The sequence below is a fragment of the Acinetobacter sp. Brlt_5 genome (genome assembly GCF_051949055.1).
Classification (GTDB): Bacteria; Pseudomonadota; Gammaproteobacteria; order Pseudomonadales; family Moraxellaceae; genus Acinetobacter; species Acinetobacter indicus.
This window is the reverse complement of sequence record NZ_JAYJLP010000009.1, coordinates 1-112399: the sequence shown is the minus strand read 5'-3', so window position 1 is coordinate 112399 and position 112399 is coordinate 1. Positions and strand designations below refer to the sequence as shown.

The window sequence follows — 112399 nt, the reverse complement described above, 5'->3', positions numbered from 1 at the left end:
CTGCTGCCCAGAATGCTGCGTGACCTAAGCCAAGGCCATACCCGCTGCGAACTGTTCGGGCAGGAATTTCCCCATCCAATTTTTCTAGCCCCGGTTGGCCATCAGCAACTGTTTCATCCACAGGGTGAACTAGCCACTGCCCTCGCAGCAGAAGCAGTAGGCAGTAATCTGGTCCTGAGTCATTTAAGTACTACCGATCTGCGTGAAGTTGCGCCAACAACCTCTCTTAAATGGTTTCAGCTGTATTGGCAAGGCAATCGCGAACAATCGCTGGCACTGGTGCAACTGGCAGAGCAACAACAGTTTAAAGCCATTGTGGTGACCGTCGATTCACCGCATAGCGGCGTTCGTGACCGTGAACGTCGGGCCGGTTTTCAAGTGCCGGCGCATCTGCCTCATCCGCATCTATCTTCCTTTACATCCCCCATCCTCAGGCCAGAGCAACATCCCCTGTTTGATGGTCTGATGCAACAGGCACCGACCTGGGAAGATATCGCCTGGCTGGTACAGCAAACGTCTTTACCGGTGCTGCTCAAAGGCATTGTGCATCCTGAAGATGCTCAACTGGCATTGCAATACGGTGTACAGGGACTGGTCATTTCCAATCATGGTGGCCGGGTGCTAGATGACTGCATTAGCCCACTGACAGCTCTACAGATGATACGCGCACAACTGCCGGGAAATTTTCCCTTAGTGCTGGATGGTGGCATCCGCCGCGGCTCCGATATTTTTAAGGCGCTGGCTTTGGGCGCATCCGCCGTGCTGATTGGCCGGCCGTATATTTATGGTCTGGCAGTAGCCGGTGCGTTAGGTGTGGCGCATGTGATTAAAATTTTGCGGGAAGAACTGGAAGTGACCATGGCTTTAATGGGAACGGCGCGCCTGCAAGAGATCAATAGTCGCTATATTTTTCACAAAAACCAGATCCATTGAAAATTTTTATCTCCACAACCTTTAATGATGCAAATTAAGAGAATAATTTCCACTTCAGTTGGCTTATATTTATCTTAGGAATTTGCAAGACCGCGAACGGTACCAGCCAGGTAGCAACTCTTTCTGAGAATGTGGACTGATCCTAATATTTTCCGGAAATACGCTTGTAAATTGATACCATAGATACCATCTATATAAGTAGTACGTTGCTTTTTTATAAGCTTAAGCAACCCATGCTTCACAAGGAGTTACCTCATGATGTTGGCTGATCCAAGTAAAAAATATCGTCGCATGTATCAACGTGTTGACTTGCCAGACCGTCAATGGCCGAATAACGAAATTACAAAAGCGCCTATCTGGATGAGCACCGACCTGCGTGATGGTAACCAGGCAATTTTCGAACCAATGAGCATTGAACAGAAGTTCAAAATGTTCCAGATGTTGGTGAAAATTGGCTTTAAGCATATTGAAATTGGCTTCCCGTCTGCTTCACAAATTGACTTCGATTTCACCCGTAAATTGATTGAAGAAAACCACATTCCAGATGATGTGTATATCGAGGTTTTGGTTCAGGCACGTGACCATTTGATTCAGCGTACCTTTGAAGCATTGGAAGGTGCAAAACGCGCGATTGTACATATCTATAACTCCAACTCGCCAACCTTCCGTCAAAAAGTCTTGAATGTTGATGTCGCGGGTGCCAAACAGTTGGCCATTAACGCTGCTGAAAAAGTGAAAGAATACGCAGCGCAATATCCAGAAACGGACTGGATTTTCCAGTACAGCCCGGAATGTTTCACCGCAACCGAATTGGAAGTGGCTAAAGATGTCTGTGACGCCGTGACTGAAATCTGGGAAGCTTCTCCTGAAAACAAAGTCATCTTAAACTTGCCTGCGACTGTAGAAGTTTCGACTCCAAACGTATATGCCGACCAGGTCGAGTGGATGCACCGCAACATCAAACGTCGTGACGGGGTGATCATCTCTGTTCACTGTCATAACGACCGTGGTTGTGGTATTGCTGCCTCTGAATTGGCGATTATGGCCGGTGCTGACCGTGTTGAAGGTTGTGTGTTTGGTAACGGCGAGCGTACCGGTAACGTTGACGTGGCAGCAATTGCCTTGAACATGTACACCCAGGGCGTGGCACCAGAATTGGATTTCTCTAACATCAACGAAATTATTGCGACCGTAGAAGAATGTACCGGTTTACCTGTGCATCCACGTCATCCATATGCCGGTGATTTGGTGTTCACGGCGTTCTCGGGTTCACACCAGGATGCGATTAAAAAAGGCTTTGAATACCAGAAAAACGAAGAAATCTGGGATATGCCTTACTTGCCAATCGATCCGAAAGACTTGGGCCGTGACTATGATGCCGTGATTCGGGTGAACTCGCAGTCAGGTAAAGGCGGGATTGCTTACTTGTTAGAATCGAACTACAACGTGGTGTTGCCGCGTCGTGTACAAATCGAGTTCTCGCAAGTGGTGCAGCAAGTGACCGATGAAGAAGGCACTGAAATTTCAGCACAGCAAATCTGGTCATTGTTCCAGCAAACCTATGTCGATGCCAAAGATTCACATTATTCTGCCAAGAGCTATAAATTGTCTGATGACAATGGCAAACAGGTAATTGAACTTGAAGTGGTGGTGAATGGCTCGACACAGCAGTTGCGCGGTGAAGGTAACGGTCCGATCTCGGCCATTTTGGATGCCTTGCAGTTACCAATTGATGTCTTGAACTATGAAGAACGCGGCATCAGCTCGGGTGCCAATGCCAAAGCCTTGGCCTTGGTTGAGTTGCAGGTGAAAGGTACCGGTAAATCTGCCTTTGGTGCCGGGGTGCATGACAACATTGTGACTTCATCCATTGAAGCCATTATTGCCAGCACTAACCGTCTGATTGATCAGGGCGTATTAAGCAAAGAACAATTGGTTGCTGCTGCCGTTTAAGCACATAAAGTACTTTAGAAAGGATACCCCAAGTGGTATCCTTTTTATTTATTCATTCTAAAGATTCTAAGGCGAATTATTCCTGTGTCTTTCCCTGCTAACTCTGTGGGTGTCGTAACGCCACAACAGTTTCAATTTGAAGAGCCGTTAGAGCTGGAATGTGGTCGTGTTCTGCCACGTTTTGAACTGATGGTTGAAACTTACGGAAGCTTGAATGCCGACAAATCCAATGCCATTTTAATCTGCCATGCCCTGTCCGGGCATCATCATGCGGCGGGCTATCATCATGAAGATGATAAAAAGTCTGGCTGGTGGGACAGCTGTATTGGTCCGGGCAAAGCCATTGATACCTCTAAATTCTTTGTGGTGGCACTGAACAATATTGGTGGCTGTCATGGTTCGACCGGTCCAACCTCACCCAACCCGGAAAATGAAAACCGCCCTTATGGTCCGGATTTCCCGCTGGTGACGGTGCGTGACTGGGTCAAAACCCAGGCCATGCTATCAGACCGCTTAGGCATTCAAAAATGGTATGCAGTGATTGGCGGCTCTTTGGGGGGCATGCAGGCCTTGCAATGGTCGGTTGATTATCCGGACCGTCTGGAAAAATGTGTGATTATTGCCAGTGCGCCAAAACTGTCGGCACAGAATATTGCCTTTAATGAAGTCGCGCGTCAGTCGATTCTTTCTGATCCTGATTTTCATCATGGCCGTTATCTGGAACATGACAGCTATCCAAAACGTGGCCTGATTCTGGCGCGGATGGTCGGACACATCACCTATCTGTCTGAAGAAGCCATGAAGCAGAAATTTGGCCGTGACCTGAAACTGGGCAAATTCATGTACGGTTTCGATGTCGAGTTTCAGGTGGAAAGCTATTTGCGCTATCAGGGTGAACAGTTCAGCCGTAACTTTGATGCCAACACCTATTTAATTATGACCAAGGCGCTAGATTATTTTGATCCGTCGCGTGAATACGAACAGTCGCTGGTACAGGCCATGGCCCATACTCAATGCCAGTTCCTAGTGATTTCGTTTACCACCGACTGGCGTTTCTCGCCTTCGCGTTCGCAGGAAATTGTCGATGCGCTGATTAGCAACCATAAACCGGTCAGCTATTTAGATATTGATGCCGAACAGGGCCATGACTCCTTCCTGTTCCCGATTCCTTTATATGTCAAATCTTTAAGAGCATTTTTGGGAGGTGCAGAACACCTCAAGGCCACCCCGCAGGAGGCTGTGTAATGCGTATTGATCAGCAACTTGCCGAAAAGTGGATTAAGCCCGGTTCCCGCGTTTTAGACCTCGGTTGTGGTGATGGTGAACTGCTGGCCCACATGAGCAAAAAGCACAATATTCGTGCTTACGGCCTGGAAATTGACCAAGAAAAGATTGCAATTGCCGTCAGTCGGGGGTTAAATATCATCCAACAAGACTTAAATCTCGGTTTAAGCCGCTTTGCCGACCAGTCTTTTGACTATGTGGTCATGGCACAAGCCTTGCAAGCTGTAGATGCACCTGACGTATTATTGCGTGATATGGTGCGTGTCGGAAAACAGGCGATTATTACCTTTCCGAACTTTGCCCACTGGAGGACCCGTTCTTTCCTTGCACTGAAAGGAAAAATGCCGGTTTCAGAAGCTTTGCCGTATATGTGGTACAACACCCCGAACATCCACCTCTGTACTTTCCGTGATTTCGAAGCACTCTGTGCTGAAAACAATATCCGTATTATTAATCGACTCGCTGTGAATGGGGATCAACAAGTTAGTTTACTCAGTAAACATATCCCGAATCTGTTTGGTGAAGTCGCAATTTATCGAGTGAGCGCTCTATGAAAAAATTATTATTAAGCACGACGCTACTGGTTGGACTTTTTAGCCTGCAGGCGCATGCAGATTACGTGGCGCCAGGCAGCTCGGTGTCGAGCCAGGCCGCCCAGTATTCGGTGATGGACATTCAGGGTCTGATTAAAGCCGCCAAAGCCGGTCAGGCCGGTGCGCAGTTCTATCTAGCAACCAAATATCTGCATGGCCAAGATGTCGCTAAAGATGAACGTCAGGCTTTTGCCTGGTATAAAGCCGCTGCCGATCAGGGACTGTCTTCAGCCCAATTGAACGTGGGTCGTATGCTGGCTGATGGCATTGGCACCAAAAAAGATGAGGTCCTGGCCCGTCAGTATTTTGAAAAAGCGGCCAGCCGCGGTGATAACCGTGCCAGCTTTAACCTGGCGATGATGGAAGAGAAAAAGAAAAACTATATGGGTGCTTATCAGTGGTATGAACTGTCTACCCGTGATGGCATGCTCGACAATAAAGTGATTTCTTTATCGGAAGGCAAAAAAACAGCCTTGGCCGCCAACCTGACCCAGGAACAGATTCGTCAGGCGCGTGACCGTGCCGACAAATGGATTCAGGCGCAATAAGCCAGGTTCAAAAACACTAGCACCTTCGGGTGCTTTTTTCATGCCTGTAGTCTGGTGGTTTTCGGTTAAACTAGCCCGCATGTTTTCAATCATGAGTAATTCGAGATGACTGCACCTGCTTGGCTCTCTCAAGGCACCCTGGTTCTGGCCAGCAATAACAAAGGCAAAATTGCGGAATTTGAAAAACTATTTGCAGAACTGAATTTACCGGTTGATGTCATCCCGCAAGGCCAGCTCAATATTGAAGATGCCATTGAAGATGGTCTGAGCTTTGTTGAAAATGCGATTATTAAAGCGCGTCATGCCTCTAAAATTTCTGGCAAGCCTGCGATTGCTGATGATTCCGGGATTTGCGTACCGGCACTGGGCGGCGCACCGGGAATTTACTCTGCCCGTTATGCTGGCGCACATGGCAATGATGCCGCCAATAATGAAAAACTGCTGGCAGACTTACAGCCTTTACGCAAAGATGGAACAGCGATTGAAGGGATGTTTGTTTGTGTGCTGGCCCTGGTGCAGCATGCCGAAGATCCTTTACCACAAATTTTCCAGGGCATCTGGCAAGGTGAAATTCTGGATGCACCACGTGGTGAAAATGGTTTTGGTTATGATCCACTGTTCTGGTTACCGGAACTGGGGATTTCCAGCGCAGAGATGAGCAAAGAAGAAAAAAATAAGATCAGCCATCGAGGTCAGGCGATGCAGCTGTTTAAAGCGAGTTTGGAGAAGTAAAACTCGCGTTTGAAAAACGTCCTCCCTCCTCTTAGGAGGGAGTTAGAGGGAGGTTATTAAAACACCCTCACCCCGGCCCTCTCCCATAGGGAGAGGGAGATTTGAATGGCACAAATCTCCCCAATTCGTTCTTAGCTTTCCCTAGCCTTCTCCTGAAAGAAGAGAGAATTTTCCCCTTTTATGAATTTATACTTCGATTTCAATATTTAAAGTTTATATTGGAAAAAGCTTTTTATAAACCCGGTACCAATATATGCACCACCACGCCATATACGCCAATCAAAATCGCACTGGCAATCGTTCCTGAGGCAATATATTTGGCAGAATCACCGGTGCCCTGATAATGGGTTTCTAGTGCCACAATATTGGCAGCCGGTGGCAGCAGGAAAAACATCAGCATGACGGCATAAATCAAGGTCTGCTGCGGAATGGGTAAACACCAGTATGCGATGGCACATAGCAACAAGGCCAGCGGAATACGTGCAACCAGTAAAGCCAGGCTGCACTTTAAGTCAGCCCAGCCAATCCGGACTTTACTCAGCCACATCCCCAGCACGCACATGCCGGCAAAGGTCACTAGTACTTTATTGCTTTGGTAAATCACTTGCACCCAGGTCTGATGTTCAAACTGGCTCACATCCCAAAAAGACAGAATACCCGCCAGACTCAGGGCAATCACCGGCGGTGAAAGCAGCACATTTTTAACAATAAACTTTAATTCTTGCTGGGTCTGGCTCACCGCCATCACCGCACAAACATTGCCAAATAAGGATCCGCCAATATACAGCGCCACAATAATACTGCTGGCCGCAGGTCCAAACAGGGCCAAGGCAAAGGGAAAACCCAGCCAGGCTCCATTTAAATAACTGAAGCACAGTGCGATCAGTTTATCTTTTTGCAAGATATAAAAGACCGCAAAGAAAAGGATGGAACTGACCAGACTAAAACCAATCAGCCACAAGCTGCCGTCCTGATAGAACACCATGTTGTAGATAATCAGTAAGGGAATAAACAGGCGGGCCAGCAACATCGCCAGCACCGGACGCAACGGCTTTAAATACGCGACCCCGAAGTATCCAATCAGAAATGAAATTAGCGGAAGCAGCAGCGCCATGCAGGTACACAGGAAGGTAAAAAGTGGTGATTATCCTAGCATAATTGATGACAAAACATGCTTTTAGCCCATCTACTGTCTTTGAATCGCAATATTCCTGTCACCTCGCTGTCATCTAGACCTGTTGAGATATGTCTTGAATTAAAAAGAGGTAAATATTATGGCTGGTTTATCGATCTGGCACGTTCTTATTTTTGCAATTGTGGTGATTCTTCTGTTTGGTACATCTAAACTGAAAAACTTAGGCAAAGATGTGGGCGGTGCGGTTAAAGACTTTAAAAAATCAATTAAAGATGATGAAACGACCACTGCGGCCCTGAACGAGCCACGGACCATTGAACATCAAGCGACATCATCTGATGTTAACACGACTGTAAAACAATAATTTTTCAGGTAATTTCGTTATGCTCAATATTGGAATGACGGAGCTGCTGTTTTTCGGCATCATTGCATTATTGGTGCTGGGTCCAGAAAAGCTGCCTGAAGCTGCACGTTTTGTTGGAAAGTGGTACGGCAAAATTAAACGTACCATCAGCAATGTGCAAAATGATATTGATCGGGAACTTCGACTTTCTGAGCTGCGTGAACAGATGCAACAGGAAATGGCACGTATTCAGGAACTTGAACAAAAAATGCAGTCTCAAATGTATGAGCTAAAACAACAAAAAATATTCGCGGAAGAACAACCGAACCAGACCGCTGCAACGGATAATAAAAATTTGCCGACGCGTTATACCTTTATTGCCCCGCAACCTTCGCTGTTACTGCGTCCTCAGCATCAACCGCTAACCGCGGCTGAAGCTATTCCTCCGACCACGTCACAATTTACCGATTATAAGGTGGCTGTATGAGTCAAAGTTCTCCTTCTCAATTGCCAGCGGCGACAGTGGGCGAGCAGGCTGCTTTAGAAGAAATGCCGATCACAAAACATCTGGTGATTCTACGCAAGCATCTATTTAAAATTGTGGGTTTGGTTATTGCACTGTTTTTCTGCTTATTGCCTTTTGCCAATCGCACCTATCAGATTTTATCTGAGCCGCTGCGTGCGCAGTTGCCGACCTCATCGACCATGATTGCTACCGATGTCACGGCCACCTTTATGGCACCGTTTAAGCTAAATTTTTTTGTGGCATTGATGATTGCGATGCCGTTTATTATTTATCAGCTGTGGGCTTTCGTAAAACCAGCATTATATGAAAAAGAGAAAAGCCTGGCATTGCCGTTGCTCATAAGCAGTATTGCCCTGTTCTATATTGGGATTTCATTTGCTTACTTTATTGCACTGCCGTCAATTTTGCATTTTTTCATCAGTGTGTCGCCGGAAACGGTTGCCCCGATGACGGATATTAATAGCTATCTGACCTTTTGTTTGAAGCTGTTTTTGGTGTTCGGGTTTACCTTTGAAATTCCAATTATTACCCTATTGCTGATTTTAATTGGTGTGGTTAGTACCCAGCAGCTGGTCGAAAAACGTCGCTTTATTATTGTTGGCTGTTTCTTTGTTTCGATGTTTGTGACCCCACCGGATGCGCTGTCGATGATTATGCTGGCTATTCCAATGTGGATGTTATTCGAATTGGGCTTATTTGCTGGCAAGCTGATTGAGAAGCGTCGGCTGACTGCAGAATAAGTTTTTACAAACCCGATTAAAAAAGAGCAGCTCCGGCTGCTCTTTTTTATTTTAGTAAACCATTGTTATTATTTAACTTTTTTGAAATATTTTCTTCAAGGTACTGTCATATTCAGCGGGTAGTTTATTTCTAGCTTTTAAGCAGCAACCAAGCCATTAAAGAAAAGCTAGGACTTTTAAATGAACAACGATGAAATGATTCCGTGTCAGGATCTGACCGAAGATAGTAACACTTCAAATAATACGCATTTTCAAACGATTCTTGATCAACATATGAATCGTCGTGGTTTTATTGCAAAAACTACAAGTGGGGCAATGGCATTAGCATTTGCAGCAAGCGTGAGCGGCTGTTCAGATGATGATAATGATTCTGGTAATTCAGGTGAAAATCCAACCTCTCCTCCAGACACAACCTCTCCTGATCAGCATGAGTGGAGCGATCTGAACGCCCGCCCGAATAAATTAACCTTTGAACCTGTGAGAAAAAATACAGCGAACTTCTTCAGTGTTCCTGCAGGCTACCAGCTGAAAGTGTTATATGCAGTAGGCGATCCAATTAACCCTACTTATCCAGAAAAAACCGATGCTGAACTACCATCAGGTGCATCTTATCAATTCCGTGCCGGCGATAACCATGATGGTATGAGCTTCTTCGGTATGCATCCAACCAACAAAAACTATGCTGCCAAAGAATCAAAACAAGGCTTGCTGGTATTAAACCATGAGTATCTGCAGCAATCTCAGTTACATACCCCTGTGGGCACGATTTCAGTAGATGGCATCCGCCCTGAAGATCAGGTTTTACGTGAAGTAAATGCTCACGGTGTATCTGTTGTTGAAATTAGCAAAGATGAAAATACCCAAGACGTTAAAATTAATTTAAATTCTGAATTTAACCGTCGTATTACTGCCGCAACTGAAATGGAAATCCGTGGTCCAGCGCGCGGTTCTGATCTGGTTAAAACCCGATTCTCTCAAGACGGTACTTTAACACGTGGTACATTTGCAAACTGCGGTAACGGTTATACACCTTGGGGGACATATCTGACTGCAGAAGAAAACTGGAGCGGTTATTTCGCTCGTCAAGCCAATGACACACGTGCCATTGCAAAAGAAGAAATTGCCTTATCACGTTATGGTCGTGGTGGTGCTAATGCCCGTTCTTCGCAATATTTATGGAATACTCCAGTTGCCGAGTTAACTGGTGACAAAGATCTGTATGATCGTTGGGATATTTCAGTTAAAGGTGAAAACGCGCTAGCAGACTACCGTAATGTCATGAACACTTGTGGCTTTATTGTTGAAATTGACCCGTTTAGCGCAACTGAACGTCCAGTAAAACGTACTGCACTCGGCCGTTTTGCACATGAAGATTGTCGTTGTAGTAACCCGATCCCTGGTCAGCCATTAGCGTTCTATATGGGTGATGATGCGACAGGTGAATATATCTATAAGTTCGTATCAGATGCAGTGTGGGACCCTAAAGATGTAAACGGCGGCTATGCTGCTGGCGACAAATATATGAATAACGGTACATTATATGTTGCCAAGTTCAATGATGATGGTACCGGTGAATGGTTAGAACTGTCGCATAACCAGAATGGCCTCACCTCTGCGAATGCAATCTATCCTTTCTCCGGTCAGGATGATGTCGTTGTTCATGCCCGTCTTGCTGCAGACCACGTTGGTGCAACCAAAATGGACCGCCCAGAATGGGTTGCAGTGAACCCTGAAAATGGCGAAGTTTATGTCACCTTAACCAATAACAGCAGCCGTGGTCGTTCGTATCCAACTGATGCCGCTAACCCACGTAGCTATATTGACTTCAAGGGCACAAGCGCAAGTAGTTCCGGAAACATGAATGGCCATATTATTCGCTTCCGTGAAGAAGGCGACACGGTAGCCGCTACAGCATTTAAATGGGATATCTTCTTATTTGGTGCTGAAGCACGCGCTGAGTCAAACATCAACCTGTCTGGTCTAGACGATATGAACGACTTCTCTAGCCCGGATGGTATGTGGTTTGACCCACGTGGTATCCTTTGGATTCAAACCGATGATGGTCAATATACAGATGAAACCAACTGTATGATGCTTGCAGCACTTCCAGGTTCAGTCGGTGATGGCGGTACCGCGATTGCAGCAAGTACCAAAGCAGGTGGTCAAGAAACAATTGTGGGCGCACAGCTTTCTAATGACCGTGTCCGCCGCTTCCTGGTTGGTCCATCTGGCTGTGAAATTACCGGGGTAACCATTACACCTGACTATAAAGCGATCTTTGTCAATGTTCAGCATCCAGGTGGTGCTTGGCCAGCAAACCAAAGTACCCGCTACAGTGCGTTAGGTAAAGTTCCTCGTTCAGCTACTGTAGTCATCACCCGTAAAGACGGTGGTCCGATTGCAGGTGAGGCACTAGAGCAAGCATAAAACACTTTCGCTTAAGCATCCTTATACTTAAAAAATACCGGCTTGATGCCGGTATTTTTTATTTCTGTAATGGAATACTCAGCTCCACGATCTGCCCGGCGGTTTCACCCTGCTGGCTTTTCTCTAACCAGTGCCATTGCTGAGCATTCAATCTTAAAATATTGGAACAGCGTGTACCATACGCCGGACTCTGAATAAAGATCGATGACAATAACTCTTCTAGCTCGACAGAGATACCGGTTTCTGGCAATAAATCTGCAATCACCTTGCGTTCATCTTCCAGAATATCCCAGGCAGCATGCTGCAGATCTGCTTCTGGCATCTGGGCTTGCTGTAACATCGGTAAAAATTCCTGGGTAAAGCGTTTACGCAAATGGCCAGTTTTTTCCCAGTGCTCGCCCATTAAGCCATTGGACACTACATATACGCCTTTGGCTAGTACTTGCGGCGCTTCCCCTCGGTTACTCATATACACCGCCTGTTCCCGGTCGCCGACAAATAAATTAAAGCCGGCATAATCGCACTGGCGCGGCTCCAAGGCTTGCGCAAAGCGAATTGGACTTAATTCAGATTCCAGAAAATCCTGAATCAGATGCCCGCGTGAAGTCGGATAATTGTGCTGATCCTGTCCATTACGAAAATTGGTAACAATGGCCCAGCGGCCGCTGGCGGTCACGCCCATCCAGGTGCCACCCGACTGCAAGTCCTGTCCGGCATAAATCGGGCTATTTTCCCAGGCATGCAACGCCGCAGTTGGACGCTGATAAAACTCATCACGGTTTGAAATTAAACATAAAGGCAGCTCATCCAGAACCTGCCAGGCAAAGGCCACAATACACATAATTTCCTGCTCGCTATCTTTACACATTGAATGTACAACATTTTTCATCTTATTCAGCTAAAATCTGTGCAAAACAGAATGACAAGGAACAGGAATGCTGACCTATCCAAATATTGATCCGGTGGCGATATCGCTGGGTCCCTTACAAGTCCACTGGTATGGACTGATGTATTTACTGGCCTTTTTATTTGCCTGGGGTCTGGCCACTTATCGCGCCAAGCAGCGTGGCTGGACACCGGACATGGTTTCGGACCTGATCTTTTACGGCGCGCTGGGTGTGGTCATTGGTGGCCGCGTCGGCTATGTGTTCTTTTATGGCTTTGAGCAGTTTCTGGCCAATCCGGTGTGGCTGTTTCAGGTCTGGACCGGGGGCATGAGTTTCCACGGTGGTTTCCTGGGGGTCATGCTGGCCATGCTGTTCTGGTGCAAAAAATACCAGATGACCTGGTTCCAAACCCTGGACTTTATTGCACCCTGTGTCCCGACCGGGCTGATGTTTGGACGCATCGGCAACTTTATTGGTGGCGAGTTATATGGCCGTCCGGTCACTGATCCGAACTTTGCACTGGGCATGATTTTCCCGACCGATCCACTACAGCTGGTACGTCATCCATCGCAGTTGTATCAGGCGTTGTTTGAAGGGCTGCTGCTGTTTATTCTGCTGTGGTGGTTTAGCTCCAAACCGCGTCCACGTATGGCGGTTTCCGCGCTGTTCCTGATTGGTTATGGTCTGGCGCGTTTTGTGGTGGAATTCTTCCGCGAACCGGACAATGGTCAGCTGTTTATTGCCTGGATGAGTAAAGGTCAATTCTTGAGTCTGCCAATGATTCTGGTCGGTCTCTGGATGATGTGGTACGCCTACCAGAAAAAAATCTATGACTGGGGCCCACAGAAAAATAGTTAAACCGGAGCGAGGCATTGGCCTCGCTTTTTTTATGCCATTTTTGCTAAAGTGCATGCACTCTTGCACAATTCATCTGGTGGGCTATGCTCGAATTCTGGTTTAATCCCAACGTATCCGTACTGCAAAAACTGATGCTGTTTATTCTGATTGCAGTGGTCACCGGCGTTTTATACTGGATGCAACCGCTGTCCTATGATGCCATTTTGATGTTTATGGGCACCGGCATTATTTTTCTGATTTGCCGTTACTGCAAAATTCATTTTGCGGCACAACGTCCCACCGGTTTACTGTATCGCCTGCTGACCTGGATTCCAATTGCCCTGCTGTTGGCACTAATTTTCATGAATATGCAACAGGGTGAAATTTTATTACCGGGCGCACAAGGACTTGGCTTTATGGCTCTGGCAATTTGTCTGTTCTCGCCACTGTCATTGCTGCATCAACATCAGGATCAGGCATAAATGCTCAGTTTCTGGTATTCCGCGCGTTGTCATCGTCAGCTCAAACTGATGATCTGTATTGGCACCTGTCTGCTGATTTATCTGGCTTCGACGCAGGCACAGCTGCCGTCATTTTGGGTCATCCTCAGTCTGATTCTGGGCATGGGCTTACATCTGCTGTATCAATGGATCGACCGTCGTTCCTGGCCAGGACATCAGCGCAGGCTGATGTACGGGGGATTGAATCTGGCACCGCTGCTCCTGCTGGCCGTATTGCTGCTGTTTCTACCGAAAATGCAACTTTGGGCCATGGCCTTGCAAGCACTCGGCTTTATCTTGGTAGGACTGTTTATGGTGTCGATCTACCAGCAACGTGCCAAACGGTTTGACTCCTAAGCTTTATTTTCCTGTCCAATTTTTTGCATTTTAATAACCTGTGTAGCAGTTGCTGCACAGAAAACCGGGCTGAATTTACACTGCATACATGCCGAAACAGGAGCGCTAACAACAATAACCCGAATCCCGTTCAGCCTGCTTAGAATAACTGCAGTCTTTATGAAAATAATTCAGGAAGTTGTTTATGAATTCAGAACTCAACACCATTTCCGGTTTTAACCTGCAACGTTATTTGGGCACCTGGTACGAAATTGCCCGTTTGCCAATGCGCCATGAACCCGAAGACAGTACCGATATTTCCGCCACCTACAACCTGAATGAAGATGGTAAAGTGCGCGTACAAAACCGCCGTCTGGATGGTCAAGGTCAACTAGATGAATCGATTGGTGAAGCCACCCCAGTCGATGCTGAACATGGCAAACTGGAAGTCAGCTTCTTGCCAGAAGGCCTGCGCTGGATTCCGTTTACCAAAGGCGATTACTGGATTTTAAAACTTGATCCGGAGTATCAGACCGCGCTGGTCGGTGACCCGAGCCGCAAATACTTATGGTTGCTGCATCGTCATCCACAGCTGGATGAAGCCACACAAAATGAATATCTGGCGCAGGCCAAAAGTCTGGGTTATGACCTGAGTGATCTGATTTACACCCCGCACACCGGTCGGCCAACCGCATAAGCTGCCGCTATTTTGCTGAGGCATCTTTTTTAAGATGCCTTTTTTAATGATGATGAATATTCATCTCGGCCCGGCATCAATGTTATGATGGCTGCACTTTTATGTGCTCATTTAAAGCCAAGATCTTCAACACAGCCAGCCTTTTGCGCTGCAATGAGGGTCGACACAGGAGCCACATCACTATTTGATTGAGAGAATTTCATGCGCCAATATCTTGACCTGTTACAACATATCCTTGACCACGGCGGCGACAAAGGCGACCGTACCGGCACGGGAACCCGTTCTGTATTCGGTCATCAGATGCGCTTTGATCTGTCTCAGGGTTTTCCGCTGTTAACCACCAAAAAAGTACATTTCCGTTCAATTGTGATTGAACTGTTATGGTTCCTAAAAGGTGATACCAACGTCCAGTATCTGCAGGACAACAAAGTTACGATTTGGGATGAATGGTCAACGGCAGAACAGACGGCGCGTTTCGGCCGTCCTGAAGGCGAGCTTGGTCCGGTATATGGCCATCAGTGGCGTAACTTTGGCGCCAGCAAAAATGCCGATAACAGCTATAATCAGGATGGTTTTGACCAGATTTCCTGGCTAATCAACGAGATTAAAACCAACCCGAATTCACGCCGTTTAATTGTATCGGGCTGGAATCCGCAGGAAGCCGGTCAGGTGGCATTACCACCTTGTCATACCCTGTTCCAGTTTTTTGTTCATAACGGCAAACTCTCTTGCCAGCTGTATCAGCGTAGTGCCGATGTCTTCCTGGGTGTACCATTCAATATTGCTAGCTATGCGCTGCTGACCCATATGATTGCCCAGGTATGTGATCTAGAGGTTGGTGATTTTGTCTGGACCGGCGGCGATACCCATTTATATGCCAACCATTTTGAACAGGCACAACTGCAACTCAGTCGTGAACCGCTGGGGCTGTGCCAGCTGAAACTGAACCCGGACGTCAAAGATCTGTTCGCGTTTAAATTTGAAGATATTGAAATTGTCGGTTATGAGTCACATCCGGCAATTAAGGCCCCGGTAGCGGTTTAAAGCCAATTAATTCCGGATAAATGCCCCATCCCCCTTTCATCGAGGGGGATTTTACATTTTAATAGGGTTAATTTTTCGCATGAGATATGGATGAAACAGCATGGCATTTCAAGGTTTAGAAGTCGTACACGTGGTGGCCATGGATCAGCAGCGCTGTATTGGAAAGGCCAATGATTTGCCGTGGCATATTTCTGCCGACTTAAAACATTTTAAGGAAATCACCCAAGGCGGCGTGGTAGTGATGGGCCGTAAAACCCTGGAATCAATGGGTCGTGCCTTACCGAAACGTGTCAATTGGGTGATTACCCGAGATCCAAATTGGGCCTTTGAGGGCACCAAAGTCGCCTATTCAATTGAAGAAGCTTTAACTCAGGCCGTGGCTGATGTGCAGGCTTCAGAAAAGCCGGACAGTATTTTTATTATTGGCGGTGGTGAAATCTTTAAACAGACCATGGATATTGCCGACCGTCTGGAACTGACCCATGTCGAGCTGGATGTGCAGGGCGATGCACATTATCCGGAAATTCCGGCAGCGTTCCAGAAAGTCAGTGCCGAGCAACATTTGGATGACAAAACTGGCATTGCATTTGAGTTTGCCAGCTACCGAAAATAAAGCTTATTTTCTGAATGAATTCATCAGCATGCAGACACCCCAACAGCCCGAGCTGGCACAGCGTTTGATTCAAGGCAGTTTGCATGGCCTGTTTAGCCTGTTTGTAATTGGCAGCTCGATCTGGCTGGTGCTGATTTTGTGGTTTCAGCAGCCGTTTGGGCTGCTTTTTAGCCGGATCTTGATTGGCCTGTGGATTGCCTTTGCCATGAGCATTCTGGGCATCTATATCAGCCGGCATCTGATTAGCCGTAAACTGGATGTGCTGATTTATCTGCTAGTATTTCTGTGCAGCCAGCTCTGGTATTTTGGCCTGCCACCTCGCCAGGACCGCGACTGGAATCCCGAAGTGGCGCAGCTGTTACATTCCGAGCGTCACGGCGATCAGGTCATTCTGCACAATGTGCGTAACTTTAACTGGCACAGCGATGGTTCCTACGAGCAGCGCTGGGAAAGTCGCCATTATGACCTGAACCAGATTCGGGGCGTCAACATCATCACTTCCTACTGGATGGGATCACAAATTGCCCACACCCTGGTCAGTTTCGATTTTGCCAATGCCGCACCGCTGACTTTTTCGATTGAAATCCGCAAAGAACGCCATGAAGAATTTTCTTCGCTGGGCGGATTCTTCCGCAAATATGAACTGAGTCTGGTGGCAGCGGATGAAAAAGATATTATCTATACCCGCAGTAATATTCGCGGCGAACAGGTCTATTTTTTCCCGCTGAAGATGCCGCAAGAAATGCAAAAAGCCCTGTTTCTGGAATATCTGACCAAAGCCGATGAACTGGCACAACAGCCCAAATGGTATAACACCCTGACCAGTAACTGCACTACCCTGGTCTTTGACATGGTGCAGGCAGTATCCAACCAGACCTTGCCCACCGATTATCGCCTGCTGGCTTCGGGTTATTTACCCAATTATTTGTATGATTTACAGGCGCTTGATCAGAGCTTGAGCATTGAAAGCTGGTATCAGCGCGCTTATATCAATCCGCGTGTGGAACAGTCGGGCCAGCTGGATAGTGCACAATTTTCAGCACTAATCCGGCAGGGTTTGCCCGCGCCATCCGCTCCTGGCGCTCCGTCAAATCAATGATACAATTTTAACTGGCGATCAAATTTAAAATTTGTTTAGATACATCCATCAGCTTTAAAATAAAGAGAAATCCATATGCTTAAACATCTTGCTGCCGTTGCCCTTTTAGGTTCAGCCCTAGTTTTTAGCGGCTGTGAAACTTTACCAACCCCGGGTGCTACCGTTGAAACTGCCAATCTTGTCCAGCTGCAAAACCGCACTTGGATTGTGACCCAGATTGGCAATACCGCGGTTCGCACCGAACCGACTGCCCACAATATTCCAAGCCTGCAATTTGATAGCGCCACCCAACGCGTTAGCGGTGCCGATGGCTGTAACCGGATTATGGGCAGCTACAGCGCCGGCCGTGACACGCTAACGCTAAGCCAAATGGCTGGCACCCGTATGGCCTGCCTCAACAGCAATGGCATTGATCAGAAATTCAATGAAGCACTGGCCAAAGTGACCCATTATCAGGTCTTTGGTAAAACCCTGAAACTGCTGGATCGTTATGGCAATTTGCTGATTCAGCTGGAAAGTGCCGTACAACCGCGTTAATACTGCACCGGCCTGCACCTTTGCAGGCCTTTTTTATGAACGATTGAAAACAGAAGGCTGACCCTATGCAACAGGCAATTTTTGGTGGTGGATGTTTCTGGTGTACCGAAGCGGTATTTCTCCAACTGCGCGGTGTGGCCAAAGTGGTGAGTGGCTATGCCGGCGGCCAGATGGACAATCCGAATTATGAAGCGGTGTGCAATGGTGATACCGGCCATGCTGAAGTCATTCTGATTGATTTCGATGACAGTCAAATCAGCTATACCCAGCTGTTAAATGTGTTCTTTGCCACCCATGACCCGACCAAGCTTAACCGTCAGGGCAATGATGTCGGCAGCCAGTATCGTTCGGTGATTTATTATTTAAATCCGGAGCAGCAGCAACAGGCCGAACAGATGATCCAGCAGCTCAAAGCCGAGGGCATTGCTGTGGTCACCGAAGTGACCGCTGCACCGCGTTTTTATCCGGCAGAGGCCTATCATCAGAACTTCTTTGCCAATAACCCGACGCAAGGCTATTGCAACTTTGTAATTCCACCCAAACTGATGAAGCTGCATAGCAAGTTTCAGGATTTACTCAAAGACTGAAACCAGGAAGGCTCGAAAAGCGCCATAAAAAAGGACTGCAATTGCAGTCCTCGTCGTCTGGGGAGGCGGTTAAGCCTGAACAAAAGTGCTCCAGACAAATTCCCGGGTTTTGCCCTGCAAACGCATACTTAACTGGTCATTGGCCTTTAAGGCACCCACCCCGGCCGGAGTACCGGTCATTACCACATCGCCCGGCTCCAAACTAAAACTGTGGCTAATTTCAGCCAGTAGCGCACCAATTTCAAAAATCAGCAGCGCGGTATGCCCCTGCTGACGCAGTTCGTCATTAATATGCAGCGTATAGTGCACATCTTTCCAGTCATTAATTTCTGCAACATCGACCCAGTCTGCCAGTACACAAGCCCCATCAAAGGCTTTGGCTCGTTCCCATGGATGGCCTTTCTGTTTCAGTTCATCCTGCAAGTCACGCAAGGTGAGGTCCAGCCCCAAAGTCACCGCCCCCACGGCCTGCAAGGCTTTTTGCGGATCGGTTTCTGCCTTTAAGGGCTGGTCAATACGCAGGCTGAGTTCACATTCATAATGACAGCTGCCCCAGGCCGGATTCCAGGCAATCCCGGCAGATAACGGACGCAGGCTGCTCGGCGGTTTGATAAACAGCACCGGACGATCAGGAACCGCATTGCCCAGTTCTTTGGCATGATCCGCATAACTGCGACCCACACAGACAATTTTCGATGGACGTGTATTCATGATCTTCCCTCTTATGATGTGATGGTTTTAACAGGCTTATTTTTTAAAGGTATTTTCAAACAGGGTCTGATCGGCTGTGCTTTCAAACACGCGTTTTGGCACAATAATCACCATGCGGTTTTTCAGCTCAATCATATAGGTCAGCTTGCCTGAAGCAAAATTCTGCACTTCGTTATAATGCACCACTTTGTCACGGCCATTGGCAGAAATCTCGGCATAATCCTGATACAGCGCAATGCCCTGTTCGCTTTTTCCAAACTGGTATTTGACAAACTGACGCTTAAACATCATTGGCAGGAACCAGTAGCGCATCAGCATCTGTAGCACCAGAAAAAATACCCCCAGCGCCAGATAGTAACGACCTACACCATCGAGGCCCAAATAAATGCCCCAGGCAATAATCCCGACACTGATTAACGGGGTAATAAAACGGGTAAACTGTTTTTTACCAAAGGTGGCCAGAGCAAAGCCATCCTGAGATTCTTCCAGATTTAAAAAATAACGTAGCGACAAGGCAGGCTTGAGTTCCGACATCGGCTCATCATCAAATCAGTTAAATTACGCTAAATATTACACCAGAATAGGTGATTTCCTTATTCTTTTTCTCGCCAGTGCTGTCATGATGATGCTGCAACCACCATTCAAAAAATAACCCTATTCAAAACAGGATGATTCGCTCACCTCCACAGCAAAAACAGGATGTTTTATGCCACAGACGCACACCCGATTGATCGCCCTGCTTTGCAGTCTGCTGCTGCCGGTTTCTGCCTGGGCCAGTTTAGTTCGCTGGACAGGAAAAATGCCAGGCAGTTTACAAGGCTATGGCAGCAGTGCCGAGCAGCTGGCCGCGCTGACCGGAGATGGAATTCTGATTTATGCGCATGCCGCGCAACCGATTCAGCTGCCAACTTTCGCATCCACAAAACGGGGTAAATTTTATAGTGCTGCGGTGGTGCTGCCAGTGCCCAGTCACAAAGTTGCGGCGCTGCTCAGTGATTATTCAGGCTATGCCCAGCTGTTTCCGACCTTAAAAAGCGCCAAGATGCTGGAGCAGCGCCAGCACATCAGTCAGGTCAAATACCGGATTCATATTCCCACGCCCATTCCGGTGCTGAACTTTAAAGACGATGTGATTCTGCAACATCAGCGCACCGACAACAGTATTGAAACCCTGGTGATTGACGCACCCATTCCGTATGGCGCCGGAAAAATAGAATGGTTTGCCTTGTCGGCCCATCAGACGCTGGTCACGGTCACGCACTGGGGAGATTTGGCGCAGCCCAAAGGCTTTTTATTTCGTACCATCCTGAATGCCCTGCCCGATGCCAAACTGGGCCTGCCGGCCGGCACCAATGCCTTTATTCTGGAAGCACTGCAACGTAAATTTAAAAGCACAACACCCCGAGCCTTACCCGCCGGCGACGTACCAGCCCCTGAATTAAGTGTCAGCCAGATGAACAAAATCCGGCAGATCAGCCAGAAATCACAAGAACCCGTATCCTTTATTTTACCGGCCTATCAGGTGTCCTATGGTGCAAAGCAGGAAATCATGCGTTTTAGCAGCAGCTATCAGTACTATGCCCAGCCGGCCAGCAAGCTAAAACCCTGGCTTGAACCGCAGGCCTACCAGCACCTGTTTCCACGGCAAATTAAAAAAGTTCATATTCAGCAGCCCTCTGCCCGGCAGCTGGATGCCGACTATAAAATTTCGGTCGGACTGGGCGTGATTCAGATTCCGTTTGATTTTAAACTGCGTTTTCAGGCACAAGGCGCTCTGGAGCAGCAGTTTCAGGCGGTGGGTGGAGATTTACGCTATGTGCAAGGCGGCATGCAGATTTTGCCGCAAGCCGAGGGCAGTTTACTGAATGTGACCAGCGCCATGAACATTGATGCGCAGGCACCGTTTTTATTACGCGCCATGCGCAGTATGCCGTATCACGAGCTGCTGCCGGCATTGGGTGGCAATACCGTGCTGACCTTAAAGATTCAACAGAAGATCAAATAATGCGGGAATGTTTTAGTAAATTATAGACACAAAAAAACCGCAACATGTGCGGTTTTTTCAGAATTCTTTATCAAGATTGGTGCGCTCAGAGAGATTCGAACTCCCGACCCCTTAGTTCGTAGCCAAGTGCTCTATCCAGCTGAGCTATGAGCGCGACGTCTTGATGGGGTGCATTATACGGGCTTTTCGCTATTTGTTAAGTCTTATTTCATAAAAATGCAACCAAATGGATAGATATTGGACAAATCATGTATTTGTACGCTGATTTTATACAAATTTTAAATTGCAGTTGAAATTGTAACAAATAAGGAAGCCGGCGGATGCAGCTGATTAGCCAAATTGCAGGCACAAAAAAACCGCAACATGTGCGGTTAATTGTTCAAGTTGGTGCGCTCAGAGAGATTCGAACTCCCGACCCCTTAGTTCGTAGCCAAGTGCTCTATCCAGCTGAGCTATGAGCGCGTCACTTGTGTCGTCTATATTAGACTGCGTTATTTCCTGGTTTACTTATTGGTGCGCTCAGAGAGATTCGAACTCCCGACCCCTTAGTTCGTAGCCAAGTGCTCTATCCAGCTGAGCTATGAGCGCGACATAAGTAAAGTGGCGGTGAGAGAGGGATTCGAACCCTCGATACAGTTGCCCGTATGCGTCCTTAGCAGGGACGTGGTTTCAGCCACTCACCCATCTCACCGTAACGTGCCGCCATAATACAAATTTAACTGTAGCACTGCAAGCGCAGTCACTCTATTTTTTGCAGTTTTTTGCTCAATTAAATATTTTTTAAACAATTTATTGCTTCTAGCCTGGCATTTTCTGCAAATTTACGGGGAATGTGATTTTATCTACTCGCAATCATCTTAAAATAAAGACTTAAAACACATTATTGCAATCATTTACGTGCAGTCTGACGCTGCATGACTTATGCTAAACCTATCTTCTGACTTGAAGCCAAAGACATGATGAAAAACTGGGTCGATCCTGAAGCAAAAGCTGAAGCCGAACGTTACGATAATCCGATTCCAAGTCGCACACTGATTCTTGAAAGTATTGAAAAACTGCAACAGGCCCAGTCGCATGCCGACTTGGTTGAATATTTTGAAATTGCCGATCAGAAAAGTATTGATGCCCTGAGCCACCGCTTAATTGCCATGGTGCGTGATGGCCAGCTCATGAAAGACGGATTCAAGTTCCAGCTTGCCGCCGAGCAGCCTACCCATGAAGCCACGGTCTACATTAATAGCAAGGGACTGGGTTCTGCCCATATTGACGGACAAAATGACATCCTGCTACCCGAGCGTGAATTACGTCTGGTGTTTAATGGCGACCGCGTTAAAGTACGCCAGACCTCGGTCGATCGCAAAGGCAAAGCCTGGGGCTTTATTACCGAAGTCCAGCAGCGCCGTGTGAAACAGATCATTGGCAAACTGTCGATGTATGACGGTGAATATTTTATTCAGCCGGGTAATCCGAACAGCCATCAGCCGGTGACTTTAGAAAAAGAGCTGGTTGAACACGCCAAACTGAATCTGGGCGATTCGGTCCGCGTCGCCATTGATGACTATCCAAGCCGTGAAGAATTTGCCACCGGCCATGTGGTGCAGTCGATGGCCGATAAAGCCGACACCGAAATCATCATTCCCCAAACCATTTTAGAGTTTGGTTTGCCGTATGAATTTCCGGACAATGTCTTAAAAGATGCCGACAGTTTTAAAGAACCGTCAGCCAAAGACCGTGAGGGCCGGGTCGATTTACGTGATTTAGCTCTGGTCACCATTGATGGTGAAGATGCCCGCGACTTTGATGATGCAGTGTATGCAGAAAAACGTCCAGGGGGCGGCTACCGCGTAGTGGTCGCGATTGCCGATGTTAGCCACTATGTCCGCACGGGCAAACCGCTGGATGATGAAGCCCAGGAACGCGGCACTTCGGTCTATTTCCCGCATTTTGTCTTGCCGATGTTACCCGAAGCCTTATCAAATGGCTTATGTTCGCTGAATCCGCAGGTTGATCGTCTGTGTATGGTCTGTGACCTGAACCTGTCCCGTGCCGGCCGGGTAACCAAATTCGAGTTCTATCCTGCGGTAATGCATTCCAAAGCCCGTCTGACCTATACCCAGGTGGCGCAATATTTTGACGGCGACAGCGCTGCCATTCCGGAAGACCGGGATGTACGCAAATCGCTGAATACCCTGTTCCAGCTGTATCAGGTACTCAAAGGTTTACGTGCCCAGCGTCATGCCATGGAATTTGAAACCGTCGAAACCTATATGACCTTCGACGAACTCGGCGGGATTCAGGAAATCCTGCCACGAACCCGTAATGATGCGCATAAACTGATTGAAGAGTGCATGTTGCTGGCCAACGTGGCGGCGGCAGAATTTGCGCTCAAAAATGATATTCCGATGCTGTACCGTGTGCATGAGCCACCTGAATTTTCACGGATTCAGAAAGTTCGTGAATTTGTAAAACTGCTGGGACTGAATTTCCCGGAACAGCCAACCCAGGCCGATTATCAGGCCGTGATTGATGCCACCAAAGACCGCATTGATGCGCCAAGTATTCATGCGGTGCTATTACGCTCGATGATGCAGGCCTATTACGGCGCGGCCAATGCCGGCCACTATGGTCTGGCCTATGAAGCCTATACTCACTTCACCTCGCCAATTCGCCGTTATCCGGATCTACTCTTGCACCGTGCCATTAAAGCGCATCTGGCCCAGAAACCATATCCGATTTCGGGTGCCGCGCTGGATGATGCCGGTGAGCATTTCTCGCAAACCGAACGTCGTGCCGATGAAGCTTCCCGCTCTGTGACCATGTGGCTGAAATGTCATTATATGCAGCAGCATTTAGGCGAAGAATTTGTCGGGGTGATTTCTGCCGTGACCGAATTTGGTCTGTTTGTCACGCTGAAAGATCTGTATGTCGATGGCATGATTCACGTCAGCCAGCTGGGCGATGACTTCTTTATGTTTGATCAGGCCAGCCAGTCACTGGTCGGTCAGTCACGCGGTCAGACCTTTAGTCTGGGCGATGAAGTCAAAGTTAAAGTGGCCGGAGTCAACCTGGAAGAACGCAAGATTGATTTCGAGCTGGTCAAACAATTGACCCATGCCGGTCGTGCGATCCGCAGCCGTGCACCACGCGTGGCCAAAGCCGCGCCGCGTGCTGAAGCCACCGAAGAAATCTTTCATGATCGTCCAGTCAAGCTTGCCGTGAGTGAAGATGGCGAACAGCCGTTGAAGAAGAAAAAGGCCAAATCCAAGCCGAGTTCTTATGGCAAAAAGCCGGCGAAAAAAGTCACCACCAAAGCCGAAAGCAAAGACAAGGTCAAGAAAAAAGCCAAAGTGAAAAAGAAAAAGTCCAATGCCAAGTCCAAGCTGGACTAAGCAACCCGATCAGAAATAGAGCGCCACGGCGCTCTTTTTTGTATGAAGTTGAGCAATTCTGTACACACCGCTTGATTTCCCACGCTGGAGGCCCTACATCTATTGCTAAGACAGGACTTCAACATGGAAAAAAGCAATGACATTAGAACAGGCAACCCTGCCAGTACCCCAGTTTGACCAGATTACGCTGCCCCAATTAAAACAACAGGTTGAACAGACCATCACCCAAGGGCAGGCCTTTTTACAGCAACTCCAAGACATTCCGGCCAGCAGCGATGCACAGTTGCAGGTTCTGGCGCAGGTCGATCACCTGGAAAACCAGATGAGCGAAAGCTGGGGCGTACTCTCGCACCTGAATGCGGTGATGAATAATGCCGAAACCCGTGAAGTCTATCAGGCACTGTTACCTGGCCTGAGCGAATACTATACCCAGCTCGGTCAGCACACGGTGCTGTATCAGACCTATCAGCAGGTTCATGATGCAGTGACGTTTAATGACTTACCCGCAGCGCAACAAAGCGCAATTAAACTGGCGCTGCGTGACTTTAAATTGTCAGGTGTGGCCTTGGAAGGTGAAGCGAAAAAACGCTATGCGGAAATTTCAGCGCGCCTGTCGCAGCTGTCCTCTGACTTTTCCAACCATGTACTGGATGCAACACAGGCTTACTTTAAACCGCTCACAGAAGCACAACTAGCCGGCCTGCCTGCCAGCAGTGTGGAATTACTCAAGCAGTATGGCCAGCAACGTGAGCTGGAGCAGCCGGTTGCGACGCTGGATTTCCCGTCCTATCTGGCCATTATGACCTATGCTGAAGATCGCAGCCTGCGTGAAGAGTTATATAAGGCTTATACCACCCGTGCTTCTGACCAGTCGGCCGATCAGGCCTTTGACAATACCGCGGTGATGGAAGAAATTTTAAGCCTGCGTCAGGAAATGGCCCAGCTGCTCGGCTTTAACAACTATGCCGAACTGTCATTAGCCAGCAAAATGGCACCAAGTGTCGAAGCAGTTGAGCAGTTCCTGGTTGAGCTGGCCGAACATGCCCGTCAGCCAGCTGAACAAGAAATTGCCGAACTGAAAGCCATTGCCGCAGCAGATGGCATTCAGCAGCTGCAACCCTGGGATACCAGTTTCTATTCAGAAAAACTGAAACTGGCCCAGTTCAATCTGTCTCAGGAAGCACTGAAACCGTATTTCCCGGCGCCAAAAGTGGTTGATGGCTTATTTAGCATCGTTAAACGTCTATACGATGTCGATATTATCGAGCGTGAAGCACCGGTCTGGCATCCAGACGCCCGTTATTTTGAACTGCAAGATCAGGGTCAGGTAATTGGCGGTTTCTATTTTGACCTGTATGCCCGTCAGGGCAAACGTGGCGGCGCCTGGATGAGCGGTTTCCGTTCGCGCATGCAGCAAAGCCAGGGCCTTCAACAGCCAATTTGCTATATGGTCTGTAACTTCACCCCGCCCGTGGGGGATCAGCCGGCCTTACTGACCCATGATGAAGTACTGACCTTATTCCATGAATTTGGGCATGGCCTGCATCATATGCTGACGGAAGTCGACAACATTGCGGTGGCCGGCACTCACGGCGTAGCCTGGGATGCGGTGGAACTGCCAAGCCAGTTTATGGAATTCTGGGCTTGGGACAAAGAAAGCCTGGATGTACTTAGTCAGCATATCGACACACAGGCCACCCTGCCGGATGATTTACTGCAGGCGCTGCTGAATGCGCGCTTCTTCCAGTCCGGCATGCAGACCCTGCGCCAGCTGGAATTTGCCCTGTTTGACCTGAATATTCACCGCATGACCCCAGCCTTGACCGCCAGCCAGATTCAGGATGTGCTGAATGAAATCCGGTATAAATATGCAGTGGTGCCAACCACCGATTACAACCGCTTCCAGCATAGCTTCAGTCACATCTTCGCCGGGGGCTATGCGGCCGGTTATTATTCCTATAAATGGGCCGAAGTTTTGGCCAGCGATGCCTTCGATCGCTTCGAAAATGAAGGGGTATTTAACACCGACACCGGAAAGCAGTTCAGGCAGTTTATTCTAGCAGTTGGCGGAAAAGATTCAGCACTTGACGCGTTTATCAATTTCCGAGGACGCGAGCCAAAAATAGATGCATTATTGCGTCATCAAGGTTGGACGAAGCCAATTAAAAACGCTTAAACTAGGGCCTTAATTTGAACACAGGATCAGTATGATGACCATCAAACGTCGTTTCATTGCAGGCGCAAAATGTCCAAAATGCCAGGCTATGGATCGGGTGGTCATGCTGACCTCAGGTGATGATGAATGGATTGAATGTATCGACTGTGGCTATAACGAAAATCGCCCAACCCATGTCGATGAACCTCAGCCACCGGCAGCGCCTGATGAAGTGGGTGTGATTCAATTTAAACCACGTCATCCTAAGTAAAAAAATTAAGGTTCATTTATTCATGACGCTTGATCAGAGAAATAGCTCAAAACTATTATGGGCCATTATTGGGGGCCTGATCGTAATCGTACTTGTGGTGCTGTCTTATCAATGGATGAGCCAAAACCAGAGTGCAGAGGTAACACCTGAAGCCGAGCTGCTAAGTCAGCCGGCCGCACCTGCGGCTAAAGCCAAAGCAGAACCAGCGGTGCAGCTGGAAGAAGTACCACAGCAACTGGTGAGTGAAGATATTCTGAAACAGCCGGTTGCTACCAACGCGACCCTGGCCAAAGAAGAAATGGCCAAACTGGAAGATCTGCAGGCACAGCTAGATGATCAGGCCGTGCTGCTCAATGCCCAGCACGCCGATGCTGATGAACTGATTCGCCTGAAAGAAGAACAGATTCAGCTGCTCGAAGCCCAGCTCAAACAGCAATAATTATGACCGGCAGTCTGCGTTAAATCGGCTAGAATACATCCTTATTCCTCGCCCGGGTTGATGATGACTGCCTCCACGCCTCAGCATGATCTGATCAAAGCCATTGGCTTACTCACCCTCTCTGCTTTTCTGTTTTCGCTCATGGGCGTGTGTATCCGCTACGCCTCGCATACGGTCGACAATGCCACTATTGTGTTCTTCCGTAATTTTATTGGCCTGTTTATTTTTCTGCCGCTGCTGTTCAATAAAGGCCTCGGCTTTTTTAAAACCCGGCGTCTGTGGATGCATACCTGGCGTAGTGTGGTCGGTCTGCTGGCGATGTATGGCTTTTTCTATGCCATTGCCCAGCTTAAACTGTCCAATGCGATGGTGTTTACCTATTCTTCCCCGATCTTTATTCCGCTCATTGCCTGGTTATTCCTGAAAGAAAAAGTCAGTGCAGCCATGCTGATCGCCGCCCTGTTTGGTCTAATGGGCGTACTCTGTGTGGCCAAACCAGATGCCGGCCTGTTCAATCATCTGTCGATCATTGGTCTGGGCGCCAGTTTTCTGGCCGCAATGGCCTTTGTCACTGTGCGCGCCCTGACGCAAACCGAACCACCAGAACGGATTGTGTTTTATTTCTGCCTGATTGGCACCCTGATTTCAGTCATTCCAATGTTCTGGCTATGGCGAAGCTATCAATGGAGTGAACTGGGCCTGCTGATCAGTGCCGGGGTGCTGGCCAATATCAGCCAGATTTTTATGTCGCGGGCCTATAGTCTGGCACCTGCCGGTCAGATTGGGCCGGTAAATTATATTGCGATTATTTTTGCCGGCATCTGGGGCTTTTTGTTCTGGCAGGAATTGCCAGATCTGTCTAGCCTGCTCGGCTTTGGCCTGATTTTAATTGCGATTTTACTGTGCAGCCTGCTGTTTAAAAAAGCCAGTCCTACACAGGCGCCATAAAAATACCCTGACCTTTCGCAAAAGATCAGGGTATGGTCATCATCACGGTTGAACGGCTGGCTTACTGATACCAGCCAAACAGTTTAAAGAAGTATGGTACATAGGCAATGATCAGCATCGCTGGCAGCATCACCAGAATCGGCAGAATCCAGCGCTCAAAACGATAGTAGAAGGATTTGTGGCGTACTTCGGCATCTGCCGCCGCCACTTCTTCATCGCCAATCGACTGCCTCGCCAGCAAGTGGTTCAGCGCGACCGGCGGGGTGATATAGCCCATTTCAAAGCCAATCAGGGTAATCATCCAGAAATGCACCGGTTCAATCCCATACTGGTAGGCCACCGGTGCCACCGTGGCAGAAATCAGGATGACCGCACCAAATGGGTCCATAATCATGCCGACCAGTACCATCACCAGTACAATCAGGCTAATCACAATAAAGGTACTACTGATATCGGTCGGGAAAGCTTCCATGATTTCAATCCGTTCCAGGAAGCCGCCGACACTGACCGATAAGGCCATCAAAATCACCAGTGCACCAATATGCCCCACGGTTTCACTAATGGAAATGTGCATCGACTTCCAGAAGCCAACCTCACGCTCCGGCTCGGACACCGCCACGCTATGATCCGCCGACATGCCAGTATCCTCAGTTGCAGTATGTACGCCATCGCGGTATTCCACACCACTGACTGCACTGGCGGTCGCCAGCGCCGGTTGCGATGAATCGGTATATTTTGCTGTCAGGCTTTCATCCCAATGACCTACTGGTGGAATTGGCGCCGGTTCATGCCGCAATTTATCAAACAGGACAATTAACAGCAGAATCACAGGCATCATCACCGGCGCGGTAAATTCGTTCAGGTTGGTGTCCAGCGCATATTTGTAGAACATCCAGATCAGCACGAAAATAATCACATACGGCACCACCGCACCCATGGCACGTAAAGATCGTGGTGCAGCCACAGCTGGTGAAGCAATCCGGAACTTACTTTTAGCAAAGAACAGCGATACCACCAGGAAAATTGTTGTAGTCAGCAGGAATACATACACGCCATAGTGGTACAGCACATCGGTGGTGACTTCCTTGTTTAAAGAGGCAACAACCACAATCAGCAGACATGGACGTAAGACTACCCCCATCGAACCAGATAAAGCCGTTGCTGCCAGGGCAAACTGACGGCGCCCGCCAGCATTCCAGACTTCTTTATAAATGATGGCACCGGCCGCGATCACGAAAATCCCCGAGGCACCGGTATAGGCTGTCGGTAATGCTGCACCAATCAGGATTAACCAGGTCAGGGTTTCGGGTGCCAGATTCCATGGCCGCATGATGTTCAGGAATTTATCCACCACACGGGTCTGTTTCAGCAGCATACCGGCCCAGATAAACAGCGCCAGATTCAGGAAGATGCTGGAGAATTCCACCAGCTGGCCCAGGTAAATCCCCTGCCCCATTGGATAATCCATGAAGAAGGTAAAGGCAATACCGGTAATAATGGCCATATAGGCATACAGCGGTACACTCAGGAAAGCCAGACCTAGACTGCCGCCTTCTCGCGTTGGTGCAGGCGGACGAACAAACTGCCATAAACTGATGAGGGTCAGCGCACTAAACAGGATCATCCACAACCAGTAAATGATCTGCATTTCACCGGTCATCGGCACCCCGGAATTCAGCACCGAACGATACTGGCTATAGGCCGAGAACGCCAGAAAGGCATTGGCCACGGTCATGCAGGTGGTATATATCCGATAATCAATTCGTGTGGCAGGCCCACGCAAACCAATATGATGGGTTTTTAAAGTGGCACTAATCGCGGCAAACACCACCATCAACACCAGCAGCAAGGCACGGTTTTCAGTACCAAATTTAAAGATGCCAAAGAAGGTGGTTTCTACACTGCGATAGGTGCGTAAACTTGGATGCGCCTGCATATGCTGCACAGCCTGATCATAAAACACATATTTTTCTTCACAGACCTGCTGCGCGGCCATAATTGAGGCACGCACATCCGATTCAGACGGGGTTCCAAAAATATCAGCAAATTCATCGGCCGCATTGGCTTTCATTTGTGCCTGCACCTGGCCGTCAATATCCGGGTTGCGGTCACAGTCAGGGGCACTTGGTTCAGCGCGCAAGAATGAATACTGCATACCGGTGGCAGGATCACCGTATAGACGTTCGCCCATACGCAACAGCTGGCCGTGAATCATCTCACCGGTTCCAATGATCAGCGTCAGCAGCAGCAGCACCAGAATCACAAAGGCAGAAATCCATTCTGTCCATATATATCTGAGCAGATCCAGTCCGGATCTGCGTTGTCCTTGATTTGACATATTTTTTCCTGTTTTTTTATTTTCGGAAACGGCAACAGGGCCGTATTTCGCGCATCCTGTAGCAAGCAGCCATCCTGCTGCTATTCAAATCTTGTTGTCATTCTTTTCGAATGTGCATCAAAGTACATTCATTTAAAATGACAATATTCATTTTCTTTTTGGTAGAAATGGTCAACTGGATCACTTTTTCAAGCTGTAGGTATAGATCAGGTAGACCATCGCCAATCCCGCACCCCAGATCACGCCCAGCAAATGTGCCTCGACCAGTACCGGGCTACCAATCAGCTCGGCCGTTTCCTTACTGCCAAAGGTATTTTCCCACAGCAGTTTGGCCAGAATCAGCAGCAATACCAGCGCAGCAAACCGGCGTTCTTGAGCATCAAGCAGATGCACTACTGCCACCGCCATATAGGCTCCATGCAGCACCCCAGACAGGCCGGCATAGGCTTCAATATGTGGAAACAGGACATAGAAACTGAAACTGATGGCCGGAGGTAATAGTAATAACAGGCTGACAAAATGCCAGGTTTTGACCCGCGGAAAAATAAAAGGCAAACAGGCAAAGGCCAGAATATTCAGCAGATAATGCACCCAGCCCACATGCACCCAATGCGCTGTCCACAAGCGCCAGAATTCTTGTAACAGAGCAGGACGCCAATAAATAAAATGATCCGCAAACACCTGCAAACAGGCCGCCAGCGACATAAACACGGCAATAAAAATAATTTTCTTACTGAAAAAATGAAGTGTCATGTCGTTGTCCCTGTTGAATCTTTTAAGTATAAAGCGTCCTCCTCGTAGCGACTATTTACAGATTGTTGAGTTCCGTATCTGGATCAGCGCTTGTATCTTCACCAAATAAATCATCCAGCTCAGACGCATTGTCCTGCTCATCCCAGAAACGGCTCATGCCATCATCGGCAGTACGTACCCCGGTATTTTCAGTCCAGTAACGGTCTGAAATCCCCTGCACCATGGTGGCAGCCATGCTGTCAATTAGCTTGAATTGCGGGTTAATTGGTTTTTCTTCGGTGCGTGCAGCCGCAAATGATTTTAGCGCATCACGAATCTTGGCATCATCGCCGCTGGCCTGCGCGGCCACTGCATACAGGGCATGCGACAGGCGCACACCTTTCTGCTCACCAATTTGCATCGACTGTTTCAGGGTCTGATACGGCTCCGGTTTGCCATCTCCCGCACCTGGCAACAAGGTCCAGATCACGGCACGGGTGGCTTGTGGTGCACCCCAGAATTTTTCATTGTTCAGACAGGTCATGCCACGCTCGACCACGGCAGCAATATCTTTAGGCACATGCACCGCACCGCCAGAGTTAATATCATTGGTCATGGCCTGTAAACCACTGATCATGCCAAGCAAATACACGGTCTGATCAATATCGCTGTTCATTTTCGGGCAGCCTTCACCCAGTGGTTTTCTGTATTTCTTTTCCCAGCGATTCTGGAATAACTGATAACCGGTATATTGGCGCTGTGCCGCAATAGCCGCCCAGCGTTTCTGTTCAATCCGGGCATCTTGCGCTTCACTGACCTGTCCGGCTTTTGACGCACGCAAATAACGCAGCTCGGCATCTAGGGCACGGTTTTCCGCACAGATACCGGCGGCTGAATACATCAGCACCGCAACCCGGGTCGGGTCTGCCCCCATATCTTTGGTGGCCATAATTGCAGGGGTCAAGGAATTGCCGCTGCTACAGACCATTTCGGCATCATCCATAGCCAGAATGGGAGGAACAATATGTTTTTCTGTAAAACCTAAAGCCACATTGGCACCGGTTTTCACCACTTGTGAACAGCCGGAAAGAAGTGTTGTTGTGAATGCAATAACCGCCACACCCTGGCAGATTTTTTGGACTTGCGACATTTTCCTGTCCTCTATAATTGTGTTTATGTCCATGGCAACAAACATATCAGATGCATTATCTGAATAAAAGAGCATTTACTCTAATCTGAGAGCTGTACTTTGACATGAAAAGCGGGCAAGAAAATTGACTGAATTTGCAGGAAAGCCAAATTTTAGGCAAAAAAAAGTAGCATTGCGACGGTTCAGCACATGCTACTTATTAACTGGAACCCAATTACGGGCATTTTATTGGTGCAATTCGTTCCTTCAGCAAGCTTCCTCATCATCCAGCCACAATTGAACACAATTGCGATGACCAGAAACATTCACGTGGCGATCACCCTGGCGATTTCCCTGTTTGCTGTTGGTGTCTTTAATATATCTGGATAATTTTCAAACACAAGAGGCTTTTGTCCAACAATCGGTATTTTTTGCCAATTTACCGTGACTGTGTAGGACAAATAAAATGGTAGACTTTATAAATTTATTTAAAATAAATACCTTATTTCTATATTAAAATATACAACTGTCTGACAATTAGATGGTTTTTGCCAATGTTTTTAAGGCTTTCCACTCTGCAAACGAAACTTGGTCACGCCAGATGACTGCAGATTTGACCGGTGCATGATGAAAATACAGCACCAGATACAGCTGATGATCCAGAATATGCTCGAGCAGACCGCGTTGAATCTTGGAGCCAGAATTAAACTGCAGACTCCACTCTGCCCCATCTAAATGCGCCAAGGCGGTTAATTGGGAGCGTCGCTGAAACCCGTAATAACTGACAGCCGCCAGGAGCAGACCTAGCAGCCAAAGCAGCGGATGTAATAATTGAAAACTTAAAACAGAAAATAGAATCAGCAGGCTCAGCTGAAACAGCAGCGCCAGACGGCTCGGTTTCAGCTGAAAGTCGCGCTTAGCCGTGGACATAGTGTTTTAATTTACGGATCAGCTCGCGCATTTCCGGACGTGGCGGTTCAGACACTTCCATAAACCAGTCCAGTAAATCCGGATCTTCCTGTTCAACCAGCGCCGCAAACGTGGCTTTTTCTTCCGGATCAGCGGTTAAATAATAGTTTTTCACATAAGGATCAAAGTAGACATCAATTTCCTTTAAACCGCGACGGGCACGATAAATCACTTTACGCTCTTCTAAGCTAATGTCTTCACTCATGGTTTGGTCCACATCATATTGATATCGCAATTAGTTTAACCCAGCCCAGAAAAAGTTTCGATGAATTTATCGGACTGACCAAAACCGCCAGCAAAAAGCCAGAAATGATGTTTCTGCACATTGTACTGCCGGCTCTGTTTGCTTTAGTTTCAAGGCATAAAAATAAGTGAAGGAACTCTAACCATGCAATCTGCTGCAATTCGCCCACTCAACAACATGTTGCCACGAAAATTATTTCAGAGTGAGCATGAGGCATTCCGTGATACAGTGCGCAAGTTTTATGAAAAGGAAGTTTTGCCGAATACGGAAAAATATGAACAGCAACAGCATGTAGACCGCGATTTATGGAACAAGGCCGGTGAACTGGGGCTGCTGTGTACCACCATGCCAGAGCAGTATGGTGGCTCCGGGGTAGATCGCCTCTACAGTATGATTCTGATTGAAGAACAGGCCTATGCCGGCGACTCGGCCACCGGCTTCTCGCTGCATTCCGATATTGTCGCCAACTATATTCATAATTTTGGCAACGAACAGCAAAAACAGTACTGGTTGCCGAAAATGGCGACAGGTGAAGTGGTCACCGCCATTGCCATGACCGAACCGGGCACAGGCTCAGATTTACAGGCAGTACGCACCACGGCATTTTTAGAGGGCGATGAATACGTCATTAACGGCTCTAAAATTTTTATTACCAATGGCTATTTATGCGATATGGCGATTGTGGTGTGTAAAACTGGCAATAGTGACAAAGGTTCTGCCAACCTGTCGCTGATTATGGTCGAGGCAGATCGTGCCGGTTTTAGCAAAGGTAAACCGCTGAATAAAATTGGTATGAAAGGTCAGGACACCTGCGAGCTGTTTTTTGACAATGTCCGGGTACCCAAAGAAAACCTGCTCGGCATGGAAGGCATGGGCTTTATCATGCTGATGAAAGAGCTGGCCTGGGAACGCATGATTGTGGCGATTATCTGCCAGGCTGGTGCCGAAGCAGCCTTTGCGCATACCCTGCAATACACCAAAGAACGTAAAGCCTTTGGCAAACCGATTGGCGCCTTTCAGAATACCCGCTTTAAACTGGCGGAAATGCGCACTGAAATTGATTTCTGCCGCGCCTATCTGGACCGGTGTATGGAACTGCAGCTCGAAGATCAGCTAAGTGTTGATGCAGCAGCGGCGGCCAAATACAAAATCTCGGAGCTGTTTTCCAAAGTGGTGGATGAATGTCTGCAATTGCATGGCGGCTATGGCTATATGCTGGAATATCCGATTGCCCGTGCGTATTTAGACAATCGCGCCAACCGGATTTATGCCGGTACCAATGAAATTATGAAAGAGCTGATTTCCCGCTCCCTATAACGCATTACAAGCGTAGAACCCGATATAAACAACAAGGAAGCTCAATTGAGCTTCCTTTGTTCATTGCACGATCATGATGATGTGTGCTTAAGACACCAGTTTAGGTTTACGTGCAGACTCACTGACTGCTTTACGGAACTTCAGCACCGGATCAGCAAATGAAGCCTGTTTTAAATCCTTACGGTCTTTCAGGTAATTATTGCTCACCCGCCAAGGCGCATGTTTACCCTGCTTTGGCATCACATTCGCGGCACGGGCAATATAACCCGAAGTTAAACTGCCCATCACAGTGTCTTCCATCAACTCTGAAGGATCACCTTCCGCAATCACTTCGGTATAGCCTTGCTGATCCATATGATTAATCAGACGGCAGATATAATCCGCAGCAATATCAACTTTTAAAGTCCAGGAGGCATTGATATAGCCAATAATCATGGCCATATTCGGCACATCGCTGACCATCACACCCTGATACAGCATATGTTTCGAGGTATCCAAAGGCTGATGATCAATGGTGGCTTTAACCCCGCCTAAAATCTGAATTTGCAGACCGGTAGCCGACACAATCACATCTGCGTCGAGATGTTTGCCAGATTTTAACTGGATGCCCTGTTCGGTAAAGGCTTCAATCTGGTCGGTTTCAACACTGGCCTGCCCTTCACGCAGCACTTTAAACAAATCTCCATCTGGCACCACACACAGACGCTGATCCCATGGATTATAGCTCGGGCTAAAGTGTTTCATATCCACTTTGCCTTTCAGCTGCATCTCAATTGACTTTAATAAAAATTTACGCAGCAGCTTCGGCTGTTTCTGTGCCAGCGCATACACACCGCGTTGCATACCAATATTTCGTGCCCGCGTCAGCTTATAAGCCAGCTCCTCCGGCAACACCTTGCGCATGTTGTTATAGATAAAATCTACCGATGGAATGGAAGCAATATAGGTCGGTGAGCGCTGCAGCATGGTGACATGCGCTGCACCGCCTTTGACCATTGCAGGCACCAAGGTAATAGCTGTAGCACCACTGCCAATAATCACCACTTTTTTACCAGAATAATCGAAGTTTTCCGGCCAATGCTGTGGATGAATAAAAGTACCTTTAAATGCCGACTGATTCGGGAAATCCGGCTGGAAGCCCTGATCATAATTGTAATAACCGGTACACCCCAGAACAAAATTGGCGATCCAGGTCTGTTTTTTGCCCTGTGCATTTTCAATCAGGACAGACCATTTCTGGGTCTGGCTATCATAATTGGCAGACAGCACCCGATGCTGGAAATGAATTTTGGATTTCAGTTGATACTCTGCAATCACTTCTGACAGATAGTTCTTAATCGAAGCGCCATCAGCCAGAATGCTGTCTTGCGTCCAGGGCTTAAAATTAAAGCCAAAGGTCGACATATCCGAATCGGAACGAATACCCGGATATTTAAATAAATCCCAAGTGCCCCCAAAGCTCTCACGACGCTCGATAATTTCAAAGGTGCGCTGCGGGCAGTGTTTGGAAAGATGCGCGGCCAGACCAATACCAGAGATGCCCGCACCCACAATCAGAATATCAACATGCTTGTCCATTTTGTTTTTATACCTGTTCAACGTTCTGTTTTTATTAAAGCACAAATTTGACAATACTCAATGTCAAGTTTAATAAAAAGCGATAAAATTTATATCAATTCGGGACACAACAGAAAAATTGTCTGACAACTGGCCATAAAAAAAAGGCCGGTTTAAAAAACCGACCTTTTTTAGAACAACTGAACTGCTCTTGCAAAATTATTTAACTTCGCGATCTACAAGTTCAACGTAAGCCATCGGTGCAGCATCACCTGCACGGAAACCCGCTTTAAGAACACGTAGATAACCGCCGTTACGTTCTTTGTAACGAGGGCCAAGAACGGTAAATAATTTACCAACAGTTGCTGCATTACGAGTACGAGCAAACGCCAAACGACGGTTTGCAACTGTATCGTTTTTAGCTAAAGTGATTAAAGGCTCAGCAACGCGGCGAAGTTCTTTCGCTTTAGGCAAAGTTGTTTTAATTAACTCGTGCTCAACTAAAGCATTGGTTAAGTTTTGGAACAACGCCTTACGGTGGCTGCTGGTACGGCCTAATTTCACACCACTATTACGATGACGCATGGTGAATAGTCCTACTTAATTAACGGCTACGATAAGCGAAGCGGTCGTCCATGCGGAGACTAGCTGGTGGCCAGTTCTCTAAACGCATGCCGAGCTGCAAGCCTTTCGATGCCAGAACATCTTTGATCTCAGTAAGCGATTTTTTACCCAGGTTAGGTGTTTTAAGTAACTCAACCTCGGTGCGCTGTACAAGATCACCAATGTAGTAAATATTTTCTGCTTTCAAACAGTTAGCAGAACGAACAGTAAGCTCTAGATCATCTACTGGACGAAGCAAAATTGGGTCAACTTCTTCACGAGGTTCTTGAGCCACAGGTGCCTGATCTTTCTGAAGGTCAACAAAGATTGCAATTTGTTGTTGCAAGATTGTTGCCGCTTTGCGGATTGCTTCTTCAGGGTCAACAGTACCGTTGGTTTCAAGATCAATGATCAGCTTGTCAAGGTCAGTACGTTGTTCTACACGCGCATTTTCTACGATGTAAGACACACGTTTGATCGGGCTATAAGAAGCATCTAACTGTAAACGACCCACTGGGCGAGTTTCGCCTTCAGGGAAACGTGAGTCAGATGTTTCATAACCACGGCCTTGAGCCACCTTCAAACGCATTTTTAACGCGCCTGATGCACTTAAAGTGCCGATCAAGTGTTCAGGGTTAACCACTTCAACATTGTGCGGTAAACGAAGGTCAGCTGCAGTAACGTCACCTGGACCTTGTTTTTCCAATGTCAAATAAGCTTCATTTTGATCGAATAGCTTAATAGACAATCCTTTCAGGTTCAGCAAGAGCTCGACGATGTCCTGCTGCAAGCCTTCTAAGGTACTGTACTCGTGCTCAACACCCTCAATTTCAACTTCAACCACAGCTGCGCCAGGTAAAGAAGAAAGAAGGATGCGACGTAAAGCATTACCAAGAGTATGACCAAAGCCACGCTCTAATGGTTCCAGAATAACTTTTGCCGAGGTCCCGCTAACCGCTTCGACCTTGATCGCTTGCGGAGTTAGAAACTCATTTGCAGTACGCGTCATTATTGCTACCTCAAGGATTATTTAGAATACAATTCTACAATCAAGCTTTCGTTGATTTCAGCAGGTAAATCAGAACGATCTGGTGCAGCTTTGAACGTACCTTCTAATTTAGCGTGATCAACTTCCATCCAAGAAGGGATACCACGTTGAGCAGCTAATTCAATTGCGTTTTTGATACGTAATTGTTGTTTAGCACCTTCGTGAACTGCGATCACGTCACCAGCTTTAACTTGGATAGACGCGATGTTAACACGACGGCCATTCAAAGTAATGCTACGGTGAGATACAAGCTGACGAGCTTCTGCACGTGTAGAACCAAAACCCATGCGATAAACGACGTTATCAAGACGGCTTTCAAGCAATTTCAACAAGTTTTCACCTGTCGCGCCTTTAACACGAGCTGCTTCTTTATAGTAATTACTAAATTGACGCTCTAAAACACCGTACATACGACGTACTTTTTGTTTTTCACGTAATTGTAGTGAATACTCAGATTGTTTGCCGCGCGCTTGGCCATGTTGACCAGGAGCTTTAGCGTGTTTTTTAGTTTTGACGTCAAATGGTTTAACGCCAGATTTTAGTTGCAGGTCTGTCCCTTCGCGGCGAGAGAGTTTGCATTTTGGACCAATATAACGAGCCATGAATGTTTCTCCTTACACGCGACGTTTTTTAGGTGGACGGCAACCGTTGTGAGGAATTGGAGTCACATCGGTAATGCTGTTAATTTTATAACCCACTGCACCTAATGCACGAACCGCAGACTCACGACCTGGACCAGGACCTTTTACAAGGACGTCCAAGTTTTTCAAACCGTAATCTAAAGCAGCTTTACCAGCAACTTCAGCAGCTACCTGAGCAGCAAACGGAGTTGATTTACGTGATCCACGGAAGCCTTGTCCACCTGAAGTGGCCCAAGCCAGTGCATTACCTTGACGATCGGTAATAGTCACAATGGTGTTATTAAAAGAAGCGTGAATGTGTGCAACACCTTCAGAGACGGTACGGGTGACCTTCTTGCGTGTGCGAGTATCTTTAGCCATCTTTTAGCTTCCAGAAATCTTATTTCTTAATTGGTTTGCGCGGACCTTTACGGGTACGTGCGTTAGTTTTGGTGCGTTGACCACGGACAGGCAAGCTGCGACGATGACGAAGACCGCGGTAGCAGCCTAAATCCATTAAACGTTTAATGTTCATGGAAATTTCGCGACGTAAGTCACCTTCGGTCGGAACCTTAGCAACTTCTGCACGAATCGCATCAAGCTGAGCGTCATCTAATTCACGGATCTTAGTGGTAGTAGCGATACCAGCAGCAGCTAAGATGTTCTTAGCAGTGTGGCGACCAATACCAAAGATGTACGTTAGAGAGATAACAGCATGCTTGTTATCCGGAATGTTTACACCGGCAATACGAGCCATTCAATTTTCTCCAAAAAGGCAGTTAAGATAATCAACCGCCCCACAAAAATCTTGAGGGGCGGATAATAACCTAATTAGCCTACTGAAATCAACAGGTCTTGATCAGATTAACCTTGACGCTGCTTATGACGAGGTTCTGCGCTGCAAATTACGCGGATAACCCCATTACGACGGATAACTTTACAGCTACCACAAATTTTCTTTACAGAAGCTTGTACTTTCATGATGAAACCTCTAAGTGCGCTTATCCCTTAGGATGAGCAGTCGTTTTTCTCATTAACGTTTGATTATCGTACTGGTGCGAGGTGAGATGTGCTTGAAGCTGAGCCATAAAGTCCATCACGACTACCACAACGATCAATAATGAGGTACCACCCAAATAGAATGGAATACCAAACGAGCTCTGCAATACCATCGGCATCAAGCAGACCACTGTGATATAAATCGAACCAATAAAGGTCAAACGATTGAGAATATGATCTAAGTAACGAGCAGTTTGCTCACCTGGGCGAATACCAGGCACATAAGCTCCGCTGCGTTTCAAGTTCTCTGACACTTCTTTCGGACTAAAAACTAGCGCGGTATAGAAATAACAGAAAAAGATAATTAACGCACCAAAGAGCACCAAATACAATGGCTGTCCAGGCGACAATACGAGTGCCAGATCTTGCAAGCTACGCTTGATAATCCCTGCATCAGGATCCGCACTTCCTACCCATTGACCCAGACTGGCCGGGAACAACAGCAGAGAGCTGGCAAAAATTGCCGGAATCACACCTGCCATATTAATTTTTAATGGCAAATGGGTTTGCTGTGCAGTAAACACACGACGACCTTGCTGTTTTTGAGCATAGTTTACCGGAATACGACGTTGCGCTTTCTCGATAAACACAATGGCTGCCAGTACCGCCAGTGACAACAGACCAAAAATCACCAGACCAATCAGGCTGGTTTGACCATTATCGACTGAAGATAGCGATTGCAAAATCAGATTTGGCAATCCGGCAACGATACCGGCGAAGATGATCATGGAAATACCATTGCCCACCCCACGTTCGGTAATCTGTTCACCCAACCACATCAGGAACATTGTACCCGCCACCAGCGAGGTGACTGCCGGAACGTAAAACGCAAGACCTGACGTCAAGGTAATCCCTTGACTGATCAGACCTGCACACATCCCGATTGCCTGTACTAAGGCAAGGAACAAGGTACCTTGGCGCGTATATTGATTAATCTTACGCTTGCCCTGCTCGCCTTCTTTCTTTAAAGCTTCCAGCGAAGGAACCACGGTTGACATCAGCTGCACGATAATCGACGCAGAGATGTAGGGCATGATCCCGAGAGCAAGAATCGACATTCGCTCTAATGCACCACCCGAAAACATGTTAAACAAACCCAGGATAGTACCTGAGTTTGCATTAAAAAGATTTTCAAGTGCGGCATTATTAATGCCTGGTACTGGAATATGCGCTCCTAGTCGAAATACCAATAACGCACCAATGAGAAACATCATTCGGCGAATAATTTCACGATATTTCACGTGAAATGGTTGGCCTTTCATCATATGTACATGACCTGAAGAACTAGGAGACATAGACACTGGAGATTACTCCTCGACTTTACCGCCAGCAGCTTCAACAGCAGCTTTAGCGCCTTTAGTCAATGCAACACCTTGAACAGTGAAAGCACGAGTAATTTCACCAGAAAGTACGATACGCGCACGGATCATGTCTTTACGCACAACGTTCGCCGCTTTTAAAGTTTCTAGGCTAACGATGTCGCCTTCAACTTTAGCAAGCTCAGATAAACGTACTTCAGCAGTTTTTAAAGCGATTTGGCTAGTGAAACCGAATTTAGGTAAACGACGATATAACGCAGTTTGACCACCTTCGAAACCTGGACGTACGCCACCGCTCTTACGTGATTTTTGACCTTTGACACCACGGCCACCAGTCTTACCTACGCCAGAACCGATACCACGGCCCAGACGACGGTTTTCACGTTTAGCACCTTCTGCAGGTGCAAGTTCATTTAAACGCAGAGTCATGGCTTATTCCTCTACACTAACCATATAGTAGACTTGGTTGATCATACCACGGTTAGAAGGCGTATCTTGCACTTCTACAGTATGACCAATACGACGCAGACCTAAACCTTTCAGGCAAAGCTTGTGATTTTTCAAGCGGTGCGATGCAGATTTAGTCTGGGTAACTTTAATCGTTTTCATGATTGATTACCCTTGAATTTGTTCTACAGTCAGACCACGTTTCGCAGCGACTTTCTCAGGAGAAGTCATATCACGCAGACCGTTGAAAGTCGCGTTTACTACGTTCGCAGCATTTGTAGAGCCATAACATTTTGTTAATACGTTACGCACGCCAACAGCCTCTAGAACTGCACGCATAGCGCCACCAGCAATTACACCAGTACCTTCAGAAGCAGGTTGCATGTAAACGCGGCTTGCACCGTGACGAGCATGAATAGGATGCTGAACAGTACCGTCAACAAGGTCAACAGTAATCATGTTGCGACGAGCAGCTTCAAGTGCTTTAGAAATAGCAGCTGGAACTTCACGCGCTTTACCACGACCAAAACCTACGCGACCATTACCGTCACCCACAACAGTTAATGCTGTGAAAGAGAAGATACGACCACCCTTAACAACTTTGGCAACACGATCAACGGCTACCAGCTTTTCAACAAGACCTTCGTTTTGTTCAACTTTAGCCATGATTAGAACTCCAAGCCGTTTTCACGAGCAGCATCAGCCAAGGCTTTGATACGACCATGATATTTAAAACCAGAACGGTCAAATGCAACTTTAGTTACACCAGCTGCTTTCGCACGTTCTGCGATTAAAGCACCAACTTTCTTGGCAGCTTCAACGTTACCAGTTGTACCAGCACGTAAAGTAGCATCTAAAGTAGAAGCTTGCGCTAAAACTTTGCCACCATCTGCTGAGATAACTTGAGCATAGATGTGACGCGGAGTGCGGTTTACACACAAACGAGTCGCACCCAATGCACGGATGTGCAAGCGTGTGCTTTTCGCACGACGCAAACGGGATTGTTTCTTTTCGTTCATAAGAACCTCGCGCCTTATTTCTTCTTAGCTTCTTTACGAAGTACAACTTCGTCAGAATAACGAACACCTTTACCTTTATATGGCTCTGGTGGACGGTAACCACGGATCTCAGCTGCTACCTGACCTAATAATTGCTTGTTAGCAGATTTCAGGATGATTTCAGTTGCAGTAGGAGTTTCTGCAGTTACACCTTCAGGAAGGCTGTAATCGATTGGATGAGAGAAACCAAGGTTAAGGTTAACAACAGTACCTTTAACCGCAGCTTTATAACCAACACCGATCAGTTGTAACTTACGTTCGAAACCTTCGTTCACACCTTTTACAAGGTTGTTTAATACAGCGCGAGCAGTACCAGCTTGCATCCAAGCGTCTTTCGACTCTTTTACTGGAGCAACTTGAAGAGTACCATCTTCCTGTTTTAGCTCGACCAGCGCATGCAGGTTGAAAGACAATGTACCTTTGCTGCCTTTCACTTCGACCTGCCGGCCGTTCTGAGTAACTGTTACACCGTTAGGTACAGTTACTGGGGCTTTAGCCACACGAGACATGAGGAATCACCTATTAAGAAACAAAAGCAATAACTTCACCACCAACGCCCGCAGCACGTGCAGCGCGATCAGTCATGATGCCTTTGCTTGTAGAAACAATTGCAATACCTAAACCTTGCTTAACGCTTGGAAGTGCATCTTTACCGCGATACTGACGTAGACCAGGACGGCTTACGCGTTTCACAGTTTCGATAACTGGTTTGCCTTCGAAATACTTTAATGTCAAAGTAAGAGTTGCTTTGCCTTCAACGTCAGCAACTTCTACATTGGCAATGTAACCTTCTTGTTGAAGTACGTTTGCAATCGCAACTTTCAACTTAGAGTTAGGCATAGAAACAGTTTGTTTCTTCGCCATTTGTGCGTTACGAACACGAGTTAACATGTCGGCAACGGTATCTTGCATACTCATTCTAGTCGCTCCTTACCAGCTTGCCTTAACAACGCCAGGTACATCACCTTGCATTACTGTGTCACGTAATTTGTTACGGCTTAAACCGAACTTACGGAAGTAACCATGAGGACGACCAGTTAAACCACAACGGTTACGAAGACGCACTGGAGACGCATTACGTGGTAATGCTTGTAACTTCATCATCGCTTCGAAACGCTCTTCGTCGCTTGCATTTACGTTTGCAATAACAGCTTTTAATTCAGCACGTTTTGCAGCGTATTTAGCAACAGTAGCTTCGCGTTTCAATTCGCGATTAATCATACTTTTCTTAGCCATATCGACCTCTTATTTGAACGGGAAGCCGAATGCACGCATAAGCGCACGGCCTTCGTCATCGGTGCGAGCAGTCGTAGTGATGGTAATATCCATACCACGAATACGATCAATCTTATCGAAATCGATTTCAGGGAAAACGATTTGTTCTTTAAGACCCATAGAGTAGTTACCACGACCATCAAATGATTTCGCAGAGAAACCACGGAAGTCACGGATACGAGGGATCGCGATAGAGATCAAACGGTCTAAGAATTCGTACATGCGTTCGCCGCGTAAAGTAACTTTACAACCAATCGGCCAACCATCACGGATTTTAAAACCTGCGATAGATTTACGAGCTAACGTAAGAACTGGTTTTTGACCAGCGATAGCTTGCATATCAGAAAGAGCACCATCAAGGAGTTTCTTGTCAGCTGCAGCTGCACCAACACCCATGTTGATAGTGATTTTAGTGATGCGAGGGATCTCCATCACATTCTTAATGCCCAATTGTTCTTGTAATTGAGCTTTAAGTTCGTCGTTGTAACGTGTTTTAAGTCTGGCCATTGCCTATTTCAACCTATTACTTCGCTACCGCCACTGATTCACCATTTGATTTGTAAACGCGAGTTTTCACGCCGTCAATCGTTTGGTAACCAACACGGTCAGCCTTTTGGGTTGTAGCATTAAAAATTGCCACGTTTGAAATATGAAGCGAAGCTTCCTGAGTTACGATGCCGCCTTCAGCGCCAGTAACACGGTTCGGCTTTTGATGCTTCTTAACCAGGTTAAGGCCTTCAACCTTAACGCGGTCATTAGAAACTGACAAAACAGTACCCTGTTTGCCTTTTTCTTTACCTGCGATCACGATTACTTGATCGCCTTTTTTAATCTTAGCCATGATTGCCTCTTATAGAACTTCAGGAGCCAATGAAATAATTTTCATGAACTGTTCAGTACGAAGTTCACGAGTCACTGGTCCGAAAATACGAGTAGCAATCGGCGCTTTGTTGTTGTTCAAAATAACGGCTGCGTTATCGTCGAAACGAATCACAGAACCATCTGGACGACGGATACCGAATTTTGTACGTACAACTACAGCATTCATCACGTCACCTTTTTTAACACGTGCGCGTGGAATTGCTTCTTTTACAGTAACTTTAATAATGTCGCCAACAGAAGCATAACGACGATGTGAACCACCAAGTACTTTAATACATTGTACGCGGCGAGCACCACTGTTGTCTGCTACGTCGAGCATCGTTTCGGTTTGAATCATTGCCCTACTCCAAAACCGAGCATCACCGGTCACAATTTCGAAAGGCTCAAAGAGTACTCGAAATTGACCGATGATGCAACAAGAACGTTAATTACTCAGCAGCTGCTTCAACAACTTCAACTAGAGTCCAAGACTTAGTTTTAGACATTGGGCGGCTTTCTTTAATGGTTACAACATCACCAGCTTTCGCTGTGTTGTTCTCATCATGAGCATGTAATTTTGTTGAACGGCGGATTAATTTGCCATACAACGGGTGTTGAACTTGGCGTTCAATAAGCACAACAATAGACTTGTCCATTTTGTCGCTTACAACTTTGCCAGTTAACGTGCGGACTGTTTTATCACTCATTGTCCGTTCCCCTGTTTTTCGGTAAGGAGGGTCTTAATACGAGCAATAGTTTTACGAGCGACTTGCACTTCGTGCGACTTGCCCAATTGACCAGTTGCTTTCGCCATACGAAGACGGAATTGGTTAAGCTGTTGCTCATCAAGCAAAGCTTTCAACTCTTCTACCGACTTTTCACGTAGATCTTTAGTTTTCATTACATTACCGTCCGAGTCACGATAGTGGTTTTAAACGGAAGTTTAGCAGCAGCAAGCTTGAATGCTTCAGTTGCTAATTCATCGTTCACACCTTCCATTTCGTACAGGATCTTACCTGGTTTGATTTCGCAAACCCAGTATTCCACGTTACCTTTACCGTTACCCATACGAACTTCTAATGGTTTTTCAGTAATTGGTTTGTCCGGGAATACACGGATAAAGATCTTACCACCACGTTTAACACGACGGCTGATTGTACGACGCGCAGCTTCGATCTGACGCGCAGTCATACGACCACGTTCAGTCGCTTTAAGTGCGATAGAACCGAAAGATACAGTGCTACCACGGTGCGCTAGACCAGTGTTACGGCCTTTTTGAACCTTACGGAACTTAGTACGTTTAGGTTGCAACATGGATTATTCTCCTTTTTCAGCAGAACGATCATTGCGACGACCACGACGCTCTTGACCTTCACCACGACCGCGACCGCGTTTAGCTGGACGTTCTTCAGCTGGAGCTGGGTTCATGACTTGTTTCATGCCGCCCAAGATCTCACCACGGAAGATCCAAACTTTAACACCAATCGTACCGTAAGTCGTTTCAGCACGCATAGTCGCGTAGTCGATGTCCGCACGAAGTGTATGTAGAGGTACACGACCTTCACGATACCATTCTGTACGAGCGATCTCAGCACCGCCTAAACGGCCAGAAACTTCAACTTTGATACCTTTGGCACCAGCACGCATAGTGTTTTGAACCGCACGCTTCATAGCACGACGGAACATTACACGCTTTTCTAATTGAGAAGCGATTGCTTCAGCAACCAGACGTGCGTCTAAGTCTGGACGATCGATTTCGTTGATGCTTACTTGCGCTGGAACACCCATAATGTTGGTAAGTTCGCGCTGTAATTTCTCAATGTCTTCGCCTTTTTTACCGATAACGATACCAGGACGAGCAGTGCTAATAGTTACTTTAGCAGCGCCTGTCGGACGTTCGATAAGAATATTGCTTACCATTGCGTTCTTAAGTTTTTTAGTTAAAAACTCACGAACTTGAAGGTCTTTAAGCAAGTATTCAGCGTATTGTTTCGGATTCGCATACCAGTTAGCGTTATGACGTTTCACAACACCTAGGCGGATACCGATTGGATGAACCTTCTGACCCATATCAAACCCCTACCTTAACGGTGATGTGACAAGTACGCTTAGTAATACGATCTGCACGGCCTTTAGCACGTGGCATAATACGTTTCAGGCTCATGCCTTCATCAACGTAGATCGTAGAAACTTTAAGGTCGTCTACATCTAAACTGTTATTGTGTTCAGCATTTGCAATTGCAGATTCCAACGCTTTTTTAACCAGTACAGCAGCTTTTTTGTTGCTGAAGTTCAGGATGTTAAGCGCATGCGCAACAGATTTGCCGCGAATAAGGTCTGCAACCAAACGTGCCTTTTGTGCCGAGATAGCGGCACCGCGTAATTTAGCAGTTACTTCCATCATAGCACCTATTAACGTTTAGACTTCTTGTCAACACCGTGACCACGATAGGTACGAGTTGGCGCGAATTCACCTAGTTTATGGCCAACCATGTGTTCAGTAACGATTACTGGAACGTGGTTACGACCATTGTGTACAGAAATTGTTAGACCAACAAAATCCGGAAGAATCATCGAACGACGCGACCAAGTTTTGATCGGCTTACGAGAGTTGCTCGCAACAGCCGCTTCAACCTTAGCGAACAAGTGCGCATCGACGAATGGGCCTTTTTTCAATGAACGAGGCATTAGTCAGATTCCTTTACTTGTTACTTAACGCGACGGTCGCGAATAATCATCTTAGTCGTACGCTTGTTGGTACGTGTCTTGTACCCTTTAGCTTTTTGACCCCATGGGCTTACAGGTTGAATACCTTTGTTACGCCCTTCACCACCACCGTGTGGGTGGTCAACCGGGTTCATCGCCATACCACGTACGGTAGGACGAACGCCACGCCAGCGTGAAGCACCTGCTTTACCAAGTGAACGCAAGTTGCTTTCTGAGTTAGAAACTTCACCCAATACAGCACGACATTCAACGTGTACTTTACGCATTTCACCAGAACGTAAACGAACGATAGCGTAAGAACCGTCACGACCCAACAACTGAACTGAAGTACCAGCTGAACGAGCTAACTGCGCGCCTTTACCGATTTTAAGTTCGATGTTGTGAAGAGTAGAACCGATAGGCATGTTGCGAAGTGGCAAGCAGTTACCTGGACGAATTGGAGCATCGTTACCAGACTGTACTTTATCACCAGCACGTAAGCCTTTAGGCGCAATAATATAACGACGTTCACCGTCAGCATACTTCAGCAGTGCGATGTGTGCAGTACGGTTAGGATCGTATTCAATACGCTCAACTACAGCAGGAACGCCGTCTTTGTTACGTTTGAAGTCAACGATACGGTAGTGCTGTTTGTGGCCACCACCAACGTGACGAGTCGTAATGTGACCGTTGTTGTTACGACCACCAGTACGTTTTTTAGCTTCTACCAACGGAGCATATGGCGCGCCTTTGTGAAGGTGATCATGAACCACTTTCTCTACAAAGCGACGTCCTGGAGACGTTGGCTTACATTTTTGAATAGGCATAATTTTCGTCCTTATTCCGCTGCGGTTTCAGCGGTATCGCCCAAGTCAGCCATTTCAACATCTTGGCCAGCTTTCAGGGTGACGTATGCTTTTTTAACATCAGAACGACGTCCGATAGTTTTACCAAAGCGTTTAGTCTTACCTTTAGTGATAGTCGTGTTAACTTTAACAACTTCTACACCAAATAATTGTTCCACTGCTTTTTTGATTTCAAGCTTGTTTGCATTTAATGCAACCTTGAACACTTGAACACCAGCAGTTTCACCTAAAACTTGTGCTTTTTCTGAGAATACAGGTCCTTGTAGGACTTGATATAAACGTTCGTTGTTCATCCGAGTTCTACCTCAATTTTCTTAGCAGCAGCAACAGACATTACAACTTTATCGAACGCGATCAAGCTAACAGGATCGATTGCAGTAGCGTCAACCACATCAACGTGTGGAAGGTTGCGAGCTGCAAGGTATAGATTCTCATCTACAGCTTCAGTAACGATCAATGCGCGAGTTGCATTCAAGTCGTTCAGTTTTGCAAGCAATGCTTTAGTTTTAGGCGCTTCAACAGCAAACTCTTCAACTAATACAAGACGATCTTGGCGAACAAGTTCAGCTAAGATACATTGCATTGCACCGCGGTACATCTTACGGTTCACTTTTTGAGACCAGTCTTGTGGACGAGCAGCAAAAGTTTTACCACCGCCAACCCAGATTGGGCTACGAATAGAACCAGCACGAGCGCGGCCAGTACCTTTTTGACGGAATGGTTTTTTACCACCGCCAGAAACGTCTGCACGTGACTTCTGAGCTTTAGAACCTTGACGACCACCAGCTAAGTAAGCTGTAACAACTTGGTGTACAAGCGCTTCGTTAAATTCACGGCCGAAAGCTACTTCAGACAATTCAACAGCAGAGCCGGAAACAGTTTTTAAATTCACGTTATTTCCCCTCAGGCCTTGATAGTAGGACGAACAGTTACGTCGCCACCAGTAGCACCAGGAACCGCGCCTTTAACAACTAGAACTGAACGCTCTGTGTCGATTGCAACGATTTCAAGACCCTGTGTAGTTACGCGTTCAGCACCTAAATGGCCAGCCATTTTTTTGCCTTTGAATACGCGACCAGGAGTCTGGTTTTGACCTGTAGAACCTAGAACACGGTGAGAAACAGAGTTACCGTGAGTAGCGTCTTGAGTACGGAAGTTCCAACGCTTAACACCACCTTGGAAACCTTTACCTTTAGATGTGCCAGTTACGTCAACGATTTGACCAACTGTGAACAAATCTACAGTAAGCGTACCACCAACTTCACGACCTTCAAGCTCAGCTTCTGTAACGCGGAATTCTTGAACCAGACGACCAGCAGCAACACCCGCTTTCGCAAAGTGACCTTTCTGAGCGTTAGTTACGCGAGATTCGCGACGTTCACCAGTAGTGATTTGAATCGCTTGATAACCATCAGTTTCAAGCGTTTTGATTTGTGTGATGCGGTTAGGATCAACCTCAATCACTGTAACAGGTACAGAAACACCAGCATCTGTAAAGATACGGGTCATACCGCACTTGCGACCGACTAAACCAATAGCCATGTGCATAAACCTCTAAAAAAGCGGCTTAATTAACTTAGAGCGTTAATTAACCGAAAGCCTTAACCCAATGCGATCTGAACATCAACACCAGCTGCAAGATCTAATTTCATCAATGCATCTACAGTTTTGTCTGTAGGTTGAACGATATCGATCAAACGTTTGTAAGTGCGGATCTCATATTGGTCACGCGCATCTTTGTAAACGTGCGGTGATGTAAGAACGTTGAAGCGTTCGATGCGAGTAGGCATCGGGATTGGACCACACACTTGTGCGCCAGTACGCTTAGCGGTTTCTACGATCTCTTGAGCAGATTGATCAATTAAACGGTGATCAAAAGACTTAAGACGGATACGAATTCTCTGGTTAGACATACCAGTTAACTCCAAGCCAAAATATATAAAGAATCACTCTTGACGCATCTCACCCCACTAATAAAGGCAAGTGTCAAGAGCAGTGAAATATCACTAAGGTCGTGATCGATGCCACGACTGTAACGATAGTTAACCACTTTCTTCGCGGTTAACCCCCTTAATATCAAAGGGTCGCCCATTATAACGATTGTTTAATGCATAAGCAAATCCTTTTGTGGCTTTTTACATCATTTTTCAAATATTTCGACAAATCAATTGTTTAATAATTATACAGCCTGCCGCTGCGCTGCAGTTTGCTGTAATACATAATCTATCGCCTGATTTAATATCTGATTTCCTTGAATAAATTTATTTTTATTAGCGCGCTGCAGCTGCTCTACCGATTGCACATAAGGTCCCTGAAACAGGGCCAGCTCTTCTTCATCTTCCAGGAATAATTGCAGGCTTTCTGGCGTGGTTTCCGGGTGAAACTGAAAGCCCAGTACATTTTTGCCAATCTGATACATCTGATTGCGACAGGCATCATTTTCGGCCAGATGCACAGCCCCTTTGGGAATCTCGAAGCTTTCACTGTGCCACTGCATGACATTAAACTGCTCCGGCAACTGAAAATAGTCTGGTGGCACATGACTAACCTTGCGTACCTCGTGCCAGCCCAGCTCCTGTACAGGACTGCGACTGACGGCCGCGCCCAGCGCATTGGCGATCAGTTGCCCACCCAGACACAGACCAATGGCCGGTTTTCCCATGGCCAAATAACGCCTGAGCCAGCGTTTTTCCATTTTTAACCAGGGGAAATTGGCTTCATCATTAACGCTCATGGTGCCGCCCATGACAATTAACAAATCGACCTCCTCGATCTGCGGCAGCGCTTCAATATCCAGCGCTGAATCAACCGGCAAGGCAAAAAATTCTGTGGCACTGATCTCTGCATTTAACCGTTTTAAATGCGTATAACAACTTCCAAATCCTTCACCAGCAATATGCTGAAAATAATGTACTTTTAAATGCGACGCCATGCGCTGAAACCTGTTGTTGTAGCTATGCTTTTAGGTTTTGCAAAAATGAAGCCAACTTTAGCGCTGAGTGCTCAAAGTCAAATAAATACAGCCAGATATGGCACAACTGATCCTTTTCTCTTAAGCTAAATTCAATTGATTGTCCTGATTTGAGCGAAGTCGTGAAAAAAAATCCGCAAACCGAACTGATTCATGCACCACGAAAAGCCCCTCAACTGATTTCTACGGTTCAACCTCCCCTCTATCGTGCATCGACGATTATTTTTAACAACACCGATGCACTGTTTAATCGCCACTGGACCGATGCCTATGACTATAGTTATGGCACGCACGGCACGCCGACGACCTTTACTTTAGGTGATCACATCGCGCAGATCGAAGGCGGCCTCTATCACCTGCTGGCGCCGAGCGGCCTTTCTGCGATTAATCTGGTCAATTCCTGCTTGTTAAGCCAGGGTGATGAGGTCTGGGTTCCGGACAATATTTATGGTCCGAATATGGAGCATCTGCGTAATCTGCAGCAGCGTTATGGCATTGCCGTCAAGGTCTATAACCCGTTGGAGGTAGAAAGCTTTAGCCCAAGCGATAAAGCCAAACTGTTATGGCTCGAAGCGGCTGGTTCGGTGACACTGGAGTTTCCGGACTTAATTGGTCTGGTAAAAAAAGCCCAAGCCCATAATATTTTGACTGCGCTGGACAATACCTGGGGCGCTGGACTGGCCTTTAATGCCTTTGATTTTGGCGAGGACCACTTAAGCGTAGATCTGACCGTGCATGCGCTAACCAAATATCCAAGCGGGGGTGGCGATATTTTAATGGGCTCGGTGGTGACGCGTGACCAGAAGCTCCATCATCAATTATTCCGGATGCATGCCATTCAGGGGATTTGTGTCAGCGGAGATGATACGGCGCAAATCCAGCGCAGTCTGGCCTCCATGCAGCTGCGTTACCAGCAACAGTCACAATCAGCACTGACCTTGCTGAACTGGCTAAAACAGCAAAAAGAGCTGGTTCAGGTCCTGCATCCGGCTGATCCGGACAGTGCCGGTCATGCATACTGGAAAGACATCTGCAAGGAGGGTCACAGCGCCGGACTGGTTAGTGTGATTTTTGATGCGCAATACAATTTAAACGATATTCGAGCATTCTGTGATGCATTAACCCTGTTCAAGCTGGGCTTTAGCTGGGGGGGACCGGTCAGCCTGGTAATGCTGTATAACCTTAAAGAGATGCGTGTGCTTGAGCATAAACACCTAAAACAAGGTTTGCTGGTGCGTTTCTGTATAGGACTGGAACATCCGGATGATTTAATTCAAGATATAGCGCAAGCATTACAACATTTAAAGCAGCATAAAAACGAATAACAACGAGGATCAGTACAGTATGGGTACACCAATTACCATTGCCAAAAAAACCCGTGATACCACACAAGCGATAGTCTTACATTCCCAGTTTGCCAACCGGCATGGCCTGATTGCCGGTGCAACCGGTACCGGTAAAACTGTGACCTTAAAAGTCCTGGCAGAAAGTTTTTCCCGCATTGGTGTCCCAGTCTTTCTGGCCGATGCCAAAGGCGATGTTTCCAGTCTGGCACAGGCTGGTTCCAGCAATCCCAAATTTGATGAACGGATTAAAAGCCTTGGCATTGACAGTATCCCCTTTGCTGCCTCGCCGGTGGTGTTCTGGGATTTATTTGGTGAACAGGGCCATCCAATTCGCACCACCATCTCCGAAATTGGCCCCCTGTTGCTAGCCCGGATGCTGAATTTAAATGACACTCAGGAAGGTGTATTGTCAGCGGTGTTTCGGATTGCCGATGATCAGGGCCTCCTGCTGATTGACTTTAAAGACGTGAAAGCCATGCTCAGCTATGTCAGCGAACATGCGGCAGAGTTAAAGGCCGACTATGGCAATTTATCTCCGGCCAGTCTGGGCGCGATTCAGCGCAATTTACTGGCACTGGCCGATCAGGGCGGTGATCTGTTTTTTGGCGAGCCCAGCCTGAATATTCTGGATTTCATGCAGACCGATGCTCAGGGACACGGCAACATCAACCTGCTGGCTGCAGACAAGTTGATGCACACCCCGAAACTGTATGCGACCTTTTTATTGTGGATGCTGTCAGAGCTGTTTGAACAGTTGCCGGAAGTCGGTGATATGGACAAACCCAAACTGGTGTTCTTCTTTGATGAAGCGCATTTACTGTTTGACAATGCCAGCCCGGCCCTGCAGGAGAAAATTGAGCAGGTAGTCCGCCTGATTCGCTCCAAAGGGGTTGGAATTTATTTTGTCACCCAGAATCCGCTGGATTTGCCTGAAAGTGTACTGGGACAGCTCGGCAACCGGGTGCAACATGCCTTACGCGCCTTTACCCCCAAAGATCAGAAAGCGGTCAAAACCGCGGCTGCAACCTTCCGTGCCAATGCGGAATTTCAGGTGGAACAGGCCATTACCGAACTGGCGGTCGGTGAAGCCCTAATTAGCTGTCTGGATGAACAAGGCACGCCGCAGATTGTAGAGCGCGGCTGGGTGATGCCACCCTACTCCTCGTTTAGCCCGATTAGCCCTGAACAGCGCAAGGCACTGATGAGCCAGAGTATTGTCGCCGGTGTATATGAGCAGAGTCTGGACCGGGACAGTGCCTATGAAATGCTGCAACAGAAAGTAGCGGAACGTCAGCAACAGGCTGAACAGGCCGCGCTCGAACAGCAACGCGCCAAAGAACAGGAAGCTTTAGCCAAGCAGCAAGCCAAAGAACAGGCTGCTTTGGCCAAACAGCAGGCGCGGGAACAGGAACGTCTGGCCCGCGAACAGCAAAAAGAAGCTGAACGCACTGCACGACAGCGTGAAAAGCTGACTCAGGATATTGTCGGCACCTTTGCCAAGAGTGCAGCCCGAACCTTAGGCGGCAGCACCGGACAGAAAATTGTCCGCGGATTATTAGGCTCCCTGTTTGGCCGAAAATAATCAAAAAACCGATAGGAACAGCTTTCATTATGGGATATTTTTATATCCCATAATTTTTTTATGGTTTTTTAAAAACAGTGCTTGCACTGGCGTTTTGTAAAATGTATTTTAAATACATCTTATAAATAACCAGCCATGAGAGATCAGCCATGACTCCACAGCAAATTGACCTTGTAAAAGCAACTGTTCCTGTTCTACGTGAAAATGGTGTGGCCCTGACCAGCTATTTCTATAACCGCATGTTGGGGAATAATCCGGACCTTAAAGAAACCTTTAACCTGGGTCATCAACGCAGTGGTGCGCAGGCGCAGGCACTGGCAGGTGCGGTACTGGCCTATGCAGAAAATATTGAAGATCCATCAGTACTGGCGCCAGTAATTGAACTGGTCGCACACAAGCATGTCAGTCTGAATATTCAAGCTCCGGACTATAATATTGTCGGTGAAAACCTGCTGCACTCCATCAGCGAAGTGCTGAATATTTCCATGGATGATCCACTGATTGATGCCTGGGCCGCCGCGTATGGCCAGCTTGCAGAAGTGTTTATTAATACCGAACGTGCCATTTACGAGCAGCATCAGCAAACTCAAGGCAGCTGGTTAGGCTGGCGTAATTTCAAAATCGCCAAGAAAGTGGTAGAAAGCGACGAAATTACCTCGTTCTACTTTGAACCGGTCGATGGTGGTGCCTTACCAAAATATGAAGCCGGCCAATACATTTCAGTACGTGTTTTTGTCCCTGAACTGGACCTGAAACAACCACGTCAATACACGCTGTCAACCAGCCCGCAGCAAGACTACTTACGTATTTCAGTGAAACGCGAACCGGGTAATGGCGCCGACAAGATTGCAGGCTGGGTATCTAATGCGCTGCATCAGCTGCCAGAAGGTGCAGAACTTGAAATTTCAGCGCCAACAGGAAACTTCTACCTGATCGACAGCAACAAACGTAATGTGTTCATTAGTGGCGGTGTTGGCTTAACCCCAATGATTGCGATGCTGAACCAGCTGGTGACTTTAGATGTGCCACAACCGGTGACCTTCATTCATGCTTGCCGCAGCAAACAGGTACATGCCATGAAACAGCATATTCAGGACATCAAGGCGAAGTATCCACGTATTCATACCTTTACAGCCTATGAATTCCCGAATACCGAAGATGTGTTAGGTCAGGATTATGATGTGGCCGGTCGTCTGGACCTGAGTACCATGGATGCTGCCTTATTACCGGAAAATGCCGATTACTACCTGTGCGGCCCAATGCCATTCATGGCCGAGCAGCAAAAAGCCTTACTGGCACGTGGTATTAAAGCCGAACAAATTCATAGTGAAGCGTTTGGTACGGGTGGTGTACGTCACTAAAACCCCACACGTGTAAAACATAGGAGGGCTAGTCTGCTTATGGTAGACTAGCCTTCATGTATTTCAACTTTGAAAAAATATTTGTGCGATCATGCAATTAAATAAATTCACCGACTATGCATTACGTATTCTGCTGTATATCTCCCCACCGCGAGATCTGCCGTATACGATTGCGGAAATTGCGCAGGATTTGCATGTTTCCCAAAACCATCTGGTTAAAATTGTGCATTTCATGGGCAAACAGGAATGGCTGATTACCACCCGTGGTAAAGGGGGCGGCCTGCGTTTAAATCCGGATGCACGGGACCTGAAGCTGGGCCAGATCGTGCGTATCTTGCAACGTGAAACCCAGATTGTGGAATGTAATACCCCGCCGTGCGTGCTGCGCAGCCGCTGTGGCTTAAAAGGCATTTTAGATCAGGCGCTGGAACAGTTTTATCAGAGTCTGGACCAGTACACCCTGTCCGACGTATTAGATACTCCTGCACCGGCACAGTGGAGCACACAATCGCCGATTCAGCTGATCAATCTCCAAGTCAGCTAACTTTTGCACACGGCTACAGCAAAGTTCGCGTGTCTGCGCGAGTTGATCTATAATACCGCTTTGTAAAAGCAGTGATGAAGTTAAGTTATGCACCATAGCAGAGGAAAATCGAAAAACACTAAGGCCGCTAATGCGCCGAAGCAAAAGATTAGCTATGAGAAAAAGGCTGATCCTGCGATTACCGAATATGCCGTTCGTGCCCTGAACTGGCTACGTAAAGCCGAATTCCTGATGAGTGCACCAAAGCTGAATCTCTGTGTAGAAGATAGCGGCTATGAGGTGGCCTTTGCCGGACGTTCCAATGCTGGCAAATCCAGTGCGATTAATGCCCTCACCAACCAGAAACAGCTGGCACGTGCCTCGAAAAAACCGGGCCGTACCCAGATGATCAACTTCTTTAGTCTGGGCAATCCAGAGCAGCGTCTGGTCGATTTACCGGGTTATGGTTATGCCGCAGTACCTGAATCAATGAAAATTGTCTGGCAAAAAGAGCTGGAAAACTACCTGATTCATCGCAAGAGCTTACAGGGTCTGGTCTTGCTGATGGATATTCGCCATCCGCTGCAGCATTTTGATGTGATGATGCTGGAATGGGCTTATTCTCGTCATCTGTTTGTGCATGTTTTGCTGACCAAATCCGACAAGCTGAATCGTGGCCCGGCCAATAAAGTCCTGCTGGAAGTAAAACAGCAGCTGAAAAAGATGAAGCTGGATTTCTCGATTCAACTGTTCTCCTCACTCAATCGTCAGGGTCTGGAAGAACTGGCCAGTGTAATGGCCGGTCGTCTGAACTTTACCCTGGAACAATCGCAGCAGTTTGATCTGGCCAGCATTCCGGAAGCCACGGCAGATGAACTGGAAGCAGAAGAGCTGCCGGATACAGAAGCTGTTGAACAGCTGACTGAAACGGCCGCCAAAGAACCATAAGCTTTGCAACAACTCAAAACTGTCTGACAATAATTTACATCTATTGATATTGGAATGTCCCCTATTGCTAGTTTCAATGGGGGATATTTTTTTCATACTCATGCTGAGCATAATTTGAACCGCATCACATTTTAGAGGTGCAATACAGCATGAAAAAACTCCTCGCACGTTTTCGCCGTGCTGCCCGTGGCTCATCCATTGGCTACTTTATTCAACCGCGTAAAGTCCGCTTTGAATGGCAGGACACCCCCATCGACTGGATTCCGCAGCAGCCTTTTGCCAGTTATTTTATTAACGAAATTAACATGATTCTGCCGGCCGGCGAGTTCTGGTTTTGCCGGCTGTACAACAAGGTTTTGCCGCAGATTCAGGATGAAAAACTAAAACAGGATGTGCAGGCCTTTATCCGCCAGGAAGCCATGCACGCCCAGGCGCATAACTCGGCCAACAAGGATTATTTAAGCGAACGCCAGATTGATATTCAGCGCAATATCAGCCTGATGAACGGACTGTTTAACCAGTTACTGGCCGATCGGCCTTTAGGTCTGCAATTGCCGCAATGGAGCGAACGGCACTGGGATCTGTTCCGTTTAGGCATTGTTGCCACGGTAGAACACATGACCTGCGTGCTGGGTAAATATGCGCTGTATAACCGCGAATGGCAGCGTCAGGGTGCCGACCCGGCCATGCTGGATCTGGTCAAATGGCACGGCGCAGAAGAAATCGAGCATCGCACCGTAGCCTTTGACCTGTACCGGCATTTGGGTGGCAGTTATCTGGCCCGTTATTATCTGAGCCTGCTGGTGATTGCCGGGGTAATTGGTCTTTGGGTTGATGGCGCGGCGCATATTATGCGTCAGGACCCACGTTATGCATCAATCCGGCCAGCCCTGTATAAACCGTGGATCTGGCGGGAATGGTACCGCACTGCACAGGCCAATAACGGCTTATTGCCCTCACCATTCTGGCTGGTATCACAACAGTTGGGTTATTTAATGCCGTGGTATGACCCGCTGCATGAAGCCAAAACCGAAGATGCGCTGGCCTATCTGCAAGCCTCCCCGGCGGCACAGCGCGCCCAACTTAAAGTCGCGTAAAGCGTCCACTTGGTGCAGAATTGCAGAGATACAATTGCCCGACACAGGCAGCACTGTATCAAGCCAGATTTCCGCTAAGATAAAAATTGGACTTGAACGAAAAGGCAGGAACAATGCGCGCATCTTTAAGTGTGATCACGCTGGCTGTGCAGGATTTAGACGCAGCTTTGCGCTTTTATCAGCAAGGTTTGGGCTGGCAGAGTGAAGGGATCGTCGGGCAGGAATTTGAACAGGGCGCAGTGGCGTTTATCACGCTGGATTCAGGCCTGACACTGGCACTGTGGCCGCAGACTGCCTTGGCGCAGGATAGCGGCCTGCCCCTGAGCCGTTTTTGCCCGACCCAAATTAGTCTAGGGCATAATGTACATAGTCCGCTGGACGTAGATCAGGTGATGCAGCAGGCCGAGCGTGCCGGTGCCACCATTGTCAAACCGGCACAAGCCACCTTTTATGGCGGTTATGCCGGTTATTTTCAGGACCCCGATGGCCATCTTTGGGAAGTGGTCTGGAATCCGTGCTGGGAAGATACTCAGGATTGAGTTGCGATCTCATCGTCGCGGGTATAACGGTCAACCACCACACTAATCATCATATCACCCTGGACATTGACTACGGTACGTACGGTATCCAGCAAACGGTCAATCGGCAGTAAAATGGCAATTGCTTCTGCCGGCAGACCGACCGATTGCAGCACCATAATCATGGTGACCATGCCGGCACTTGGAATTCCCGGCGCGCCCAAGGAGGCAATCATGGCGGTGGCACAGACCACCAACTGCTGGCCCAAGGTCAAATCCAGTCCCATTAAATTGGCAATAAACAGCGCCGCAGCGGCTTCATATAAGGCCGTGCCATCCATATTCAGCTGTGTACCGAGCGGAATTACAAAGCCAGCTGTTTGCGGACGCACCTTCAGATTTTCCTGGGCGCATTTCATCGAAAGTGGCATGGTGGCCGAACTGGAACTGGTGGCAAATGCAGTAATTAACGCAGCGCGGGTTCCTTTAAAGAAGGTCACCGGATTCATTTTTCCAAATAGCCATAGCAGTAGCGGCAGTACCACCAGACCATGAAAAATCGTGGTGCCGGTTACCACTACGGCAAACTCAGCCAGACGGCTGAGCACGGTCACATCTTCGGTGGCAATCAGCTTGGCCAATAGCGCAAAAATCCCCAGCGGTGCCAGTTTCATCACCCAGCCGATCATCAGCATCATGATGTCAAAAAACTGATGACTAAGCCGGCGCACAGTCCGGAACTGCTCACCGCCTTTGACCAGCGCCACCCCGACAAATAAGGCAAACACCACCACCGCCAGCACATTGCCCTCGGCAAAGGCCTTAAACGGATTAATCAGGGTGTTTTGAATAAAATTGGTGAAGAAAGACGACGGCGTTAAAGTATCTGGCGTCTGATGCTGGCTCATCGCGTCCTGGAATAAACGCACATCTACACCTTTGCCTACTTCAAACAGATGCGCACAGGCCAGACCTAAAATGAGTGCCAATGTGGTGGTGGTCACACAGCACAGCAAGGTAATTTTCCAGACCCGGCTCAGCTGGCCAGAAGCCTGCAGGTTGGATACCCCGACTACAATCGAACTGAAAATCAGGGGAATCAGCAGCATTTTCAGCAGGCCGATAAAAATACTGCTGGCAATACTCAGGCCATATAAGCTGCCGTCATAAAATGCGCTGCCCGGCAACAGGTTCAACAAAAACCCGAATAGAACCCCTAAAATTGCGGCCACCAGAATTTGTGTATTTAAGCTCATGGGTGCATATATTGTGATGTCATCTTGCTTGGCACTATGCCATGCGAGCTGCGCTGAATCGAGCATTATTTTGTCAAAAGCAAATCCAGCTCAAGAAAAAAGCCCGGTGCCAGAAAAACTGGCATAAGATGTGCTTTATCAGTGCATTACCTTGTTTTTAAGACTAAAAGAGTAACCTCATGAAAAAACTCGCCCTTATTCTTGCACTCATTTGTAGCACCTCTCAGGTTTTTGCCCATTCTTCGGGCAACAGCAAGGCACAAGGCTGCCATAAACATGCACCAAGCGATTTGCCGCATTGCCATTGAAGGTAGGATAAAAAAAGCCGAATCGACTGATTCGGCTTTTTTTATTGATATTGGTTTACTGAGTTTCAATTTCGCGTAGGCGAATTAAACCTTCCTGGGTGGTGCTACAGACCAGCTCACCGTTTTGCCACATACGGCCAAAGTTCAGGCCACGCGAACTGTTGCTGATGGTGGCTTCCATGTCATACAGCATCCAGTCATCGACCCGGAATGGCTTATGGAAATACATGGCATGGTCGATACTGGCACATTGCAAACTTGGCGACAGATAACTCAGGCCATGCGGACGCAGCGCAGTGGTCATTAGGGTAAAGTCGGAATAAAAAGCAGCAATGGCCTGATGCAGGGCAATTTCATCCTGCTCCGCTGCAATCGGACTATGCGTACGGATATAGTGCGCATAAGACGGCGCTTCCGGCTGCGGCTGAAACGGATTACTTGGATTCACCGGACGGATTTCCACATGCCGGTCACGGGTAAAGCTGGCACGAACGTTTTTCGGAATAAACTCGACAATGCTCTGTACCAGTTCTGCTTCATTTTTTAACTGTTCCGGTGCCGGATATTCAGGCTCGGAAATCTGGTAATTCAGCCCTTCTTCTGGCGCAGCAAAAGATACCATACACATAAAGATGGTCCGGCCATGCTGGATGGCTCGCACCTGACGGCTAACAAAGCTCTTGCCTTCACGAATCCGGTCCACTTCATAAATAATCGGTGCGTTGACATCGCCACCAAACAGGAAGTAAGCATGTAAGGAATGCGCCGGACGGTCGGTGGTATACGAGGCTGCACGCAGCGCCTGGCCCAGCACCTGTCCACCGAACACGCGCTTACCGACCAGATTGCGGCTGATGCCTCGGTAGATATTTTCTTCAAGTTTTTCCAGGCTAAGCAGTTCAACCAGTTCCTGAGTCAGTGCATTCATGCGGGGAAACCTATGTCGGGATATTTAAAAATCAAAACAAGCAAAATAGAAACAGCTCAATCTTGCCTATTTTGCCATATTTGTCGACTAAAACACTAAAGTTTAACTGACTGCCCTGTCACGGCTCCCGTATAATGCGCCGCACTAAAAATACGATTTTTAACGATAAAATTGAGCACTAAAGATAGAATTTGTCAGAAAATGTCAGGCTATTTTTCGCTACAATTAGATTCATTATTTTTTTCCTCAGATAATCTGCGGTACTGGTCATTGATTTAGGAGTTGGTATGTCCAAGAGTGGTTTTGGTCAAATTTATCGTCAGCTTTCAAGCAAACTGCTTGATCTGGTGGTAACCCCGCATGTACTGGGCGAGGTTCCTGCCGAAGCAGCAGCGACAGACCATTCAGAACAGCCGACCCAGAAAATTGTCTGCTATGTGCTGCAGAACCATTCCCGCAGCAATGCCTTGGTCCTTGATGGTGAAACACGCCGCTTAAAGCTGCCGCCCGCATTAGACCCGATGCAGATTGGCCAGCACAAGGAAAAAGCCTCAATCCTGTTTTTACAGCACTATGATGAAAACAATCTGCTAAATCCGCCGCCACACGCCTTTCCGCCGCGTTTGCTGCGTCTGATTGAACTGCTGGAGCAGTACCCGGAACTGGATATTGAGCTGATTCCAGTCACCGTCCTCTGGGGCCGCGCACCAGATAAAGAAGATTCCTGGCTCAAACTGCTCCTGACCGATACCTGGGCTACACCAGGCACCGTCAAGCAGCTGGTCAATATTGGCCTGCATGGTCGCCAATCCTATCTGGAATTTCATGAGGCACAGTCTTTAAGAGCCATGGTGCAGACCGCCAAGATGCAGGCCCCGAACCTGTCGCCGGCGACCTGTATCATCAATACCTTAAATAATTATTTAGACAGCCAGCGCGAAGTGGTGTTAGGCCCCGATTTATCGGATCGCCGTAATGTGATGCATAGCCTGATTAAAGCGCCGGATGTACAGGAAGCCATTCGCCGCGAAAGCATCCGCAGTAAAATCAGCATGATTGAAGCCGAGCGCCGTGCCATTGGCTATTTAAATGAAATCGTGTCGGACTATTCCTATGCCGCCATCCGCTTTGCTGAAACGGCGCTAACCCGTTTATGGACCCAACTCTATGATGGCGTCGAGGTGCATAATTTCAGTACCGTGCGTGAGCTGGCCAAAGACTACGAAATTATTTATACCCCGTGCCATCGCAGTCATATCGACTATTTATTGCTGTCTTATGTGATTTATAAACGCGGCATGATGGTGCCGTATATTGCCGCTGGCGATAACCTGAACATGCCCTTTGTCGGTCAGTTATTACGCGGTGGCGGGGCTTTCTTTATTCGCCGGACTTTCCGTGGCAATGGCCTGTACACCACCGTATTTAAGGAATATCTGTACAGCATTCTGTCGCGCAACACGCCGCTGGAATACTTTATTGAAGGCGGCCGTTCGCGTACCGGCCGCTTGTTGCCACCAAAAACCGGTATGCTGGCCATGACCGTACATGGACATTTACGTGGCCGCGCCAAACCGATTGCCTTTGTGCCAACCTATATTGGCTATGAACGCCTGATGGAAGGTTCGACCTATGTCGGTGAAATGCAGGGTAAACCGAAAGAGGCCGAATCCATTGTCGGTATTCTGAAAACCTTGAGAAAAATCGAGCGTATTTTTGGCAAGGTGCATGTGAATTTTGGCGAGCCGGTGTTTTTAGATGACATGCTAAAACAGCATGGCGCCGAGCAGATCAGTATCGAAAAAAATGACGATCCGATTCCGCAGGAAGTATCCGATGCGGTAAACAGCTCGGCCTATGCGATTCTGGAAAACATTAACCGCGCCGTGGTAATTAACCCGGTATCGCTGTTATCGCTGATTTTGCTGGGCACGCCAAAACATACCTTAGATGAAGCGATCTGTATCAAGCAGCTGGATACCTATCGTGACCTGCTTACTGCCCTGCCATACGATGAGCGCACCCACATTACCCCGCTTTCAGGCAAGGAAATTATTGCCTACGGTCTGAAGCTGAAACTGATCAAACGTGTACAACACGTTCTGGGCGATATTATTGCCATTGAAGACAATCAGGCGGTGTTGCTGACCTACTTCCGCAACAATATTCTGCATGCCTTTGTCCTGCCATCTCTGGTGGCGGCACTGGTGGAGCACAATGGTTCAATCAAGCGTGGCGATCTGATTAATGTAATTCGTACGCTGTATCCGTTCCTGAAAGCCGAGCTGTTCCTGAAATGGAATGAAGCAGAACTGAAACAGCAGATCTGTGCCTATGCTGATGGGCTAATTCAGGCCAAGCTGATTAGTGAAGATGCTGAAGGGAATCTGCTTTCTCCGGCACCGAACAGTGAAGATCATAACCAGTTGGTAGTATTGGCTGCGCCGGTAATGCAAAGTCTGGAACGCTACTACATGACCCTGGCGCTGATTACCCAGCGTGGTTCGGGCAATATTTCCGCCCGTCAGGTTGAAGAACTGAGTCATCTGGTTGGTCAGCGTTTATCGGTGCTGTATGAGTTCAACTCACCAGAGTTCTTCGATAAGGCCCTGTTCCAGAGCTTTATTAAAGTGCTGACCCAGCAAGGCTATATCAGCACCAACAGCGACAATGCTATTGTCTTTGATGAGAACTTTAGCAATGTGGCGCAGTATGCCAATCTGGTGCTGGATGATGTCACCCTGCAAATGCTGCAACACATCACCACCTTTAGCGATGAAGAACTGAAAGATGCGCTGGATGCTCTAGCTGCGCAGCAAGCCAAACGTCGCTTAAAACGTAAAAAGAAATAAAAAACCGTCCATAACCCGTATCTTTGCCTTCGTGCAAAGGTGCGGGAAATATCAACCATCCTCAATAAAATGAAAAACTCTTAGTTCACATCCGCTTGCTGTAACAGGGCCAGATAATCCTGAAAACAGTCATTATGCTGTAGCTTAAAACCACTATCCTGCATCCGTTTCGGTCGAATCCGTTTCCCGGTTTCGTGCGGACTGGTCAGGGTTAATAACGGCAGATGCAGCTGCTGCTGAAACCATTGCACCACTTCATGCAACAGTTGCGGCTGACCATTACTGACAATATAACTCTCCTGCAGATGTTCCACGTGAATCATCTGTGCCAGAAAACGCGCCAGATCATCAATATGAATCCGGTTAGACCAGTGCCGGTTTGGATATTCGGTGAGCGTGTGCGCCAGCTTGACCATCCTTGCAATCGAAGTGCCATAAATACCGCTGGGCCGGATAATGGTACAACGCTCCGGATAAGCGCTTAAATAGGCCTGCTCCATCTTGAGCAGAATGTCTGCCTGTATATCTGGCGGCTGAAGCGGTGTGGTATCCTCAATCCATTCCCCGGCATTTTGTCCATACACCCGGGTCGATGACACCACCACCATGCGCCGCACCGGATGCGCTGCCAGCGCCGTTACAGTGGGTGCGACTGAATCCAGATAGGTGTGCTGATAGGCCTCCGGCGTACTCTGGCCCGGACTGAGCAGCACATAGACCCAATCAATGGGCGCCAGCCGGCTTAAATCCAGCTGCTGCACATCCTGAATCAGATGCGTTGCATGCGCATCACTTTTCTGGCTGCGGCTAATTGTGGTAATTTGGTGGCCAGCTTGAAATAGTTGTTTAGCCACACGTGCAGATGTTTTACCATAACCGATAAATAAAATATGCATAACCCACTTGCTCATTACCATTGTTGAGGGGACATGGCCGCAGTCCATCAATTACAAGGCGTTGGCGCTGCTGCTGCCGCGTTACTGGAAAAACTGAATATTTTCACCACAGATGACCTGCTGTTTCATCTGCCGCGTGACTATGAAGATCGTAGCACGATCATTCCGATGAACCAATTGAACGTCGGCCGCAGCTATTTACTGGAAGGCATTGTCAAAGGGGTCGATTTTCCACCCGGCAAACGCAAGTCGATGGCGATTCTGCTGGATGATGACAGCGCCAAAGTCACCTTACGTTTTTATCATATTTATAAAGGCCTAACCGACCGTGCCAAAGTCGGCAACCGCCTGCGCGTGTTTGGTGAAGTCCGGGTCGGCGCACGTGGTCTGGAAATGTATCATCCGGAAATCCAGCTGATCAGCGAGCATACTCCGCTACCGAAAACCCAGCTCACGGCGATTTATCCAAGCACCGAAGGGCTGACCCAGTCCAAACTGCGCGACTATGTCAAACAGGCGCTGAAACAGCACAGTGATGATCTGCCGGAACTGTTGCCGGAAAAATTTACCAACGGCTATGCACTGAAACAGGCGCTGGAATATATCCATGAACCGCCAACCAGTGCCAATATGCTGCAGCTTGGTCAGGGTTCGCATCCGGCCCAGCAGCGGCTGATTTTTGAGGAACTGGTGGCACATCAGGTCAGTTTATTGACCCGCCGTGCTTATATTCAGCAGATTGAAGCGCCAGCTTTTGCACCCAGCCAACGTCTGGCCAAGCAGTTACTGGCCGGCTTACCGTTTAGCATGACCGGCGCACAAAAACGGGTGTCCAAGGAAATTATTCAGGACCTAAAACAAAACAAGCCGATGCTGCGGCTGGTACAAGGTGATGTCGGCGCCGGTAAAACGCTGGTGGCGGCGGTGGCGGCCTGTCATGCACTGGAAGAAGGCTGGCAGGTGGCGCTGATGGCACCAACTGAAATTCTAGCCGAACAACATTATTTAAACTTTAAACGCTGGTTTGAACCTTTGGGACTGACCGTATCCTGGCTCTCTGGCAAACAGAAAGGCAAGGCCCGCGCCAGCGCCGAACAGATTATTCAGGATGGCAGCGCCCAGCTGGTGGTCGGCACCCATGCGCTGTTTCAGGACAATGTCGAATTTGCCAAGCTGGGACTGGTGATTATTGATGAGCAGCACCGCTTTGGGGTCGATCAGCGGCTGGCCTTAAGAAACAAGGGCCTGAATCACATGACTCCGCATCAGCTGGTGATGACCGCCACCCCGATTCCACGTACGCTGGCGATGTCCGCCTATGGCGATCTGGACACTTCCATTATTGATGAGCTGCCGCCGGGCCGTACCCCGATTCAGACCGTGACCATTCCACTGGACCGGCGCGAACAGGTACTACAGCGTATTGCCAGCAACTGTGCCGAAGGCAAACAGGCCTATTGGGTGTGCACCCTGGTAGAACAGTCAGAAACGTTGGATGCGCAAGCTGCCGAAGCGACTTTTGCTGAAATCAAGGAACGCTTTCCGGAACTGAATATTGGTCTGGTGCATGGCAAAATGAAGGCTGATGACAAACAGGCGGTGATGCAGCAGTTTAAAGACAACCAGCTGCAATTGCTGATTGCCACCACCGTGATTGAAGTCGGCGTCGATGTCCCGAATGCTTCAATCATGGTGATTGAAAATGCCGAGCGTTTAGGGCTGTCGCAATTGCATCAGCTGCGTGGCCGGGTCGGTCGGGGCGCCAAAGCCAGTTTCTGTGCCCTGCTGTATAAGCATCCATTGTCGCAAAACGGGCAGGAACGGCTGCGAATTTTAAGAGAAAGCAATGATGGCTTTGTGATTGCCGAAAAAGATCTGGAACTGCGCGGCCCCGGGGAGTTACTGGGCACCAAACAAACCGGCGATATGGGCTTTCGGGTGGCCAAGCTGGAACGCGATGATCATCTGCTGAATCAGGCGCATTATGTGGCCCAGCAGATGCTCAAAGATTATCCCGAGCAGGCCGAAGCCTTGCTCAAACGCTGGCTGCCGGAAGCACCACGTTATGCCTATGTTTAAGCTGCTGGCGCATAGCCATACGCTCTTTAAAAAGTTACTGCCCTGCCAGCTCTGTGGCAGTGCGGCCCAGCAGCAGTACCGGGTCTGTGCAGACTGTTTGCAACAGCTGCCGTGGCTAAAGGCCAGTGTCTGCCGGCAGGAAACCGAGATTCAGGTGGCCTGTCATTATCGTTATCCAGTCGACCGGATAATTCAGCAATTCAAATATGAGCAGCAATTGCATTATCAGTCTTTACTGGCGGGCAGCCTGTGTGAATTGGCCTATCCACGGGTACAGGCCATTGTGCCGATGCCAGTGGCAGCCGAGCGACTGGCGGAACGCGGTTATCATCATACCCTGCTGCTGGCTCAGGTGCTGGCACGTCATTTACAGCTACCAATCTGGCAACCGGTTGTACGGCACCATCAACACAGTCAAAAAGGCTTAAGTCGACTGGAACGACTGGAGAATCTGGACCAGCAATTCCAGCTACGGCCCGATACCGGCCGGCCCTATCGCCGGGTGTTAATTGTCGATGATGTGGTCACCACCGGCAGCTCAATTCGTGCGCTAAAACAGCAGCTGGAGCAACTTGGCTGTCACAAGGTCTATGCGGTGTGTATTGCCAGTGCCGACGGATAAATCATTTCAAAAAGACAGCCAGCCTTAAGCCGACTGTAACAGCTGCTGTTTCACCCAGGGAATCACCACTTCTGTGGTTAACGGTGCCAGACGTGTCGTCTTATCCTCCAGTTCAATCCATTTCATTTCCGCAATTTCTGCCTGAACCTGCGGGTCCTGATCGAGCTGCACATAATAGACATAACTGACCAGACGATGATCCGGCTCATTGGCTGTAGCGGTTTCAAAACGGCCAACAAACTGTTTAATCTGGGCCTGACAGCCAATTTCCTCCGCAATTTCCCGGCAGATGGTCTGCTCCGGTGGCTCATTGCTTTCCAGCTTGCCACCAACCTGCATAAAGCATTCGGTGTGCTGTTTGCGTACCAGCAGCAATTGCTGCTGCTCATTCAGAATAATGGCCGCAGCTACGGTAATGGTGTTCATATTTATTTCACCAAGGCCTGACGGTCAGCCATGCCCCATTTCGGTTCAGGTGCCTGAAAACGTTCAAACTGGCTTAAAATCTCATCCATAGAATCGGACACAATTAATGCCTCGGTAAAACGTGCATGGGTAAAGCCCTTGTCAGTGGTCATGCGAATAAAGCGCAGCAGATCATCATAAAAACCTTCAACATTTAAAAAGGCATTCGGTTTTAAATGAATTCCCAGCTGGGCCCAGGTCCACTGCTCAAAAATTTCTTCCAGCGTACCGGCACCGCCCGGCATGGCAATAAAGGCATCGGACAGTTCTGACATTTTGGTTTTACGCTCATGCATATTCTTCACCACATGCAGCTCGGTTAAACCGGGATGGGCCAGCTCGCGATCAACCAGTGGCTCCGGAATCACGCCAATTACGGCACCACCGGCCTGCAAGGCACTGTCTGCGACCACACCCATTAACCCGGAGCGACCACCACCATAGACCAGGGTTTTGCCCTGTTTTGCAATCGTTTGCCCGACCAGCTGCGCCGTGTCCACAAAAACCGCATCGGAACCTAAAGCCGAGCCACAGAAGACTGCAATTGAATTTGTCATTTTTTCACCATGTTCAGCGGCTATGATGCCGCAAATATACCCTTGAGCTGGTTTTTTAAAAAAATTAGCACTTCAAACAGTGTTTTTAATCAAATCCTTGTCTAAAATACACCCATCAATAAAACCCATACTGCGCAAGGGAGAAAAGACTAATGCTTGAAGCCTTTTACGCCACAGAGCGCGGTAGTCTGGAAGACGCCACCATTAACGGCGGCTTCGACCTGCATCCAGAACTGGTCTGGATTGACCTGATCGCCCCTTCACAAGAAGAACAACAGTGGGTCATGGACGCCTACCGGCAGGATTTACCCACCTTAAAGTCTCTGGAAGATATTTCCTCATCTGCCCGATTTTACCGTGATGATGATGGGGTTTTACACATCAGCACCTATTTTTTAACGAAAAATAAAAACTATCAGGTCGATGATGAATCGGAAGAAAATTCCAGTATTCTCGCCACGGTACAAACCGTTGCCTTTATTTTAAACCGGGACCGTCTGCTAACCCTGCGCGGTGAAAAACTGGTGGCCTTTCGTGCTTTTCGGGCCCGTGCACGACGCAATGATTATGAAATTGATTATAAAGACCCGACCTGGGTGCTGCTCGGGCTGTTAGAAGCCAAGCTGGATGAACTTGCGGATATCTTGGAAGATATCCACAAGGACCTGGAAAAATACTCCACCGAAGTGCTGAATAACCGCCACCGGGAAATGATTTTAGACCTTGATGACATGATTACCCGGCTGGCTCAACTGGAAGATATGCTTGGAAAAGCCCAGCTCTGTCTGATTGATTTACGTCGTGTGCTGACCTTTTTAGCGCGTCCACGTGCTTTAGGCAGTCATATTTATGATGCCGATATCCGTGAACTGAGTGAAGATGTACGCTCACTGGTCGAACATGATGCCTTCCTGTTCCAGAAAGTGCGCTTCCTACTCGATACTACTTCGGGTTTCATTAATACCGAACAGAATGACACCATCCGTCGCTTCTCGATTTTACCAAGTATGCTGGCACCGCCAATGCTGGTGGCCAGTGTTTATGGCATGAACACCGATGTACTGCCTTTTGCCAAAGGCACCACCAGTTTTATTATTGTCAGTATTATCCTGATTGGCTTCTTTATCGGGCCGCTGATTTACTTCAGATGGAAGAAATGGATTTAATGCGACATGTCTCTCCCTAAGGGAGAGAGTTAGAGAGAGGGCTGGTTTCACTAATCCTTCATCCCTCCTCACCTCCCTTAGGTAAAGAGAGAAACTTAACGCCATAAAAAAGCACCTCGGTTGAGGTGCTTTTTGTTTAAGCGCTGAGCTGTAAATCATCCTGCAAATGACAGGATTGAATAATCTTCATCATTTTTTCCGGGATGGCTTTAAAGACCAGCCCTTGCGCATCCGGGGTCTGTCTTAACCAGCGCACCAGCACAGCCAAAGCCAGGGTACTGCCCTGCTCAAGTTCGGCCAGATTCACCACCACCGGGGCGGGCTGCTGTTGAATCAGCTGCAAGCCCTGCTGGTAATACTGCTCGGCATTGTTAAAGTCAATTTTCCCGGAAACCCGCAGTTCCTGATTTACATATTCAATCACAGCACGTCCTATTATTTTTTATCAACCGCAGCTTCTGCATCTGGTTTAAAGGTCGCAATCGCTTTATCAATATTGCCGCCATTACGTTTGACGTTGGCTGCAAACTGGTTACGGAACTGCAGACCTAAATCAATCCCGGATACGTTGATGTTACGGATTTTCCACTGATTGCCTTTATCGACCAGCTGGAACGATACCGGAATTTTCTCGCCTTTGTTGTTAAAGTCGATGGTCACTACCGGGTTCTTGCTGTTGCTGGCTTTATACGGACGTAAGGTATAAGTCTGGTTGCTGAATTTCGCAAAGGCTGAACCGTAGTTTTCAATCAGGGTTTCACGGAAATTCTTTTCAAACTGGGCACGCTGGGCAGCCGAACTGTACTGATTGGTCGCATAAGTTCCCATCACAATACGGGTAAAGGCTTGCGAATCGATATACGGATCAAGGTTCTGGCGCACAATGGTTTTCACCAAGGCCGGATTATTTTGCAGTTTGGCATGATCGGCTTTTAAACGCGAAATCAGGCCATCCGCCACTTTCTTGATAAATACGGGAGGAGTTTCGGTTGGTGCAGCAAATGCACTACCTACCACCAGCGTGGCCAAAACACTTGCGGTCAAGGTTTGTTTGAACAATGTCTTCACTAAAATTTCTCCTCTCAATTACTCAACAAATGACACTTCTGCATCTGTTGTTTCAGCGGATGTCTCATCTGCCGGGTTATCGGATGATGACTTGTTGCCTGCGCCACCGGTCACAAACTTGGTCACAAGGTCTTCAATTTCCATGGTGCTTTGGGTATTACTGATTTGATCACCACGTTTTAAATAATTCAGACCACCACCCGGTACAATCTTCAGGTACTTCTCACCCAAAAGACCATTGGTTGCTACCATTATGTAAGCATCTTCATCGATATTGGTGATGGAGGTCATGTTGTCCAATAGTTGCTTTTCCATTGCTTTTTGTTGCGCAGAATCGGCTTCGCTGTATTCGCTGCTGTAACGCAACTCTTCCAGGGCATATTGTTGCACCTGTTGTAACTGTTCCTGATTAAAGGTGGTCAGCTCACCATCCAGAATCATGGTCACAGTGGCCAGACGCGTCACCGGGTCTAAAGTAATAGATTCGACCTGCCCGACTTTAACCCCGCTTAAAGCCACTTTGGCACGTGGTTTAATCCCGTTAATATTGTCAAACGTTGCAGTCATGGAATAACTGTCCTGAATGGTGGTGCCCACCAGACCACTGACCCGCATCGCCAGGAAGAATAAAGCAATACCAAACAGAATGACAAAAACACCGACGGCCAGCTCACTAGTACGTGATTTCATTAAACACCTCCGAACATGACCGCAGTCAATACGAAATCAAAACCTAAAACACAAAGCGATGAATACACCACGGTACGCGTGGTAGATGTCGCGATACCTTCAGACGTAGGCTCGCAGGCATAGCCTTGGTAGACCGCAATCCAGGTACAAATTAATGCAAAAACAAAACTTTTAATAATGGTGCCGTTAAAGATATCTTTATAGAACTGTACGGTGCTTTCCATACCGCTCCAGTAAGAGCCTTCATCGGCGCCTAAAAAATCTACCCCAACGAATTTACCACCCATAATCCCGACTGCCGCAAAAATCACGGATAGCATCGGCAAGCTGAAAATACCGGCCCATAAACGTGGCGAGATGACCCGTTTTAAAGGATCCACCCCGATCATTTCCATACTGGACAACTGTTCGGTGGCTTTCATCAGGCCAATTTCAGCAGTTAAAGCAGAACCGGCACGGCCAGCAAATAACAGGGCCGCAACCACCGGTGCCAGTTCACGCAGCAAGGTTAAGGCCACAGCAGTACCCAGCATGGCTTCACTGCCAAAGGTCACCAGAATGCTGTACATTTGCAGGCCCAATACCGCACCAATAAATAAACCCGACACCACAATAATCAGCAGTGACATCACCCCGACGCGGTACATCTGGTAAATAAACAGTTTCACGCCAATCCAGGTTGGCATGGAAAATAAAATCTGGAGCAGCATTAATGTGGCAACGCCTATACCACGTACCCGCTCAATCACACGGCGTCCTAATGCAGCAATCGCATTCATGCTGAATGCACCTCATGACTTAAATAGGGTTGATGGCTAAACTGATAGTCGACCGGGCCTTCAACTGAACCGGTTAAGAACTGACGTACAAAAGGCGAGGCATGCTGTTTTAATTGTTCTGGAGTGCCTTCACCCTGCACTTTCCCTTCCGCCACCACATAAATATAGTCGGCAATGGATAGGGTTTCGGCCACATCATGCGACACAATAATGGTGGTTAAATCCAGCGCCTCACGCAATGAACGGATTAAACGAGTCAATACGCCCATTACAATCGGGTCCTGACCGGCAAAAGGTTCATCGTACATAATCAGTTCCGGGTCCAGCGCAATGGCACGCGCCAAAGCGACACGACGGTTCATCCCGCCAGACAGTTCAGATGGCATGAGCTGCTCGGCGCCACGCAAACCCACCGATTCCAGCTTTAAAGCCACCAGTTCAGCAATAAGATGTTCGGGTAAACGGGTATGCGCACGAATCGGGAAGGCCACGTTTTCATAAACCGTCATATCGGTAAACAAGGCACCGCTTTGAAACAGCATGCCCATTCGCGCCCGTGCTGCAAACAGCTCCTGACGTGACATTTTCCCGATATTCTTGCCATCGAGCAGCACTTCACCCTGATCCGGAGTGAGCTGCCCGCCAATTAAACGCAGCAAGGTGGTTTTACCCGTGCCTGACGGTCCCATAATTGCAGTAATCTGCCCACGTCGAATTTTTAAGCTGACATTGTCGTAAATGACCCGCTCCCCTCGTTTAAAGCTCAGGTGATTGACTTCAATCAGTGCTGGCGCCTGTAGAGGTGTCTGATTATTCATAGCTGAGGATTTTCCTGCATTTTTTCAGCATGCATACTATAAAGGATTGGAGAACAAATTGTTATCTATGAAATTCTTTTAAACTGTGTACAAGTTGTACAATTTTATTATGGTCTAATTTGAGTTTAGAAACAAAGAGATGCAGCTTAGGCAAAAGTTCTGTAAATAAAAAAGATGAGGTTACAGAGCAGCAAAACCAAAAAAATATATGGCATAAGCACCTCTTTCATAGATGACACACCGGGCAGTTTGTGCGAATGATAATGAGACATCGCTTAATATATTCTTAAATAAACTTGAACCAGTATACATTTTCCTCATCAAAATTCAAATTTTCTCGCATAAAAAACCGGTGCAAGCACCGGTTTTCTGAATTCGCTCAGTTCAACTTAGTCGTTGAATTTACGACGACGGTCACCACCTTCACGGCGTGGACGGTCGCTGTTGAACTCGCGACGTGGACGATCTTCACCGAATGAACGCGCTGGACGGTCGCCAAAATCACGCTTAGGACGGTCACCGAAAGCACCTTCACGACGTGGTTTGTAGTCTACGCGGTTGCCACGGTTGTCATCATTGCTGTCAAAACGTGGACGCTCATTGAAACCACCTTCGCGACGCGGACGGTCACTGTTGAATTCACGGCGTGGACGGTCATCGAAAGAACGTTGTGGACGGTCGCCAAAGCCACCTTCACGACGTGGACGATCGCTGTTGAATTCGCGACGTGGACGGTCATCGAAAGAACGCTGTGGACGGTCGCCAAAGCCACCTTCACGACGCGGACGATCGCTGTTGAATTCACGACGTGGACGGTCTTCACCAAATGGACGCTCGCCACGTGGTTTGTCGTCGAAGCTGCGACGTGGACGGTCATCACCGCCTTCACGACGTTTGAAGTTGCTTTCGCCTTCAAAACGACGGCCACCGCCGAAACCACCACGGCCACCGCGACCACCGTCACGTTTACCACCACGACCGCCGTCACGACGTGGACGTGCTGGAGGTGGAGATGGCTCTAAACCTTCAATTTCAGATACTTCTAAACGTGCATCTAAGTAATCTTCAAGCGCACGAATTTTACCGCGTTCACGGTAAGTCGCCAAAGTAATCGCTTTACCAGTACGACCGGCACGACCAGTACGGCCAATACGGTGTACATAGTCTTCGTTCTTCATTGGCAGACCGAAGTTAATCACGTGAGAAATAGTCGGTACGTCCAGACCACGCGCTGCAACGTCAGTTGCAACTAAAATCTTGGCACGACCTTCACGAATGCTGCGTAAACGGCGGTTACGAACGGTTTGTGGCATTGCACCATGCAGCGCAACAACTGAGTGACCTGCTTCAGCCAGTTCTTCAGCCAGCATATCGGTATCTTCTTGGGTAGAAGCGAATACAACGGCCTGATCAAGATCCTGTTCGCTCAACCAGTGCGTCAACAGTTTTTTCTTGTGCTCGAAGCCATCAGTCCAGTGTAAAGTCTGAGTAATGTCCGTATTGGTAGAGTGACCGGTTTCGATCGCAATACGTTCTGGCTCATTCATCATACGTTCAGCAAGCGTGATGATACGTGGTGCAAATGTCGCAGAGAACATTAAAGTCTGTTCGCGGTTTGCAGCCAAATCACTGATTGCTTCCAGATCTTCAGAGAAACCCAGGTCCAGCATACGGTCAGCTTCGTCAACGATTAACGCATTAACTTTGTCGAGTTTGATTTGACGACGGTTCACAAGGTCAAGTAGACGACCTGGCGTCGCTACAACCACTTGTGCACCTTTTAACTGTTGAATTTGTTTACCAAAAGGCATACCACCCATGATCGCAGCAATACGAACACCTTTCATGTGACGTACAAATGCAATCGCGTCCTGGCTCACCTGTTGAGCAAGTTCACGTGTTGGGCAAAGTACCAGAATAGATGGCTGAGTAATGGCTTTCATACGTTCTTTAAACGGAACGAATGTGTCCTGGTTTGCAAGTGCGTTCAGCGTTGGGAGAAGGAACGCTGCAGTTTTACCCGAACCGGTTTGGCTTGATACAAGAAGATCTTTACCTTCTAATGCCGCAGGAATTGACTGTTCCTGTACAGGCGTAGGCGCAGTAAAGCCAAGAGCGTCTAACGCTTGTTGTAAAGTTTCGTGTAGAGGAAAATCAGCAAAAGTTTTGCTCATAGAGTATTTCACCCGAGAATTGGGTGCTCCATAATAATAAAGTCAAATGGACATCGGCAAAAAGCGGCACAGCATTGAACGCTGAAAATTTAAGAATTCAGCGGCGATCCGAGTAACGACGATGTTGATATAACGCACGCATGATTACGGCTTAACCTGAAGGAATCGCTTTAGCGATTGGGGCGCGAGATATCGTCCTCTCTTTGGACCGCACGCGCATACACAATGATTAGAAGAGAAATGTTCAGGTAATGAACGGAAATTAAGTGCGTGGGCGGATTATAGCAGGATTATTTTAAAAGTCATCTAATTTAATCAACTTTTGCGTTAATTTCTGTACCAGTCGTTAAACTTGAATTAAATCAAGCACAAATAACAGGCAAAAAAACAGCCCGACTGGGCGGGCTGTTTTTTAGGGCTTGGGAGCAAGCCTTGTCATTTCACTCAATGCGTCTATTATTTTGCCGCGTCGCCCCAGGCAGGTACTACTGCCTTCATTAAAGGCTTCAGCATTTTCATAGAACACGCAAGTACCTGACCATTGTCCATAGAATCGCTGCCACCACGTGCATCCACTACAGTACCACCAGCTTCTTTGACGATTAACTCGCCCGCTGCGATATCCCACGGTTTTAGGCCCAGCTCGAAATAGCCATCTAAACGGCCAGCTGCCACATAAGCCAGATCCAGCGCAGCAGAACCTGCACGGCGATATTGCGCACCAGCTTCAGTCACGTTCAATAATGATTCGAAATGGTTTTTGGCATACGACACCACTTCACCATTACGTTTGGCGCGGTAAGCATGACCCACAGCCAGGAACGTATTCTCCAGGCTGTCTTTAACATTCACGCGGATACGGCGCTGATTAAGCATGGCACCACGACCACGGCTGGCAGAGAACAATTCGTCTTTGACTGGATCATAGATCACGCCGTGCTGAGTCACGCCTTTGTGCTGAACAGCAATAGAGATACAGAAATGCGGAAAACCGTTGATGAAGTTAAGCGTACCGTCTAAAGGATCGATCACCCAGCACCAATCGGCGTCATGACCTTTACCTTCTTGCAGACCGAACTCTTCACCCAAGAAACTGTGATTTTTATAGCTTTTACGTAGGGTATCGATGGTCAACTGTTCCAGGTAACGGTCAACACGCGTTACTGGACCATCAATTCCTTTTTCTTCGACTTGTAGATCGAGTTTATGACGATTCTGATGCGCTTTTAAAAGCTCTTGACCAACTGTTTGAGCCGCACGCGCAGCCATCACCACCATAGGTTCCATTGAACACCCACTACAAATTTGAAGATACTGATAAAGAATAATGCATAAAAGCCCCAACATTTTAGCAAATATTGGGGCTTTTGGGGAATAAATGTTTCTAAAATTTATTGCTTCAGGATGAAACGCTCTCGGTCAGCTTGTTCCAGGCCTGGGTCATGGCCTGCTCGATACCGGCGGCATCAAGACCGGCCTGCTGCAACATCTGGCTATGTGTGGCCTGTTGCATAAAGCTGTCATCCAGACCTAAATGGATAATAGGCTTGACCAGCTGAGCCTTGGCCAGATATTCACTGACGGCACTACCGGCGCCGCCCATCACTGCATGTTCTTCTACGGTTACAAACAGCTGGGTGTTTTCAGCCAGGCGTTCAATCATGGCTTCATCCAGCGGTTTCACAAAACGCATGTTCACCACTTGCACGGCAATGTCATGCCGGGCTGCAAATGCCTGTGCTGCTTCAATGGCCGGATAGACCCGGCTACCAAAGGCCAAAATGGCAATCTGCTCATCCGACTGTTCATTAAAACGCGCCACAATTTCTGCCTGACCAATCTCCATCAGGTTCAATTGCTGCTGAATTTCGACTCCAACGCCATTACCGCGTGGATAACGCACCGCTGCCGGCCCCGGATAATGATAAGCCGTGTGCAGCATCTGGCGGCATTCATTTTCATCTTTTGGCGCCATAATCACCATATTCGGTACGGTGCGCATATAGGCGTAATCGTAGGCACCGGCATGGGTCGGACCATCTTCACCGACCAGACCAGCCCGGTCGATGCCGAAGGTGACATCCAGATTTTGTAGCGCCACATCATGAATCAGCTGATCATAACCACGTTGCAGGAAGGTCGAATAAATTGCGACCACCGGTTTTAAACCTTCACAGGCCATTCCGGCCGCCAAGGTCACGGCATGCTGCTCAGCAATGGCTACGTCAAAGAAACGCTCCGGATATTGCTTGGCAAACTGCACCATGCCCGAACCTTCGCACATGGCCGGAGTAATCGCCAGCAGGCGTGAATCTTGTGCAGCTTCATCAGATAGCCATTGGCCAAAAACATCGGAATATTTAGGTGCCGCTGCTGCAGACGCGCTGCTGTTGATTTTACTAATTGCGTGATATTTAATCTGGTCCGCTTCTGCCGGGGCAAAGCCTTTGCCCTTTTTGGTATAAACGTGGATTAAACGCGGGCCTTTACGCTTTTTCAGCGCCTGGAATACATTGACCAGCTGATCAACATCATGGCCATCAAAAGGACCAAAATAATCAAAACCAATGGCTTTAAATAAATTATCGGCCGCATCGGTTGCAGCACAATGCAAACGTGAGGTGTAGTTCCACTCGGGATGTGGCTGGATATAGGCCTCGCCAGCAGCATCAATATGCACGCTTTCGCCGCGCTGCCACAGCGCCGCCAGATGTTTGGCAAAACCACCGGTGCTGCAGGAAATTGACATATCATTGTCGTTTAAAATGACCATTAAATCGGCCTGATGCGCCACCGCATCATTCATGGCTTCAAAGGCCATGCCGGCGGTCATGGCGCCGTCACCAATAATTGCCACCACTTCACGCTGCTGCTGCTGATAACGGCTAGCCAGCGCCATGCCCAAACCGGCAGAAATCGCGGTGGAGGAATGTCCGACGCCAAAGGTATCAAATTCAGATTCTTCACGGGCCGGAAACGCGGCCAGACCATCTTTGGCTCGAATGGTGGTCAGCTGTTCACGGCGTCCAGTTAAGGCTTTATGCGGATAAGCCTGATGACCGACATCCCAGATCAGACGGTCATGTGGCGTATTAAACGCATAATGCAAGGCCACAGTCAGTTCGATGACCCCTAAATTGGCACCGAAATGCCCGCCACTTTGCCCTGCTGCATACAAAATGAATTGACGTAACTCATCTGCCACTTGTGCTAACTGGCTTTGCGCGAGTAAACGTAATTGTTGTGGATGATCTATGCTATCCAGCAACGGTGTTACAGGGCGTTGAGTCGGTATTTCTGTATACAACATATGTGGCAAAGCCTTCTAAAGCCTGGCAAAACCTAAGCTAGGTCAAGGGGGAGTTACTCGATCATATAGTCGAATTGTACCATCTTCAATCAGCCACATTTCTAGCGATGTAGTTTTGAGCAATGATTTCAGTCGGGCAGTGTTTAGGTGGCGTAGATTATCCTGAATAACCTTGCTATTTATCAACTATTATCGTTCGCTTTCTACAAAAAAGAAAATCTTCTGCAGAAATTCAGCAATCCTATTCTACTAATGTCTGAGCATTAGGCTATACTTTAACGCATTCATGAACAATTTAACGGGTAAAACTGTGCCTATAGAATTTGTCGCAACGTCAAGACTACCAACCGCTTTTGGTGAATTTAAAATTACTGTATTTCAAGATCCGAAAACTGGCGAAGAGCATGTTGCACTGTCTAAAGGTCTGGAACAGGCCCCGACCGAACCAGTACTGGTTCGTGTCCATTCCGAGTGCTTAACCGGGGATGCCTTTGCTTCATTAAAATGTGACTGCGGCCCGCAATTACAGGCCACCCAGCGTCTGATTAATGAAGCCGGACAAGGGGTGATTTTATATTTGCGTCAGGAAGGACGCGGCATTGGCCTGACCAACAAGATTCGCGCCTATGCCCTGCAAGATCAGGGACATGACACGGTAGATGCCAATTTAATGCTGAATCTGCCAGCCGATGCCCGTCAATATGATATGTGCAGCATTATGCTGGATCATCTGCAAGTCAAAGCGGTGCGGTTAATTACCAATAACCCGCTAAAGATTGAAGCGCTCCGTGAGCAAGGGATTAATGTGGTGGATCGCGTGCCGTTAACGGTGGGTTTAAACCCGTTTAATGAGCAGTATTTAAAGACCAAACATGAGCGTATGGCACATATGTACCAAAAAGATGACTTCTAAGTCATCTTTTTAGTTTTAAAACAATTCTTCTCAGATCTAAGGAATCCCATACCCGATATTGATTTAGATGACCGGCGACAGGGAGGTCGCCATTTTGCTGAGGGACAGGGACGTCCCTTCAGCAAAATAGAGGGGTTTTGCTTACTTTTGCCCCGTCAAAAGTAAGATCAATGCTTCCTGTATTCACCCATACTTATATGATGATATAACGAGTTAGATCAGGTGCCGATTCAGTGAAATTAAATCGTCATCGAGAAAATACGGGTACTCGGTACTTTACGTTTTAAACGCAAATCAAACGCCATACAGATATTACGTACAAACGGTTTGCCCTGCTCCGTAACCTGTAAATGATCCTCAAACAGCGTTAACAAGCCATCTTCCTGCATTTCTTCCAGCTGCTTGAGCACCTCAGGCAATTCCGGGAACTGCATCTCTGGCTCGGCCCATGAGGTCTGGAAGCTGCACATCAAATTCAGGATATGCCGGCGAATCATCAGGTCCTCAGCGGTCAATACATGCCCGCGAAATACCGGAATTTCATTCTGTTCCAGTCGCGCATAATAATCTTCCAAGGTCTTTTCATTTTGCGCAAAGCTGTACCAGCTATCACTGATGGAAGATAACCCAAGCCCAATCATCAGCTGGGTTTTGGAAGCGGTATAGCCCATAAAGTTACGGTGCAGACTGCCCTGCTGAAAAGCCTGATACATGGCATCGCTTTTCAGGGCAAAATGATCCATGCCAATTTCATGATAACCATGCGCCAGCAATTTCTTCTTGCCCTCTTCATACAGGGTACGTTTCAGTTCATCTTTTGGCACATCATCATCTTTAAAACCGCGCTGGCCATTGCCTTTAATCCACGGTACATGCGCATAACTATAAAAGGCCAGACGGTCCGGATTTAACTGGGTGGTCTGCTGAATGGTATGTAAAACATCCTCCAGATTCTGAAAAGGCAGACCAAAAACCAGATCATGCGAAATTGACGTGTAGCCAATATCACGCGCCCATTCGGTCACACGCTGCACATGTTCATAAGGCTGAATCCGGTGGATGGCTTTCTGGACCTTTTCATTATAGTCCTGCACGCCATAGCTGACCCGGCGAAAGCCCAGATCATATAGCGCCTGCAAATGTTCACGGGTGGTATTGTTCGGATGGCCTTCAAAACTGAATTCATGCTCGGGCGCGACTATGGCTTTGGCCAGAATGCCCTGAATCAGCTGCTGTAAATGGGCTACAGAAAAGAAAGTCGGTGTGCCGCCACCCAAATGGATTTCTTTAATCATCGGCCGGTCTGGCAGCAACTGGCAATATAAATCCCACTCTTTCAGCACCGCCTGAATATACGGTTGCTCCACTTCATGGCGTTTGGTCACGCGCTTATGGCAACCGCAAAAGGTACATAAACTTTCGCAAAAGGGCAGATGAATATACAGGCTGATGCCTTCGCTGGCATTGGATTCAGCAAATGCCCGTTGCAGGCTCTGCTGCCAGGCCTCACTAGAAAAACTGGCCTCTTCCCAATACGGTACGGTCGGGTAACTGGTATAGCGGGGTCCCGGAACATTGTATTTTTGTACGAGAGAACTGGCCGGTTTCAACATCTACATTGCTCCACTGCAATTGACCCTATGAGGTGGGCACAAGGCCCGTATTCACTATTGTGCGGAGCTTAAAACAGGAATTCAACCTAGCCTTTTGGTCGGGAATCGGGAAGCTCATGCTGTTGCCTCTTCACTTAGATCAGCCATGCGCAGCGCACAGCAGCCCTTCCCCTCTTAATTTTTTTACCAATCTGTGCTTTGATGTGCTTATTGTTTTTTATTCATGAGTGTCATCATGCAGCATCCTACCTCCGCTGATATTCAACGCGTACGTGAATTTCTCCTCGATTTACAGGCGCGCATCTGTGCCGCGTTAGAACAACAGGAACGGGCCGGCGGCGGTACGGCTGAATTTGTAATTGATGACTGGCAGCGCCCTGAAGGGGGCGGTGGCCGTTCCCGGGTCTTACAAAACGGCAGCGTGATTGAAAAAGGCGGGGTGATGTTCTCGCATATTAACATCTCCAAACTGCCTGCCTCGGCAACTGAACGTCATCCCGGTATTGCCGGTGCCAAAGCGCAGGCGATGGGTGTATCCCTGGTGATTCACCCGAAAAATCCAAATGTCCCGACCTCACATGCCAATGTGCGTTTATTTGTGGCCGAACCGGAAGGCCAGGACCCGATCTGGTGGTTTGGCGGCGGTTTTGACCTGACCCCGTTTTATCCGAATGATGAAGATGTCCTGTCCTGGCATCAGACGGCACATGACTTATGTGCACCCTTTGGCGAGCAAGTCTATGCCGAACACAAACAGTGGTGTGATGACTATTTCTATCTGAAACATCGCGATGAACAGCGCGGGGTCGGCGGTCTGTTCTTTGATGATTTAAACCAGTGGGATTTTGATACCTGCTTTGAGTATATTCAGGCGGTGGGCAATGGCTATCTGGAAGCGATTTTGCCGATTTTTAAACGCAATCAGGATAAACCTTATACCGAAGCGCAGCGTGAATTCCAGCTCTATCGTCGTGGCCGCTATGTGGAATATAATCTGGTTTATGACCGCGGTACCCTGTTTGGCCTGCAAACTGGCGGCCGAATTGAATCCATTCTGGTCAGCTTGCCCAACCTGGCCGGCTGGAGTTATCGCCCGGAATGGGATGCCGATTCCGCAGAGAAAAAACTCACCGACTATTATTTAAAGCCGCATGACTGGCTACGCGAACTACAATAAGTTTCTAAAAAGCTACCGCAAATACCGGTAGCTTTTTTCTTGCAACATACGCTTGCAAGTCGCATACGTTTAAATATATTTGCATACACTTTTTCGCCAACTTTTCACAAGACTTTCATTTAAAGCGAGTAGACTCTATAGTCTTGGTTTAATGTGTCTGGCAAAAGATGGAATTGAGCCAGTATCGATTTAAGGAACGCTCCCATGCTGCAAAATTTCATTGCTCAACACAAAGGCCTGCTGTTCTGGCTGATTCTCAGTCTTCTAGTCTGCTCTCTCAGTATTACCTTTATTTTCGAACATCCTTTAAGTGACAGCCTGTCGATTGTGGCCAGTGTTTTTGCCCTGATTGCCCTGGTCTTTACTTCAGTCTTGCTGGTTTTAGATACCATCTTGGATATCTGTAATCCTTAAGCCGTCACAGGTTTACAGATCAGACTGCTTTATTGATCTTTTTATTTTTCTCTATTCGATTTTCTCTTCTTTTACCTTATCCCCCTCTTCCCTGCCCGACACCCGATTGTGTCGTTTTGCTTATTGGATTTATTCCAATTGTTCATCATTTGCAGGCTTTAGCCCCTGCCCGATTTGGCGTATATTGATGGGCATTTCAGCACATGGATCATGTGAAAATGCGCAAACAATTTGCCGTTGTGGGCAACCCGATTGAACAGTCCCGCTCTCCAGAACTGCATCATGCCTTTGCCGAAAAAACCGGGGTTGATCTGGTCTATCGCAAACGCCTGGCACCGCTGGATGGTTTTGAAGCCAATATTCGTGAATTCTTTGCCGAAGGTGGGGTGGGCATGAATGTCACCGTGCCGTTTAAAGAACAGGCCTTTGCCTTGTGTGATGTACTCAGCGAACGGGCCAAAACCGCCAAAGCTGTAAATACCTTGTGGATGCAAGATGGCCAGCTGCATGGGGACAATACCGATGGTCAAGGGCTGGTCGATGCCATTCGTGCGCTGAACTGGAATTTGGACAATACCGAAATTCTGATTATTGGTGCCGGCGGCGCCACCCGTGGCGTGATTTATCCGCTGGTTCAGGCCGGCGTGAAAAAAGTGGTGATTGCCAACCGTACTCTGGCGCGCGCCGAACAGCTGGTGGCTGATTTGCAGCAAGCCGTACCACAGGCCGAACTGTCCGCCATTGGTCTGGATGCACTAGCGGGCGAGTTTGACATTGTCATTAATGCGACATCGGCCAGCTTGAGTGGCGATGCTTTAATTCTGCCGGACGCGCTGCAATTTCAACATGCCTATGAAATGGCCTATGGCAAGCCCTCCAGTTTTCTGGAACAGGCCAAGGCCCGTCAGATTCCAACCTCGGAAGGCTTTGGCATGCTGGTCGGACAGGCAATTGAATCGTTTTCAATCTGGAATGGGGTCAAACCCGATTTAAAAGATTTTCTTTAAAATCTGCGATTTTGCCCAGAAAAAGAACCGATCTTGCACGGTTCTTTTTTTATGCCTAGCCTTTGGGCTGCACAATTAACCCGTATTATGATTGGATTTAATGACACAAATATGGCAACCGATTTGCCCAGATTTAAACGTCTTTGCCGCTATTAGGCTTTGGTCCTAGATCATGCTCACTTATGTTTTATTTTGTTATAATTTAAATAAATAGAATACAAAAAACAGTGGTGACAAGGGCAGGATTTTCTCCTAAATTAGAACTGATCCCACGTCTATAAGATTCTATTGATTCGCTTTTCTGACATTTTTAACTGAATTCAACATCAATGTATTTTGATGCGCAATGTGAATAATCAAACTATCCGATCAGATAATCCAAAACTATTTTTAAATCAGGATTAATGTTATGCCAGCATATAAAGCGCCTTTACACGACATTCGTTTCTTAATGAATGAAGTGTTTGACTATCCAGCACATTATCAAACTTTGTCTAACGGTGAAGCAGCAGATCCAGAAACAGTCGACATGATTCTCGAAGGGGCGGCTGATTTTTGTGAAAATGTCCTCTCTCCTTTGAACCAGACCGGCGATCAGGAAGGCTGTCATTTTGAAAATGGCGAAGTGAAAACGCCAAAAGGCTTTAAAGAAGCCTATGACCAGTTTGTGCAAAGCGGCTGGCAAGGTCTATCTTATCCGGAACAGTACGGCGGCCAAAACCTGCCAATGTCGTTAAACCTGATCAAATCTGAAATGATGGGCACCGCCAACTGGTCGTTCCAGATGTATCCGGGTTTAAGTGTGGGCTGTATCAACACCATTATCCAGTACGGCACAGATGAACAAAAAGATACCTATCTGCCGCATCTGGTGGCAGGCACCTGGTCAGGAACCATGTGTTTGACCGAGCCACAATGTGGTACTGACTTAGGTCAGGTGAAAACCAAAGCAGAACCGCAAGCCGATGGCACTTATGCCATTTCAGGCACCAAAATCTTTATTTCTGCCGGCGAACATGACCTGACCGAAAATATTGTCCATATTGTGCTGGCGCGTTTACCGGATGCTCCGGCCGGCACCAAAGGCATTTCCCTGTTTATCGTACCGAAATTCCTGCCATCTGCAGATGGTGACGTAGGTGAGCGTAACCCGGTGACCTGCGGTTCAATTGAACACAAAATGGGGATTCGCGCGTCAGCAACCGCGGTGCTGAACTTTGACAATGCGGTGGGTTATTTAATTGGCGAGCCGAACAAAGGCCTGCATGCCATGTTCACCTTTATGAATACTGCCCGTATTGGTACCGCGATTCAGGGGATCTGTCATGCGGAACTGGCCTTCCAGGGTGCTTTACCGTATGCCAAAGAGCGGATGTCAATGCGTGCCCTGTCCGGTAAAAAAGATCCGGAAAAAGTGGCCGATGCCATTATTCACCATGCCGATGTGCGCCGTATGCTGCTGACGCAAAAAGCTATTGCTGAAGGTGGTCGTGCCATGATTTATCATGCCGCACAAATTGCCGACAAAATGACTGATGCACTGGAGCGTGGCGATACCGCTGCCTTTGAACAGCATGATGATCACCTGGGTTTCTATACTCCAATTCTAAAAGGCTTCCTGACTGAAATGGGCTATGAAGCCGCCAACCATGGCATGCAGGTTTATGGCGGTCATGGCTATATCAAAGAATGGGGCATGGAACAGATTGTACGTGACTCGCGTATCTCAACCCTGTATGAAGGCACCACCGGTGTACAGGCGCTTGACCTGATTGGCCGTAAAGTGCTGCTGACCTCAAAAGGTAAAGTGATTCGTGACTATACCGCAGAAATTCTGAAATTCTGTGGTCAGCATGCTCGCAATAAATACATGCGCCGTTTTGCCTGGGACTTAACCAAGCTATGCGCGCAGTGGAATGCCCTGACGGTACGCATCATGCTGGCAGCACGTAAAGACCGCGATATCGTCTCAAGTGCCTCTGTCGACTTCCTGATGTTCTCGGGTTATGTGATGATGGCTTACTTCTGGGCACAGCAGGCGGCCGTTGCATCGGCCAAGCTGGCATCGAATGATGGCGCAGAAACCCCAGAATTCTACAAAGCGAAAATCAAAGTGGCAGATTTCTACTTTGAACGCTTATTGCCACGTACCCAAGGTCATGCCGAAGCGATGGTCAATCCATCTAAAACCATGACAGCATTAGCACCAGAACATTTTAGCTTCGACTACTAAGTCAAAGCCAAAAAAGAAAAGACCGCGCAAGCGGTCTTTTTTATGGATGCTGTAAAAACAGTGAATATCCTGATCAACAGTTTGAGCTGTTATAAAAACTCTTCCAGTACTGAATTTAAAAACACATGCCCCTGTTCGGTACAGGCCAGCCGGTTGGCATCTTCCACCAGCAACTTGCGCTGACGTAGTGAGGTTAATACCGGTGCCAAATCATCCAGACTTAAACCGGTACGTTCTGCATAAAGTTTCGCATCGACGCCGGCATTCAGGCGCAGTGCATTCATCATAAACTCGAACGGCATCTCCTCAACGGTAATCCGTTTGAACTGTCCATGCTCGGCCGGCACCTTGGCCAGATAATCTTTTGGCAGACGGGTTTTCTGGAAACGGTATACCCCATCTGGTCGGGTGACTTTGCCATGTGCGCCAGCGCCAATCGCCAGATAATCGCCAAATTGCCAGTAATTCAAATTATGTGCCGAAGGTCGCTCCTTCCGCCACGCCGATACTTCATAATTGATAAAACCATTGGCCTTTAAATAGGCCTCACCCTGTTCCTGAATCGCTTCCAGCACTTCATCGACCGGTAATACCGGCTGGGTGCGGAAAAACACGGTATTCGGTTCAATGGTCAGCTGATACCAGGAAATATGGGTTGCACCCTGCTCGACCGCCAGCTTTAAATCATTTAAAGCCTGTTCCAAAGTCTGCTCCGGCAAACCATGCATCAAATCGACGTTAATGCGCTGAAAGCCGGCCTCACGCGCCAAGTGAATCGCTGAAAGCGCATCGCTCTGACTATGAATCCGGCCCAGTTTTTGCAGATGATCGCTATTAAAACTTTGTACCCCAATTGACAGGCGGTTAATTCCCGCCGCCAGATAACCGGCAAAAGGATCATGTTCAATGGTGCCCGGATTGGCCTCTAAGGTAATTTCGCAATCGTCTTGAAACGGCAACAGCGCTTTAAGCTGTGTAAACAGCCATTGATAACCGACTGCTGAAATCAGCGATGGCGTCCCACCGCCAATAAACACACTGTGAATTTCACGGCCCTGGGCAAATTCCAGCTGCGTATTAAAATCGGCGACCAAGGCCTGTAAATATTGCTGTTCTAAATCCAGTGACAGTTTGCCATCCGGGACGGCATGCGAGTTAAAGTCGCAATACGGACACTTGCGCACACACCACGGCATGTGAATATAGAGGGACAAGGGAACAGACGCAGGATTCAATTCAGCCAAGGAACAAGCTCAAAAACAGCAAAGGAAGATGCATATTTTAACATGACTGCATCAGGACACCGATAAAATCTCACAGCGAATACCGCTACACTAGAAAAAATTACAGAAGAATTAGCGTGTTAGAATGATGAAAATATCTTCGCAATTACTGCTTTTAATGCCGCTGGCCATGGGGATCGGGATTGCCATGACCCTGCAAACCGCCATCAATACCCAGCTACGCGAATATTTATATTCTCCTTTGCAGGCTGCCCTTTTCTCGTTTTTGATTGGTACAATAGTGCTGGCTATTTTGGTGTTTTTTCAACAGGTTCCCAAACCCAATCTGCACGAGATCGTCCATTTACCCTGGTATATGTGGCTGGGCGGTGTGTTAGGGGTCTATGCCATCAGTTTAAGTATTTATGCAGCACCGAAACTCGGCTATCTCACCCTGACCGGTTTAATCCTGTTTGGCCAGATTGCCATGTCGATGCTGGTCGACCATTTTGGTGTCCTGGGCACAGAAAAAGCACCCATCAACTGGCAACGTCTTCTGGGTGGCGTGGTGATTTTTATAGGTGTGCTTCTCACTTTACAACGCTAATCGCTCTGTTCTAAGCACATGATGAATATGGGTAATAACTGTGGCTACGCTTGGCAGCACACGTTTTGAATTAAAACAACTGTTCCGTTTAATGATTCCGATTCTGGTGACGCAATTTGCCCAGGCCGGTCTGGGGCTAATTGATACCATTATGGCCGGTCAGTTTTCACCGACCGATTTAGCCGCAATTGCAGTCGGTGTGGGGCTGTGGCTTCCGGTGATGCTGCTGTTTAGCGGCATCATGATTGCCACCACGCCGCTGGTGGCCGAGGCCAATGGTGCGCGTACACCGGAAAAAATTGCCACCATTGCCCGGCAATCGTTATGGGTGGCGTTTATTTTGGGCTGGATTGCCTGCCTGATTTTACAGCTGGCACCGCTGTTATTGCCGCTGCTTGGAGTACCAGAAAGCCTGCAACCGAAAGCTGGACTGTTTCTGCATGCCATTGGGTTTGGTATGCCGGCGGTGACCATGTATGCTGCGCTACGTGGCTATTCCGAGGCGCTGGGTTATCCGCGTCCGGTGACGGTTATCAGTCTGCTAGCGCTGGTGGTACTGGTGCCACTGAACCTGATCTTTATGTATGGTTTAGGGCCGCTGCCTGAACTGGGCAGTGCCGGCTGCGGCTTTGCCACGGCCATTTTACAGTGGCTGATGTTTATTACCCTGGCGCTGTACATTTCCAAAAGCAGCGCCTACCAAAGCACCCAGATTTTCACCCGCTGGGAACCCATCGACCGTTACTGGATGAAACGGATTTTAATGCTCGGCCTGCCGATTGGTTTGGCAATTTTCTTTGAAGTCAGTATTTTCAGTACCGCAGCCATCGTGATTAGCCCCTTAGGGGAAACGCTGGTAGCAGCACACCAGATTGCCATGTCGGTGACCTCACAGCTGTTTATGATTCCGATGTCTCTAGCCATTGCACTGACCATCCGCATTGGCACCTATTATGGTGAAAAAAACTGGGCTGCCATGCGCCGCGTGCAGTATTTGGGGCTGATTACCGCAACCCTGCTGGCCTTTATGACCATGAGTTTTATGTGGCTGTTCCGTCCGGAAATTATTTCAATTTATACCTCGGATGTCGATGTGGCACAGGTGGCGATGTATTTGCTGCTGTTTGCAATTGCCTATCAGTTGATGGATGCCTGGCAAATTAGTGCAGCCGGCTGTTTGCGCGGTATGCAGGACACCAAAGGCCCGATGTGGATTACCATGCTGGCCTACTGGGTCATTGCCTTTCCGGTCGGGGTGTATTTTTCCCGCTTTGGCAGCATGGGCGCGGCCGGGGTCTGGGTCGGCCTGATTGTCGGCTTGAGCGTGGCCTGTGTACTGTTGCTGATCCGGTTGTATATGAACAACCAGCGCCTGAGTCAAAGCAGCTAAGCGATTCGCCTCCCATCATCTCTAGCCGGCCATTACCGCCGGCTTTTTTATTTGTAGTATGCAGTGAAATTGCTTATTAACAATTTAAAGTAGGCTTTTCACCCAACTGCCGGTATGCTCAAGGCAGATAGTCAAGATGATCTTAAGGAACCTCGCATGGCAAAAACGGCTAGTACACCGGGTCGTCGCTTTATGAAACTGGCCAGTATGACCGCCAGTATCGCCACCAAAACCGTTTCCAATTCAATTAAAAACTTTTCTGCCGATGATGAGCAGAAAAATGCCGCACGCAGCAAACTGTTTCAGGATATTGGCATCCAGATTGCTGATACCTTGGGAGAAATGAAAGGCGCGGTCATGAAAGTGGGGCAAATTGCCTCGCAATATAAAGATATTTTCCCACCGGAAGTGGCGCGGGCCATCAGCAAATTACAACGTCAGGCACCGCCGATGCCTTTTGCCGAAATTCAGGCACAAATCGAAAAAGAACTGGGCAAGCCCCTCGCGCAGATTTTCCAACATTTTGATGAAACCCCATTTGCCGCCGCGTCCATTGGCCAGGTACATAAGGCAATTTTGCCGACGGGTGAACAGGTGGTAGTGAAAATCCAGTATCCGGGTGTCGATGAAGCCTGTGAAAGTGACCTGAAACAGGTGCGTCTGGCCTTGCGTTTAATGGGTGTGTTAAAAATTGACCGCAAATTGCAGGACAAACTGTTCCAGGAAATTCAGGACAGTCTGGACAATGAGCTGAACTACCAGATTGAAGCACAAAACCTGGAAGTGGCGCGTACCTTCCATCAGGCGCTGGACAGTAAAATTATTATTCCGCAGGTCTTTAAGGACTATTCGACCCGGCATATTTTAACGTTAAGTCTGGAACAGGGTGACAGTATTGAAACCGCCAGCCAGTGGCCACTGGCGACCCGGAATGAATTGGGACGCCGGCTGTTTCGCGCTATTGGTCAGGAAATTTTCTATCTCAAGCGTTTCCACTGTGACCCGCATCCGGGTAACTTTGCCTTCCGTGAAGATGGCAGCGTGATTATTTATGATTACGGCGGTGTGAAGACCTTGTCCAATGACATTGTGCAGCATTTTAAAGCGCTGATTCAGGCCGGCCGTGCCCAGAATATTGCCTTAATGGAACAGGAACTGACCGCGCTGCACTCCCTGTCCGAGCAAGGCAAATTCCCACCAGAACTGTATCAGGCCTGGCTGGAAGTGCTGATGCGCCCTTTGACCACCGATTATGATTTTGCCGAAAACTCGGCCCATCATGATGGTATGGAACTGATGAAACCCTCGTTAAAATATTGGGATGTATTCAAGCCATCACCTGATACCTTAATGGTCAACCGTACGGTATCGGGTCATTACTGGAACCTGATTCATTTAAAAGTGCATGACAATTTAAATGATCTGTTTGAAGAACTGGTTCCACCACACGCTTAAACAATATATTAAAAACCACACTGAGCCCGAATGACCCATTCGGGCTGACTTTACTTATTATTTGTTACGTTATAACATTATACAATTCAACAAACATGAGGAATTGTTATGCGTCCAGAGATCCATCCCGAATATCAGGAAGTGCTGTTTCACGACACCAATGCCGATGCCTATTTTATTATTGGCAGCACCCTGAAGCCGCAGCAGACCAAGGAATATCAGGGCAAAATCTATCCCTATATGACTTTAGATATTTCCAGTGCTTCGCATCCGTTTTATACCGGTGAGCAGCGTCAGGCCAGCAATGAAGGCCGTGTCGCCAGCTTCAATAAACGCTTTGCCCGTTTTAAACGCAGCAAGGACTAAGCCGCGCAGTAGAAAAAAATTGGCATACACATCCTTTATGAAGTCTAGACCTTTATCTCCAGCTAGGCTTCATTTTTTTATTTTATGCAGTTGATTTTCCTGTTTTTTATTTCGTATTTAATAGCACCTGAAACAGATAAAAACCCACCGCCAGACAGAGCACACCCAAAATCACACTTGAGATCACATACATTAATGCCACGCTAGTGTGTCCCTGTTTTAGCAATTGAAAAGTTTCCAGTCCAAAACTGGAAAAGGTAGTAAAGCCACCTAAAATTCCGACCATCAAAAACAGTCGCAACTCCTGTTGTAACACCGGGAACTTTTGGCTGAAGGCAAAGAATATTCCGGCAGCAAAACAGCCGAGCAGATTCACCGACCAGGTCGGCCAGGGAAATAACACACTGGGCTTAAATAGCCACAAACTCAGGCCATAGCGCAGACTCGCCCCAATTGCTCCACCCAATGCCACCCAAAGCCAATTCATGTCGTGTTGATTCCCATGTGTATAACTGCCATTTTATCCACAAGTTGGGCCAAAGCGCAGATTTTTTCATCTGCCGGGTGCAAAAATTGAGGCCGAAATAGGCTAAGCCCCTGCGAAAAAACATGCTATTGTCGCAGGGCTTTTACCAATTTTTTCTATGGATTGAGAACATGATGGCTCAAGATTTATTGGCCCAGCTGCATGCAGGCAAAGCGAACTTTGCCGATGTAATTGCCTATATTGATGCACGTTATACCCACACGCCAACTGCGTTTAGCAATGGCCAGCAACACAATGCGGCCACTGAAAACCAGGGCAGCGCCAAAGTGCTGAGTTTTGCCAAATTAAATGGTTTAGATCATGCGCAAACCTTAAGCCTGTTTGCTGAACACTATGCGGCGGTACTGGCCATGCCTGAAGCCACCGATCATCAGAATATCCGCCAGTTTATGCAGCAAGGTTGGGCTGGTGTACAGTTTGAAGGCGAAGCGCTGACAGCCAAATAAGCCTTAAAAAACAAAAACCTCTAAAACAGAGGTTTTTTTATGCCTGATGTTCAGGGCTTAAGCCACGCGCACCCGGCATTTCCATTCTGCCAAGGGAAGCGGTTCTCCCGCCCTGACCTGTTTTAAATGAATGAGTCCTTCACCGACCTGAAGCGCACGAAAACGGAAGGTTTTTTCTCCAGCGGCATTTAACTGCGCGGAGTCATGCTGAGCATTTTCTGCATCCGCCTGTAGATACAAGGTTTCCAGCTTAAAGATGGGCGGATATTGCATCACCGACCAGTGATAGCCGGTGGCCGGATTTTCTGCCAGACGCAATTCCAGGGTTTCCCCGATCTTTAAATTTAACAGTGCCGGACATTGCTGATCGGCATGATAGACATGAGTGCCATCGACCGGGGTGCTGACGCTGCCACAACCGCTGAGGGCCAACAGTCCCAGCCAGCTACAGAGAATGAGCGTCTTGCTATGATTCATCCACCTATGATTCATCAACATTCCCCTGGTGCTACATTTTACCGGTCAGGCCACATTAACTGCGTTTTACTTTTTCAATCCACTGGATTGAACTGACCCGGAACACTTCACAGGCACCATCACCGGTATCGGTCGGGGTGAGTGACGACGTCCAGACCATATCTTTATCTTTAACTTCCACCAGTTCCCCGCTTAAACGTACCAGATCACCACGTTTGACCTGTTTAATCTGTTTGGCAATGTTCGGATTGGCTGGAATGATGTGCATATTGGAAACCATCTGCATGGCCTGCTCTGCCGGCACCGGCAAACGATCCATCTTCCAGTTTAAATAGCGGTCGTACTGATTTACCGTAATATGCCGGGCAATTTCCGGCTCTGCAAACAGGCCCCAGCTCACGGCATAATCAATCGGAGAAAACTTGGCCTGTTCATCATCGGTATAGGTTTTTGAACCTAAAATCCGGAAATCACCACGAAAGGATTGCAAGACCGAAATCGACTGATCGGCAGATGCCGGCGCTAACCCTTTGGCAATATTATAGTCGACCGATGCCATGGCACTGGTCTGTAATAGGGCGGCCGTCATAAGCGAAATAAGTCCAAAGCGCAGCTTCATGAGATTCTCAGATCCTTCAGTCAGAACAGATATATCTTTGATGTTAATCGATGTTGATCAGCAGAAAATAAAGAAATGGTAAGAAAATGGTTATCTTTGGTCTCATTTTTGTCTTTGCCTGCGCGGCTCAGTTAAAATAAACATAGATTAAATAAAAATATGTGATTTCAATGCTTTATAAATTCTATCAACAGCATATTTTCCCACACCTGCTAAATCAGGTGATGCAGACGCCGAGCCTGATGGATTTACGCCGTGAATTGCTGCTGCCAATTGAGGGTGAGGTACTGGAGATTGGCTTTGGCACCGGGCTGAATTTACCCTTTTACCAAAATGTCGACGTAGTCTATGCGCTGGAGCCAAACCTGGAGATTTTCCAGCTGGCCGAAACACGGATTCGTGACAGTGCCATTCTGGTGGAGCATCTGGCTGGCAAAGCTGAGCAGCTGGATTTTGCCGATAATCGTCTGGAGCATGTAGTATCAACCTGGACCTTATGCAGCGTGCAACAGATTGAACAGTGTCTGGCCGAAATTTATCGGGTACTGAAACCGGGTGGTTGCCTGCATCTGGTCGAGCATGTGCTGCATCCTGAAAATTTATATATTCAACGCTTGCAGCATCTACTCACGCCGCTACAAAAACGGCTGGCGGATGGCTGTCATCTCAATCGTGATCTGGCGCTGCTGTTACAGCAGGCCGGTTTTGAATTTCAGGAAAAATACGAGATAGATGCGGCCGGTATTCCGAAAATTGGCCAGCGGATGCTGCTGACCCGTGTGCGTAAACCGGCTTAAACGCGGTTAATCGAGTACTTGAAGCTGCTGCACCCGTACTATCCGGCAATTGTTCGCTGGTATCGGGTGATGACTAATCTGAAAATACTGCCCCGTGCTGACTGAACGCACCTTGACCCACTCACCACGCAGCACAATACGCTGCCCGGCTTTAACACGGCGTAAGCGCTGGGCAATCTGTTCACTGGCAGCAATGGCGCTAATATTGAGCGTGTTGGCAATCACCTGTTGTGCTGCAAGCGGGCTAGTGGACGCCCGCTGAAACTGATAGCAGCGCTGGGTCTGTTCAAAATCGACCGTTTGGGCCTGGCCTGATGCGCTAAAATCTTCTTTGGCCAACAGCAGATCAATATTGCTGATATAGGCCAGATCATTAAAATGTCCCACCACCGGTGCAGCCGGATGAATCACCCGCCGGTCCGGACTGTAGTAGCGTTTTGCCACGACCTGATACTGCCCGGAAAAATCCCCTTCAGTTTCCAGCGCAAAGTTCTTTAACACCCCCGACTGCTGTAGATGCGGGATGGCACGAAAATATTCCGACCACAGCCAGATCATCAGAGCCAGTCCCGTCAGGCTGAGCAGTATTTTATTCACGAGAAAGTTCAGTCATCAAAAAAGTTAATCCTCGAAATCAATACGGATGGTTTCAAAGCGCAATCGCCCCTGCTGAATGGCTTCGGCAATGGCCTGCTGGCCTTTGGTCAGACGTGCGCCGCCACTTTTAATATCAATTAACACCACCTGAATATCCTCAGCCCGACCATCGCCATCCCGAAAGTCGGTATAGCCATCAAATACGATATAATCGACCGGATCGCCCAGAAATTTGGCATCGCTGGGCAAGTATTCAAATTGCGGCATAATCGGTGCCATCTGCTCGGCCATTTTACCTTTGAGCACCGCGCGGCTGGTATTGACGCTGCGCTTTTGGGCCTGCGCCAGTGCCTGCTGATGTTCCAGCTCCAGCTCGGCAATATACTGTTCATATTCGGCCTTAATCCGGCCATTGCGGCTATGACTTAAAATGATGGTGGTCAGCACCACTCCTATTGCAGCGCCTATAAGCATTGCCATCCATATCGACATGGGGTTTTCCTGATTTTTTAAAATTTGCAAGCAGCGCTACGACTTTTGTCAACGGTCATCTCCAGCACATCAAACAATGATATGCTAGGGATGAGCAGAATAAAATCTTTAGTAGGGTCATGAAAACAATCTTAGTCGCCAATCAAAAAGGTGGATGTGGAAAAACCATTACCGCCATCAGTTTAGCTTCCGCCTTAGCCCAAAAAGGATATAAAGTCGCCCTGGCCGATGCCGATAACCAGAAATCTGCACGACAATGGTTAAAACAGCGTCCAGAAAGCGCCGCTCCCATTCAGAGTCTGGACTGGCGTCATGAAAAATCGGTCGGTGATGCGCCTAAAAATATCGAATACCTGATTATTGATGCGCCGGGGGCATTATCTGGTGATCAGGCCGAGCAGCTGATTAGTGAAGCACATGCGATTATTACCCCGCTGCAGCCCTCCTTCTTCGATATTGATTCGACCCGTCGCTTTTTAAAGCATTTGCAGGAAATTAAACGGATTCGTAAAGGCAAGGTTCAGATTTTACTGCTGGCCAACCGGGTCAAGGCCAACAGTGCCAGCTCCAAAGAAATTCGTGATTTCTTTGAAAAAATTGAACAGGAACCGGTGGCCTGGATTTCTGAACGTGCTGCCTATGGTCAACTGGCGATGCAGGGCTTAAGCGTATTTGATAAAACCCAGAAAAATTACCTGACCATTCAAAATCAGTGGCAACCTGTCCTGAATGCGATTATTGATGATCCGGCCCAATGGTTCTAAGCGCCTAAGCGATTAAACGGCTTTTGCCTTTCCACTCCCGCTTCAATATTTAACAGAACTTACGCAGCGTTCATTTGCGAGCGCTGGGTTTTCAGTTAATATGCTTCAAGACCTTAGGAATGAGCCAGTGAACTCAGTGCAACAATACGCGCCCACTTTACAAAAAGTCTTGCTATTTGGACTATTTTTTGTCCTGATTTTTTTGAGCTTTCATGTCCTCAAATACTTTATTGTTCCTGTAGTTTGGGCCACTATTATTGCCTATATGACCTGGCCGCTGTATCAGTCGGTACAGCGTATGTGCGGTCCACGGCCGACCTTAAGTGCCACAATTATGATGATTCTGGTGACACTGGTGGTCGGTATTCCATTGACCTTTGCGATTTTTATCTTGCAGCACGAAGGGCGCAACCTGTATTACGAATTACAGAAGCAGGTCTTTTCCGGGCATTTGAATGTGCCGGATTTTATCCGCGATCTGCCCTTTGTTGGTAAAGAAATTAGCCGCTCCTTACGCGAAATTAATGAAGATCCGAACAGCATCATTAATTCGATTTCAGTCTGGATTCAGGGTCATCTGAATTATGGCCGTTTCCTGCTCAGTGAAATTAGCCGCAATTTAATTAAGCTTGGCTTTGCCATGCTGTCGCTATTCTTCTTCTATCGCGATGGCCAGACCATTTTAAATCAGGTCAGTAAAGCGCTGGAAATGGTGATCGGGCCACGTGTACATCATTATTTAGATACCATTTCTGAAACCACCCGTGCGGTGGTTTACGGGGTTGGCTTGACTGCAATTGCCCAGGCACTTTTGGCCGGGGTCAGTTACTTTGTGGCCGGGGTGCCGAACCCGATGGTATTGACCATTGTCACTTTCCTGTTTGCCCTGATTCCGTTTGGCCCACCGCTGGCCTATGGCTCGGTGGCACTTTGGCTGTTCTCGCAGGGACAAACCATTGAAGCAATTGGGGTGATGGCCTGGGGCGTGTGTGTGGTCAGTACCGCAGATAACGTGATTCGTCCGCTGGTGATTTCCGGCGCCACCCAGATTCCATTCCTGCTGATCATGTTCGGGGTTCTGGGCGGTATTGCCAGCTTTGGCCTGATTGGCCTGTTTATTGGTCCGGTGATTCTGGCGGTCTTGCTGGCAATCTGGCGTGAATGGCTGCATGAAACTAATGAAGCCGAGGCCATGATGATGCCAAAAACCACCATGGCCTATGACCTGCCCGATGATCAGGGACCGGCTGCACCAAAAGGCTAAATTTCATTAAGAAACTTATACACGCCTGTACGCAAACTGCATTGTGTTGCCTCCTGAGCCTTGTTTGAATGAAGCCACATATTCGAATAAGACAGGATGCAAACCATGACCCCACTTTTTAAACTCGGTGCTTTATGTGCGTTTACCGCGCTGGTCGGAGTCGGCTGTACCACCACACCCGATACTATGATTGGCGCCAGTAAAAACGTTGCCGTTAATGCGGTCTCTGCCCAAGGCATTGGCGCCCAGCTCGGTGAAGTCCAACTGACCGATAGTGCTGCAGGTCTGGTTATCCGTACCAATCTGACCCAGTTACCACCGGGTCCACATGGTTTCCATATTCATGAAAACGGCTCCTGCGCCCCAGCAGAAAAAGACGGTAAAATGCAGGCTGCACTGGCCGCAGGTGGCCACTTTAACCCGAATCAGGCACCCAACCATGGCAATCCATTAAGCGGCCATCTTGGTGATTTACCGGTCCTGAATGTGGCAGCCGATGGCACGGCACGTGTCACCCTACTGGCGCCGCGTCTGAAATTACAGGATGTACAAGGACTGGCGCTCATGATTCATGCCGGTGGCGATAACTATGCCGATACGCCAAAACCGTTAGGCGGTGGTGGTGACCGAATTGCCTGTGGCGTGATCTAAACCTTGTGCGGATAAATCCCGACTTATCCACAGTTTTCTGATTTTTAAGGCACTTATCCATAGCGGTGAGTGCCTTTTTCTATGCCTAGATTAAACAGCAATCTAAAGTTTTAAAGTTAAATTTCTGGCTTTTATTTCAACATCAACAGCTTAGCAAAAACCAAGCAAGATAGTCTGATTTATATTAAAAAACAAAAACTTAAAACCGGGCCGTGCACTAAAAAGCATGGCCCTCTGCGCCAATATTCGCTACACTGCAACTAGATCTATGGGGAAATTGCAGAGTATGAACATCCAAAGCTTGCGCGTGGTGGGTTTTTTAGAAGGTTTATCTTTTCTGGCCTTGCTGTTTATTGCCATGCCACTGAAATATATATGGGGTAACCCAATTCTGGTGAAATACGTCGGCATGGGCCACGGTGTGCTGTTTATTGCCTTTCTGGTGGTGCTGTTCGTGGTCTGTGAAAAACAGAAATGGTCAATTCAGGTGTTTTTAATGGGCGTGATTGCTTCAATTTTACCGTTTGGCCCGTTTATTTTTGATGCCAAACTGAAGAAAATGGCACAGCCGCAGGTCGAAGTGTAACTCCAGACTCATCGATCAATCAGGCATTCACCAGATTACTATCTGCTGGATGCCTTTGTTTTTTGGCCTTTTAACCACATTATCCTATTGATAAATGCCAGATGATCAGCCCGCTTAAAACTGACCGCTTTCGGCACGTTCGCGCATAATCTGTTTCAGACTCAGCCGCGGATAAGCAAACCACAAGGCGATTAAGGCAAAACAGGACAGGCTATAAGCCCACAGCTCAAAATGACTGTAGAGCATGCGCACCAGTTCAATCACCACAAAAAAGCTCAGCATCATTAGCACAGAAGCAGTTGCGGCCACCGTCCCTTTAGACACTTCGGACGACATCAGGGCAAAACGGTAAATAATTGAAAAACTGATGCCCTCACCAAAGCTGATTAAAGTCATGCCCAGAATCAGACACCAGATCAAATAGTCCGGTATGAGCAGACCAAGAATTAACAGCAAGGTACCGACCAACATGAGTGGCAAGCCTATCAGCACAGTCTGTCCCAAAGCAAAACGGTCAATGATTTTCAGCAGCAATAAATTCCCGGCAATCAGCCCGCCCAAGACCGGAAATTGGGCCAGACCATATTGCAGACTGCTCAGATTGAGCTGCTCCACCAGCATCACCGGCGACAAGGCAATCCATAACATCAGCGGCATGCTTAAGAGCGGCAAGGCAAAGGTCATGGTCAGAAAACGGCGGTTTTTCAGTACCTGTTTAAAATCATCCCAGATATAGCCAATCGGCTGTTTTGGAATACTAAGCTGCTGCTCCGGCATTTTGGCTTTCAGTCCGAGCCAGCTTACAGCCGCCAAAGCTGCAATCCCAATAAAGCCCCAATGCCAGGACACATGCTCAATCATAAACGCACCCAACACTGGCCCCAGTAGCGGCGCCAGCAGCGATACATTGGCCATGAGTGCCATGACTTTAATTGCATCGCGTTCGGCAAAACTTTCCTGAATGGCGGCATAGCCCACCGCAGTTATTACCGACAGGCCAAAGCCCTGCAAAAAGCGCAGCAATAAAAAGCTTTCGATGTTCTGGGTCAATAAAATCAGCAGGCAGGTCACCACAAAAAACAGTACCCCACCCAGCAGGACTTTTTTACGGCCTAAACGGTCCGATAAAGGGCCTAAAATGGCCGCGACACAGGCACCGCCGAGCAGATAAAATGACATCGAAGAGGCTGCCCAGGAACTGCTGACGCCAAAATCCTGGGTAATGGCGAGCATGGCCGGCTGTACCAGATCATTGCCGATATAGACAGAAAATTCGAACAGCACCAAAGCCAGCGGAAACATTAAGGTGGCGCGGGAGAGCGTTGTAGTTGGAGTGGTTTGCATAGCGCTCAAAAGCCTGCCAGATCAGCAGGCTGCAATCATAACAATGGGCGCAGTGTAGCAGAGTTTATTTTTAAAATCTGTGACTTTTCTGATGAGGAAATGCTGGATTTGCGGCAGCAGCACTTAGCTAGAGCGGCTGAACAAAATCAGTATAAATCCCCGGTTTAAAAACAGAAAAGCGTAGGGTTTAGCTACGCTTTTCAATCAAAATCATTAAAAGATTCAAGCGGATTAAGGACATACAGCCTTCTGGAAAGTCTTGGTATTTTTGCCGCGCAGACATTGATAGCTCTTTTCAGTTTTCACTTTTTCCCAGTCGCCATCGACCAGTTTAAAACTGTAAATGGTGCGAATCGAGCGTACCGAATCATCCATTAAACCGGTTTCAGTCACTTTAACCTGGGCCGCAGTCGGTGATTCGACATTATTAAAGAATTGACGCAGCTCGACTGTCGCCAGCTGTTTACGTAAATCCGGACGCTCTTTTAACACCTGTGCCAACGGTGTTTCGGCAGACGGTGTCACTTTAGACACAATATTCTGGGTGGTGGCACATCCTGTAACAGCAATCGCCAGTCCTGCCATTGCAGCGAAACGAAACATAACTCTATCCAAACTGATTCAACACTGTAAAAATGATGCCGGCTTTTTGCGCTTAACACTATGCACAGAATGTAATTTGAACGAGATTGCACATGATAAGTGCCATAAAAAAAGCGCATCCGGAGATGCGCTTTTTCGTTCTATTGGCCTGATTACAGGTCGAATAATTTACCCGGGTTCATAATCCCATTCGGGTCAAAGACCTGTTTCAAGGCTTTCATATATTCGATTTCTTCAGCAGAACGCGAGTATTCCAGATATGGCTTTTTGGTCATGCCAACACCGTGCTCTGCAGAAATTGAACCGTCATATTTTTTCACGGTATCAAACACATACTTGTTCACCACCTGACATTTGGCAAAGAATTCATCTTTGCTTAAATCGGCAGGTTTCAGGATGTTCAGGTGCAGGTTACCGTCACCAATATGACCGAACCAGCAGATTTCAAAGTCCGGATAGTTCTCGGCCACAATCGCATCAATTTCTTTAATGAATGCCGGCACGTGGGTAATCAGCACTGAAATATCGTTTTTGTATGGAATAAACGGCGCAATCGATTCCGAAATATCTTCACGTAAACGCCATAAGCTTTCGACCTGATCCAGGCTTTGGCTGAGTACGCCGTCCAGCACCCAGCCCTGTTCCATACAGTGCTCAAAAATTTCCATTGCCTTGTCCATAATCGGTTCAAATGGCGCTTCAAATTCAAGCAATACATAGAATGGACATTCAGTTTCAAACGGACGCTGTACATGACCATTGGCCAGTACTTTCTGCATTGCCAGTTCACCAAAGAACTCAAATGCGGTTAAATCAATTTTGGCCTGGAAAGCATGCAGCACAGGCATCACTGCATCAAAATCCGGTACACCCAGCACCATCACCTGCAGGTCTTGTGGTTGACGTTCCAGCTTGATTTCCGCTTCAGTGACGAGGCCTAAAGTCCCTTCACCACCAATGAATAAGTGTTGCAGTGCATAACCGGTGGCGTTTTTGATCATGCCTTTGTTTAAACGCAGCACATCCCCTTTACCGGTCACCACGGTTAAGCCCAGCACCCAGTTACGGGTCATGCCGTATTTGATGACTTTAATACCACCAGCGTTAGTACCGATGTTACCGCCAATTTGCGATGAACCAGCAGAAGCGAAATCGACCGGGTAATACATCCCTTGCTCTTCGGCATAGTTTTGCAGCTGTTCAGTCACCACACCGGCCTGTACCCGCACCATGCGGTCTGCCGGGAAGAATTCCAGAATCTGGTTCATCTTGTCCATGCTGACCACGATTTCACCGTTGGCCGCTACCGCACCCGCAGAAAGACCGGTACGACCGCCCGATGGCGTGACTGCGACATTGAACTGATTGGCAAGTTTCACAATCGCTTGCACCTGCTCAGTGCTCGATGGAAAAACGATGACGGATGGGTTTGGATCAAAGTGCTTGGTATGATCTCGACCCCAATTCTGGAGGCTGTCCGCATCAGTTTTAATACGGTTTTCACCTACAATTGCAGTCAATTGGGTCAATAACTCTGGGGTTAAAGCGACTGGAGCATTCATCGTTTGCAGACCTGGCAAGAATTAAACAAGAAGAGATTTATCCGGACTGGCGCTGTACATTTTAAAGTCATGCCAAAGCACAGTAAAAGATAAAAAAACGGGCAAGAAACCAACAGCCTGAGGCTGGTTTTTGCCGTCTGGGGCTATTATAAGCGATTTTTCTGTAAAACCTGAGAAAAACCATCATTTTGATAATATAGCTTTGAAAATACAGAGTTAATTCAACCAAAAATGAATCCTGCGTTTATATTTTCTACAGAAATAGCAGACCGATCAGCCATAAATGGAATGTATCTCCTGCCCGCTCCTATGATATGATACTGCCACTAAATTTGGCCTTTGTAGCGGAGCCGTAATGAGCCAACATCTTTCACTACCTAAAGATAAAATTCGTTTCCTGTTGTTAGAGGGCGTTCACCAAAATGCCATCGACACGTTAAATGCTGCCGGATATACCAACATCGACTACCGTAAAACTGCGCTTGAGGGTGAAGCGCTGAAAGAAGCGGTCAAAGATGCACACTTCATTGGTATTCGTTCACGTACGCAATTAACTGAAGAAATCTTTGAAGCTGCGAACAAGCTGATCGCGGTTGGCTGTTTCTGTATCGGAACCAACCAAGTCGATTTAAATGCAGCCATGGTACGTGGTATTCCAGTATTTAACGCACCATATTCAAATACCCGTTCTGTTGCGGAACTGGTCCTTGCTGAACTGATTCTGCTGCTTCGTGGCGTACCAGCCAAATCGGCATCATGTCACCGCGGTGGCTGGGAAAAATCTGCAGCGGGTTCTTTTGAAACACGCGGTAAGACTTTAGGTATTGTGGGTTACGGTTCAATTGGTTCGCAACTGTCTGTGCTTGCTGAAAGCCTGGGTATGCATGTGATCTATTATGATGCAGTGACCAAACTGCCAATGGGTAATGCGCGCCAGGTCGGTTCTTTGGCTGAATTGCTGGCCAATGCAGACGTGGTATCGCTACACGTGCCAGACGTTCCATCGACCCGTAACTTTATGGGCAAAGAACAGTTTGCACAAATGAAAGAAGGCGCGATCTTCCTGAATGCGGCACGTGGTACCTGTGTCATTATTGAAGATCTGGCAGATGCAATTAAATCAGGTCATCTGGCTGGTGCTGCGGTTGACGTATTCCCGAAAGAGCCGAAAGCCAATGGTGAAGAATTCGTTTCTCCACTGCGCGGTCTGGACAATGTGATCCTGACTCCACACGTGGGCGGTTCAACCATGGAAGCGCAAGCCAACATTGGTCTGGAAGTGGCTGAGAAATTTGTGGCTTATTCTGACAAGGGTATGACCCTGTCTGCAGTGAACTTCCCTGAAATTGCCTTGCCATTGACTGAAGGTAAACACCGTTTACTGCACATTCATAAAAACATTCCAGGCGTATTGTCTAAAATCAACAACCTGTTTGCTGAGCAAGGCATCAACATTTCGGGTCAATCTTTAATGACCAAAGGTGATGTCGGTTATCTGGTGATGGATGTGGATGCAACTGCATCTCAAGAAGCACTGGATATGCTGCATGATGTTGAAGGCACTATCCGTGTACGTGTTCTGTTCTAATTTCAATTAGACAGTGACACCCAAAACCACAGCCCTTGTGCTGTGGTTTTTTATTTCCCGCTTTAAAAACAATACGCAATCCTTATTTCATGTTCTTTTGAAATCGTGCATGAGTCTTGTTTTACCTGCTGACCGCTTACGCAGTCACGACATGGAAGCGTCATCTGTTCATGCTATGCTAGCGGCTATTGATCTGCTGATGATCGCCCTACTCTCCCAACCAGCCCATTTCAGTTATGTCGATACTTCAAAATGCGCCGCATCTCCGCGCTGTGCTGTTGTTGCTGATTGCCATGCTCAGCCTGCAAAGCAGCGGCTCGATGGCCAAACTGCTGTTTGATCAGTTTCCGATTCTGACCGTTTCTGCCATGCGGCTGCTGCTGAGCGCGCTGGTGCTGATGCTGATTTTTCAGCTCTGGAACATTCAGCCCAAAGCCATACGCTGGCCGGCGATTTTCAGCTACGGCGCAGCACTGGCCGGTATGAATATGCTGTTTTATCTGGCGATTGACCGCCTGCCGCTGGGCATTGCGGTATCATTTGAATTTATCGGGCCGTTAAGCGTGGCGCTGTTTTATGCCCGGCGCAAATTCGATTTTATTTGGGTCGGCCTCGCCATTGTCGGGCTGGTGCTGTTATTTCCCTTTGATCAGACCGCGCAGCCGCTCGATGGTCTGGGTGTGTTGTTTGCCTTAGGCGCCGGTGCCTGCTGGGCCTTATATATTGTGGCCGGACAGAAACCATCGGGTGTATCCGGGAATCATACGGTCTGTTTAGGTATGCTGGTCGGTACCCTGATTTTATTACCCATTGCCTTATGGGATGGCCTGCCTGTTAGCGTATTTGAACCGGGCAATTTCATCTATTTTATTGCCTTGGCAGTTCTGGCCAGCGCCTTGCCCTTTAGTCTGGAAATGATTGCACTTCGCAACCTGACTGCACTCAGTTTCGGTACACTGATGAGCATGGAACCGGCCATTGCCGCGCTCTCCGGTTTTGTCTTTTTGGGCGAACAGTTGCTCTGGAATCAATGGCTGGCCTTAAGCACCATTATTGCCGCCTCCATTGGTTGTACCTATACCGTGCAGCAGCGCAAACAGCAGTCCAGTTAAACGGTGTGGATCTGGCCAGACTGAGCTTCCTGCTGTGTAATGCTGGAATTTATTTTGACCGGCTACTCATCAAAATTTAAGCAAATTGCTATAATCAGCAGCATCTCCCCAATGTGCTGACACCCTCCGGTGTTGGTGGTGTGCTTATGCAAAATGCTCAACTGCTGTCGGTACTGTTCATGGTGCTGTCCATGACCTCGTACCAGATTAGTGCCTCCTTTGCCAAACAACTGTTTGAGGTGCTCGATCCGCTTACCGTGACCATTTTACGGTTGTGCTTTGCCGCCATTATTATCTGCCTGATGTTCCGTTCCTGGAAGATTATTTCCCGGCTGTCCTTTTTAAAATGGCGGGATCTGCTCTGCTATAGCGCCGCTTTATGTCTGATGAATGTGCTGTTCTATATGTCGCTGGGCAAATTGCCACAAGGGATTGCGGTTGGTCTGGAATTTATTGGCCCGCTGGGACTGGCCCTGCTCTCGATTAAACAGCGTAGTGATTATATCTGGGTGCTTTTAGCCATTTTGGGAATTGCGCTGATGGTGCCCTGGGGACAGGCCAACAGTGACAATTTCTCAGTCTTTGGTGCCCTCTGTGCGCTGGGCGCCGGCTTTTGCTGGGCCCTCTATATTTATTTCGGGCAGCGCGTGGTACAGCAGAATATTGGCATGCATGCCCTCACCATTGCCATTAGTCTGGCTGCGCTGACCCTGTTACCCATTGGTCTGTATCACAATGCCGCGGCCCTGGTCGATACCCAGTACTGGGGCAAAGCCATCGCCATTGCCATTTTGGCCACCGCCATTCCGTATGCACTGGACCTGAAAGCCTTACAGCATTTAAGCAAGCTCAGTTATGGCACCCTGTCCAGTTTATCGCCGGCACTGGCCGCCTTGACCGGTCTGGTGTTACTCGGTGAACAGATCAGCCTGTTGCAATGGGTCGCTTTATTCTGCGTGATGCTGGCTTCCGTGGGCGTGACTCTAAGAGCCAGCCGTAAGAAAGCTGTCAGCCCTTAAGCAAAAAGAGAGATCAAACAAGATGAATAAAAAAAAGATGGCCAAGAGAGCCATCTTTTTTAAGTCCTGAATTTAGACCAGACTGTCTTTTTGAATGGCTTTATATTTGCCGTATTCATTTAAATACTGTTTGGCCAGCTCGGTTTTCTGGCGTTCTTCCAAAATTTTCCCAGCCTGCTGGAAAAAGCCATGTTCTTCTTCCTGCAAATGATGATGCACTTTTTCAGACAGCTGCTTGGCAATCGCCAGCCAGCCCGGATTGCTAAATTCGGTTTCGGTCAGTTTTTCCAGCAGCTCATCCATTTCATGATGTTCTGCCAGCGCATGCCGGGTAATATTCAGCCCGGAATCGGTCATCATCAGTGGAATATAAAAATAACGGTCTTCGGCCACAGCATGGGCGAATAATTCATTTTTCAGTTGATCAAACAGCTCGCGGCGTTCTGGTGTATCCCCCGAGGTCTGGATTAAACGCTCGGCCAGATCACGCTGTATTTCATGGCTTTCACGTAGTGCTTCAAAAATATTCATGTTGTTATTACCCTTTCAAATGCCAAAATTTAAACACCCGACAACGGGTTGCATCATTATTGTTAAGCAGACAGGTCAGGCTAAGCATTCACTATACGCCAAGCCCGTGCGACGGTTCCTGCAGCAATTTGTATGGGAAATTTTAATAATGAGAATGATTTACAACCAGAACATCTGATAGGCCATGCGCACAATCAGCACACTAACCAGGATCAGAAATACAATCCGGATAAAGCCGCTGCCATATTTAAAGGCCAGACGTACCCCGACCAGAGAACCGGTAATATTAGCCAGTGCCATCATCGCCCCGACCATAAACAGCACATGCCCCGTGGGAATAAAGAAACTCAGCGCTGCCAGATTGGTCATAAAATTGGCAATTTTCGACAAGGCCGAGGCATGCAAAAAATCGACCTGTAAATAACGAATAAAATAGAAAATAAAAAAGCTGCCCGTGCCGGGGCCAAAAATACCATCATAAAAACCAATCAGCACACTGCCCAACGCCGCCAGGAGCAACATTTTGCGGCTTAAAGTCTGCTGCACATGCAGCTGGCCAAACTGCTTTTTCATGAAGGTGTAGATGGCAATCACGATCAGCATCAGCAGCACAAAGGGCCGCAAAATATCGGTCGGAATCATTGACACGCAGGCTGCGCCAACGAAAGAGCTGAGAAAGGCACATAGCCCGATCACGCCCAGCAATTTCCAGGACAGCTGCACTTTGCGTAAAAAAGAAAAGGCCGCCGAAGCAGTGCCACAAATGGAAGCCAGTTTGTTGGTGCCAAACACAGTGGCCGGCGCCAGTTGCGGCATCGCGCCCATAATCGCCGGAATCTGGATCAGGCCGCCACCACCAACCGCGGCATCAATTGCACCGGCACAGAAGGCAAAAATCACGAGGCTGATGACGATTTCAATATCCATATCGGGGCAATCCTGTGGCCTCAGTGCAGATGAAAATTAGAGATTCAAGACCCGTTTTGGTACCAGACGTTTTTTATCGGTAATTTCCGCCAGCCCTAAACATTTCTCGCCCTCAAATACCAATACCTGAGTTGCCGCCGCATGGTCAATATTACTTTCCATGCCGCGACAAAAATATTCGGCCCGGCCTTCTGGCACCTGTACCTGTGGAAAATGCTCAATCGGGGCATAAACCGGCAGCAACAGCGCTTCACGCTCGGCTTCGCTCAGGCTTTCCAGATAGTCCAGGGTGTAGCTTGGGATCAGATCAAAATGCCCGGTCTGAATACGGTGCAAATAGGTCAGATGCCCATAGCTGCCGAGCGCCTTGGCAATATCTTCACCGAGTACACGAATATAGGTGCCTTTGGAACAAGTCACATCCAGGGTGATACTATTGTCAGTAAACCCTAGCAGCTCCAGCGCATAAATACTGATGGGACGCGCATCCCGTTCAATTTCAATGCCTTTACGGGCCAGCTCGTATAAGGGACGGCCTTCTTTTTTCAGCGCTGAATACATCGGTGGCACCTGCTGAATATCGCCAGTAAATTGCGTCAGGACGGTTAAAATATTTTCTTCAGTCAATGCCGGTACCGCAGCCTCTAACAGCACTTCACCTTCAACATCACCGGTGGTGGTGCTGTGTCCCAATTGAATGGTGGTCTGGTAACGCTTGGTTGAATCCAGAAGAAAATGCGAAAACTTGGTCGCCTCGCCCAGACAGATTGGTAATAAACCAGAGGCCAACGGATCTAAAGCCCCTGTATGCCCTGCTTTCTGTGCACGAAATAACCAGCGGACTTTTTGTAATGCCGCATTCGAGCTAATCCCTAAGGGCTTATTTAACAGAAACACACCGCTAATATGACGACGCTGAATTTTAGGAGAAGAGGCTTTCATGATAAAAATCAGACCAAATTTTAAATTGCCGCCATGGTAAAACCCTGTGAAAGTATTTACAACGTTTGTGACAGTGAAATCTATTAATGACGCTTCGCTGTGACCTCATCTTGTACAAAAAATCTATTTTATTGTTGAGATTCAGTCGTTACCATGCACTTTAACGCAGTATAAAAATGACCTGTTTGGCTATGTTTTTTATACTGAAATTCACGCATGATGCTGCGTTTTTAGAACTAGATATTTTTTCATTATAACGAATAACATCACCCCATTTAGGTGCATAGGATATGCAAAAAAATAAATTATGGATGCTCTTGGCAATCATCATTGTGGTGATTGTCAGTCTAATTCTTTGGTTACGCCCAACACAAAGCACACAGTCCAGCAGCTCCACTGAACAGCAAAACAATGCTACACATCACGGTACAAGCGAGGCTAATTTTCAAGCTGGTTTGCCAAGCTATGCCAGTCATAGCCAACAAGACACTGAAATTAACTGTCAAATGCAGCTCGATGCCAGCAATCGCCTGATCGTCAATGAACAAACCCGCAACTGTTTTGAATATTTTATTACCCAGTTTGGTGAAAAGACCTTAGAACAAATCAAACAAGACTTTAAAGGCTATGTTAGCCAAAACCATCAAGAACCAGCACTATCACAAATTTTAGACTTATGGACACGTTATCTCGACTATCGCCAAGCTTTAGGGGAGCTGACACCACCTACAGGGATTGATCAAGAAGACCCTGCTTACTACCGCAGCATTTACACCAATACACAAAATCTGCGCAAAAAATACTTTTCTAATTATGAAATTGAAGGATTATTTGGCACAGAAGATACGTACCACGAATACACACTTGATCGCATGCAAGTTCTTGCTGACAAGAAATTGAGCGAAGCTGAAAAAGCACAACGGCTAAAAGATTTATTTGAACAACTACCCGAAGATTGGCAAGAAAATCTAGAACAACTGAATAAATTGGATGATTTGCGTAAACTCACTGCAGACATTAAAGCCCGTGGTGGTTCAAGTGAAGAAATTCGCCAAATGCGTCTGAATCTGGTAGGTCCTGAAGCTACACAACGTTTAGAAAACCTAGATAGCGAACGTGCCAACTGGAAGTCTAGTGTTAATAACTACTTAACGGAACGAGATGGTATTATGAAAAGCGGCATGAGTGATGCAGCCAAACAGCAAGCCGTACAAAAGCTACGCCAACAACACTTTAAATCACCAGAAGAACGCTTACGTGCTGAAACGTTTGAGCAAGTACATGATCAAGGAGGCAAACTGCCCTTTGCAGATTAATTCATAACTTTAAAAAAGGGACATAAATTGTCCCTTTTTTGTATGCAAATTTTTCTCAATTCAAGTGCAGTTTTTCAAATTCATTAAAAATCAAAGCGTTAAATATTTATATACATTTGTATATAAAACAATATTTTAGCATTCATCGAAATGCTCGTTACTGTCCCAAAATGACATGGTTTTTAAGCCCTAGCATGAAAAAATAACTGCTCCAAAAACAAGCACTTTTTATTTGTAATAAGTGGCTTAAATAACATGCCCTTGCGGATGAGCATCGGCTAGAAAACAAGAATATAAAACATAGGAATTGTTTATGAAAACCTTCATAAGAACAACACAGGCACTTGCTTTGTCGACTCTAGCGATTGGGCTCAGCATGCATACTCAAGCAGCAGGTAGTGCAAGCCAAGTAACAGCAAAAGTCACTTCAAATTATGCGAAAACCAAATACCCAATTTTAATGGTTCATGGCTGGCTCGGTTGGGAACGCATTGGTACCAATACCATTGGTTTAGATTATTGGTATCAAATTCTGCCAGATATGGCACGCAATGGTTCTACTGTATTTGCAGCTCAGCTTTCACCTGCCAATACTACTGCACATCGTGGTGAAGCCCTCATTGCCCAAGTTGAAGATGTCATAGCAATCACAGGTCAGCCAAAAGTGAATCTGATTGGTCACTCGCATGGCGGCCCTACAGTCCTTTATGCAGCACAAGTAAAACCAAATGCAATTGCTTCAATCACTGGGGTTGCAGGAACTTATCATGGCTCTAAAGTTGCAGATGACATCCAAAATAATACGCTGACCCGTACAGCATTTAATATTCTAGGTGATTATATTATTGGACCATTAATTGCCTTAGGTCAGCTCAAACCTGAACTGGAAATTGACTTTGATGCATCGATGAAGTCCCTCACACAAACAGGTTCAAAAACCTTTAATGCAACGGTTGCACAAAATGCCGTGAAAGATGGCGTTTTAGCAGCGACTGAAAACTGTAATAAAAACCTAAAACCACGTGACAGTAAAGGCATCTATTACTATTCATGGACAGGTGTGGCGCAAGCGACCAACGCCTTAGACATTGATACGATTTTAATGCAACTTGGGCCATTGTCGTATGGCAGCAAAGACAATGACGGCATGGTGGCACGTTGCAGCGCCTTCATTGGTAAAGTCATTAAAGATGACTACAAACTTAATCACACCGATCTTGCCAACATGATGTTTGGCTTAAAAGGTCTATTCGCACCAGATCCTGTCGCGATGTATCGCCAACATGCCAACCGCTTAAAACTACAAGGTTTATAAGCAAAATGCCTTTATATTACGCGATATAAAGGCATTGTTTTTTTATTGCGCTCGCCTCAGGATGAACAATGAAAATATTTCCATTCTTGGCATTGGCTTTAGGGGTGGGTGCAATCTCATCCACAAAAGCCAGCACTGCCTTACAAGCCTATCAAGCATCTTTTGTACTCTCTAGCTATGCGAAAACGAAGTATCCCATTGTCTTTGCACATGGCTTTGGTAGTTTGCTCGGGCATAGCATGAATGTTCTTACTCAGAATCAATATCCTGTTGAGATCACCGCGGCTTTAGATGCAATGCATCCAGAAAAAATACAACGCTTTAATGCGCTGTATGGTTCGAGTGCTATTCCGAAAGATTGCAACAGCCAAGGGACTAAAATCACATCGAATGGGATTCATCATTACTCATGGATGGGCAATCGCCAAGTCACCAATGCAGTCGATGTCATTGAATCCACCGTCGTTACCTTGGGTGGTAGTTTCTTGAAAGGCAGCCCCAATGATGGTGCATTGCCTCTTTGCAGCGGACGCTATGGACAAATTATCCGTCAAGATTATCAACATAACCATTTTGATGAAGTGAATCAGTTCTTCGGCATTATTGGCACTTTTGCACAAGATCCTGTGGCCTTGTATCGCCAACATGCCAACCGTCTTAAATTACAAGGTTTATAAACAAGCATTACATATATTCAACCATAAACCTACGTGGATTGTTTAGATTGAAATCAGGCTGGGACTGCCTAAAACAACAAGAGGAAACAACAATGAAATATGGATTAATCACTGCTGCTTGTATCGCAGCCATGACCATGACGACGGCTCAAGCCAACAGTACGCAAGCCAAACAATATACTGCCAAAGCATCGACACAGTATGCCAAAACCAAATATCCAATAGTATTTGGTCATGGTATGGCAGGTTTTATTCAAATTGGTAGCGATCCTTTCGGTTTAGATTATTGGTATCAAATTCTGCCAGATTTAGCGCGTAATGGTGCCAATGTTTGGGCAACACGTGTTTCGCCATTTAACTCTTCAGAAGTTCGTGGTGAGCAGTTGAAACAACAAGTGGAAGAAATTTTGGCGATTACCGGCGCACAGAAAGTCAACTTAATCGGCCATTCACATGGCGGACCAACGATTCGCTATGTGGCAGGTGTCATCCCAAATAAAGTTGCATCTTTAACTTCTGTCGGTGCACCACATAAAGGCTCACCCGTTGCCGATTTAATTTTAAAAGCTGAAGGCACTGTTGTTGAGGGTACATTGGTAGGTGGCGTGAACCTTGTATCCAAAGCCATCACATGGGCACAAGGCTTAGATCCAAATAGTTTCCCTCACAATTCACTTGAAGGTGGACGCAGTTTAACTGCTGCGGGTTCCGCAGCCTTTAACCAAAAATTCCCAATTGGTATGCCAACAACGAGTTGTGGTGAAGGTAGCTATCAAGAAAAAGGCATTTATAACTATTCGTTCACAGGCGTAGGTCAAGTGACGAATCTACTAGATCCTGACTCTGCGCTCAAAGTGACTGCACTACTGATTGATGGTGGCAAAAACAATGATGGCTTAGTGTCGCGTTGCAGTGCCAAATTCGGTAAAACCATTCGTGATAACTACAACTGGAACCACCTAGACGAAGTCAATATGGTCTTTGGCTTAAAAGCCATGTTTGCTCCAGACCCTGTGGATGTTTATCGTCAACATGCGAATCGTTTAAAACTACAAGGGCTATAAAGCTCAACTCATTAAAGCCCTGCATTGCAG

General features: G+C 47.6%; 125 protein-coding genes, 4 tRNA genes and 1 pseudogene (1 of these 130 cut by a window edge). 61 read left to right on the top strand and 69 right to left on the bottom strand.

Annotation, left to right across the window (positions count from 1 at the left end):
• The 6 genes from VF685_RS08120 to rdgB form a co-directional block, all read left to right on the top strand.
• Nucleotides 1–933 carry the 3' portion of an alpha-hydroxy acid oxidase gene (locus VF685_RS08120; protein ID WP_286384621.1) on the top strand. 180 nt of this gene lie to the left of the window's left edge, so 933 of the gene's 1113 nt are visible here — the last part of the coding sequence; its start codon lies off the left edge, out of view; it ends in the stop codon at nucleotides 931–933.
• Nucleotides 934–1188: 255 nt separating this feature from the next.
• Nucleotides 1189–2886: a 2-isopropylmalate synthase gene (gene leuA / locus VF685_RS08115; protein ID WP_005180175.1), complete on the top strand. Its 1698-nt coding sequence runs from the start codon at nucleotides 1189–1191 to the stop codon at nucleotides 2884–2886.
• 84 nt (nucleotides 2887–2970) lie between these two features.
• The gene (gene metX / locus VF685_RS08110; protein WP_163145414.1) at nucleotides 2971–4131 is read left to right on the top strand and encodes a homoserine O-succinyltransferase MetX; all 1161 of its coding nucleotides are present in this window, start codon (nucleotides 2971–2973) and stop codon (nucleotides 4129–4131) included.
• Complete coding sequence (gene metW, locus VF685_RS08105; RefSeq protein WP_005180178.1) at nucleotides 4131–4724, top strand: methionine biosynthesis protein MetW; 594 nt, start codon at nucleotides 4131–4133, stop codon at nucleotides 4722–4724. Before metX ends, metW begins: the two co-directional genes overlap by 1 nt.
• Nucleotides 4721–5311: a tetratricopeptide repeat protein gene (locus tag VF685_RS08100; protein ID WP_005180179.1), complete on the top strand. Its 591-nt coding sequence runs from the start codon at nucleotides 4721–4723 to the stop codon at nucleotides 5309–5311. The genes metW and VF685_RS08100 overlap by 4 nt, the downstream gene beginning before the upstream one ends.
• A 105-nt stretch (nucleotides 5312–5416) precedes the next feature.
• Entirely contained in the window at nucleotides 5417–6043 is a 627-nt protein-coding gene (gene rdgB / locus VF685_RS08095) for an RdgB/HAM1 family non-canonical purine NTP pyrophosphatase (RefSeq protein WP_016658557.1), read from the top strand.
• Between the two features lie 232 nt (nucleotides 6044–6275).
• Here the strand turns inward: rdgB and VF685_RS08090 are convergent, their stop codons facing one another.
• On the bottom strand, nucleotides 6276–7157 hold the full coding sequence (locus VF685_RS08090) for a permease (protein WP_286384622.1): 882 nt from the start codon (nucleotides 7155–7157) through the stop codon (nucleotides 6276–6278).
• Between the two features lie 160 nt (nucleotides 7158–7317).
• On the opposite strand from VF685_RS08090, the gene tatA reads away from it, so the two are divergent.
• The 4 genes from tatA (at nucleotide 7318) to VF685_RS08070 (ending at nucleotide 11214) form a co-directional block, all read left to right on the top strand.
• Nucleotides 7318–7542: a Sec-independent protein translocase subunit TatA gene (gene tatA, locus VF685_RS08085; RefSeq protein WP_005180185.1), complete on the top strand. Its 225-nt coding sequence runs from the start codon at nucleotides 7318–7320 to the stop codon at nucleotides 7540–7542.
• A gap of 19 nt (nucleotides 7543–7561) precedes the next feature.
• A complete protein-coding gene (gene tatB / locus VF685_RS08080) occupies nucleotides 7562–8008 on the top strand; it encodes a Sec-independent protein translocase protein TatB (protein ID WP_104489799.1) in 447 nt (148 codons plus the stop codon).
• The gene (gene tatC / locus VF685_RS08075) at nucleotides 8005–8787 is read left to right on the top strand and encodes a twin-arginine translocase subunit TatC (protein WP_005180188.1); all 783 of its coding nucleotides are present in this window, start codon (nucleotides 8005–8007) and stop codon (nucleotides 8785–8787) included. Before tatB ends, tatC begins: the two co-directional genes overlap by 4 nt.
• Nucleotides 8788–8967: 180 nt before the next feature.
• A complete protein-coding gene (locus VF685_RS08070; RefSeq protein WP_168384202.1) occupies nucleotides 8968–11214 on the top strand; it encodes a PhoX family protein in 2247 nt (748 codons plus the stop codon).
• Between the two features lie 58 nt (nucleotides 11215–11272).
• Here VF685_RS08070 and VF685_RS08065 read toward each other — a convergent pair whose 3' ends face one another.
• Nucleotides 11273–12055 carry an NRDE family protein gene (locus VF685_RS08065; protein WP_163146296.1) on the bottom strand — a complete coding sequence of 261 codons (783 nt, stop codon included), beginning with the start codon at nucleotides 12053–12055 and terminating at the stop codon, nucleotides 11273–11275.
• 94 nt (nucleotides 12056–12149) lie between these two features.
• Here VF685_RS08065 and lgt point away from each other — a divergent pair, with 94 nt between their 5' ends.
• The 9 genes from lgt (at nucleotide 12150) to msrA (ending at nucleotide 18351) form a co-directional block, all read left to right on the top strand.
• Nucleotides 12150–12959, top strand: a complete 810-nt coding sequence (lgt, locus tag VF685_RS08060; RefSeq protein WP_016658551.1) for a prolipoprotein diacylglyceryl transferase — start codon at nucleotides 12150–12152, stop codon at nucleotides 12957–12959.
• An 83-nt stretch (nucleotides 12960–13042) separates the two neighbouring features.
• Complete coding sequence (locus VF685_RS08055) at nucleotides 13043–13420, top strand: hypothetical protein (protein ID WP_127800199.1); 378 nt, start codon at nucleotides 13043–13045, stop codon at nucleotides 13418–13420.
• The gene (locus VF685_RS08050; RefSeq protein ID WP_104503620.1) at nucleotides 13421–13795 is read left to right on the top strand and encodes a hypothetical protein; all 375 of its coding nucleotides are present in this window, start codon (nucleotides 13421–13423) and stop codon (nucleotides 13793–13795) included.
• A gap of 184 nt (nucleotides 13796–13979) precedes the next feature.
• On the top strand, nucleotides 13980–14471 hold the full coding sequence (locus VF685_RS08045; RefSeq protein WP_075167417.1) for a lipocalin family protein: 492 nt from the start codon (nucleotides 13980–13982) through the stop codon (nucleotides 14469–14471).
• 201 nt (nucleotides 14472–14672) lie between these two features.
• Entirely contained in the window at nucleotides 14673–15515 is an 843-nt protein-coding gene (gene thyA / locus VF685_RS08040) for a thymidylate synthase (protein WP_005180203.1), read from the top strand.
• A gap of 100 nt (nucleotides 15516–15615) precedes the next feature.
• A complete protein-coding gene (locus VF685_RS08035) occupies nucleotides 15616–16128 on the top strand; it encodes a dihydrofolate reductase (protein ID WP_016658548.1) in 513 nt (170 codons plus the stop codon).
• Nucleotides 16129–16156: 28 nt separating this feature from the next.
• Nucleotides 16157–17227, top strand: a complete 1071-nt coding sequence (locus tag VF685_RS08030) for an Lnb N-terminal periplasmic domain-containing protein (protein WP_286384623.1) — start codon at nucleotides 16157–16159, stop codon at nucleotides 17225–17227.
• 75 nt (nucleotides 17228–17302) lie between these two features.
• On the top strand, nucleotides 17303–17764 hold the full coding sequence (locus tag VF685_RS08025; protein WP_005180208.1) for an META domain-containing protein: 462 nt from the start codon (nucleotides 17303–17305) through the stop codon (nucleotides 17762–17764).
• A 65-nt stretch (nucleotides 17765–17829) separates the two neighbouring features.
• The gene (gene msrA / locus VF685_RS08020; protein WP_440203603.1) at nucleotides 17830–18351 is read left to right on the top strand and encodes a peptide-methionine (S)-S-oxide reductase MsrA; all 522 of its coding nucleotides are present in this window, start codon (nucleotides 17830–17832) and stop codon (nucleotides 18349–18351) included.
• 69 nt (nucleotides 18352–18420) lie between these two features.
• Here the strand turns inward: msrA and VF685_RS08015 are convergent, their stop codons facing one another.
• Together VF685_RS08015 and VF685_RS08010 are read right to left on the bottom strand one after the other, a co-directional pair.
• The gene (locus tag VF685_RS08015) at nucleotides 18421–19062 is read right to left on the bottom strand and encodes a fumarylacetoacetate hydrolase family protein (RefSeq protein ID WP_016658545.1); all 642 of its coding nucleotides are present in this window, start codon (nucleotides 19060–19062) and stop codon (nucleotides 18421–18423) included.
• Between the two features lie 36 nt (nucleotides 19063–19098).
• On the bottom strand, nucleotides 19099–19596 hold the full coding sequence (locus VF685_RS08010) for a YcxB family protein (RefSeq protein WP_005180217.1): 498 nt from the start codon (nucleotides 19594–19596) through the stop codon (nucleotides 19099–19101).
• A gap of 172 nt (nucleotides 19597–19768) precedes the next feature.
• Between VF685_RS08010 and VF685_RS08005 the strand changes: the two genes are divergently transcribed.
• The gene (locus VF685_RS08005; RefSeq protein WP_104511460.1) at nucleotides 19769–21067 is read left to right on the top strand and encodes an SRPBCC family protein; all 1299 of its coding nucleotides are present in this window, start codon (nucleotides 19769–19771) and stop codon (nucleotides 21065–21067) included.
• Between the two features lie 77 nt (nucleotides 21068–21144).
• Here the strand turns inward: VF685_RS08005 and VF685_RS08000 are convergent.
• The 4 genes from VF685_RS08000 to VF685_RS07985 all read right to left on the bottom strand — a co-directional run bounded on the left by VF685_RS08000 (nucleotide 21145) and on the right by VF685_RS07985 (nucleotide 21758).
• Nucleotides 21145–21221, bottom strand: a tRNA-Arg gene (locus VF685_RS08000).
• A 231-nt stretch (nucleotides 21222–21452) separates the two neighbouring features.
• Nucleotides 21453–21529, bottom strand: a tRNA-Arg gene (locus VF685_RS07995).
• Nucleotides 21530–21578: 49 nt separating this feature from the next.
• Nucleotides 21579–21655: transfer RNA gene (locus VF685_RS07990), tRNA-Arg, on the bottom strand.
• A 13-nt stretch (nucleotides 21656–21668) separates the two neighbouring features.
• Nucleotides 21669–21758, bottom strand: a tRNA-Ser gene (locus VF685_RS07985).
• 265 nt (nucleotides 21759–22023) lie between these two features.
• Here VF685_RS07985 and rnr point away from each other — a divergent pair.
• The 5 genes from rnr to VF685_RS07960 all read left to right on the top strand — a co-directional run bounded on the left by rnr (nucleotide 22024) and on the right by VF685_RS07960 (nucleotide 28269).
• Complete coding sequence (rnr, locus tag VF685_RS07980) at nucleotides 22024–24456, top strand: ribonuclease R (RefSeq protein WP_168414306.1); 2433 nt, start codon at nucleotides 22024–22026, stop codon at nucleotides 24454–24456.
• Nucleotides 24457–24592: 136 nt separating this feature from the next.
• Complete coding sequence (locus tag VF685_RS07975) at nucleotides 24593–26632, top strand: M3 family metallopeptidase (RefSeq protein ID WP_127800215.1); 2040 nt, start codon at nucleotides 24593–24595, stop codon at nucleotides 26630–26632.
• Between the two features lie 40 nt (nucleotides 26633–26672).
• The gene (locus VF685_RS07970; protein WP_286384679.1) at nucleotides 26673–26882 is read left to right on the top strand and encodes a YheV family putative zinc ribbon protein; all 210 of its coding nucleotides are present in this window, start codon (nucleotides 26673–26675) and stop codon (nucleotides 26880–26882) included.
• Nucleotides 26883–26904: 22 nt separating this feature from the next.
• Nucleotides 26905–27321 carry a hypothetical protein gene (locus VF685_RS07965; protein WP_286384625.1) on the top strand — a complete coding sequence of 139 codons (417 nt, stop codon included), beginning with the start codon at nucleotides 26905–26907 and terminating at the stop codon, nucleotides 27319–27321.
• A gap of 60 nt (nucleotides 27322–27381) precedes the next feature.
• On the top strand, nucleotides 27382–28269 hold the full coding sequence (locus VF685_RS07960; RefSeq protein WP_407061108.1) for a DMT family transporter: 888 nt from the start codon (nucleotides 27382–27384) through the stop codon (nucleotides 28267–28269).
• Between the two features lie 61 nt (nucleotides 28270–28330).
• On the opposite strand, the gene VF685_RS07955 is transcribed toward VF685_RS07960, so the two are convergent.
• The 3 genes from VF685_RS07955 to VF685_RS07945 form a co-directional block, all read right to left on the bottom strand.
• Nucleotides 28331–29773, bottom strand: coding sequence for a TRAP transporter large permease subunit (locus tag VF685_RS07955; RefSeq protein ID WP_407061109.1), 1443 nt, complete (start codon nucleotides 29771–29773; stop codon nucleotides 28331–28333).
• A 1014-nt stretch (nucleotides 29774–30787) separates the two neighbouring features.
• Nucleotides 30788–31360, bottom strand: coding sequence for a rhombosortase (gene rrtA / locus VF685_RS07950; protein ID WP_168393915.1), 573 nt, complete (start codon nucleotides 31358–31360; stop codon nucleotides 30788–30790).
• Nucleotides 31361–31415: 55 nt separating this feature from the next.
• Complete coding sequence (locus VF685_RS07945; RefSeq protein ID WP_005180236.1) at nucleotides 31416–32489, bottom strand: hypothetical protein; 1074 nt, start codon at nucleotides 32487–32489, stop codon at nucleotides 31416–31418.
• A gap of 189 nt (nucleotides 32490–32678) precedes the next feature.
• On the opposite strand from VF685_RS07945, the gene VF685_RS07940 reads away from it, so the two are divergent.
• The gene (locus VF685_RS07940; RefSeq protein WP_127801044.1) at nucleotides 32679–32858 is read left to right on the top strand and encodes a hypothetical protein; all 180 of its coding nucleotides are present in this window, start codon (nucleotides 32679–32681) and stop codon (nucleotides 32856–32858) included.
• A gap of 147 nt (nucleotides 32859–33005) precedes the next feature.
• On the opposite strand, the gene VF685_RS07935 is transcribed toward VF685_RS07940, so the two are convergent.
• Both VF685_RS07935 and VF685_RS07930 read right to left on the bottom strand, forming a co-directional pair.
• The gene (locus VF685_RS07935) at nucleotides 33006–33398 is read right to left on the bottom strand and encodes a hypothetical protein (protein WP_005180237.1); all 393 of its coding nucleotides are present in this window, start codon (nucleotides 33396–33398) and stop codon (nucleotides 33006–33008) included.
• On the bottom strand, nucleotides 33385–33642 hold the full coding sequence (locus tag VF685_RS07930; protein WP_005180238.1) for an FAD assembly factor SdhE: 258 nt from the start codon (nucleotides 33640–33642) through the stop codon (nucleotides 33385–33387). Before VF685_RS07930 ends, VF685_RS07935 begins: the two co-directional genes overlap by 14 nt.
• Before the next feature lie 183 nt (nucleotides 33643–33825).
• Between VF685_RS07930 and VF685_RS07925 the strand changes: the two genes are divergently transcribed.
• Entirely contained in the window at nucleotides 33826–34998 is a 1173-nt protein-coding gene (locus VF685_RS07925; protein ID WP_168416618.1) for an acyl-CoA dehydrogenase family protein, read from the top strand.
• A gap of 87 nt (nucleotides 34999–35085) precedes the next feature.
• Here the strand turns inward: VF685_RS07925 and VF685_RS07920 are convergent, their stop codons facing one another.
• From VF685_RS07920 to VF685_RS07775, 30 genes and pseudogenes are all read right to left on the bottom strand, one after another.
• Nucleotides 35086–36576 carry a flavin-containing monooxygenase gene (locus VF685_RS07920; RefSeq protein WP_127801046.1) on the bottom strand — a complete coding sequence of 497 codons (1491 nt, stop codon included), beginning with the start codon at nucleotides 36574–36576 and terminating at the stop codon, nucleotides 35086–35088.
• A gap of 198 nt (nucleotides 36577–36774) precedes the next feature.
• Nucleotides 36775–37140 (bottom strand): 50S ribosomal protein L17, encoded by a 366-nt coding sequence (gene rplQ / locus VF685_RS07915; protein WP_004754212.1) that lies wholly within the window; start codon nucleotides 37138–37140, stop codon nucleotides 36775–36777.
• 19 nt (nucleotides 37141–37159) lie between these two features.
• On the bottom strand, nucleotides 37160–38167 hold the full coding sequence (locus tag VF685_RS07910; protein WP_005180245.1) for a DNA-directed RNA polymerase subunit alpha: 1008 nt from the start codon (nucleotides 38165–38167) through the stop codon (nucleotides 37160–37162).
• A gap of 17 nt (nucleotides 38168–38184) precedes the next feature.
• Nucleotides 38185–38808, bottom strand: coding sequence for a 30S ribosomal protein S4 (gene rpsD / locus VF685_RS07905; protein ID WP_016658534.1), 624 nt, complete (start codon nucleotides 38806–38808; stop codon nucleotides 38185–38187).
• Between the two features lie 12 nt (nucleotides 38809–38820).
• Complete coding sequence (gene rpsK / locus VF685_RS07900; RefSeq protein WP_001040166.1) at nucleotides 38821–39207, bottom strand: 30S ribosomal protein S11; 387 nt, start codon at nucleotides 39205–39207, stop codon at nucleotides 38821–38823.
• Nucleotides 39208–39226: 19 nt separating this feature from the next.
• Entirely contained in the window at nucleotides 39227–39583 is a 357-nt protein-coding gene (rpsM, locus tag VF685_RS07895; protein WP_005012957.1) for a 30S ribosomal protein S13, read from the bottom strand.
• A gap of 107 nt (nucleotides 39584–39690) precedes the next feature.
• The gene (gene rpmJ / locus VF685_RS07890) at nucleotides 39691–39807 is read right to left on the bottom strand and encodes a 50S ribosomal protein L36 (RefSeq protein ID WP_000867907.1); all 117 of its coding nucleotides are present in this window, start codon (nucleotides 39805–39807) and stop codon (nucleotides 39691–39693) included.
• A 20-nt stretch (nucleotides 39808–39827) separates the two neighbouring features.
• Nucleotides 39828–41147 (bottom strand): preprotein translocase subunit SecY, encoded by a 1320-nt coding sequence (gene secY, locus VF685_RS07885; protein WP_171065119.1) that lies wholly within the window; start codon nucleotides 41145–41147, stop codon nucleotides 39828–39830.
• A 45-nt stretch (nucleotides 41148–41192) separates the two neighbouring features.
• Nucleotides 41193–41633 (bottom strand): 50S ribosomal protein L15, encoded by a 441-nt coding sequence (rplO, locus tag VF685_RS07880; RefSeq protein WP_005180254.1) that lies wholly within the window; start codon nucleotides 41631–41633, stop codon nucleotides 41193–41195.
• Between the two features lie 3 nt (nucleotides 41634–41636).
• A complete protein-coding gene (gene rpmD / locus VF685_RS07875) occupies nucleotides 41637–41813 on the bottom strand; it encodes a 50S ribosomal protein L30 (RefSeq protein WP_005180256.1) in 177 nt (58 codons plus the stop codon).
• 6 nt (nucleotides 41814–41819) lie between these two features.
• Nucleotides 41820–42317 carry a 30S ribosomal protein S5 gene (rpsE, locus tag VF685_RS07870; protein WP_005180258.1) on the bottom strand — a complete coding sequence of 166 codons (498 nt, stop codon included), beginning with the start codon at nucleotides 42315–42317 and terminating at the stop codon, nucleotides 41820–41822.
• A 2-nt stretch (nucleotides 42318–42319) separates the two neighbouring features.
• Entirely contained in the window at nucleotides 42320–42670 is a 351-nt protein-coding gene (rplR, locus tag VF685_RS07865; protein ID WP_005180260.1) for a 50S ribosomal protein L18, read from the bottom strand.
• A 14-nt stretch (nucleotides 42671–42684) separates the two neighbouring features.
• The gene (gene rplF / locus VF685_RS07860) at nucleotides 42685–43218 is read right to left on the bottom strand and encodes a 50S ribosomal protein L6 (RefSeq protein ID WP_005180261.1); all 534 of its coding nucleotides are present in this window, start codon (nucleotides 43216–43218) and stop codon (nucleotides 42685–42687) included.
• Between the two features lie 13 nt (nucleotides 43219–43231).
• Nucleotides 43232–43627, bottom strand: a complete 396-nt coding sequence (gene rpsH / locus VF685_RS07855; RefSeq protein WP_005180264.1) for a 30S ribosomal protein S8 — start codon at nucleotides 43625–43627, stop codon at nucleotides 43232–43234.
• A 12-nt stretch (nucleotides 43628–43639) separates the two neighbouring features.
• Nucleotides 43640–43945 carry a 30S ribosomal protein S14 gene (rpsN, locus tag VF685_RS07850; RefSeq protein ID WP_005180266.1) on the bottom strand — a complete coding sequence of 102 codons (306 nt, stop codon included), beginning with the start codon at nucleotides 43943–43945 and terminating at the stop codon, nucleotides 43640–43642.
• 9 nt (nucleotides 43946–43954) lie between these two features.
• On the bottom strand, nucleotides 43955–44491 hold the full coding sequence (gene rplE, locus VF685_RS07845) for a 50S ribosomal protein L5 (RefSeq protein WP_005180272.1): 537 nt from the start codon (nucleotides 44489–44491) through the stop codon (nucleotides 43955–43957).
• A 16-nt stretch (nucleotides 44492–44507) separates the two neighbouring features.
• The gene (gene rplX, locus VF685_RS07840) at nucleotides 44508–44825 is read right to left on the bottom strand and encodes a 50S ribosomal protein L24 (protein ID WP_005180274.1); all 318 of its coding nucleotides are present in this window, start codon (nucleotides 44823–44825) and stop codon (nucleotides 44508–44510) included.
• Nucleotides 44826–44834: 9 nt separating this feature from the next.
• The gene (gene rplN / locus VF685_RS07835; RefSeq protein ID WP_001982634.1) at nucleotides 44835–45203 is read right to left on the bottom strand and encodes a 50S ribosomal protein L14; all 369 of its coding nucleotides are present in this window, start codon (nucleotides 45201–45203) and stop codon (nucleotides 44835–44837) included.
• Between the two features lie 91 nt (nucleotides 45204–45294).
• The gene (gene rpsQ, locus VF685_RS07830) at nucleotides 45295–45552 is read right to left on the bottom strand and encodes a 30S ribosomal protein S17 (protein ID WP_127799333.1); all 258 of its coding nucleotides are present in this window, start codon (nucleotides 45550–45552) and stop codon (nucleotides 45295–45297) included.
• On the bottom strand, nucleotides 45549–45746 hold the full coding sequence (rpmC, locus tag VF685_RS07825) for a 50S ribosomal protein L29 (RefSeq protein ID WP_000849928.1): 198 nt from the start codon (nucleotides 45744–45746) through the stop codon (nucleotides 45549–45551). Before rpmC ends, rpsQ begins: the two co-directional genes overlap by 4 nt.
• Nucleotides 45746–46159, bottom strand: a complete 414-nt coding sequence (gene rplP / locus VF685_RS07820) for a 50S ribosomal protein L16 (protein WP_005180280.1) — start codon at nucleotides 46157–46159, stop codon at nucleotides 45746–45748. The genes rpmC and rplP overlap by 1 nt, the downstream gene beginning before the upstream one ends.
• Nucleotides 46099–46915: pseudogene (rpsC, locus tag VF685_RS07815) on the bottom strand (30S ribosomal protein S3). Before rpsC ends, rplP begins: the two are co-directional and overlap by 61 nt.
• Nucleotide 46916: 1 nt before the next feature.
• Nucleotides 46917–47246, bottom strand: coding sequence for a 50S ribosomal protein L22 (gene rplV, locus VF685_RS07810; protein WP_001982638.1), 330 nt, complete (start codon nucleotides 47244–47246; stop codon nucleotides 46917–46919).
• Nucleotides 47247–47257: 11 nt separating this feature from the next.
• Complete coding sequence (gene rpsS / locus VF685_RS07805; protein ID WP_001138119.1) at nucleotides 47258–47533, bottom strand: 30S ribosomal protein S19; 276 nt, start codon at nucleotides 47531–47533, stop codon at nucleotides 47258–47260.
• A gap of 20 nt (nucleotides 47534–47553) precedes the next feature.
• Nucleotides 47554–48378, bottom strand: a complete 825-nt coding sequence (gene rplB / locus VF685_RS07800) for a 50S ribosomal protein L2 (RefSeq protein WP_127801047.1) — start codon at nucleotides 48376–48378, stop codon at nucleotides 47554–47556.
• Nucleotides 48379–48389: 11 nt separating this feature from the next.
• Nucleotides 48390–48710 carry a 50S ribosomal protein L23 gene (gene rplW / locus VF685_RS07795; RefSeq protein ID WP_005180285.1) on the bottom strand — a complete coding sequence of 107 codons (321 nt, stop codon included), beginning with the start codon at nucleotides 48708–48710 and terminating at the stop codon, nucleotides 48390–48392.
• Complete coding sequence (gene rplD / locus VF685_RS07790) at nucleotides 48707–49309, bottom strand: 50S ribosomal protein L4 (RefSeq protein ID WP_005180287.1); 603 nt, start codon at nucleotides 49307–49309, stop codon at nucleotides 48707–48709. Before rplD ends, rplW begins: the two co-directional genes overlap by 4 nt.
• Before the next feature lie 11 nt (nucleotides 49310–49320).
• Nucleotides 49321–49959, bottom strand: a complete 639-nt coding sequence (gene rplC / locus VF685_RS07785; RefSeq protein ID WP_005180289.1) for a 50S ribosomal protein L3 — start codon at nucleotides 49957–49959, stop codon at nucleotides 49321–49323.
• A gap of 59 nt (nucleotides 49960–50018) precedes the next feature.
• Nucleotides 50019–50330 (bottom strand): 30S ribosomal protein S10, encoded by a 312-nt coding sequence (gene rpsJ, locus VF685_RS07780; protein WP_005180291.1) that lies wholly within the window; start codon nucleotides 50328–50330, stop codon nucleotides 50019–50021.
• A 266-nt stretch (nucleotides 50331–50596) separates the two neighbouring features.
• Complete coding sequence (locus VF685_RS07775) at nucleotides 50597–51349, bottom strand: type 1 glutamine amidotransferase (protein WP_286384628.1); 753 nt, start codon at nucleotides 51347–51349, stop codon at nucleotides 50597–50599.
• 161 nt (nucleotides 51350–51510) lie between these two features.
• Between VF685_RS07775 and VF685_RS07770 the strand changes: the two genes are divergently transcribed.
• The 7 genes from VF685_RS07770 to VF685_RS07740 all read left to right on the top strand — a co-directional run bounded on the left by VF685_RS07770 (nucleotide 51511) and on the right by VF685_RS07740 (nucleotide 58784).
• Nucleotides 51511–52713 carry a PLP-dependent transferase gene (locus VF685_RS07770; RefSeq protein WP_127801048.1) on the top strand — a complete coding sequence of 401 codons (1203 nt, stop codon included), beginning with the start codon at nucleotides 51511–51513 and terminating at the stop codon, nucleotides 52711–52713.
• Nucleotides 52714–52732: 19 nt separating this feature from the next.
• Complete coding sequence (locus tag VF685_RS07765; protein WP_440203602.1) at nucleotides 52733–54316, top strand: helicase HerA-like domain-containing protein; 1584 nt, start codon at nucleotides 52733–52735, stop codon at nucleotides 54314–54316.
• A gap of 149 nt (nucleotides 54317–54465) precedes the next feature.
• On the top strand, nucleotides 54466–55677 hold the full coding sequence (gene hmpA, locus VF685_RS07760; RefSeq protein ID WP_005180299.1) for an NO-inducible flavohemoprotein: 1212 nt from the start codon (nucleotides 54466–54468) through the stop codon (nucleotides 55675–55677).
• A 91-nt stretch (nucleotides 55678–55768) separates the two neighbouring features.
• Nucleotides 55769–56221, top strand: coding sequence for an RrF2 family transcriptional regulator (locus VF685_RS07755; protein ID WP_016658529.1), 453 nt, complete (start codon nucleotides 55769–55771; stop codon nucleotides 56219–56221).
• A gap of 87 nt (nucleotides 56222–56308) precedes the next feature.
• Nucleotides 56309–57148: a ribosome biogenesis GTP-binding protein YihA/YsxC gene (yihA, locus tag VF685_RS07750; protein WP_005180304.1), complete on the top strand. Its 840-nt coding sequence runs from the start codon at nucleotides 56309–56311 to the stop codon at nucleotides 57146–57148.
• A 149-nt stretch (nucleotides 57149–57297) separates the two neighbouring features.
• Nucleotides 57298–58245 (top strand): metal-dependent hydrolase, encoded by a 948-nt coding sequence (locus tag VF685_RS07745; protein WP_127801050.1) that lies wholly within the window; start codon nucleotides 57298–57300, stop codon nucleotides 58243–58245.
• Nucleotides 58246–58358: 113 nt separating this feature from the next.
• Nucleotides 58359–58784, top strand: a complete 426-nt coding sequence (locus VF685_RS07740) for a VOC family protein (RefSeq protein ID WP_127801051.1) — start codon at nucleotides 58359–58361, stop codon at nucleotides 58782–58784.
• On the opposite strand, the gene VF685_RS07735 is transcribed toward VF685_RS07740, so the two are convergent.
• The gene (locus tag VF685_RS07735) at nucleotides 58775–60019 is read right to left on the bottom strand and encodes a dicarboxylate/amino acid:cation symporter (RefSeq protein ID WP_034597932.1); all 1245 of its coding nucleotides are present in this window, start codon (nucleotides 60017–60019) and stop codon (nucleotides 58775–58777) included. The genes VF685_RS07740 and VF685_RS07735 overlap by 10 nt on opposite strands.
• 179 nt (nucleotides 60020–60198) lie before the next feature.
• Here VF685_RS07735 and VF685_RS07730 point away from each other — a divergent pair, with 179 nt between their 5' ends.
• Nucleotides 60199–60327: a YHYH domain-containing protein gene (locus tag VF685_RS07730; RefSeq protein ID WP_194088134.1), complete on the top strand. Its 129-nt coding sequence runs from the start codon at nucleotides 60199–60201 to the stop codon at nucleotides 60325–60327.
• 55 nt (nucleotides 60328–60382) lie between these two features.
• Here the strand turns inward: VF685_RS07730 and VF685_RS07725 are convergent, their stop codons facing one another.
• Complete coding sequence (locus tag VF685_RS07725) at nucleotides 60383–61255, bottom strand: acyl-CoA thioesterase (RefSeq protein WP_005180310.1); 873 nt, start codon at nucleotides 61253–61255, stop codon at nucleotides 60383–60385.
• A gap of 287 nt (nucleotides 61256–61542) precedes the next feature.
• On the opposite strand from VF685_RS07725, the gene plsB reads away from it, so the two are divergent.
• Nucleotides 61543–64107, top strand: a complete 2565-nt coding sequence (gene plsB, locus VF685_RS07720; RefSeq protein WP_016658523.1) for a glycerol-3-phosphate 1-O-acyltransferase PlsB — start codon at nucleotides 61543–61545, stop codon at nucleotides 64105–64107.
• Nucleotides 64108–64187: 80 nt separating this feature from the next.
• Here plsB and VF685_RS07715 read toward each other — a convergent pair whose 3' ends face one another.
• Complete coding sequence (locus VF685_RS07715) at nucleotides 64188–65003, bottom strand: SDR family oxidoreductase (protein WP_127801052.1); 816 nt, start codon at nucleotides 65001–65003, stop codon at nucleotides 64188–64190.
• Between the two features lie 33 nt (nucleotides 65004–65036).
• On the opposite strand from VF685_RS07715, the gene recG reads away from it, so the two are divergent.
• Both recG and VF685_RS07705 read left to right on the top strand, forming a co-directional pair.
• The gene (gene recG / locus VF685_RS07710) at nucleotides 65037–67082 is read left to right on the top strand and encodes an ATP-dependent DNA helicase RecG (RefSeq protein WP_005180314.1); all 2046 of its coding nucleotides are present in this window, start codon (nucleotides 65037–65039) and stop codon (nucleotides 67080–67082) included.
• On the top strand, nucleotides 67069–67704 hold the full coding sequence (locus VF685_RS07705; protein ID WP_168383358.1) for a ComF family protein: 636 nt from the start codon (nucleotides 67069–67071) through the stop codon (nucleotides 67702–67704). The genes recG and VF685_RS07705 overlap by 14 nt, the downstream gene beginning before the upstream one ends.
• A 24-nt stretch (nucleotides 67705–67728) precedes the next feature.
• On the opposite strand, the gene VF685_RS07700 is transcribed toward VF685_RS07705, so the two are convergent.
• On the bottom strand, nucleotides 67729–68130 hold the full coding sequence (locus VF685_RS07700; RefSeq protein WP_104489521.1) for an NUDIX hydrolase: 402 nt from the start codon (nucleotides 68128–68130) through the stop codon (nucleotides 67729–67731).
• Between the two features lie 2 nt (nucleotides 68131–68132).
• Entirely contained in the window at nucleotides 68133–68726 is a 594-nt protein-coding gene (locus VF685_RS07695) for a TIGR00730 family Rossman fold protein (RefSeq protein WP_005180318.1), read from the bottom strand.
• Nucleotides 68727–68878: 152 nt separating this feature from the next.
• On the opposite strand from VF685_RS07695, the gene VF685_RS07690 reads away from it, so the two are divergent.
• The gene (locus VF685_RS07690; RefSeq protein ID WP_005180320.1) at nucleotides 68879–69892 is read left to right on the top strand and encodes a CorA family divalent cation transporter; all 1014 of its coding nucleotides are present in this window, start codon (nucleotides 68879–68881) and stop codon (nucleotides 69890–69892) included.
• Between the two features lie 136 nt (nucleotides 69893–70028).
• Here VF685_RS07690 and VF685_RS07685 read toward each other — a convergent pair whose 3' ends face one another.
• From VF685_RS07685 to dxs, 8 genes are all read right to left on the bottom strand, one after another.
• Nucleotides 70029–70316 carry an STAS domain-containing protein gene (locus VF685_RS07685; RefSeq protein ID WP_286384629.1) on the bottom strand — a complete coding sequence of 96 codons (288 nt, stop codon included), beginning with the start codon at nucleotides 70314–70316 and terminating at the stop codon, nucleotides 70029–70031.
• 11 nt (nucleotides 70317–70327) lie between these two features.
• A complete protein-coding gene (locus VF685_RS07680; RefSeq protein ID WP_127801054.1) occupies nucleotides 70328–70960 on the bottom strand; it encodes an MlaC/ttg2D family ABC transporter substrate-binding protein in 633 nt (210 codons plus the stop codon).
• A gap of 18 nt (nucleotides 70961–70978) precedes the next feature.
• Complete coding sequence (gene mlaD / locus VF685_RS07675; RefSeq protein ID WP_016658517.1) at nucleotides 70979–71650, bottom strand: outer membrane lipid asymmetry maintenance protein MlaD; 672 nt, start codon at nucleotides 71648–71650, stop codon at nucleotides 70979–70981.
• Nucleotides 71650–72429 (bottom strand): lipid asymmetry maintenance ABC transporter permease subunit MlaE, encoded by a 780-nt coding sequence (gene mlaE / locus VF685_RS07670; protein WP_005180328.1) that lies wholly within the window; start codon nucleotides 72427–72429, stop codon nucleotides 71650–71652. The genes mlaD and mlaE overlap by 1 nt, the downstream gene beginning before the upstream one ends.
• Nucleotides 72426–73247 (bottom strand): ABC transporter ATP-binding protein, encoded by an 822-nt coding sequence (locus VF685_RS07665; protein WP_005180329.1) that lies wholly within the window; start codon nucleotides 73245–73247, stop codon nucleotides 72426–72428. The genes mlaE and VF685_RS07665 overlap by 4 nt, the downstream gene beginning before the upstream one ends.
• Nucleotides 73248–73636: 389 nt before the next feature.
• Complete coding sequence (locus VF685_RS07660) at nucleotides 73637–75421, bottom strand: DEAD/DEAH box helicase (RefSeq protein ID WP_005180331.1); 1785 nt, start codon at nucleotides 75419–75421, stop codon at nucleotides 73637–73639.
• Nucleotides 75422–75877: 456 nt separating this feature from the next.
• On the bottom strand, nucleotides 75878–76708 hold the full coding sequence (locus VF685_RS07655) for an inositol monophosphatase family protein (RefSeq protein WP_034597976.1): 831 nt from the start codon (nucleotides 76706–76708) through the stop codon (nucleotides 75878–75880).
• Nucleotides 76709–76820: 112 nt separating this feature from the next.
• Nucleotides 76821–78731 (bottom strand): 1-deoxy-D-xylulose-5-phosphate synthase, encoded by a 1911-nt coding sequence (dxs, locus tag VF685_RS07650; RefSeq protein ID WP_005180334.1) that lies wholly within the window; start codon nucleotides 78729–78731, stop codon nucleotides 76821–76823.
• Between the two features lie 310 nt (nucleotides 78732–79041).
• On the opposite strand from dxs, the gene ribA reads away from it, so the two are divergent.
• Nucleotides 79042–79644 (top strand): GTP cyclohydrolase II, encoded by a 603-nt coding sequence (gene ribA, locus VF685_RS07645; protein WP_034598236.1) that lies wholly within the window; start codon nucleotides 79042–79044, stop codon nucleotides 79642–79644.
• Nucleotides 79645–79883: 239 nt separating this feature from the next.
• Here the strand turns inward: ribA and hemN are convergent, their stop codons facing one another.
• Nucleotides 79884–81257 carry an oxygen-independent coproporphyrinogen III oxidase gene (gene hemN / locus VF685_RS07640; protein WP_127801056.1) on the bottom strand — a complete coding sequence of 458 codons (1374 nt, stop codon included), beginning with the start codon at nucleotides 81255–81257 and terminating at the stop codon, nucleotides 79884–79886.
• A gap of 235 nt (nucleotides 81258–81492) precedes the next feature.
• Between hemN and hemF the strand changes: the two genes are divergently transcribed.
• The 4 genes from hemF (at nucleotide 81493) to VF685_RS07620 (ending at nucleotide 86088) form a co-directional block, all read left to right on the top strand.
• Complete coding sequence (gene hemF, locus VF685_RS07635) at nucleotides 81493–82434, top strand: oxygen-dependent coproporphyrinogen oxidase (protein ID WP_104470047.1); 942 nt, start codon at nucleotides 81493–81495, stop codon at nucleotides 82432–82434.
• Between the two features lie 204 nt (nucleotides 82435–82638).
• Nucleotides 82639–82848: a hypothetical protein gene (locus VF685_RS07630; protein ID WP_016658513.1), complete on the top strand. Its 210-nt coding sequence runs from the start codon at nucleotides 82639–82641 to the stop codon at nucleotides 82846–82848.
• Nucleotides 82849–83066: 218 nt separating this feature from the next.
• Nucleotides 83067–83855, top strand: a complete 789-nt coding sequence (gene aroE / locus VF685_RS07625; protein WP_075168246.1) for a shikimate dehydrogenase — start codon at nucleotides 83067–83069, stop codon at nucleotides 83853–83855.
• Nucleotides 83856–84264: 409 nt separating this feature from the next.
• Nucleotides 84265–86088 carry an acyl-CoA dehydrogenase C-terminal domain-containing protein gene (locus tag VF685_RS07620; protein ID WP_286384630.1) on the top strand — a complete coding sequence of 608 codons (1824 nt, stop codon included), beginning with the start codon at nucleotides 84265–84267 and terminating at the stop codon, nucleotides 86086–86088.
• Between the two features lie 89 nt (nucleotides 86089–86177).
• On the opposite strand, the gene hemW is transcribed toward VF685_RS07620, so the two are convergent.
• Nucleotides 86178–87332, bottom strand: coding sequence for a radical SAM family heme chaperone HemW (gene hemW / locus VF685_RS07615; RefSeq protein WP_286384631.1), 1155 nt, complete (start codon nucleotides 87330–87332; stop codon nucleotides 86178–86180).
• Nucleotides 87333–87459: 127 nt separating this feature from the next.
• Here hemW and VF685_RS07610 point away from each other — a divergent pair, with 127 nt between their 5' ends.
• The 4 genes from VF685_RS07610 (at nucleotide 87460) to VF685_RS07595 (ending at nucleotide 91129) form a co-directional block, all read left to right on the top strand.
• Complete coding sequence (locus VF685_RS07610) at nucleotides 87460–87918, top strand: DMT family transporter (RefSeq protein WP_034598237.1); 459 nt, start codon at nucleotides 87460–87462, stop codon at nucleotides 87916–87918.
• 91 nt (nucleotides 87919–88009) lie between these two features.
• The gene (locus tag VF685_RS07605; RefSeq protein ID WP_075168245.1) at nucleotides 88010–89308 is read left to right on the top strand and encodes an MATE family efflux transporter; all 1299 of its coding nucleotides are present in this window, start codon (nucleotides 88010–88012) and stop codon (nucleotides 89306–89308) included.
• A gap of 156 nt (nucleotides 89309–89464) precedes the next feature.
• A complete protein-coding gene (locus tag VF685_RS07600; RefSeq protein ID WP_016658508.1) occupies nucleotides 89465–90763 on the top strand; it encodes an ABC1 kinase family protein in 1299 nt (432 codons plus the stop codon).
• A 108-nt stretch (nucleotides 90764–90871) separates the two neighbouring features.
• Nucleotides 90872–91129: a type B 50S ribosomal protein L31 gene (locus VF685_RS07595; protein ID WP_016658507.1), complete on the top strand. Its 258-nt coding sequence runs from the start codon at nucleotides 90872–90874 to the stop codon at nucleotides 91127–91129.
• A gap of 106 nt (nucleotides 91130–91235) precedes the next feature.
• Here VF685_RS07595 and crcB read toward each other — a convergent pair whose 3' ends face one another.
• A complete protein-coding gene (gene crcB / locus VF685_RS07590; protein WP_127799299.1) occupies nucleotides 91236–91616 on the bottom strand; it encodes a fluoride efflux transporter CrcB in 381 nt (126 codons plus the stop codon).
• Nucleotides 91617–91789: 173 nt separating this feature from the next.
• On the opposite strand from crcB, the gene VF685_RS07585 reads away from it, so the two are divergent.
• Nucleotides 91790–92122 (top strand): HopJ type III effector protein, encoded by a 333-nt coding sequence (locus tag VF685_RS07585; protein ID WP_286384680.1) that lies wholly within the window; start codon nucleotides 91790–91792, stop codon nucleotides 92120–92122.
• Between the two features lie 57 nt (nucleotides 92123–92179).
• Here VF685_RS07585 and VF685_RS07580 read toward each other — a convergent pair whose 3' ends face one another.
• The gene (locus VF685_RS07580) at nucleotides 92180–92599 is read right to left on the bottom strand and encodes a protease inhibitor I42 family protein (protein WP_252725426.1); all 420 of its coding nucleotides are present in this window, start codon (nucleotides 92597–92599) and stop codon (nucleotides 92180–92182) included.
• A gap of 55 nt (nucleotides 92600–92654) precedes the next feature.
• Nucleotides 92655–93188, bottom strand: a complete 534-nt coding sequence (locus tag VF685_RS07575) for a hypothetical protein (protein ID WP_370459245.1) — start codon at nucleotides 93186–93188, stop codon at nucleotides 92655–92657.
• A gap of 200 nt (nucleotides 93189–93388) precedes the next feature.
• Here VF685_RS07575 and VF685_RS07570 point away from each other — a divergent pair, with 200 nt between their 5' ends.
• Entirely contained in the window at nucleotides 93389–94015 is a 627-nt protein-coding gene (locus VF685_RS07570) for a class I SAM-dependent methyltransferase (RefSeq protein WP_286384632.1), read from the top strand.
• Between the two features lie 6 nt (nucleotides 94016–94021).
• Here VF685_RS07570 and VF685_RS07565 read toward each other — a convergent pair whose 3' ends face one another.
• Nucleotides 94022–94612, bottom strand: coding sequence for a hypothetical protein (locus VF685_RS07565; protein ID WP_286384633.1), 591 nt, complete (start codon nucleotides 94610–94612; stop codon nucleotides 94022–94024).
• Between the two features lie 24 nt (nucleotides 94613–94636).
• Complete coding sequence (locus VF685_RS07560; protein WP_005180383.1) at nucleotides 94637–95104, bottom strand: Holliday junction resolvase-like protein; 468 nt, start codon at nucleotides 95102–95104, stop codon at nucleotides 94637–94639.
• Nucleotides 95105–95223: 119 nt separating this feature from the next.
• Here VF685_RS07560 and VF685_RS07555 point away from each other — a divergent pair, with 119 nt between their 5' ends.
• The 4 genes from VF685_RS07555 (at nucleotide 95224) to VF685_RS07540 (ending at nucleotide 98369) form a co-directional block, all read left to right on the top strand.
• Nucleotides 95224–95868 carry a ParA family protein gene (locus VF685_RS07555; RefSeq protein WP_005180385.1) on the top strand — a complete coding sequence of 215 codons (645 nt, stop codon included), beginning with the start codon at nucleotides 95224–95226 and terminating at the stop codon, nucleotides 95866–95868.
• A gap of 136 nt (nucleotides 95869–96004) precedes the next feature.
• On the top strand, nucleotides 96005–97132 hold the full coding sequence (locus VF685_RS07550) for an AI-2E family transporter (RefSeq protein WP_162182848.1): 1128 nt from the start codon (nucleotides 96005–96007) through the stop codon (nucleotides 97130–97132).
• A gap of 105 nt (nucleotides 97133–97237) precedes the next feature.
• On the top strand, nucleotides 97238–97783 hold the full coding sequence (sodC, locus tag VF685_RS07545) for a superoxide dismutase family protein (protein WP_104471529.1): 546 nt from the start codon (nucleotides 97238–97240) through the stop codon (nucleotides 97781–97783).
• Between the two features lie 286 nt (nucleotides 97784–98069).
• The gene (locus VF685_RS07540) at nucleotides 98070–98369 is read left to right on the top strand and encodes a DUF3817 domain-containing protein (RefSeq protein WP_045795347.1); all 300 of its coding nucleotides are present in this window, start codon (nucleotides 98070–98072) and stop codon (nucleotides 98367–98369) included.
• Nucleotides 98370–98483: 114 nt separating this feature from the next.
• Here the strand turns inward: VF685_RS07540 and VF685_RS07535 are convergent, their stop codons facing one another.
• The 3 genes from VF685_RS07535 to VF685_RS07525 form a co-directional block, all read right to left on the bottom strand.
• On the bottom strand, nucleotides 98484–99713 hold the full coding sequence (locus VF685_RS07535; RefSeq protein ID WP_205779160.1) for a chloramphenicol efflux MFS transporter CraA: 1230 nt from the start codon (nucleotides 99711–99713) through the stop codon (nucleotides 98484–98486).
• Nucleotides 99714–99944: 231 nt separating this feature from the next.
• The gene (locus VF685_RS07530) at nucleotides 99945–100316 is read right to left on the bottom strand and encodes a hypothetical protein (protein WP_005180395.1); all 372 of its coding nucleotides are present in this window, start codon (nucleotides 100314–100316) and stop codon (nucleotides 99945–99947) included.
• A 152-nt stretch (nucleotides 100317–100468) separates the two neighbouring features.
• Entirely contained in the window at nucleotides 100469–101878 is a 1410-nt protein-coding gene (locus VF685_RS07525) for an FAD-binding oxidoreductase (RefSeq protein ID WP_045795292.1), read from the bottom strand.
• Between the two features lie 355 nt (nucleotides 101879–102233).
• Here VF685_RS07525 and serA point away from each other — a divergent pair, with 355 nt between their 5' ends.
• The 3 genes from serA to VF685_RS07510 all read left to right on the top strand — a co-directional run bounded on the left by serA (nucleotide 102234) and on the right by VF685_RS07510 (nucleotide 105597).
• Nucleotides 102234–103466, top strand: coding sequence for a phosphoglycerate dehydrogenase (gene serA, locus VF685_RS07520; protein ID WP_005180397.1), 1233 nt, complete (start codon nucleotides 102234–102236; stop codon nucleotides 103464–103466).
• A 236-nt stretch (nucleotides 103467–103702) separates the two neighbouring features.
• Nucleotides 103703–104578 carry an EamA family transporter gene (locus tag VF685_RS07515; RefSeq protein WP_005180400.1) on the top strand — a complete coding sequence of 292 codons (876 nt, stop codon included), beginning with the start codon at nucleotides 103703–103705 and terminating at the stop codon, nucleotides 104576–104578.
• 146 nt (nucleotides 104579–104724) lie between these two features.
• Nucleotides 104725–105597 (top strand): EamA family transporter, encoded by an 873-nt coding sequence (locus VF685_RS07510; RefSeq protein WP_034598244.1) that lies wholly within the window; start codon nucleotides 104725–104727, stop codon nucleotides 105595–105597.
• Nucleotides 105598–105669: 72 nt separating this feature from the next.
• Here VF685_RS07510 and VF685_RS07505 read toward each other — a convergent pair whose 3' ends face one another.
• The 3 genes from VF685_RS07505 to truB form a co-directional block, all read right to left on the bottom strand.
• The gene (locus tag VF685_RS07505; RefSeq protein WP_075168265.1) at nucleotides 105670–106128 is read right to left on the bottom strand and encodes a hemerythrin domain-containing protein; all 459 of its coding nucleotides are present in this window, start codon (nucleotides 106126–106128) and stop codon (nucleotides 105670–105672) included.
• A gap of 159 nt (nucleotides 106129–106287) precedes the next feature.
• The gene (locus VF685_RS07500) at nucleotides 106288–107055 is read right to left on the bottom strand and encodes a sulfite exporter TauE/SafE family protein (RefSeq protein WP_440203601.1); all 768 of its coding nucleotides are present in this window, start codon (nucleotides 107053–107055) and stop codon (nucleotides 106288–106290) included.
• A gap of 36 nt (nucleotides 107056–107091) precedes the next feature.
• Nucleotides 107092–107997 carry a tRNA pseudouridine(55) synthase TruB gene (truB, locus tag VF685_RS07495; protein ID WP_168405345.1) on the bottom strand — a complete coding sequence of 302 codons (906 nt, stop codon included), beginning with the start codon at nucleotides 107995–107997 and terminating at the stop codon, nucleotides 107092–107094.
• A gap of 290 nt (nucleotides 107998–108287) precedes the next feature.
• Here truB and VF685_RS07490 point away from each other — a divergent pair, with 290 nt between their 5' ends.
• The 4 genes from VF685_RS07490 (at nucleotide 108288) to VF685_RS07475 (ending at nucleotide 112369) form a co-directional block, all read left to right on the top strand.
• The gene (locus tag VF685_RS07490) at nucleotides 108288–109313 is read left to right on the top strand and encodes a lipase secretion chaperone (protein ID WP_104505666.1); all 1026 of its coding nucleotides are present in this window, start codon (nucleotides 108288–108290) and stop codon (nucleotides 109311–109313) included.
• Between the two features lie 313 nt (nucleotides 109314–109626).
• A complete protein-coding gene (locus VF685_RS07485; RefSeq protein ID WP_440203600.1) occupies nucleotides 109627–110628 on the top strand; it encodes an esterase/lipase family protein in 1002 nt (333 codons plus the stop codon).
• Nucleotides 110629–110696: 68 nt separating this feature from the next.
• Entirely contained in the window at nucleotides 110697–111305 is a 609-nt protein-coding gene (locus VF685_RS07480) for a hypothetical protein (RefSeq protein ID WP_227554602.1), read from the top strand.
• 137 nt (nucleotides 111306–111442) lie between these two features.
• Entirely contained in the window at nucleotides 111443–112369 is a 927-nt protein-coding gene (locus VF685_RS07475; protein ID WP_373685686.1) for an esterase/lipase family protein, read from the top strand.
• Nucleotides 112370–112399 lie beyond the last annotated feature (30 nt).

Excerpts from the sequence above, each read along its gene's own strand:
- leuA (WP_005180175.1), top strand. The coding sequence starts at position 1,189 with ATGATGTTGGCTGATCCAAGTAAAAAATATCGTCGCATGTATCAACGT.
- metW (WP_005180178.1), top strand. The coding sequence starts at position 4,131 with ATGCGTATTGATCAGCAACTTGCCGAAAAGTGGATTAAGCCCGGTTCC.
- VF685_RS08100 (WP_005180179.1), top strand. The coding sequence starts at position 4,721 with ATGAAAAAATTATTATTAAGCACGACGCTACTGGTTGGACTTTTTAGC.
- rdgB (WP_016658557.1), top strand. The coding sequence starts at position 5,417 with ATGACTGCACCTGCTTGGCTCTCTCAAGGCACCCTGGTTCTGGCCAGC.
- VF685_RS08090 (WP_286384622.1), bottom strand. The coding sequence starts at position 7,157 with ATGGCGCTGCTGCTTCCGCTAATTTCATTTCTGATTGGATACTTCGGG.
- tatA (WP_005180185.1), top strand. The coding sequence starts at position 7,318 with ATGGCTGGTTTATCGATCTGGCACGTTCTTATTTTTGCAATTGTGGTG.
- tatB (WP_104489799.1), top strand. The coding sequence starts at position 7,562 with ATGCTCAATATTGGAATGACGGAGCTGCTGTTTTTCGGCATCATTGCA.
- tatC (WP_005180188.1), top strand. The coding sequence starts at position 8,005 with ATGAGTCAAAGTTCTCCTTCTCAATTGCCAGCGGCGACAGTGGGCGAG.
- VF685_RS08070 (WP_168384202.1), top strand. The coding sequence starts at position 8,968 with ATGAACAACGATGAAATGATTCCGTGTCAGGATCTGACCGAAGATAGT.
- VF685_RS08065 (WP_163146296.1), bottom strand. The coding sequence starts at position 12,055 with ATGTGTATTGTGGCCTTTGCCTGGCAGGTTCTGGATGAGCTGCCTTTA.
- lgt (WP_016658551.1), top strand. The coding sequence starts at position 12,150 with ATGCTGACCTATCCAAATATTGATCCGGTGGCGATATCGCTGGGTCCC.
- VF685_RS08055 (WP_127800199.1), top strand. The coding sequence starts at position 13,043 with ATGCTCGAATTCTGGTTTAATCCCAACGTATCCGTACTGCAAAAACTG.
- VF685_RS08050 (WP_104503620.1), top strand. The coding sequence starts at position 13,421 with ATGCTCAGTTTCTGGTATTCCGCGCGTTGTCATCGTCAGCTCAAACTG.
- VF685_RS08045 (WP_075167417.1), top strand. The coding sequence starts at position 13,980 with ATGAATTCAGAACTCAACACCATTTCCGGTTTTAACCTGCAACGTTAT.
- thyA (WP_005180203.1), top strand. The coding sequence starts at position 14,673 with ATGCGCCAATATCTTGACCTGTTACAACATATCCTTGACCACGGCGGC.
- VF685_RS08035 (WP_016658548.1), top strand. The coding sequence starts at position 15,616 with ATGGCATTTCAAGGTTTAGAAGTCGTACACGTGGTGGCCATGGATCAG.
- VF685_RS08030 (WP_286384623.1), top strand. The coding sequence starts at position 16,157 with ATGCAGACACCCCAACAGCCCGAGCTGGCACAGCGTTTGATTCAAGGC.
- VF685_RS08025 (WP_005180208.1), top strand. The coding sequence starts at position 17,303 with ATGCTTAAACATCTTGCTGCCGTTGCCCTTTTAGGTTCAGCCCTAGTT.
- msrA (WP_440203603.1), top strand. The coding sequence starts at position 17,830 with ATGCAACAGGCAATTTTTGGTGGTGGATGTTTCTGGTGTACCGAAGCG.
- VF685_RS08015 (WP_016658545.1), bottom strand. The coding sequence starts at position 19,062 with ATGAATACACGTCCATCGAAAATTGTCTGTGTGGGTCGCAGTTATGCG.
- VF685_RS08010 (WP_005180217.1), bottom strand. The coding sequence starts at position 19,596 with ATGTCGGAACTCAAGCCTGCCTTGTCGCTACGTTATTTTTTAAATCTG.
- VF685_RS08005 (WP_104511460.1), top strand. The coding sequence starts at position 19,769 with ATGCCACAGACGCACACCCGATTGATCGCCCTGCTTTGCAGTCTGCTG.
- rnr (WP_168414306.1), top strand. The coding sequence starts at position 22,024 with ATGATGAAAAACTGGGTCGATCCTGAAGCAAAAGCTGAAGCCGAACGT.
- VF685_RS07975 (WP_127800215.1), top strand. The coding sequence starts at position 24,593 with ATGACATTAGAACAGGCAACCCTGCCAGTACCCCAGTTTGACCAGATT.
- VF685_RS07965 (WP_286384625.1), top strand. The coding sequence starts at position 26,905 with ATGACGCTTGATCAGAGAAATAGCTCAAAACTATTATGGGCCATTATT.
- VF685_RS07960 (WP_407061108.1), top strand. The coding sequence starts at position 27,382 with ATGATGACTGCCTCCACGCCTCAGCATGATCTGATCAAAGCCATTGGC.
- VF685_RS07955 (WP_407061109.1), bottom strand. The coding sequence starts at position 29,773 with ATGGCCATTATTACCGGTATTGCCTTTACCTTCTTCATGGATTATCCA.
- rrtA (WP_168393915.1), bottom strand. The coding sequence starts at position 31,360 with ATGACACTTCATTTTTTCAGTAAGAAAATTATTTTTATTGCCGTGTTT.
- VF685_RS07945 (WP_005180236.1), bottom strand. The coding sequence starts at position 32,489 with ATGTCGCAAGTCCAAAAAATCTGCCAGGGTGTGGCGGTTATTGCATTC.
- VF685_RS07940 (WP_127801044.1), top strand. The coding sequence starts at position 32,679 with ATGCTACTTATTAACTGGAACCCAATTACGGGCATTTTATTGGTGCAA.
- VF685_RS07935 (WP_005180237.1), bottom strand. The coding sequence starts at position 33,398 with ATGTCCACGGCTAAGCGCGACTTTCAGCTGAAACCGAGCCGTCTGGCG.
- VF685_RS07930 (WP_005180238.1), bottom strand. The coding sequence starts at position 33,642 with ATGAGTGAAGACATTAGCTTAGAAGAGCGTAAAGTGATTTATCGTGCC.
- VF685_RS07925 (WP_168416618.1), top strand. The coding sequence starts at position 33,826 with ATGCAATCTGCTGCAATTCGCCCACTCAACAACATGTTGCCACGAAAA.
- VF685_RS07920 (WP_127801046.1), bottom strand. The coding sequence starts at position 36,576 with ATGGACAAGCATGTTGATATTCTGATTGTGGGTGCGGGCATCTCTGGT.
- rplQ (WP_004754212.1), bottom strand. The coding sequence starts at position 37,140 with ATGCGTCATCGTAATAGTGGTGTGAAATTAGGCCGTACCAGCAGCCAC.
- VF685_RS07910 (WP_005180245.1), bottom strand. The coding sequence starts at position 38,167 with ATGACGCGTACTGCAAATGAGTTTCTAACTCCGCAAGCGATCAAGGTC.
- rpsD (WP_016658534.1), bottom strand. The coding sequence starts at position 38,808 with ATGGCTCGTTATATTGGTCCAAAATGCAAACTCTCTCGCCGCGAAGGG.
- rpsK (WP_001040166.1), bottom strand. The coding sequence starts at position 39,207 with ATGGCTAAAGATACTCGCACACGCAAGAAGGTCACCCGTACCGTCTCT.
- rpsM (WP_005012957.1), bottom strand. The coding sequence starts at position 39,583 with ATGGCTCGTATTGCCGGTGTAAACATTCCGGATAACAAGCATGCTGTT.
- rpmJ (WP_000867907.1), bottom strand. The coding sequence starts at position 39,807 with ATGAAAGTACAAGCTTCTGTAAAGAAAATTTGTGGTAGCTGTAAAGTT.
- secY (WP_171065119.1), bottom strand. The coding sequence starts at position 41,147 with ATGAAAGGCCAACCATTTCACGTGAAATATCGTGAAATTATTCGCCGA.
- rplO (WP_005180254.1), bottom strand. The coding sequence starts at position 41,633 with ATGACTCTGCGTTTAAATGAACTTGCACCTGCAGAAGGTGCTAAACGT.
- rpmD (WP_005180256.1), bottom strand. The coding sequence starts at position 41,813 with ATGAAAACGATTAAAGTTACCCAGACTAAATCTGCATCGCACCGCTTG.
- rpsE (WP_005180258.1), bottom strand. The coding sequence starts at position 42,317 with ATGGCTAAAGTTGAACAAAACGAAGGTCTTGTTGAAAAGCTGGTAGCC.
- rplR (WP_005180260.1), bottom strand. The coding sequence starts at position 42,670 with ATGAACGAAAAGAAACAATCCCGTTTGCGTCGTGCGAAAAGCACACGC.
- rplF (WP_005180261.1), bottom strand. The coding sequence starts at position 43,218 with ATGTCTCGTGTGGCTAAAGCCCCAGTAACTGTACCTAACGGTGTAACA.
- rpsH (WP_005180264.1), bottom strand. The coding sequence starts at position 43,627 with ATGAGTATGCAAGATACCGTTGCCGACATGTTAACTCGTGTTCGTAAC.
- rpsN (WP_005180266.1), bottom strand. The coding sequence starts at position 43,945 with ATGGCTAAGAAAAGTATGATTAATCGCGAATTGAAACGCGAAGCTACT.
- rplE (WP_005180272.1), bottom strand. The coding sequence starts at position 44,491 with ATGGCCAGACTTAAAACACGTTACAACGACGAACTTAAAGCTCAATTA.
- rplX (WP_005180274.1), bottom strand. The coding sequence starts at position 44,825 with ATGGCTAAGATTAAAAAAGGCGATCAAGTAATCGTGATCGCAGGTAAA.
- rplN (WP_001982634.1), bottom strand. The coding sequence starts at position 45,203 with ATGATTCAAACCGAAACGATGCTCGACGTAGCAGACAACAGTGGTGCT.
- rpsQ (WP_127799333.1), bottom strand. The coding sequence starts at position 45,552 with ATGAGTGATAAAACAGTCCGCACGTTAACTGGCAAAGTTGTAAGCGAC.
- rpmC (WP_000849928.1), bottom strand. The coding sequence starts at position 45,746 with ATGAAAACTAAAGATCTACGTGAAAAGTCGGTAGAAGAGTTGAAAGCT.
- rplP (WP_005180280.1), bottom strand. The coding sequence starts at position 46,159 with ATGTTGCAACCTAAACGTACTAAGTTCCGTAAGGTTCAAAAAGGCCGT.
- rplV (WP_001982638.1), bottom strand. The coding sequence starts at position 47,246 with ATGGAAGTAACTGCTAAATTACGCGGTGCCGCTATCTCGGCACAAAAG.
- rpsS (WP_001138119.1), bottom strand. The coding sequence starts at position 47,533 with ATGCCTCGTTCATTGAAAAAAGGCCCATTCGTCGATGCGCACTTGTTC.
- rplB (WP_127801047.1), bottom strand. The coding sequence starts at position 48,378 with ATGCCTATTCAAAAATGTAAGCCAACGTCTCCAGGACGTCGCTTTGTA.
- rplW (WP_005180285.1), bottom strand. The coding sequence starts at position 48,710 with ATGAACAACGAACGTTTATATCAAGTCCTACAAGGACCTGTATTCTCA.
- rplC (WP_005180289.1), bottom strand. The coding sequence starts at position 49,959 with ATGGCTATTGGTTTAGTCGGTCGCAAGTGCGGTATGACCCGTATCTTT.
- rpsJ (WP_005180291.1), bottom strand. The coding sequence starts at position 50,330 with ATGTCTAACCAGAGAATTCGTATCCGTCTTAAGTCTTTTGATCACCGT.
- VF685_RS07775 (WP_286384628.1), bottom strand. The coding sequence starts at position 51,349 with ATGGCGTCGCATTTAAAAGTACATTATTTTCAGCATATTGCTGGTGAA.
- VF685_RS07765 (WP_440203602.1), top strand. The coding sequence starts at position 52,733 with ATGGGTACACCAATTACCATTGCCAAAAAAACCCGTGATACCACACAA.
- hmpA (WP_005180299.1), top strand. The coding sequence starts at position 54,466 with ATGACTCCACAGCAAATTGACCTTGTAAAAGCAACTGTTCCTGTTCTA.
- VF685_RS07755 (WP_016658529.1), top strand. The coding sequence starts at position 55,769 with ATGCAATTAAATAAATTCACCGACTATGCATTACGTATTCTGCTGTAT.
- yihA (WP_005180304.1), top strand. The coding sequence starts at position 56,309 with ATGCACCATAGCAGAGGAAAATCGAAAAACACTAAGGCCGCTAATGCG.
- VF685_RS07745 (WP_127801050.1), top strand. The coding sequence starts at position 57,298 with ATGAAAAAACTCCTCGCACGTTTTCGCCGTGCTGCCCGTGGCTCATCC.
- VF685_RS07740 (WP_127801051.1), top strand. The coding sequence starts at position 58,359 with ATGCGCGCATCTTTAAGTGTGATCACGCTGGCTGTGCAGGATTTAGAC.
- VF685_RS07735 (WP_034597932.1), bottom strand. The coding sequence starts at position 60,019 with ATGAGCTTAAATACACAAATTCTGGTGGCCGCAATTTTAGGGGTTCTA.
- VF685_RS07730 (WP_194088134.1), top strand. The coding sequence starts at position 60,199 with ATGAAAAAACTCGCCCTTATTCTTGCACTCATTTGTAGCACCTCTCAG.
- VF685_RS07725 (WP_005180310.1), bottom strand. The coding sequence starts at position 61,255 with ATGAATGCACTGACTCAGGAACTGGTTGAACTGCTTAGCCTGGAAAAA.
- plsB (WP_016658523.1), top strand. The coding sequence starts at position 61,543 with ATGTCCAAGAGTGGTTTTGGTCAAATTTATCGTCAGCTTTCAAGCAAA.
- VF685_RS07715 (WP_127801052.1), bottom strand. The coding sequence starts at position 65,003 with ATGCATATTTTATTTATCGGTTATGGTAAAACATCTGCACGTGTGGCT.
- recG (WP_005180314.1), top strand. The coding sequence starts at position 65,037 with ATGGCCGCAGTCCATCAATTACAAGGCGTTGGCGCTGCTGCTGCCGCG.
- VF685_RS07705 (WP_168383358.1), top strand. The coding sequence starts at position 67,069 with ATGCCTATGTTTAAGCTGCTGGCGCATAGCCATACGCTCTTTAAAAAG.
- VF685_RS07700 (WP_104489521.1), bottom strand. The coding sequence starts at position 68,130 with ATGAACACCATTACCGTAGCTGCGGCCATTATTCTGAATGAGCAGCAG.
- VF685_RS07695 (WP_005180318.1), bottom strand. The coding sequence starts at position 68,726 with ATGACAAATTCAATTGCAGTCTTCTGTGGCTCGGCTTTAGGTTCCGAT.
- VF685_RS07690 (WP_005180320.1), top strand. The coding sequence starts at position 68,879 with ATGCTTGAAGCCTTTTACGCCACAGAGCGCGGTAGTCTGGAAGACGCC.
- mlaD (WP_016658517.1), bottom strand. The coding sequence starts at position 71,650 with ATGAAATCACGTACTAGTGAGCTGGCCGTCGGTGTTTTTGTCATTCTG.
- mlaE (WP_005180328.1), bottom strand. The coding sequence starts at position 72,429 with ATGAATGCGATTGCTGCATTAGGACGCCGTGTGATTGAGCGGGTACGT.
- VF685_RS07665 (WP_005180329.1), bottom strand. The coding sequence starts at position 73,247 with ATGAATAATCAGACACCTCTACAGGCGCCAGCACTGATTGAAGTCAAT.
- VF685_RS07660 (WP_005180331.1), bottom strand. The coding sequence starts at position 75,421 with ATGAGCAAAACTTTTGCTGATTTTCCTCTACACGAAACTTTACAACAA.
- VF685_RS07655 (WP_034597976.1), bottom strand. The coding sequence starts at position 76,708 with ATGGAACCTATGGTGGTGATGGCTGCGCGTGCGGCTCAAACAGTTGGT.
- dxs (WP_005180334.1), bottom strand. The coding sequence starts at position 78,731 with ATGTTGTATACAGAAATACCGACTCAACGCCCTGTAACACCGTTGCTG.
- hemN (WP_127801056.1), bottom strand. The coding sequence starts at position 81,257 with ATGTTGAAACCGGCCAGTTCTCTCGTACAAAAATACAATGTTCCGGGA.
- hemF (WP_104470047.1), top strand. The coding sequence starts at position 81,493 with ATGCAGCATCCTACCTCCGCTGATATTCAACGCGTACGTGAATTTCTC.
- VF685_RS07630 (WP_016658513.1), top strand. The coding sequence starts at position 82,639 with ATGCTGCAAAATTTCATTGCTCAACACAAAGGCCTGCTGTTCTGGCTG.
- aroE (WP_075168246.1), top strand. The coding sequence starts at position 83,067 with ATGCGCAAACAATTTGCCGTTGTGGGCAACCCGATTGAACAGTCCCGC.
- VF685_RS07620 (WP_286384630.1), top strand. The coding sequence starts at position 84,265 with ATGCCAGCATATAAAGCGCCTTTACACGACATTCGTTTCTTAATGAAT.
- VF685_RS07610 (WP_034598237.1), top strand. The coding sequence starts at position 87,460 with ATGAAAATATCTTCGCAATTACTGCTTTTAATGCCGCTGGCCATGGGG.
- VF685_RS07605 (WP_075168245.1), top strand. The coding sequence starts at position 88,010 with ATGATTCCGATTCTGGTGACGCAATTTGCCCAGGCCGGTCTGGGGCTA.
- VF685_RS07600 (WP_016658508.1), top strand. The coding sequence starts at position 89,465 with ATGGCAAAAACGGCTAGTACACCGGGTCGTCGCTTTATGAAACTGGCC.
- VF685_RS07595 (WP_016658507.1), top strand. The coding sequence starts at position 90,872 with ATGCGTCCAGAGATCCATCCCGAATATCAGGAAGTGCTGTTTCACGAC.
- crcB (WP_127799299.1), bottom strand. The coding sequence starts at position 91,616 with ATGAATTGGCTTTGGGTGGCATTGGGTGGAGCAATTGGGGCGAGTCTG.
- VF685_RS07585 (WP_286384680.1), top strand. The coding sequence starts at position 91,790 with ATGGCTCAAGATTTATTGGCCCAGCTGCATGCAGGCAAAGCGAACTTT.
- VF685_RS07580 (WP_252725426.1), bottom strand. The coding sequence starts at position 92,599 with ATGAATCATAGCAAGACGCTCATTCTCTGTAGCTGGCTGGGACTGTTG.
- VF685_RS07575 (WP_370459245.1), bottom strand. The coding sequence starts at position 93,188 with ATGACGGCCGCCCTATTACAGACCAGTGCCATGGCATCGGTCGACTAT.
- VF685_RS07570 (WP_286384632.1), top strand. The coding sequence starts at position 93,389 with ATGCTTTATAAATTCTATCAACAGCATATTTTCCCACACCTGCTAAAT.
- VF685_RS07560 (WP_005180383.1), bottom strand. The coding sequence starts at position 95,104 with ATGTCGATATGGATGGCAATGCTTATAGGCGCTGCAATAGGAGTGGTG.
- VF685_RS07555 (WP_005180385.1), top strand. The coding sequence starts at position 95,224 with ATGAAAACAATCTTAGTCGCCAATCAAAAAGGTGGATGTGGAAAAACC.
- sodC (WP_104471529.1), top strand. The coding sequence starts at position 97,238 with ATGACCCCACTTTTTAAACTCGGTGCTTTATGTGCGTTTACCGCGCTG.
- VF685_RS07540 (WP_045795347.1), top strand. The coding sequence starts at position 98,070 with ATGAACATCCAAAGCTTGCGCGTGGTGGGTTTTTTAGAAGGTTTATCT.
- VF685_RS07535 (WP_205779160.1), bottom strand. The coding sequence starts at position 99,713 with ATGCAAACCACTCCAACTACAACGCTCTCCCGCGCCACCTTAATGTTT.
- VF685_RS07530 (WP_005180395.1), bottom strand. The coding sequence starts at position 100,316 with ATGTTTCGTTTCGCTGCAATGGCAGGACTGGCGATTGCTGTTACAGGA.
- VF685_RS07525 (WP_045795292.1), bottom strand. The coding sequence starts at position 101,878 with ATGAATGCTCCAGTCGCTTTAACCCCAGAGTTATTGACCCAATTGACT.
- serA (WP_005180397.1), top strand. The coding sequence starts at position 102,234 with ATGAGCCAACATCTTTCACTACCTAAAGATAAAATTCGTTTCCTGTTG.
- VF685_RS07515 (WP_005180400.1), top strand. The coding sequence starts at position 103,703 with ATGTCGATACTTCAAAATGCGCCGCATCTCCGCGCTGTGCTGTTGTTG.
- VF685_RS07510 (WP_034598244.1), top strand. The coding sequence starts at position 104,725 with ATGCAAAATGCTCAACTGCTGTCGGTACTGTTCATGGTGCTGTCCATG.
- VF685_RS07505 (WP_075168265.1), bottom strand. The coding sequence starts at position 106,128 with ATGAATATTTTTGAAGCACTACGTGAAAGCCATGAAATACAGCGTGAT.
- VF685_RS07500 (WP_440203601.1), bottom strand. The coding sequence starts at position 107,055 with ATGGATATTGAAATCGTCATCAGCCTCGTGATTTTTGCCTTCTGTGCC.
- truB (WP_168405345.1), bottom strand. The coding sequence starts at position 107,997 with ATGAAAGCCTCTTCTCCTAAAATTCAGCGTCGTCATATTAGCGGTGTG.
- VF685_RS07490 (WP_104505666.1), top strand. The coding sequence starts at position 108,288 with ATGCAAAAAAATAAATTATGGATGCTCTTGGCAATCATCATTGTGGTG.
- VF685_RS07485 (WP_440203600.1), top strand. The coding sequence starts at position 109,627 with ATGAAAACCTTCATAAGAACAACACAGGCACTTGCTTTGTCGACTCTA.
- VF685_RS07480 (WP_227554602.1), top strand. The coding sequence starts at position 110,697 with ATGAAAATATTTCCATTCTTGGCATTGGCTTTAGGGGTGGGTGCAATC.
- VF685_RS07475 (WP_373685686.1), top strand. The coding sequence starts at position 111,443 with ATGACGACGGCTCAAGCCAACAGTACGCAAGCCAAACAATATACTGCC.